The 115,343-nt window shown below is 50.5% G+C and carries 101 protein-coding genes and 1 tRNA gene (2 of these 102 only partly in view); 40 read left to right on the forward strand and 62 right to left on the reverse strand.

Translation table 11 applies throughout. The annotated features are described in order from the left end of the window. The 15 genes from DFER_RS18200 to ilvD all read right to left on the reverse strand — a co-directional run. Nucleotides 1–1,099, reverse strand: partial view of a 2-isopropylmalate synthase gene (locus DFER_RS18200; protein WP_015813119.1) — the 5' portion only. 56 nt of this gene lie to the left of the window's left edge; only the first 1,099 of its 1,155 coding nucleotides appear in the window; its start codon is at nucleotides 1,097–1,099; its stop codon lies off the left edge, out of view. A 263-nt stretch (nucleotides 1,100–1,362) separates the two neighbouring features. Beyond that, nucleotides 1,363–2,433: a 3-isopropylmalate dehydrogenase gene (gene leuB / locus DFER_RS18205; RefSeq protein ID WP_015813120.1), complete on the reverse strand. Its 1,071-nt coding sequence runs from the start codon at nucleotides 2,431–2,433 to the stop codon at nucleotides 1,363–1,365. 52 nt (nucleotides 2,434–2,485) lie between these two features. Next, the gene (locus DFER_RS18210; RefSeq protein ID WP_015813121.1) at nucleotides 2,486–4,048 is read right to left on the reverse strand and encodes a hydroxymethylglutaryl-CoA lyase-like TIM-barrel protein; all 1,563 of its coding nucleotides are present in this window, start codon (nucleotides 4,046–4,048) and stop codon (nucleotides 2,486–2,488) included. A 120-nt stretch (nucleotides 4,049–4,168) separates the two neighbouring features. Beyond that, the gene (gene leuD / locus DFER_RS18215) at nucleotides 4,169–4,765 is read right to left on the reverse strand and encodes a 3-isopropylmalate dehydratase small subunit (RefSeq protein WP_015813122.1); all 597 of its coding nucleotides are present in this window, start codon (nucleotides 4,763–4,765) and stop codon (nucleotides 4,169–4,171) included. Between the two features lie 58 nt (nucleotides 4,766–4,823). Further along, nucleotides 4,824–5,183, reverse strand: coding sequence for a four helix bundle protein (locus DFER_RS18220; protein WP_015813123.1), 360 nt, complete (start codon nucleotides 5,181–5,183; stop codon nucleotides 4,824–4,826). 53 nt (nucleotides 5,184–5,236) lie between these two features. After that, nucleotides 5,237–6,640 carry a 3-isopropylmalate dehydratase large subunit gene (leuC, locus tag DFER_RS18225; RefSeq protein WP_015813124.1) on the reverse strand — a complete coding sequence of 468 codons (1,404 nt, stop codon included), beginning with the start codon at nucleotides 6,638–6,640 and terminating at the stop codon, nucleotides 5,237–5,239. Between the two features lie 193 nt (nucleotides 6,641–6,833). Further along, the gene (locus DFER_RS18230; protein WP_015813125.1) at nucleotides 6,834–7,232 is read right to left on the reverse strand and encodes a nucleotidyltransferase family protein; all 399 of its coding nucleotides are present in this window, start codon (nucleotides 7,230–7,232) and stop codon (nucleotides 6,834–6,836) included. A 26-nt stretch (nucleotides 7,233–7,258) separates the two neighbouring features. Further along, complete coding sequence (locus tag DFER_RS18235; RefSeq protein WP_015813126.1) at nucleotides 7,259–8,107, reverse strand: AraC family transcriptional regulator; 849 nt, start codon at nucleotides 8,105–8,107, stop codon at nucleotides 7,259–7,261. 15 nt (nucleotides 8,108–8,122) lie between these two features. Then, nucleotides 8,123–9,379, reverse strand: a complete 1,257-nt coding sequence (gene ilvA, locus DFER_RS18240; protein WP_143828759.1) for a threonine ammonia-lyase IlvA — start codon at nucleotides 9,377–9,379, stop codon at nucleotides 8,123–8,125. A gap of 96 nt (nucleotides 9,380–9,475) precedes the next feature. Continuing rightward, the gene (ilvC, locus tag DFER_RS18245; protein ID WP_015813128.1) at nucleotides 9,476–10,522 is read right to left on the reverse strand and encodes a ketol-acid reductoisomerase; all 1,047 of its coding nucleotides are present in this window, start codon (nucleotides 10,520–10,522) and stop codon (nucleotides 9,476–9,478) included. A gap of 64 nt (nucleotides 10,523–10,586) precedes the next feature. Then, nucleotides 10,587–11,120: an acetolactate synthase small subunit gene (gene ilvN / locus DFER_RS18250; protein WP_015813129.1), complete on the reverse strand. Its 534-nt coding sequence runs from the start codon at nucleotides 11,118–11,120 to the stop codon at nucleotides 10,587–10,589. Between the two features lie 18 nt (nucleotides 11,121–11,138). Beyond that, nucleotides 11,139–12,899, reverse strand: coding sequence for a biosynthetic-type acetolactate synthase large subunit (gene ilvB, locus DFER_RS18255; protein WP_015813130.1), 1,761 nt, complete (start codon nucleotides 12,897–12,899; stop codon nucleotides 11,139–11,141). Between the two features lie 14 nt (nucleotides 12,900–12,913). After that, the gene (locus DFER_RS18260) at nucleotides 12,914–13,378 is read right to left on the reverse strand and encodes a nucleotidyltransferase (protein ID WP_015813131.1); all 465 of its coding nucleotides are present in this window, start codon (nucleotides 13,376–13,378) and stop codon (nucleotides 12,914–12,916) included. Then, on the reverse strand, nucleotides 13,378–13,590 hold the full coding sequence (locus DFER_RS18265; RefSeq protein WP_015813132.1) for a hypothetical protein: 213 nt from the start codon (nucleotides 13,588–13,590) through the stop codon (nucleotides 13,378–13,380). The genes DFER_RS18260 and DFER_RS18265 overlap by 1 nt, the downstream gene beginning before the upstream one ends. A gap of 12 nt (nucleotides 13,591–13,602) precedes the next feature. Beyond that, entirely contained in the window at nucleotides 13,603–15,288 is a 1,686-nt protein-coding gene (gene ilvD, locus DFER_RS18270; RefSeq protein WP_015813133.1) for a dihydroxy-acid dehydratase, read from the reverse strand. Between the two features lie 332 nt (nucleotides 15,289–15,620). On the opposite strand from ilvD, the gene murQ reads away from it, so the two are divergent. Continuing rightward, nucleotides 15,621–16,424: an N-acetylmuramic acid 6-phosphate etherase gene (gene murQ / locus DFER_RS18275; protein ID WP_015813134.1), complete on the forward strand. Its 804-nt coding sequence runs from the start codon at nucleotides 15,621–15,623 to the stop codon at nucleotides 16,422–16,424. Between the two features lie 2 nt (nucleotides 16,425–16,426). Here murQ and DFER_RS18280 read toward each other — a convergent pair whose 3' ends face one another. The 3 genes from DFER_RS18280 to DFER_RS18290 form a co-directional block, all read right to left on the reverse strand. Further along, nucleotides 16,427–17,437 carry a zinc-binding dehydrogenase gene (locus DFER_RS18280; RefSeq protein ID WP_041736511.1) on the reverse strand — a complete coding sequence of 337 codons (1,011 nt, stop codon included), beginning with the start codon at nucleotides 17,435–17,437 and terminating at the stop codon, nucleotides 16,427–16,429. 97 nt (nucleotides 17,438–17,534) lie between these two features. Then, nucleotides 17,535–18,323, reverse strand: coding sequence for an NIPSNAP family protein (locus DFER_RS18285; protein ID WP_015813136.1), 789 nt, complete (start codon nucleotides 18,321–18,323; stop codon nucleotides 17,535–17,537). A gap of 99 nt (nucleotides 18,324–18,422) precedes the next feature. Further along, nucleotides 18,423–19,454: a PorP/SprF family type IX secretion system membrane protein gene (locus DFER_RS18290; protein ID WP_015813137.1), complete on the reverse strand. Its 1,032-nt coding sequence runs from the start codon at nucleotides 19,452–19,454 to the stop codon at nucleotides 18,423–18,425. A gap of 335 nt (nucleotides 19,455–19,789) precedes the next feature. Between DFER_RS18290 and DFER_RS18295 the strand changes: the two genes are divergently transcribed. From DFER_RS18295 to DFER_RS18305, 3 genes are all read left to right on the forward strand, one after another. Then, nucleotides 19,790–22,549 carry a PKD domain-containing protein gene (locus DFER_RS18295; RefSeq protein ID WP_229206041.1) on the forward strand — a complete coding sequence of 920 codons (2,760 nt, stop codon included), beginning with the start codon at nucleotides 19,790–19,792 and terminating at the stop codon, nucleotides 22,547–22,549. 101 nt (nucleotides 22,550–22,650) lie between these two features. Continuing rightward, entirely contained in the window at nucleotides 22,651–23,676 is a 1,026-nt protein-coding gene (ruvB, locus tag DFER_RS18300) for a Holliday junction branch migration DNA helicase RuvB (RefSeq protein WP_015813139.1), read from the forward strand. Between the two features lie 88 nt (nucleotides 23,677–23,764). Then, the gene (locus tag DFER_RS18305; RefSeq protein WP_015813140.1) at nucleotides 23,765–24,190 is read left to right on the forward strand and encodes a (deoxy)nucleoside triphosphate pyrophosphohydrolase; all 426 of its coding nucleotides are present in this window, start codon (nucleotides 23,765–23,767) and stop codon (nucleotides 24,188–24,190) included. Here the strand turns inward: DFER_RS18305 and DFER_RS18310 are convergent. Continuing rightward, nucleotides 24,173–25,534 carry a dihydroorotase gene (locus tag DFER_RS18310; RefSeq protein WP_015813141.1) on the reverse strand — a complete coding sequence of 454 codons (1,362 nt, stop codon included), beginning with the start codon at nucleotides 25,532–25,534 and terminating at the stop codon, nucleotides 24,173–24,175. The two genes, DFER_RS18305 and DFER_RS18310, sit on opposite strands and share 18 nt — an antisense overlap. Nucleotides 25,535–25,604: 70 nt before the next feature. Between DFER_RS18310 and DFER_RS18315 the strand changes: the two genes are divergently transcribed. After that, complete coding sequence (locus DFER_RS18315; RefSeq protein ID WP_015813142.1) at nucleotides 25,605–26,297, forward strand: ComF family protein; 693 nt, start codon at nucleotides 25,605–25,607, stop codon at nucleotides 26,295–26,297. 58 nt (nucleotides 26,298–26,355) lie between these two features. Here DFER_RS18315 and gldJ read toward each other — a convergent pair whose 3' ends face one another. Together gldJ and mfd are read right to left on the reverse strand one after the other, a co-directional pair. Further along, the gene (gene gldJ / locus DFER_RS18320; RefSeq protein WP_015813143.1) at nucleotides 26,356–27,618 is read right to left on the reverse strand and encodes a gliding motility lipoprotein GldJ; all 1,263 of its coding nucleotides are present in this window, start codon (nucleotides 27,616–27,618) and stop codon (nucleotides 26,356–26,358) included. Nucleotides 27,619–27,739: 121 nt separating this feature from the next. Next, the gene (gene mfd, locus DFER_RS18325; RefSeq protein ID WP_015813144.1) at nucleotides 27,740–31,087 is read right to left on the reverse strand and encodes a transcription-repair coupling factor; all 3,348 of its coding nucleotides are present in this window, start codon (nucleotides 31,085–31,087) and stop codon (nucleotides 27,740–27,742) included. A 207-nt stretch (nucleotides 31,088–31,294) separates the two neighbouring features. Between mfd and pnuC the strand changes: the two genes are divergently transcribed. Next, nucleotides 31,295–31,924, forward strand: a complete 630-nt coding sequence (gene pnuC, locus DFER_RS18335) for a nicotinamide riboside transporter PnuC (RefSeq protein ID WP_015813145.1) — start codon at nucleotides 31,295–31,297, stop codon at nucleotides 31,922–31,924. Here pnuC and DFER_RS18340 read toward each other — a convergent pair. The 15 genes from DFER_RS18340 to DFER_RS18410 all read right to left on the reverse strand — a co-directional run bounded on the left by DFER_RS18340 (nucleotide 31,894) and on the right by DFER_RS18410 (nucleotide 52,059). After that, nucleotides 31,894–32,340 (reverse strand): barstar family protein, encoded by a 447-nt coding sequence (locus DFER_RS18340; protein WP_015813146.1) that lies wholly within the window; start codon nucleotides 32,338–32,340, stop codon nucleotides 31,894–31,896. The two genes, pnuC and DFER_RS18340, sit on opposite strands and share 31 nt — an antisense overlap. Before the next feature lie 70 nt (nucleotides 32,341–32,410). After that, a complete protein-coding gene (locus tag DFER_RS18345) occupies nucleotides 32,411–33,343 on the reverse strand; it encodes a sugar phosphate isomerase/epimerase family protein (protein WP_015813147.1) in 933 nt (310 codons plus the stop codon). 127 nt (nucleotides 33,344–33,470) lie between these two features. Continuing rightward, on the reverse strand, nucleotides 33,471–34,982 hold the full coding sequence (locus DFER_RS18350; RefSeq protein WP_015813148.1) for a c-type cytochrome domain-containing protein: 1,512 nt from the start codon (nucleotides 34,980–34,982) through the stop codon (nucleotides 33,471–33,473). 48 nt (nucleotides 34,983–35,030) lie between these two features. Continuing rightward, the gene (locus tag DFER_RS18355; RefSeq protein WP_015813149.1) at nucleotides 35,031–35,351 is read right to left on the reverse strand and encodes an L-rhamnose mutarotase; all 321 of its coding nucleotides are present in this window, start codon (nucleotides 35,349–35,351) and stop codon (nucleotides 35,031–35,033) included. Between the two features lie 32 nt (nucleotides 35,352–35,383). Next, on the reverse strand, nucleotides 35,384–36,865 hold the full coding sequence (locus DFER_RS18360) for a DUF1501 domain-containing protein (protein ID WP_015813150.1): 1,482 nt from the start codon (nucleotides 36,863–36,865) through the stop codon (nucleotides 35,384–35,386). A gap of 2 nt (nucleotides 36,866–36,867) precedes the next feature. Next, complete coding sequence (locus DFER_RS18365; RefSeq protein ID WP_015813151.1) at nucleotides 36,868–39,636, reverse strand: DUF1553 domain-containing protein; 2,769 nt, start codon at nucleotides 39,634–39,636, stop codon at nucleotides 36,868–36,870. 272 nt (nucleotides 39,637–39,908) lie between these two features. Next, a complete protein-coding gene (locus tag DFER_RS18370; RefSeq protein WP_015813152.1) occupies nucleotides 39,909–41,477 on the reverse strand; it encodes a RagB/SusD family nutrient uptake outer membrane protein in 1,569 nt (522 codons plus the stop codon). A 25-nt stretch (nucleotides 41,478–41,502) separates the two neighbouring features. Further along, nucleotides 41,503–44,883: a SusC/RagA family TonB-linked outer membrane protein gene (locus DFER_RS18375; protein WP_143828761.1), complete on the reverse strand. Its 3,381-nt coding sequence runs from the start codon at nucleotides 44,881–44,883 to the stop codon at nucleotides 41,503–41,505. A gap of 224 nt (nucleotides 44,884–45,107) precedes the next feature. Further along, entirely contained in the window at nucleotides 45,108–46,160 is a 1,053-nt protein-coding gene (locus tag DFER_RS18380) for a FecR family protein (RefSeq protein ID WP_015813154.1), read from the reverse strand. 420 nt (nucleotides 46,161–46,580) lie between these two features. Next, nucleotides 46,581–47,156, reverse strand: coding sequence for an RNA polymerase sigma factor (locus DFER_RS18385; RefSeq protein ID WP_015813155.1), 576 nt, complete (start codon nucleotides 47,154–47,156; stop codon nucleotides 46,581–46,583). A 112-nt stretch (nucleotides 47,157–47,268) separates the two neighbouring features. Next, nucleotides 47,269–50,175, reverse strand: coding sequence for a PVC-type heme-binding CxxCH protein (locus DFER_RS18390; RefSeq protein WP_015813156.1), 2,907 nt, complete (start codon nucleotides 50,173–50,175; stop codon nucleotides 47,269–47,271). Between the two features lie 33 nt (nucleotides 50,176–50,208). Further along, on the reverse strand, nucleotides 50,209–51,069 hold the full coding sequence (locus tag DFER_RS18395; protein ID WP_015813157.1) for a sugar phosphate isomerase/epimerase family protein: 861 nt from the start codon (nucleotides 51,067–51,069) through the stop codon (nucleotides 50,209–50,211). A gap of 80 nt (nucleotides 51,070–51,149) precedes the next feature. After that, the gene (locus DFER_RS18400) at nucleotides 51,150–51,509 is read right to left on the reverse strand and encodes a YraN family protein (RefSeq protein WP_015813158.1); all 360 of its coding nucleotides are present in this window, start codon (nucleotides 51,507–51,509) and stop codon (nucleotides 51,150–51,152) included. 21 nt (nucleotides 51,510–51,530) lie between these two features. Continuing rightward, nucleotides 51,531–51,863, reverse strand: a complete 333-nt coding sequence (locus tag DFER_RS18405) for a hypothetical protein (protein WP_015813159.1) — start codon at nucleotides 51,861–51,863, stop codon at nucleotides 51,531–51,533. Continuing rightward, on the reverse strand, nucleotides 51,829–52,059 hold the full coding sequence (locus DFER_RS18410; RefSeq protein WP_015813160.1) for a hypothetical protein: 231 nt from the start codon (nucleotides 52,057–52,059) through the stop codon (nucleotides 51,829–51,831). Before DFER_RS18410 ends, DFER_RS18405 begins: the two co-directional genes overlap by 35 nt. Nucleotides 52,060–52,239: 180 nt before the next feature. On the opposite strand from DFER_RS18410, the gene lipB reads away from it, so the two are divergent. From lipB to rnr, 4 genes are all read left to right on the forward strand, one after another. After that, complete coding sequence (gene lipB, locus DFER_RS18415; protein ID WP_015813161.1) at nucleotides 52,240–52,962, forward strand: lipoyl(octanoyl) transferase LipB; 723 nt, start codon at nucleotides 52,240–52,242, stop codon at nucleotides 52,960–52,962. Then, nucleotides 52,962–53,375 (forward strand): hypothetical protein, encoded by a 414-nt coding sequence (locus DFER_RS18420; RefSeq protein ID WP_015813162.1) that lies wholly within the window; start codon nucleotides 52,962–52,964, stop codon nucleotides 53,373–53,375. The genes lipB and DFER_RS18420 overlap by 1 nt, the downstream gene beginning before the upstream one ends. Nucleotides 53,376–53,462: 87 nt before the next feature. Then, nucleotides 53,463–54,197: a 3'-5' exonuclease gene (locus DFER_RS18425; RefSeq protein ID WP_015813163.1), complete on the forward strand. Its 735-nt coding sequence runs from the start codon at nucleotides 53,463–53,465 to the stop codon at nucleotides 54,195–54,197. A gap of 45 nt (nucleotides 54,198–54,242) precedes the next feature. Then, a complete protein-coding gene (gene rnr, locus DFER_RS18430; protein ID WP_015813164.1) occupies nucleotides 54,243–56,630 on the forward strand; it encodes a ribonuclease R in 2,388 nt (795 codons plus the stop codon). Here rnr and DFER_RS18435 read toward each other — a convergent pair. After that, entirely contained in the window at nucleotides 56,627–56,878 is a 252-nt protein-coding gene (locus DFER_RS18435) for a hypothetical protein (RefSeq protein ID WP_015813165.1), read from the reverse strand. The genes rnr and DFER_RS18435 overlap by 4 nt on opposite strands. A gap of 272 nt (nucleotides 56,879–57,150) precedes the next feature. Between DFER_RS18435 and DFER_RS18445 the strand changes: the two genes are divergently transcribed. From DFER_RS18445 to DFER_RS29285, 5 genes are all read left to right on the forward strand, one after another. Beyond that, the gene (locus tag DFER_RS18445) at nucleotides 57,151–58,047 is read left to right on the forward strand and encodes a 3-keto-disaccharide hydrolase (protein WP_041735275.1); all 897 of its coding nucleotides are present in this window, start codon (nucleotides 57,151–57,153) and stop codon (nucleotides 58,045–58,047) included. Nucleotides 58,048–58,158: 111 nt separating this feature from the next. After that, nucleotides 58,159–59,811 (forward strand): gliding motility-associated ABC transporter substrate-binding protein GldG, encoded by a 1,653-nt coding sequence (gene gldG / locus DFER_RS18450; protein ID WP_015813168.1) that lies wholly within the window; start codon nucleotides 58,159–58,161, stop codon nucleotides 59,809–59,811. A gap of 109 nt (nucleotides 59,812–59,920) precedes the next feature. Next, complete coding sequence (gene dnaN / locus DFER_RS18455; protein ID WP_015813169.1) at nucleotides 59,921–61,045, forward strand: DNA polymerase III subunit beta; 1,125 nt, start codon at nucleotides 59,921–59,923, stop codon at nucleotides 61,043–61,045. A 186-nt stretch (nucleotides 61,046–61,231) separates the two neighbouring features. Further along, nucleotides 61,232–61,606, forward strand: a complete 375-nt coding sequence (locus DFER_RS18460) for a BlaI/MecI/CopY family transcriptional regulator (RefSeq protein WP_015813170.1) — start codon at nucleotides 61,232–61,234, stop codon at nucleotides 61,604–61,606. Nucleotides 61,607–61,608: 2 nt separating this feature from the next. After that, on the forward strand, nucleotides 61,609–63,504 hold the full coding sequence (locus DFER_RS29285) for a M56 family metallopeptidase (RefSeq protein ID WP_015813171.1): 1,896 nt from the start codon (nucleotides 61,609–61,611) through the stop codon (nucleotides 63,502–63,504). A 54-nt stretch (nucleotides 63,505–63,558) separates the two neighbouring features. Here the strand turns inward: DFER_RS29285 and DFER_RS18470 are convergent, their stop codons facing one another. Both DFER_RS18470 and DFER_RS18475 read right to left on the reverse strand, forming a co-directional pair. Further along, complete coding sequence (locus tag DFER_RS18470; protein ID WP_015813172.1) at nucleotides 63,559–64,635, reverse strand: ferredoxin--NADP reductase; 1,077 nt, start codon at nucleotides 64,633–64,635, stop codon at nucleotides 63,559–63,561. A gap of 132 nt (nucleotides 64,636–64,767) precedes the next feature. Beyond that, a complete protein-coding gene (locus DFER_RS18475; protein ID WP_015813173.1) occupies nucleotides 64,768–65,982 on the reverse strand; it encodes a pyridoxal phosphate-dependent aminotransferase in 1,215 nt (404 codons plus the stop codon). 183 nt (nucleotides 65,983–66,165) lie between these two features. Here DFER_RS18475 and DFER_RS18480 point away from each other — a divergent pair, with 183 nt between their 5' ends. Then, nucleotides 66,166–67,692 (forward strand): RtcB family protein, encoded by a 1,527-nt coding sequence (locus DFER_RS18480; RefSeq protein ID WP_015813174.1) that lies wholly within the window; start codon nucleotides 66,166–66,168, stop codon nucleotides 67,690–67,692. Nucleotides 67,693–67,875: 183 nt separating this feature from the next. Here the strand turns inward: DFER_RS18480 and DFER_RS18485 are convergent, their stop codons facing one another. Next, the gene (locus DFER_RS18485; RefSeq protein ID WP_143828762.1) at nucleotides 67,876–68,295 is read right to left on the reverse strand and encodes a hypothetical protein; all 420 of its coding nucleotides are present in this window, start codon (nucleotides 68,293–68,295) and stop codon (nucleotides 67,876–67,878) included. 845 nt (nucleotides 68,296–69,140) lie between these two features. On the opposite strand from DFER_RS18485, the gene DFER_RS18490 reads away from it, so the two are divergent. Further along, nucleotides 69,141–69,611, forward strand: a complete 471-nt coding sequence (locus DFER_RS18490; RefSeq protein WP_015813176.1) for an SRPBCC family protein — start codon at nucleotides 69,141–69,143, stop codon at nucleotides 69,609–69,611. 211 nt (nucleotides 69,612–69,822) lie between these two features. On the opposite strand, the gene DFER_RS18500 is transcribed toward DFER_RS18490, so the two are convergent. From DFER_RS18500 to DFER_RS18510, 3 genes are all read right to left on the reverse strand, one after another. Continuing rightward, entirely contained in the window at nucleotides 69,823–70,032 is a 210-nt protein-coding gene (locus DFER_RS18500; protein ID WP_015813177.1) for a hypothetical protein, read from the reverse strand. 8 nt (nucleotides 70,033–70,040) lie between these two features. Then, nucleotides 70,041–71,285: a BamA/TamA family outer membrane protein gene (locus DFER_RS18505; protein ID WP_015813178.1), complete on the reverse strand. Its 1,245-nt coding sequence runs from the start codon at nucleotides 71,283–71,285 to the stop codon at nucleotides 70,041–70,043. Nucleotides 71,286–71,402: 117 nt separating this feature from the next. Next, entirely contained in the window at nucleotides 71,403–72,614 is a 1,212-nt protein-coding gene (locus DFER_RS18510; RefSeq protein ID WP_015813179.1) for an NADP-dependent isocitrate dehydrogenase, read from the reverse strand. A 116-nt stretch (nucleotides 72,615–72,730) separates the two neighbouring features. Between DFER_RS18510 and DFER_RS18515 the strand changes: the two genes are divergently transcribed. Together DFER_RS18515 and DFER_RS18520 are read left to right on the forward strand one after the other, a co-directional pair. Further along, on the forward strand, nucleotides 72,731–73,327 hold the full coding sequence (locus tag DFER_RS18515; protein WP_015813180.1) for a 5-formyltetrahydrofolate cyclo-ligase: 597 nt from the start codon (nucleotides 72,731–72,733) through the stop codon (nucleotides 73,325–73,327). A gap of 172 nt (nucleotides 73,328–73,499) precedes the next feature. Continuing rightward, nucleotides 73,500–74,510 (forward strand): aspartate-semialdehyde dehydrogenase, encoded by a 1,011-nt coding sequence (locus DFER_RS18520; RefSeq protein WP_015813181.1) that lies wholly within the window; start codon nucleotides 73,500–73,502, stop codon nucleotides 74,508–74,510. Nucleotides 74,511–74,578: 68 nt separating this feature from the next. Here DFER_RS18520 and DFER_RS18525 read toward each other — a convergent pair whose 3' ends face one another. After that, the gene (locus DFER_RS18525; protein WP_015813182.1) at nucleotides 74,579–75,796 is read right to left on the reverse strand and encodes an NADH-quinone oxidoreductase subunit D; all 1,218 of its coding nucleotides are present in this window, start codon (nucleotides 75,794–75,796) and stop codon (nucleotides 74,579–74,581) included. Nucleotides 75,797–75,798: 2 nt separating this feature from the next. Further along, nucleotides 75,799–77,304, reverse strand: a complete 1,506-nt coding sequence (locus tag DFER_RS18530) for a glycoside hydrolase family 10-like protein (protein ID WP_229206042.1) — start codon at nucleotides 77,302–77,304, stop codon at nucleotides 75,799–75,801. A gap of 391 nt (nucleotides 77,305–77,695) precedes the next feature. Here DFER_RS18530 and DFER_RS18535 point away from each other — a divergent pair, with 391 nt between their 5' ends. Then, complete coding sequence (locus DFER_RS18535) at nucleotides 77,696–79,510, forward strand: glycosyltransferase (protein WP_015813184.1); 1,815 nt, start codon at nucleotides 77,696–77,698, stop codon at nucleotides 79,508–79,510. A 92-nt stretch (nucleotides 79,511–79,602) separates the two neighbouring features. Here DFER_RS18535 and DFER_RS18540 read toward each other — a convergent pair whose 3' ends face one another. Beyond that, the gene (locus DFER_RS18540) at nucleotides 79,603–80,004 is read right to left on the reverse strand and encodes a PIN domain-containing protein (RefSeq protein ID WP_143828763.1); all 402 of its coding nucleotides are present in this window, start codon (nucleotides 80,002–80,004) and stop codon (nucleotides 79,603–79,605) included. Nucleotides 80,005–80,060: 56 nt separating this feature from the next. Beyond that, nucleotides 80,061–81,227, reverse strand: a complete 1,167-nt coding sequence (locus DFER_RS18545) for an ATP-binding protein (protein WP_015813185.1) — start codon at nucleotides 81,225–81,227, stop codon at nucleotides 80,061–80,063. A 169-nt stretch (nucleotides 81,228–81,396) separates the two neighbouring features. On the opposite strand from DFER_RS18545, the gene prmA reads away from it, so the two are divergent. The 4 genes from prmA to DFER_RS18565 all read left to right on the forward strand — a co-directional run bounded on the left by prmA (nucleotide 81,397) and on the right by DFER_RS18565 (nucleotide 89,224). After that, complete coding sequence (gene prmA / locus DFER_RS18550) at nucleotides 81,397–82,233, forward strand: 50S ribosomal protein L11 methyltransferase (protein WP_041736516.1); 837 nt, start codon at nucleotides 81,397–81,399, stop codon at nucleotides 82,231–82,233. A 37-nt stretch (nucleotides 82,234–82,270) separates the two neighbouring features. Beyond that, nucleotides 82,271–86,953: a hypothetical protein gene (locus DFER_RS18555; RefSeq protein ID WP_015813187.1), complete on the forward strand. Its 4,683-nt coding sequence runs from the start codon at nucleotides 82,271–82,273 to the stop codon at nucleotides 86,951–86,953. Between the two features lie 154 nt (nucleotides 86,954–87,107). After that, nucleotides 87,108–87,755 (forward strand): glycerol-3-phosphate 1-O-acyltransferase PlsY, encoded by a 648-nt coding sequence (plsY, locus tag DFER_RS18560; RefSeq protein ID WP_015813188.1) that lies wholly within the window; start codon nucleotides 87,108–87,110, stop codon nucleotides 87,753–87,755. A 107-nt stretch (nucleotides 87,756–87,862) separates the two neighbouring features. After that, on the forward strand, nucleotides 87,863–89,224 hold the full coding sequence (locus tag DFER_RS18565; RefSeq protein ID WP_015813189.1) for a dipeptidase: 1,362 nt from the start codon (nucleotides 87,863–87,865) through the stop codon (nucleotides 89,222–89,224). Nucleotides 89,225–89,258: 34 nt separating this feature from the next. On the opposite strand, the gene DFER_RS18570 is transcribed toward DFER_RS18565, so the two are convergent. After that, nucleotides 89,259–90,410 carry a tetratricopeptide repeat protein gene (locus tag DFER_RS18570; protein WP_143828764.1) on the reverse strand — a complete coding sequence of 384 codons (1,152 nt, stop codon included), beginning with the start codon at nucleotides 90,408–90,410 and terminating at the stop codon, nucleotides 89,259–89,261. Nucleotides 90,411–90,645: 235 nt separating this feature from the next. On the opposite strand from DFER_RS18570, the gene hpt reads away from it, so the two are divergent. From hpt to DFER_RS29290, 7 genes are all read left to right on the forward strand, one after another. Continuing rightward, complete coding sequence (gene hpt, locus DFER_RS18575; RefSeq protein WP_015813191.1) at nucleotides 90,646–91,173, forward strand: hypoxanthine phosphoribosyltransferase; 528 nt, start codon at nucleotides 90,646–90,648, stop codon at nucleotides 91,171–91,173. A gap of 36 nt (nucleotides 91,174–91,209) precedes the next feature. Beyond that, the gene (locus DFER_RS18580; RefSeq protein WP_015813192.1) at nucleotides 91,210–92,610 is read left to right on the forward strand and encodes an MBL fold metallo-hydrolase RNA specificity domain-containing protein; all 1,401 of its coding nucleotides are present in this window, start codon (nucleotides 91,210–91,212) and stop codon (nucleotides 92,608–92,610) included. An 85-nt stretch (nucleotides 92,611–92,695) separates the two neighbouring features. Then, nucleotides 92,696–92,779: transfer RNA gene (locus DFER_RS18585), tRNA-Leu, on the forward strand. 34 nt (nucleotides 92,780–92,813) lie between these two features. Next, nucleotides 92,814–93,218, forward strand: a complete 405-nt coding sequence (locus tag DFER_RS18590; protein ID WP_041735280.1) for a hypothetical protein — start codon at nucleotides 92,814–92,816, stop codon at nucleotides 93,216–93,218. A gap of 71 nt (nucleotides 93,219–93,289) precedes the next feature. After that, on the forward strand, nucleotides 93,290–93,667 hold the full coding sequence (locus tag DFER_RS18595) for a pentapeptide repeat-containing protein (RefSeq protein WP_229206043.1): 378 nt from the start codon (nucleotides 93,290–93,292) through the stop codon (nucleotides 93,665–93,667). A 311-nt stretch (nucleotides 93,668–93,978) separates the two neighbouring features. Then, nucleotides 93,979–96,963 carry a hypothetical protein gene (locus DFER_RS18600; protein ID WP_041735282.1) on the forward strand — a complete coding sequence of 995 codons (2,985 nt, stop codon included), beginning with the start codon at nucleotides 93,979–93,981 and terminating at the stop codon, nucleotides 96,961–96,963. Between the two features lie 35 nt (nucleotides 96,964–96,998). Beyond that, complete coding sequence (locus DFER_RS29290; protein ID WP_015813196.1) at nucleotides 96,999–98,114, forward strand: T9SS type A sorting domain-containing protein; 1,116 nt, start codon at nucleotides 96,999–97,001, stop codon at nucleotides 98,112–98,114. Nucleotides 98,115–98,270: 156 nt separating this feature from the next. Here the strand turns inward: DFER_RS29290 and DFER_RS18610 are convergent, their stop codons facing one another. After that, nucleotides 98,271–98,852: a hypothetical protein gene (locus DFER_RS18610; RefSeq protein ID WP_015813197.1), complete on the reverse strand. Its 582-nt coding sequence runs from the start codon at nucleotides 98,850–98,852 to the stop codon at nucleotides 98,271–98,273. A 142-nt stretch (nucleotides 98,853–98,994) separates the two neighbouring features. Between DFER_RS18610 and DFER_RS18615 the strand changes: the two genes are divergently transcribed. After that, the gene (locus DFER_RS18615; protein WP_015813198.1) at nucleotides 98,995–99,600 is read left to right on the forward strand and encodes a Crp/Fnr family transcriptional regulator; all 606 of its coding nucleotides are present in this window, start codon (nucleotides 98,995–98,997) and stop codon (nucleotides 99,598–99,600) included. Between the two features lie 2 nt (nucleotides 99,601–99,602). On the opposite strand, the gene DFER_RS18620 is transcribed toward DFER_RS18615, so the two are convergent. Both DFER_RS18620 and DFER_RS18625 read right to left on the reverse strand, forming a co-directional pair. Continuing rightward, nucleotides 99,603–100,289: an ATP-binding cassette domain-containing protein gene (locus tag DFER_RS18620; protein ID WP_229206044.1), complete on the reverse strand. Its 687-nt coding sequence runs from the start codon at nucleotides 100,287–100,289 to the stop codon at nucleotides 99,603–99,605. 8 nt (nucleotides 100,290–100,297) lie between these two features. Beyond that, nucleotides 100,298–100,624, reverse strand: a complete 327-nt coding sequence (locus DFER_RS18625) for a hypothetical protein (RefSeq protein WP_015813200.1) — start codon at nucleotides 100,622–100,624, stop codon at nucleotides 100,298–100,300. A gap of 212 nt (nucleotides 100,625–100,836) precedes the next feature. Between DFER_RS18625 and DFER_RS18630 the strand changes: the two genes are divergently transcribed. After that, on the forward strand, nucleotides 100,837–101,205 hold the full coding sequence (locus tag DFER_RS18630; RefSeq protein WP_015813201.1) for a BlaI/MecI/CopY family transcriptional regulator: 369 nt from the start codon (nucleotides 100,837–100,839) through the stop codon (nucleotides 101,203–101,205). On the opposite strand, the gene DFER_RS18635 is transcribed toward DFER_RS18630, so the two are convergent. Continuing rightward, nucleotides 101,190–101,744, reverse strand: a complete 555-nt coding sequence (locus DFER_RS18635; protein WP_015813202.1) for a CopD family protein — start codon at nucleotides 101,742–101,744, stop codon at nucleotides 101,190–101,192. The two genes, DFER_RS18630 and DFER_RS18635, sit on opposite strands and share 16 nt — an antisense overlap. A 144-nt stretch (nucleotides 101,745–101,888) precedes the next feature. On the opposite strand from DFER_RS18635, the gene msrA reads away from it, so the two are divergent. Then, complete coding sequence (msrA, locus tag DFER_RS18645) at nucleotides 101,889–102,575, forward strand: peptide-methionine (S)-S-oxide reductase MsrA (RefSeq protein WP_015813203.1); 687 nt, start codon at nucleotides 101,889–101,891, stop codon at nucleotides 102,573–102,575. A gap of 141 nt (nucleotides 102,576–102,716) precedes the next feature. Then, complete coding sequence (locus DFER_RS18650; protein ID WP_015813204.1) at nucleotides 102,717–103,247, forward strand: hypothetical protein; 531 nt, start codon at nucleotides 102,717–102,719, stop codon at nucleotides 103,245–103,247. A gap of 63 nt (nucleotides 103,248–103,310) precedes the next feature. On the opposite strand, the gene DFER_RS18655 is transcribed toward DFER_RS18650, so the two are convergent. The 6 genes from DFER_RS18655 to DFER_RS18680 form a co-directional block, all read right to left on the reverse strand. After that, nucleotides 103,311–104,108, reverse strand: coding sequence for a hypothetical protein (locus tag DFER_RS18655; protein ID WP_015813205.1), 798 nt, complete (start codon nucleotides 104,106–104,108; stop codon nucleotides 103,311–103,313). A gap of 56 nt (nucleotides 104,109–104,164) precedes the next feature. After that, nucleotides 104,165–104,866: a hypothetical protein gene (locus DFER_RS18660; protein ID WP_229206045.1), complete on the reverse strand. Its 702-nt coding sequence runs from the start codon at nucleotides 104,864–104,866 to the stop codon at nucleotides 104,165–104,167. Nucleotides 104,867–104,972: 106 nt separating this feature from the next. Continuing rightward, nucleotides 104,973–105,695, reverse strand: coding sequence for an RluA family pseudouridine synthase (locus DFER_RS18665; protein WP_041736523.1), 723 nt, complete (start codon nucleotides 105,693–105,695; stop codon nucleotides 104,973–104,975). Between the two features lie 129 nt (nucleotides 105,696–105,824). After that, nucleotides 105,825–106,535, reverse strand: a complete 711-nt coding sequence (locus tag DFER_RS18670) for an ABC transporter ATP-binding protein (protein WP_015813208.1) — start codon at nucleotides 106,533–106,535, stop codon at nucleotides 105,825–105,827. Nucleotides 106,536–106,572: 37 nt separating this feature from the next. Continuing rightward, on the reverse strand, nucleotides 106,573–107,028 hold the full coding sequence (locus DFER_RS18675) for a hypothetical protein (protein ID WP_015813209.1): 456 nt from the start codon (nucleotides 107,026–107,028) through the stop codon (nucleotides 106,573–106,575). A 40-nt stretch (nucleotides 107,029–107,068) separates the two neighbouring features. Next, on the reverse strand, nucleotides 107,069–109,729 hold the full coding sequence (locus DFER_RS18680; protein WP_015813210.1) for a UDP-N-acetylglucosamine--peptide N-acetylglucosaminyltransferase SPINDLY family protein: 2,661 nt from the start codon (nucleotides 109,727–109,729) through the stop codon (nucleotides 107,069–107,071). A gap of 246 nt (nucleotides 109,730–109,975) precedes the next feature. Here DFER_RS18680 and atpD point away from each other — a divergent pair, with 246 nt between their 5' ends. From atpD to DFER_RS18695, 4 genes are all read left to right on the forward strand, one after another. Beyond that, nucleotides 109,976–111,490, forward strand: coding sequence for a F0F1 ATP synthase subunit beta (atpD, locus tag DFER_RS18685; protein ID WP_015813211.1), 1,515 nt, complete (start codon nucleotides 109,976–109,978; stop codon nucleotides 111,488–111,490). 17 nt (nucleotides 111,491–111,507) lie between these two features. Continuing rightward, the gene (gene atpC / locus DFER_RS18690; RefSeq protein WP_015813212.1) at nucleotides 111,508–111,750 is read left to right on the forward strand and encodes an ATP synthase F1 subunit epsilon; all 243 of its coding nucleotides are present in this window, start codon (nucleotides 111,508–111,510) and stop codon (nucleotides 111,748–111,750) included. 159 nt (nucleotides 111,751–111,909) lie between these two features. Next, nucleotides 111,910–112,113: a hypothetical protein gene (locus tag DFER_RS30180; protein WP_187293492.1), complete on the forward strand. Its 204-nt coding sequence runs from the start codon at nucleotides 111,910–111,912 to the stop codon at nucleotides 112,111–112,113. Continuing rightward, a complete protein-coding gene (locus DFER_RS18695; protein WP_041736525.1) occupies nucleotides 112,088–112,459 on the forward strand; it encodes a type II toxin-antitoxin system VapC family toxin in 372 nt (123 codons plus the stop codon). Before DFER_RS30180 ends, DFER_RS18695 begins: the two co-directional genes overlap by 26 nt. Nucleotides 112,460–112,467: 8 nt before the next feature. Here DFER_RS18695 and DFER_RS18700 read toward each other — a convergent pair whose 3' ends face one another. From DFER_RS18700 to DFER_RS18715, 4 genes are all read right to left on the reverse strand, one after another. After that, nucleotides 112,468–112,884 (reverse strand): putative toxin-antitoxin system toxin component, PIN family, encoded by a 417-nt coding sequence (locus DFER_RS18700; RefSeq protein WP_015813214.1) that lies wholly within the window; start codon nucleotides 112,882–112,884, stop codon nucleotides 112,468–112,470. Next, nucleotides 112,884–113,114 (reverse strand): hypothetical protein, encoded by a 231-nt coding sequence (locus DFER_RS18705; RefSeq protein ID WP_015813215.1) that lies wholly within the window; start codon nucleotides 113,112–113,114, stop codon nucleotides 112,884–112,886. Before DFER_RS18705 ends, DFER_RS18700 begins: the two co-directional genes overlap by 1 nt. 42 nt (nucleotides 113,115–113,156) lie before the next feature. Next, nucleotides 113,157–113,879 carry a pirin family protein gene (locus DFER_RS18710; RefSeq protein WP_015813216.1) on the reverse strand — a complete coding sequence of 241 codons (723 nt, stop codon included), beginning with the start codon at nucleotides 113,877–113,879 and terminating at the stop codon, nucleotides 113,157–113,159. A 96-nt stretch (nucleotides 113,880–113,975) separates the two neighbouring features. Then, nucleotides 113,976–114,689, reverse strand: coding sequence for a dioxygenase family protein (locus DFER_RS18715; protein ID WP_015813217.1), 714 nt, complete (start codon nucleotides 114,687–114,689; stop codon nucleotides 113,976–113,978). Between the two features lie 211 nt (nucleotides 114,690–114,900). Between DFER_RS18715 and DFER_RS18720 the strand changes: the two genes are divergently transcribed. After that, nucleotides 114,901–115,343, forward strand: partial view of an APC family permease gene (locus DFER_RS18720; RefSeq protein ID WP_015813218.1) — the beginning only. 892 nt of this gene lie beyond the right edge of the window; 443 of the gene's 1,335 nt are visible here — the first part of the coding sequence; its start codon is at nucleotides 114,901–114,903; its stop codon lies off the right edge, out of view.

Raw genomic sequence — 115,343 nt, forward strand, 5'->3', positions numbered from 1 at the left:
TCTTAATATCGGCTACTTCCAGGAACCGTGTGTAGAGCTCGTCGAGCACCGGCTTTTCGAAGGAGAAGCCCAGCAATTCGAGGCGGTGCTTCAATGCGTGGCGGCCACTGCGGGCTGTGAGCACGATATCCGACTTATCCACACCCACATCGTGCGGGTTCATGATTTCGTAGTTCAGGTTGTTTTTCAGGAAGCCGTCCTGGTGAATGCCCGACGAATGCGCGAATGCATTGCGGCCCACGATCGCCTTATTAGCTTGCACCTGCATACGCATCATTTTCGACACCAATTGGCTTGTCGGGTAAATGTGCTGCGTGTTAATGCCCGTTTCCAGGCCCAGTTCCTGGTGCACTTTCAATGCCATTACCACTTCTTCGAGCGACGTGTTACCGGCGCGCTCGCCAATTCCGTTGATCGTCACCTCTACCTGGCGCGCGCCTGCATTGATACCCGCGATGGAGTTGGCAGTTGCCAAACCGAGGTCGTTGTGGCAGTGGATGGAAATAGTGGCTTTATGGATATTCGAAACGTGTTCGAAAATGTGTTTAATTTTATTGCCGTACTCGTCGGGCAGGCAGTAACCTGTTGTGTCAGGAATGTTTACCACCGTCGCGCCGGCACCGATTACTGCTTCAACCAGTTGTGAAAGGAAAACGAGATCCGCACGGCCTGCATCTTCGCAGTAAAATTCTACGTCCTCTACTTTCGATTTAGCATATTTCGTAGCCGCAATTGCTCTTTCGATAATTTTCTCGCGGGTCGTATTGAATTTATGCTGGATGTGAATGTCGGATGAACCGATACCCGTGTGGATTCGTGCCCGCTGTGCATACTTCAAGGCGTCCGCAGCTGCGTCGATATCGCCCTGTACTGCACGCGAAAGCGCGCAAATGATCGGCTCGCGCACCGCTTTGGAGATTTCTACCACAGAACGAAAGTCTCCGGGACTTGAAACCGGAAAACCGGCTTCGATAATATCTACCCCCAGCTTTTCGAGTTGTGTGGCTACCACGATTTTTTCTTCTGTGGTCAATTGGCTGCCAGGAACCTGCTCGCCGTCTCGTAAAGTAGTGTCGAAGATCTGAACTCGATTACTCATTGGTGGGTATTAATTTTTTAATGGGACACGAATTTAACAATATTTCAGGCAATATAAAACCCTTTCCTTGTCACGGGAAAGGGTCTGTAACTTATCAAAACATAACCTTTCCCGACCTCACGGTAGCTGTTGGAGATTGAGAATAAGGTTATCTTGCTGTCTCATATTCATGTTGCGAAATTTCGCTAACCGCGAGTTTCTTCTGCAAAGAAAGCACAAGTTTTGATTGCAACAAATATTGTTTGGCAAAACTTTAATATTTTTTAGATTCTTTTCAAAAGCTCTTCGCCAGCTTGTTGCGTGTTCAGAATCTTGTCTGCCGGTGTGGTAGCATCGGCAATGTCGCGTGTTCTGAAACCATCTTTCAGCAACTTGTCCACCGCCGAAATAATCGCTTCCGATTCTTCCTTCAGACCAAATGAAATATCGAGGAGCAATGCGGCCGAAAGCACTGACGCTAAGGGGTTTGCAACGCCTTTGCCGGTAATGTCGTGCGCTGAGCCGTGGATTGGTTCGTAAACGCCGGTGCTGTCACCAACCGAAGCCGAGGCGAGCATTCCCATTGATCCGGCGATTTGGCTCGCCTCGTCGGTAAGGATATCTCCGAACAGGTTCGCTGTCACCACCACGTCGAAACGCTTAGGATCTTTGATGAGCATCATCGCAGCCGCATCCACAAACTGGTGCTCAACGGTAATGTCCGGATATTCAGGAGCCAAAGCCTGAACCACTTCACGCCACAGACGGCTGGTTTCCAAAACATTAGCTTTATCTACAGAGCAGAGACGCTTGCCACGTGTCCGGGCAGCTTCGAATGCCTTGCGGGCAATGCGTTTCACTTCGTAACGGCTGTATTCCGCGATGTCGTAAGCAGTATTATTGTCGTTTTTACGACCTTTTTCTCCGAAATAAATGTCGCCTGTCAGCTCACGGAAGAAAAGGATATCCGAGCCTTTCAGGATTTCAGGACGGATGGAAGATGCACCCAGCAATTCGTCGAACAATTTGATCGGACGGAGGTTAGCATACAAACCCAGCTCTTTGCGCATTTTCAGCAAGCCTTGTTCAGGGCGAACTTTGGCAGTCGGGTCGTTGTCGTATTTCGGGTGACCAACGGCACCGAAAAGGATCGCGTCGGAGTTGCGCATTTTTTCCAGCGTTTCGTCCGGAAGCGGGTTACCGGTCGCTTCGATAGCGACGTGGCCCATCAACGCCTCGTCGTAAGTGAATTCATGACCGAATTTCTCGGCAATTTTTACCAACACTGCCTTTCCTACCTCAGTAACTTCTTGTCCGATTCCGTCGCCCGGAACGATAAGGATATGCTTTTTCATTAAGAGTTGTAATTGATAATCAATAATTTATAAAACAAATTAATGCACTGCCTTACGACAATGCATTAGCGATTGGTTCAATCTTGCTTTCAGGAACGCCGATCAGGTTGAGCATTTTCTGCGTCGCCTTGATCGCCGAAAACGTCTGGTCCGAATCCAGACCGCGCGTTTTGATCTCCTTACCGTTGATCTCCCAGGTAATAATCGTTTCGCACAAAGCGTCGGTCTTACCGCCCGGCGGAATGCGCACGGTATAGTCACTCAGCATCGGCAGCTCGATCCCTTTTTTCTTGTAAATCTTTTTCAATGCATTCATAAACGCATCGTACTGGCCGTCGCCCTGCGCATTTTCCTCAAAAACCTCTTCACCAAAAGAAATCTGCAATGTGGCGGAAGGTTTCAGGTTTTTGGAATGCGTGAGCACGTAATTGGTGATGACCACCTTTTCCTCAATCGCGTCGCTATCGAGAATATCCGAGATAATGTAAGGCAAATCCTCCGGTGTCACCACTTCCTTGCGGTCGCCGAGCTCGATAATGCGCTGCGTTACCTTTTTCAAATCGGCATCTGAGAGCGAAATACCCAGGTCGCGCAGGTTGTTCTCGATGTTCGCCTTTCCGGAAGTTTTTCCCAATGCATACAACCGCTGCCGACCGAAGCGCTCAGGCATTAGCTTGCTGAAATAGAGATTGTTCTTTTTATCACCATCTGCATGAATACCAGCAGTTTGCGTAAATACACTTTCCCCAACAATGGGCTTGTTGGCAGGAATGCGGATACCCGAAAAAGTCTCCACGAGCTTGCTAATAGAGTACAGCGACTTCTCATTCACCGCCGTCGTGCATTCGGGCATCAGGTCGTTGATCACCGCAATCGTACTCGCAAGTGGCGCATTACCGGTGCGCTCGCCCATGCCGTTCACGGTCAGGTGCAAGCCTTGCACGCCTGCGCGAAGCGCTTCCATAACATTCGCAACGCCCAGATCATAGTCGTTATGGCCGTGAAATTCGAAATGCTGGTCAGGATATCGATCAACAATTTCCTTGATAAATGTGTAGGATTCAAACGGCGTGAGAATGCCCAATGTATCAGGCAGCAAAATGCGCTTGACGGGCAAAGTGCTCAGAAAATCAAGCGATTGGAACACATATTCTTTCGAACTGCGCATGCCGTTGCTCCAATCTTCGAGGTACACATTGCATTGAATGCCATTCTTTTCCGCGAGCTCGACGACATTGCGAATGTCCTCGAAATGGGCTTCCGGCGATTTTTTGAGCTGGTGGGTCAAATGGTTCAGCGACCCTTTGGTGAGGAGGTTCATCACTCTCGCGCCGGCCTGCACCATCCAGTTAATGGACGCATCGCCGTCGACGAACGTGAGTACTTCTATTTTATCCAAAAAACCATTCGCACCGGCCCAGTCCGTGATTTTCTTCACCGCCTGAAACTCACCTTCCGACACGCGTGCCGAGGCTACTTCAATGCGATCGACCTTCACTTCCTGCAACAGGATCTGGGCGATGGTCAATTTTTCGGACGCGGAAAACGACACCCCGCTGGTTTGTTCACCATCGCGGAGTGTCGTATCCATAATTTCTATGTAGCGACTAGTCATAAGCGGCTGTCGGCTGTCGGCTGTCGGACTTCGGCTGTCGGCTGTCGGCTGTCGGCTATCAAAGAAGTCTGATAGTCGAAAGCCCATAGCCGAAAGCCGATGGCCGAAAGCCGACGGCCATTAAAATATTCTCTCTGCTTCGAATTCCTTGATCTCTCCCTTCATCGCTTGCAGATAATCGATATCGTCGAAGCCGTTTGTCAGGTTATGCTTTTTATAACCATTGATGTCGAAGGATTCACTTTCGCCGGTTGCGAGGATCGTGATTTTCTGATCTGGCAGGTTCACTTCGAGCTCTGCATTAGGATCAGCCTCGATGGCTTCGAAGATTTTGTTCAAAAACTCAGGGCTCACCTGCACCGGCAAGATACCAATATTCAATGAGTTACCTTTGAAAATATCTGCAAAGAAGCTGGAAACTACGCAGCGGAAACCGTAGTCGTAGATCGCCCACGCAGCGTGCTCGCGGCTCGAACCGCTGCCGAAGTTATGGCCTCCTACGAGGATTTTGCCGGAGTAAATAGGGTTGTTCAATACGAAATCCTGCTTCGGCGTATCGTCGCCGTTGAAGCGCCAGTCGCGGAAGAGGTTGTCGCCAAATCCTTCGCGCTTGGTCGCTTTCAGGAAGCGCGCCGGGATGATCTGGTCGGTATCGACATTTTCGATCGGCAAAGGTACTGCCGAGCTTTTCAGTATGGTGAATTTATCGTAAGCCATTGTTTATTGGCTGTCGGCTGTCGGCTTTCGGCTGTCGGCTTTTCGCCAGGCCTTTTCCTTAACTTTCAGCGTTTAGTTTTTTAATCAAATGATATAGTTGCTTTTTAATGGATGTGATTTCGAACTGAACTAAGTCGTAAGAATGGCCATCCAAAAATCCGAGATCTTTTGAAAGCAAGGTCAGATATTCCACTTCTTGACAAGAACCGAAAGAGATTCCAAGGAATCTAGCAAAATCTCTTTCACTGGCTTTTCCGCATCCCTCACAGATGTTCGTTGCAACAGAAACAGCCGCCCGGCGTATCTGTGAAACGATACCAAACTTCTCGTCTGCCGGAAAGCCTTTGGTCAATCTGTAAAGTTCAAGAACAAGCTTATGGCTCTGTTCCCAAACCCCATACTTCCTAAAATCCCTCATTATAGTGTGCAAGATTAAAAGTCCGACTGCCGATAGCCGACAGCCGAAGTACATCAAAGTAACGTCCGCGGGTCCGTAACAACGCCGGTAACGGCAGCCGCAGCTGCTACGAGCGGGCTAGCGAGCAACGTACGTGCGCCTGGTCCCTGGCGACCTTCGAAGTTACGGTTTGAGGTACTTACCGCATATTTGCCGGCAGGGATCTTGTCGTCGTTCATCGCGAGACAAGCGGAGCAGCCTGGCTGACGGAGTTCGAAACCAGCGTCGGTCAGGATGTCGAGGATACCTTCTTCTTTAATTTGCGCTTCTACAATGTGCGAACCCGGAACGATCCATGCCGTTACATTATCAGCCTTTTTGCGACCTTTTACGATGGATGCGAATGCGCGGAAGTCTTCGATACGGCCATTGGTGCAGCTACCGATGAACACGTAGTCGATAGGCTTGCCGATCATGTTCTCATTTTCATGGAAGCCCATGTAGTTCAGCGACTTGTCGTAAGTAGCCTTACCGCCTTCCACCTGATCCGACGTAGGGATCGCGCGGGTGATGCCCTGGCCCATTCCGGGGTTCGTACCGTAAGTGATCATCGGTTCGATGTCGGCTGCGTCGAAGTTGTATTCTTTGTCGAAAGTAGCGCCTTCGTCCGTTTTGAGCGTTTTCCAGTAAGCCAATGCTTTGTCCCACTTCTCGCCTTTCGGAGCTTGCTCGCGGCCGTTGATGTAGGCAAAAGTTGTTTCGTCAGGAGCGATCATACCGCCGCGCGCACCCATTTCGATGCTCATGTTGCAGACGGTCATACGGCCTTCCATTGACATATTTTCGAACACATCTCCCGCATATTCAACGAAATAGCCCGTTGCGCCGGCAGTAGTCAGTTTCGAAATGATATAAAGCGTTACGTCTTTCGGAGTAACCCCTTTGCCCAGTTGCCCATTCACGTTCACACGCATTTTCTTCGGCTTAGGCTGCATAATGCATTGCGACGAAAGCACCATTTCCACCTCAGAAGTACCGATACCGAACGCGATCGCACCGAAAGCACCGTGGGTGGAAGTGTGTGAGTCACCGCAAACGATGGTCATACCGGGCAGCGTAATACCGTTTTCTGGTCCAACCACGTGCACAATACCATTGCGGGCATGGCCCAATCCCCAGTGTGAAATGCCGTATTTGGCAGCATTTGCTTCGAGGGCTTTCAGCTGGTTCGCCGAAAGCGGGTCCTGAACCGGAAGGTGCTGGTTAATGGTCGGGGTATTGTGATCGGCCGTTGCGAAAGTGCGCTCAGGGTACATCACGCCAATGCCTCTGGTTTCGAGTCCAAGGAATGCAACGGGGCTCGTTACTTCGTGGATAAAATGGCGGTCGATGAAGAACACATCCGGACCGTCCTCGATTTTACGGACAACGTGGGCATCCCACACTTTGTCGAAAAGGGTACTCGCTTGATTACTCATTTTGATTAAAATTAGAATTTCGCCTCGTCGTTCAGGCTTCCAAGAAAGAGCTGATAATCAACGCCTTTCTCAAAAGGAGAACCGACATTACAAATTACCGCATAATTAAACGAATATGTATAACGGTAATGGGTCAAAAAATAGTGATTTTGGTTTGGGGGTATGGTTTGAGCGGAAATCTTTATTTGGAGTCCTAAATATAAATTTCATCTCTTTCGATTATTGGTAGCAACTCTGGCCTAACTCCACGCCGGCTCACGAGATCAACTTTACGTCCCAAAATTTCTTCCAGCTCAATCATCAGGTCGACGAATTCAAAGCCAACCGGTTCAGAGAATTCGACAATAATATCGACATCGCTATCAAATCGAGCCTCATTCCGCGCGTAGGAGCCGAAAAGTGCCATTGAATTGAGCGGATAGCGCGAAAATAGACTTTCCTTTGATTTTCTCAGTGCGTCTAGCACACGGGTCGGCTGCTCATCGATACCGCTTATTCGCTTTCTGAACTCATCCAATGTCATGAAACGGCCGGAAGCAATCTCTTTTCTGCCAGTTTCAATTCCTCTCAGTACATGTTCGGGTAAGTCCATACCATTGCATCATTTTGTTCAAATGCTCATCCCTGCCGCTTCGGCGTCGTCCCGTACTTCTCTTTGTAAGTCTTGATAAAATGCGAAACGCTCTCGTAACCGATCTCCGTACTGATCTCTGAAACATTTTTAGTACTATTCCTCAATAAGAAATCCGCATAATCCAATCGCTTGTTTTTCAGCCACAATGCCGGCGAAGTATTGAACTCATCCTGAAAATCTCTTTTGAATGCAGAAAGCGAACGCCCCGAAAGCCGCGCCAGCTCATTCAATGTCAACGGCTTCAAGTAGTAGCTGTTCATTAAAAACGAAAGGTCTACTTTCTCGCCTTTATACAAGCTATACAAAATCCCCCGCAGCTGGCTGGAATTATCCAGCTCCATCAAATGCAGCAATAGTTCCTGAAATTTCAAACGAAGAAAGTGGTTTTTCAACTCCGTCCGCGAGCGGAAATAGGGGAAAACCGACTGTATGAACTTTTCAAAATTATCATCCGACTTCAACAGCAGAATCGGATATTCGACGGTATCCGTATCGTTTTGCGCATCGAAAAGCTCCGGGTGCAGTCCTACAAATTCTTTCAGCAGCTTTTCATCAAAGAAGAACACCAGACTCTTGTACGCCTCATGAATGGATTCCGACATTAAGTAAAAACCCCGCTGAATGAACAGAATATCCCCTTTTTCCACATGCACCTCCTGCGTAGGACTGGTAAATTTCTTCTCACCTTCCAGTACCACAATCACCGCATGCTCTTCAAAAAACACATCATATTTAGAAGGATACACCTCATTCCGATACGCCACAAAGGTCATATCCTGAATTTTCAGGGACTCAAATTCCTGGGAGCTGATGTCGGATGGTACGCGGAGCATTGTCTATCAGACTATTTAAACCATAAACTGAAACAAATCCGGCTGATCATTCAGATACTCATAAACCACCCGGTTCGCATCCATTCGCTCGATCAAAGGCGCGAAGTCCTCGCGGCTTTTCAGCTCGATGCCGACCAATGCCGGTCCCTGCTCGCGGTTCGTCTTTTTCACGTATTCAAAACGCGCAATGTCGTCATTCGGACCGAGCACATTCAAAAACTCCCGGAATGCGCCGGAGCGTTGCGGGAAGCGGATGATGAAGTAATGCTTCAAACCTTCGTAGAGCAATGAACGTTCCTTGATTTCCTCCGTGCGGGTAATGTCGTTATTCCCGCCGCTGATGAGTACAACTACGTTTTTCCCCTTGATATCTTCCCGAATTAAATCCAATGCAGATACCGTTAAGGCGCCCGCCGGCTCGGCCACGATCGCTTCTTCATTGTAAAGCTGCAAAATGGAGGAGCAGACTTTGCCTTCCGGCACGAGAAGTATTTGATTCAGGCTTTTGCTGCAAATATCAAATGTAAGGTCCCCCGCCCGCCTTACCGCCGCGCCGTCGACGAATTTGTCGATGTTATCCAGCGTCACCACGTGCCCTTCCTGGATGGACTTGTGCATCGTAGGCGAACCTTCCGGCTCCACGCCGATGAGCTGGGTTTTGGGCGAAAGCTGTTTGAAAACAGTGGAGATGCCGGATGCTAATCCGCCTCCGCCAATGGCCATCAGCAGATAGTCGATTTTAAAATCTGCATCTTTGAAAATTTCCAGCCCTACGGTCCCCTGCCCTTCTATCACCTGCAAATCATCAAATGGATGCACAAAAACCGCATTCGTGCTGTCGCGGTAAGCCATCGAAGCATGGTAAGCATCGTCATAAGTGTCCCCTACCAAATGGATTTCAATCCATTCCTGGCCGAAAAGCCGCACTTGCTTTACTTTTTGCGCCGGCGTAGTGGTAGGCATGAAAATCGCGCCTTTCACCTGCATTTTGCGGCATGCGTACGCTACGCCCTGCGCGTGGTTGCCCGCACTCGCACACACGATCCAGCCCGCGAGGGCTTCGGGCGTGAGGCTGGCCATCTTGTTATAGGCTCCGCGGATTTTGTAGGAGCGGACGGTTTGGAGGTCCTCTCTTTTGAGATAAACATTGGCCCCGTACTGCTCCGAAAGGTGTGCATTATAAAATATCGGTGTGTGGTTGATCACCCCGCGCAGGCGCTCGGCGGCGAGGAAGATGTTATCGAGAGTCGGAAGTGGATGGGCAGTGCTCATAGGATTCAATGAAAAGAGCTTTACGAAAATCGTAAAGCCCTGTATTTTGGTGTGCATTCCGGGCTTTGACCTCCGGAATGCATCAGGTAATCGATATTAGTTACGCTCCGGACGCAGACCACGTACCGTAGAGCCAGCTTGCCACATTTCTGATTCACGCAGCTCAGCCAGTTCTTCTTCCAGCTTCACGCGGTAGTCAGGCTGCGAGTTGCGGGTGATGGAGATCGTAGCTTGCTCGCCTGATTTTACAGAGTTGTACAATTGCTCGAAAACAGGCTTGGTAGCGTCACGGAAAGGTTTCCACCAGTCCAAAGCACCGCGCTGAGCAGTCGTAGAGCAGTTAGCATACATCCAGTCCATACCGTTTTCAGCCACCAATGGCATCAGCGATTGGGTCAATTCTTCAACTGTTTCGTTGAATGCTTCTGACGGCGTGTGGCCGTTTGAACGCAACACTTCGTATTGTGCCGCGAAAATACCCTGGATAGCACCCATCAAAGTACCGCGCTCGCCGGTAAGGTCAGACGTTACTTCACGGTAGAAATCAGTTTCGAACAGGTAACCTGAACCTACACCGATACCCATTGCGATACATTTTTCACGCGCTTTGCCGGTAGCATCCTGGAATACCGCGAAAGAAGAGTTCAAGCCTTTTCCTTCTACGAACAGGCGGCGAAGTGATGTTCCCGATCCTTTTGGAGCAACCAGGTACACGTCCACGTCAGCAGGAGGAACGATGCCAGTCTGATCTTTATAAGTTACACCGAAACCGTGTGAGAAATACAGTGATTTTCCAGCAGTAAGGTGTTTTTTAACAGTTGGCCAAAGTTCGATCTGAGCAGCGTCAGAAAGCAAGTAGCAAATGATGGTTCCTTTTGCAAGCGCCTCTTCGATGTCGAAAAGGGTTTCGCCTGGTACCCATCCGTCAGCAACGGCTTTGTCCCAAGACTTACCACCTTTACGCTGACCAACGATTACATTGAAACCGTTGTCACGCATGTTCAAGCTTTGGCCTGGGCCTTGTACGCCGTAACCAATTACAGCGATAGTTTCAGTAGAAAGTACTTCACGTGCTTTTTCAAGTGGAAATTCTTCACGGGTTACTACTTCTTCTTCGACCCCGCCGAAATTTAATTTTGCCATTGATTATTGATTGGATTATTGATTTACTACGAATTAAAAAACAATACTACTAAAACTTTAAAGACTATTGGTAATACTCCCACTCGGCTTCCGGCAGATAATCTACCAGTGTCTGAGGCGATTTGCTCACCGCCACACGTCCCGAGCGAACGAATTCGAGGATTTCGTGCGGTTTGATATAGTCGAAAAATTCAAAGATCTCTTCCTCGGTACCCGTCTTCTGGATGATCACATACGTGAGGTGCCAGTACACGACCCACGCTTTGTAAGTCTTGTTAATGGTCTCGATATCGAGCGGTTTGGCGCCGATCGGCGTCGAAACCTTGAACAATGCGATCTCATTGTAAGCAATGTCCTCATTGAGATATCCGAAAACAGCGAGCACTTCGATGATCTTCCGGATCTGGCGGACCAGCTTCTCTACTGCCTCGCGCGACTCGCTTCGAATGACGATCGTGAAGCGGGAAATACCCTTACGCTCGGTTTCCGAAACAGTCAGGCTCTCGATATTGATCCTTCTCCGCGTGAAAATCGTCGTGATTTTGTTGAGAATACCAATGGAGTTCTCGGTGAAAACACAAATGGTGTATGATGTCATGATTCTTCCTCTTTTATATTATTCCAAACGGATATCGGCTACGCAAGCGCCCGTCGGCACCATCGGGAACACGTTTTCTTCTTTCTCAACAATTACTTCCAGCAGGTAAGGCTTGTCCGACGCCAGCATGGTGTCCAGCGACGCGTGCAGGTCCTCGCGTTTCGAGCAGGTGTGGCCATTGATGCCGAAACCTTTCGCAATGGTGATAAAATCAGGGTTTTGCAGCTCCACGAACGAGTAGCGTTTCTGGTGGAAAAGCTGTTGCCACTGGCGCACCATTCCGAGGAAGTTGTTATTCAAAATGATAATCTTCACCGGCAGGCCGCTCTGCGCGATCGTTCCCAGCTCCTGGATGGTCATCTGGAAGCAACCGTCGCCGATCATCGCCACCACCTCGCGGTCGGGTGCGCCTACTTTCGCTCCGAATGAGGCGGGCAGCGCGTAGCCCATTGTTCCCAAACCGCCCGATGTAATGAAAGAGCTTGGTTTTTTGAACTGGTAATAGCGCGCCGTCATCATCTGGTGCTGGCCCACGTCGGCCACGATCACCGCTTCGCCTTTGGTTTTGTCCGAAAGGGTGCGGATTACTTCGGCCATTTTGATCTTCTCCGTGGTCGGGGCCAGTTCCGGCTGGGTGATTTTCTCGTCCTCGATCGCGTCGTACTTCTTGAATTCCGCTTTCCAGGCTTCGTGATTATTCTCATTAACCAATGGAAGCAGCAACTCCAATGCTTTTTTGGCATCGCCCACCACCGGCGCGTCGGCTTTCACGATCTTATCGATTTCCGCCGGGTCGATTTCAATGTGGACAACTTTCGCCTGTTTCGCATAGCGGCTCAAATCGCCCGTTACGCGGTCGTCGAAACGCATTCCGACGGCGATAATGAGATCGCATTGGTTGGTGAGCACATTGGTACCGTAGTTACCGTGCATGCCCAGCCAGCCCACGTAGTTAGGATGGTCTACCGACACCGAGGAGAGCCCCAGCAATGTGGAAGCCGCCGGAATGTCGGTTTTTTCAATGAACTGGATTAATTCCTGCTCCGCGCCTGAGATCTGCACGCCATGACCGACGAACAGGAACGGGCGTTTCGCCTGGTTGATCAGCTTTGCCGCCGCCGCCAATTGCTCCTCTTTTGGTGCAACACGCGGGTGGTAGCTCAGCAAAGTTTCTGTTTTCTTATGTACGAAAGGCTTCGTCATCAGCTTCTGCTGCGCATCTTTCGTAATATCGATGAGCACCGGCCCCGGACGACCTGATTTCGCGATGTAGAATGCCTTTGCAATGATTTCAGGGATCTCATCCGCATTGGTAATCTGGTAATTCCATTTGGTGATCGGGATGGTGATGCCCATCACGTCGGTCTCCTGGAACGCGTCGGTACCCAGCAAATGCGACGCCACCTGACCGATAATGCAGACCATCGGCGTAGAGTCGATGATCGCGTCGGCGATGCCTGTCACGAGGTTGGTAGCACCCGGCCCGGAAGTAACCAGACACACGCCAACTTCACCCGAAATGCGGGCAAACCCTTCGGCTGCGTGGGCAGCGCCTTGCTCGTGGCGCACGAGAATGTGATCGATCTGGTCCTGATAGTCATAGATCGCATCGTACACCGGCATAATCGCCCCGCCCGGATACCCGAAGATGGTCTTCACCCCCTCGGCGATCAGCGACTGGATGACCGCATGCGAGCCATTGATCAGCTCCGGCTTGGCCACCGAAACCACCGGTTCCGCGGCCTGAATTGTTGCAGTTTGATTTTCATTAAATCCCATGACCTCTGTATTGTTTAGTCGGATGAATTTTCAAGATTTTCAATATCATTGATGTCCCTCGGCCTGCCTGCTGCCTTTTTGGCCTTAATCAGATCTTTGTAGTGTATTAATCTAATTTTTAAGCCTTCCACAACATAGTCAGCAGCATTTTGATACGCTTTATCAAATTCCAGCCCTTTCAATTTCGTGATCAGATCGATCGAAACCGGAACGCGGCCAAATGTGAAAACATCAAATGCCGGGTTTGAAAGGAAATTCTCTTCGGTCATATCAAATAGCGGCATCCCAAATTGCTCGAACGCGTTCGCGATTTTCTGATAGTTTCCCTTTGTCTTTCTTACCCAAATATCCATGTCGCCGGTTGTCCTCGAATAGCCATGCAGGATCACGGAATAGCCGCCGACAAGGATATATTCTACGTCACATTCGTTGAATGATTTCAAAAAATCCTGAAAATCATCATTGAAAATATTTCCCATTACATCGGGTGTTTTCGCATTGAAAAAACACTTCTGTCCATTCTGGGCGGGTTTTGCAAGTCAAACTGAAATGCAATGCTGTTCAGATAATGCGCTGCTTCCAACCTTTCTTTCAAAGTTTTCGGCTGGCTTTTCGCATAGTACTTTTCAGTCTCCGAATGCGTCCCGGCATGGAAGGCTGTTCTATCCAATTTGAATTTCCCTTCCGACATAATGATTCGTTTTTACGCTTCGTCCGTCACGCAGCCTTCGCTGGCCGACTTCACGGTTCTGATATATCTTCCCAGCATTCCTTTTGTAAAGCGTGGCGCGGGTTGTACCCAGGCGGCTTTGCGGGCTGCCATTTCTTCGTCGGAAATGTGCAGGGTCAGTACGCGGGTGTTGGCGTCGATGCTAATGCGGTCGCCGTCTTTTACCAATGCGATAGGGCCGCCGTCGAATGCTTCCGGGGTGATGTGACCTACCACGAAGCCGTGCGTGCCGCCCGAGAAACGACCGTCGGTGATCAACGCGATCTTGTCGCCCAATCCTGCACCCATTACGGCAGAGGTTGGTTTCAGCATTTCCGACATGCCCGGACCACCTTTCGGACCTGCATTGCGGATCACCACCACGTGGCCGGCTTTGATTTCGCCTTTGGCCAGCATATCGATGATCTCCGATTCGTGCTCGCACACTTTCGCTTCGCCGTCGAACGTCAGACCTTCCTTACCGGTGATTTTCGCAACCGCACCCTGGGGAGCCAGGTTACCGTAAAGCACCTGAATGTGGCCGGTCTTCTTGATCGGTGTTTCGATCGGGAACACCATTTTCTGTGTTTCAAAATTCAAGTCAGGAGCCTCGGCAAGGTTTTCAGCCACTGTTTTACCTGTTACCGTAATGCAATCTCCGTGGATCAAACCTACGGAATACAAATACTTGGTTACCGCAGGAACACCGCCGATTTCCAGGATATCCTCCATGAAGTATTTACCGCTAGGTTTCAAATCGGCGATAAACGGCGTGCGGTCGGAAATAGCCTGAATGTCGTCCAAAGTCAATGGAATACCCGCCGCGCGTGCGATCGCCAGGTAGTGCAATGCCGCGTTGGTAGAGCCGCCGAGCGCCATTACGACAGTCAATGCGTTTTCCAGTGATTTTTTGGTAATAATATCTTTCGGTGTAATGTTCAGTTCGAGCAATTTCTTCATTGCCGCGCCGATTTTTTTGCATTCTTCCTGCTTGCCTTCGTGCGTAGCCGGGTAAGAGCTGCTGAACGGCAGGCTCAATCCCATTGCTTCGATCGAGGAAGCCATCGTATTAGCAGTATACATACCGCCGCAGGCACCCTGGCCGGGGATCGAATTTTGAATTACACCTTTATAATCTTCATCAGAAATATTGTTGGCAAACTTCTTGCCCAGCGCTTCAAATGCCGACACGATGTCGAGCTTTTGTCCTTTATAATGCCCCGAGCGGATCGTTCCGCCATACACCATAATCGCCGGACGGTCCAGGCGCGCCATCGCCATAATGGCTCCCGGCATGTTTTTATCACAACCCACCACCGCAATCACACCATCGTACCATTGCGCAGCCACCACCGTTTCGATCGAATCAGCGATAATGTCGCGGCTTGGCAGCGAATAGCGCATTCCGTCGTTACCGTTGGTCATCCCGTCCGACACGCCGATCGTGTTGAAGATCAGACCCACCATATCATTCGCTGTCACACCCTGTTTCACATACACCGAAAGGCCGTTCAGGTGCATGTTGCACGGGTTACCTTCATATCCTGTGCTGGCAATCCCGATCTGGGGTTTCACAAAGTCTTCTTCTTTCAAACCAATTCCATAAAGCATGGCCTGTGCGGCGGGATTGGTTACTTCCTGGGTAAGGGTCTTCGAAAATCTGTTTAATTCTGTCGCCATTGGTGAATGATTGTATTTAAAATAAAAACACCCCACTCGGTTGGGTGAGTGAGGTGCCAGTTATGTGCTATCATCCCACTCACGCTTGTGGCGTGACGATAATTAGTACCGGGACGATGATGATCAATTTCATTTTAGCGTAACATTTAAGTCCAGCGAAATTTCGCTAATTCTGACTTGGTGTTACAAATTAGAAGCCAATCTTTTTATTTTCCAAACATTCAAAGCATTTTTTGTTATAATTCTACGATAAATACCAAATTTCCTGCCGGTGCAGGATCGTTATCGGAAAAGATTTATTTATTTTTGGTTTCCAAAAAGCGCGAACCATCATGATGACTACCGAATCGTCTTCGAACTATAATGACCTCGAAAAAATGAGTGTCCACGAGATACTGACCTCTATCAACCGTGAGGATCAAACCGTGCCTCAGGCCGTTGAAAAAGCCATTCCGCAGATCGAAGCATTGGTAGAGCAAATCGTTCCCAGGATGAAAAACGGCGGCCGCCTGTTTTATATCGGCGCAGGAACGAGCGGTAGATTGGGCGTCGTGGACGCTTCGGAATGCCCGCCGACATTCGGCGTGCCGTTTGATCTGGTGGTAGGCATCATAGCCGGCGGTGATACAGCCATTCGCAAAGCGGTTGAAAATGCGGAAGACGACTGGAGCCAGGCCTGGGTGGACCTCGCGGCCTACATGCCCAATGCAAATGATACATTAATAGGAATAGCAGCGTCCGGCCGCACGCCCTACGTGATCGGTGGTTTGAACGAAGCCCGCCATGCAGGTCTGCTCACCGGCTGCGTGGTGTGCAATGACGGTTCTGCCGTTGCCAAAGCGGCCGAATATCCCGTTGAAATAGTCGTAGGACCGGAATTTTTGACGGGAAGCACCCGGATGAAGTCCGGAACGGCTCAAAAACTGGCTTTGAATATGATTTCAACTTCGCTCATGATCCGCCTCGGGAAGGTGAAGGGGAATAAAATGGTGGATATGCAGCTCACCAATGAAAAACTGGTCAACAGGGCGTTGCACATGATCATTGATGAGCTGAATATCCCGGCCGAAGAGGCGCAATCACTGCTCGACGAGCACGGGAGCGTTCGCGCAGCCATTGAGGCAGCGCGCAAATAGCGTCAGATCGAAAGCACGATCTTGCCAAACTGCTGGCCCGAATCCATGTAGCGCAGCGCCTGCTCGGCTTCTTCCAGCGGAAACACCTTGTCTATAATCGGTACGATTTGCTTTTCGCCGATAAACTGCACCATTTCCGCAAACTCCTGCTCGGTGCCCATCGTGCTGCCGTATATGTTGAGCTGTTTGAAAAACACTTTCGCAGGTACAATGTCAGTAATGTTGCCCGTGCCTCCGCCATAGAAGCAAATGCGCGCACCCGGTGCCGCAATGTCGATCAGTTTGGCAAAACCGGGGCCTCCCGCGCTGTCGATAATCACATTGAAGTAACCCGTCTTCGGTCCGCGCGCTTTCACGAGCAAGTCTCGGAACCAGGTCGGGTTTTTATAATTAATGCCGCCTTTGGCACCCATTTCAATTGCCCGCTGGATTTTCTGATCAGAGCCGGAGGTTACCCACACTTCCGCACCGGAGGAGATCGCAAACTGGATCACAAACAATGCCACACCGCCCCCCGCACCCGTTACGAGCACACGGTCGCCCGCACGGAACCGGGCACGCGTTATGAGCGACCGCCAGGCCGTGAGCCCGCCCATCGGCAATGCAGCCGCTTCTTCGAACGACAAATGCGCAGGTTTTTCGGCCAGGTATTTTGCTTCGGTTTTGACGTATCCCGCAAATGTCCCATTATCTGGCAGGCCGAGGATTTTATGGTCTTCGCTGTAAAAATCAGGATTATCGCCCCAGTTTTGCGACGGGTTAATGATCACTTCCTTGCCGATCCAGCTTTTGGCTACACCATCACCCACCTCCGTCACAATTCCCGCACCGTCCGAACCGGGGATAATGGGCGTGGTAATGCGCGGGTAAAGTCCTTTTTGTATCCAAACGTCGCGGTGGTTGAGCGACGCGGCTTTAAGCTCAACAAGCGCCTCACCCGGGCCCGGATTGGGCTTCTGCGTGTCTTCAATCACCAGCGGCTCATGAAGGTTTTTTAAAATAGCGGCTTTCATAATGTCAGGTTTTAAACAAAAAATGATGAACCGGGCTGCCCTGAAACGGCGCTTGCCCTGATTCATCATTTCAAAATGATTGGAACCGTTTCGGATGCTATATATCCGAATATTCGGTGGGATACAAATAGAAGCTCGTGTTTTTTGAAACGTTGTTCTGATACTCCGGATTTACTTTCAGCTTGTTCCATTCCGCATCCTCGCTGAAAGATTTCCAGTGCGCGTCACGCGAAGCCTTGTTGTCGAAAGTAGTCATGTACATCAGGTTGGGCATGTGGCTGCCGGCGATCACCTCTCCGTAAAACACCGCATTGAAACCCAGGCGCTTGAACAACGGAACTTCTCCGCCCGCATTGAACATCTTCACCTTATTCTGGTAAATTTTTTCCGTGTGGCCTTCGTAGCTGCGCAACTCGTACACGCGCTCGCTTTTTGGGCCGGTCAGCGCTGGCTTCGTAAGCACGGGAGCATCAGTAAATGCTTGCAGGATAATCGACTCAAAACGGGCGTAGGGGGCATTTTTGTAGTTGGCATCAATGTAATCCTTCCCCGCCGAAGTGTAGGCCGCATCTTTGTCCAGCGTTTTGGGCAGTGTAAGCAGCTGGTCGAGCGATTTCAAAGGCGTAAGCACGTAAATCAGCTTTCCGGCCATTGTATCGGTCTTCACCGGCTTAAATACCCCCACATTTTTGATTCCCGCGCGGTGGGCGGCAGGAACGTAGGCGTCTTTCAGGAATGCTTCTACGCGCGCTTCCTGATCGGCATTTTTGAGGTGATAGATTTTGATTTCGTAAAATTCCCGCTTGGGAGGAGCTGCTACTGTGCTCAATGCAACCATCAGTAGCAAAAAGGTGAAAAGTAAATTCAGGTTTCGGTAATTAGACATACTCTGTAAAAGATTTTTGATAGTGATTAACCACCGGAAAAGACTTTTACCGTCTCAGTTTACCCTAAGCACTTTTCAACTCATTTTTTTCAAAGCGTGTCAAAATTTCGGGCAGGAAAGCTGGCGTTTCCGTGTCTTCGGGCGCTTCGGCTTGGATTCCAGCGGAGCGAATACATAGGAGAGCGAAATCTCATGGGCGCCGCCGCTGCCTGCACCCAAAGTAGAAATGGTGAGATCATAGCTGTAACCGATCGAAAATTTGTCCTGACGGAAACCGGCCAGGAATATCAGCGATTCGTGATTATTGATATTCTGTTCGTATTTTTTGAAAGGAATCCCGCGGTACCAAGCACCCACCACCAATGGCTCGATGGTCACGTACATACCGGCATCGAACTGGTCGTATTTGCCTTGTTTTTTGTACATAATGGCCGGCGAAATGGTCTTTTCCTTATCGATTTCGTCGCCCAGGAATGTGTATCCTGCAAATGGAATGCGCAAACCGGCCTGCAAGCTGGCTTTTACCGGCAGCCGTGCCTGGGTCAGGCCCGAGAATGCCTGATCGGGGCGGTTGAGGTGGTGTGCCGAAATTCCAGCCCAGTACCAATCCGAATACAGCATGGCGCCCGCGGCGAAGTCGGCATAAAATACATTGGGGCCGCCTTGTGCAAACGGATCATCGGAAGGCCCGCCGGTTAACCCGCCATTGTTATACTGATCTCCGAATGTAAGCCCGAAGTAATCGAGCGTCCGCGAGGCGATACCGCCCTGGATACCCAGGCGGAGCGAAGTCAATTCATTGAACTGGATCTGGTAGGAATATTGCAATGCTGCCTCGGTCGATTTCAGGTTTCCAAGGCCTTGGCTGTCCATTGTTACCAGCACCCCCACGCCGCTGTTAACATTTGGCAAGAAGACGTCGGCGCCAAACGAGGTGGTCACGAAGTTGGCCGACAGTGAAGGCCATTGGTTACGGTAATTGATGGTTGCACGCGGTGCAAGCGCCCCACCGGCCAATGCCGGGTTCAGGTATAACGGGTTGGCATAGAACTGCGAAAATTGCGGATCCTGGCTCCAACCTTTCAGGCAAAGCAGTGTCAGTATGAAGAGAGGAAGTAAACGCTTGATCATAGATATATAGGCTTGCCGCTTCCTGAAAAACGGCCCCGCTCCGGGCTCAAAAAAATTACCTGATTAATTTCACAAAATATCCTCAAATTGCGTATTAATATTCAAATTAGAGTGGTTTTTACGACATTACCGCACAAAATTTTAACATTTTATTTTCGTTAGTAATGTCGGGTAATCTGAATATTTTATGAGACGGCTAGGGGTGTTTGAACAAGTAACGAAACATGGGGCGATTTTATAATAGATACCACCGATTTTTTTATGTCCTCTGCCTGCTCATGCTCGCCGCGACATTTGCGGACGCAGCAACGCCCTTTGAGGTGAAAGGGCAATGCATGCAGAATCCAGATTGCGAAGCCGACTCAACTTCATTCCGGGACCCCGTTATTGACGCTGTCGCCTGGCGATGGAATTTTGGGGACGGAAGCGCGACGGACACCAGGCGAAATCCGCAACATTCCTACATGGCGCCCGGTACTTACACGGTCACCCTGGTAAGAACGCTCAAAAGCGGGGCAACTGAGACAGTTTCACAGCCCGTACAAATCGGCGAGCTCCCTCCCGAATTTCAGGAATGGAAAATCGATACCACCATTTGTAAAGGCGACACGCTGATCCTCGATCCTTATCCCAGCGGAGCGCCAAGCGGCGCCAAATATATCTGGTACCCCAAAGGCGATACTACTCAGACATTAAGGGTCGACAGTTCAGGCTGTTATTCGGTCGAGGTGATTATGCCCAATGGCTGTAAAATCCAGAATCGGATCAATGTCAAGATCTGTATGGAGCCACAGGCGCAGGAAGGTTCCAAGTGGTATTTCGGAGGAAATGCGGGCCTGGATTTTTCCAATACTCCCCCCACACCATTGACGGATGGGAAGCTGAATACACCCGAGGGGACCTCGTCCATTGCCAATTCCAAGGGCCAGTTGCTTTTCTATTCGGACGGCATCAAGGTCTGGAACAAGAACGGGGATGAAATGACGTGCACGTTCGGGCCGTGCGCGCCGATGAAAGGCAGCCCGAATTCCACGCAATCGGTGCTCATTGTGCCCCAGCCCACCTGCCGCGGCTGCGAGTATTTATATAATGTATTCACTACCACCGACATTAATGGAGAAAAGCTGTTGACGGTAAGCGTAGTCGATATGCGCCGGAACAATGGGTTAGGCCAGATTATTGAGCAAAACACAACGCTCCAACAACCTACCACCGAACGCATTGCCTCCGTCCGCAACGACCGAGACAGCACTTACTGGGTTGTTTCGCACGATTACGGCACCAATAAATTCCGCATTTTCCATGCTACTACGGGCGGGCTCGTCGAAGTAAGCGCACCCGAGCTGGGCATGGCGCACGATAGCACGAATAAAGCCGAGGGCTACATGAAATTCTCGTCGCCGGATAGCACCACAGGCGAGCGCCAACTGGCTGTGGTAATTCCCGGCCCGGCACGCAATTATGTGGAGCTGTTTAGTTTCAACGACTCCACGGGCACGTTGACCTACAAAAAAACGATGGACCTCGGCCCCGCGCCGCCCATTGCCTACGGGATCGAATTCTCCCCGAGTGGCGAAAAAATGTACATTTCGTTTCAGAGCGAGAACGGTACAAACTCCCTTTTGAAACAATACGACCTCTCATTGCCCGATAGTCTGGTCATAGAAACGGCCATTACCATCGACAGTTCCGCCACCCAGAAATACGGCGCATTGCAGTTCGGGCCGGATGGCCGTATTTACATGGCCATCGAGGGCAGCGAGTACCTGGCAACGATCGGCGAGCCGGAAGGAAACTCATTAACAGGCGTCGACTACGAGCGCGACGGAGCCAATCTGGGCGGTAAAAAGAGCCAGCTTGGGCTACCGAACATGGTGCAGGACTTCACGCAGGAATCCTCCGGGCCTGGATTTGAGGCCGACGGATTTTGTACGAATGAACCCACGCAGTTCCAGGCCAGCCCTATGTGTGATCCGATAGAAGATAGCTACTCGTGGGACTTCCTCGGTAATGGGTCGTTTACAGCTCCTTCCAAAACGACGACCGCGACGTACACTTACACCCAGCCCGGCAAGTACATGGTAGCCATGCGCGCTACCAACAAATGTGCCGACACGACGATCGTGCGGGAGATCACCATTTACGAAACGCCAGCCAACATCGACCTAGGACCCGATAAGGACACTTGCGGGGCCTATGTGCCGCTGGATATGAAAGTGAATGCGGAAGTGTATGCGTGGATCAACCGCGGACGCGTCGTAGGCCGTGGACGGACTTATAATGCCACTTCAACCGGCCGCTACATTGCCATCGCATTCAACGGCCCGCAGGGAGATTGCTACGCAGCAGACACCATCGAAATCACATTGCGCAAGCCGCCGGCCTTCTCCATCGGCCCGGATACGACATTGTGCCGCGACAGCTCCATTGTTCTGCGCGTACAAAGCGACCGCTGGATCGAATACAAATGGAGCACAGGGGAAGACACCCGTGAAGTGACCATTGGTCAGCCCGGGCAATATAGCGTAGTAGTGAAAGATCGCAACGATTGCTACAATTCGGACACCATTCAGGTAGGCGAGCTGCCTTCGCCAATCCTCGGCCTGGCACCCGAAAACTTCATTTGTATTCCGGATGGCCAATCTGTCATTCTCGATGCCAACGGGCAAGGGCCGTATCAATACCTGTGGCCGCACTCCGGCGATACCACGCGGACGGTTACCGTCAACCAGGAAGGGAAATATACCGTGCGAGCCACGAATCAGGAGGGCTGCGTGACGGAACAAACTACCGACGTGGTCGATAAATGCGAGCCGCGGTTCTTCATTCCAGATGCATTCACGCCCGACGGAGAAGGCCACAACGAGATCCTTGAAGTTTTCGGCGCTTACTATACCAACTTCTCTATGCGGATTTATAACCGTTGGGGCGAAGTTATTTTCGCTACTACCGACATAGAAGCGCGTTGGGACGGAACATACAAGGGTTTGAAAGTACAGCCGGGCAGCTATCCGTATGTTGTTTCCTACGAAGCCCTTTATTATCCCGAACGCAACCCTACCGTGAAGCGCGGGGCGGTGATGGTGATCCGGTAAGCTTTCCTTTTGCAGATTAAAACAATTATTTTTGGTTAACCAATATCAAACCAGCCACCGCTGAAACGGTCGGCTGGTTTTCCACGTCTATTCAACCGACTATGCGCCAGGATTATCTGTCCGGAGATAAAGAAAACCTTTCCAATACCGACAAAGACATTGAACGTGCCTTGCGGCCTTTGTCTTTTGAAGATTTTACCGGGCAGGACAAAATTCTTGAAAACCTGAGAATATTCGTGCAGGCCGCACGCCAGCGCGGCGATGCTCTGGACCACGTGCTGCTGCATGGCCCTCCGGGATTAGGCAAAACGACTTTGTCGAACATCATTGCCAACGAGCTCGGCTCAGGTATTAAAATCACCTCCGGCCCGGTACTCGACAAGCCCAGCGACCTGGCCGGGCTACTCACCAATTTGCAGGAGCACGACGTCCTTTTCATCGACGAAATCCACCGCTTGAACCCCATTGTCGAAGAATACCTCTACTCCGCGATGGAAGATTATAAAATCGACATTATGCTCGATAGCGGCCCGAATGCCCGCAGCATCCAGATCGGCCTGAACCCGTTCACGCTTATCGGCGCCACTACGCGGGCGGGTATGCTCACATCGCCCTTGCGCGCGAGGTTCGGGATCAATGCGCGGCTGGAATATTATGATGCGCAGTTGCTGTCGTCCATTCTGAAACGCTCTGCCTCCATCCTTGGAACGCCGCTGGAAGAAGACGCGGCATTCGAAATAGCCCGCCGGAGCCGCGGTACGCCGCGTATTGCCAATAATTTGCTGAGAAGGACCCGCGATTTTGCCCAGGTGAAAGGTAATGGGCGCATTACCGTAGCCATTGCCGAAATGGCATTACAAGCATTGGACGTGGACCAAAACGGCCTGGACGAAATGGACAACCGCATTCTCAGCACCATTATTCAGAAGTTCAAAGGCGGGCCGGTGGGCTTATCTACCATTGCTACGGCTTGCGGCGAGGAAGCCGACACCATCGAGGAAGTTTACGAGCCGTTCCTCATTCAGGAAGGTTATATCAAACGCACCTCACGTGGCCGTGAAGTGACGGAAAAGGCATTCAGGCACCTTGGAATCCTGCCTCGCCACCGCTCTGGCGAACTGTTCTGAGCATTAACTTTTTAAGAACTTTTAGTAGAAATATACAACGTAAACCTGAAAATTGTAATTTTGCGGTGAATTAGCGTAACCGCCTCCTATGATCGAAGTACTGGTTTCCGAAAAGTTGGTTGTGAGAGTGCCTTGTGCTGTGATTGAACATGATGGAAAAGTACTCGCCGGGCAGCGCAGCGCGGCATTGTCCTTCCCCCTCCAATGGGAATTCCCCGGCGGAAAGCTCGAAAAAGGCGAAACAGACGAACAGGCATTATCCCGTGAGATCATGGAAGAACTCAATGTGGCCGTCGAGATCGTCGACAAGCTTCCTGAAACTTCCAAAGACCAGGGCTGGCGTGAAATCGTGCTCGTACCGTTCGTGTGCAAGGTGGAAACCACCGATTTTATATTAACCGAGCACGAGCAAATCCTCTGGCTCAAAGCCGCAGACCTCCCTACCCTCGATTGGACCGAGGCCGACCTGAACGTGATCCAGAACTACTACGATTACCTAGCGGCTAAAGGTTAAGCGCTTTCCTTTCACCGTTTCATCAAATTCTCCATTCTCATAAACGAGGTGCCCCGATACGAACGTATGGGTAATGCGTGAGTGGAACTCCGTGCCTTCAAAAGGCGACCAGCCGCATTTGGAGTAAATATTGGCCTTTTCTACCTGCGTCGTTGCATTCAGGTCCACCAGGATCAGGTCTGCCCAATACCCTTCCCGAATATAACCACGTCCGCTGATATCGAAAAGATCGGCCACGGCGTGGCTCATTTTTTCGGCCACGCGGTCGATGGAGATCTTGCCTTCTCTGCTTAATTCCAACATTACGTTCAACGTATGCTGAACGAGCGGCAAGCCGGATGGTGCCTGCCAGTAATGCTGCGCCTTTTCCTCGATGGTGTGCGGCGCATGGTCGGTTGCAATGACGTCAATGCGATTGTCGAGCACCGCTTGCAAGATTTTTTCTTTGTGGTGTGGCGCTTTGATCGCCGGGTTGCATTTGATCTCATTACCTAATTTCCGGTAATCTTCCGCATCAAACCACAAATGGTGCACGCAGGCCTCGGCGGTAACCAGTTTGGGCTGACCGTTGGCGAGCACGATCTTACCATTGCTCCGGTTTCCTACTTCGAACAGATGAACTTCATCACCCGTCGAAATGTGCAGAATGTGCAGTCTCGTGCCGTGTTTATGCGCGAGCGAACTGGCGAATGTGGATGATTTGAGGCAAGCTTCCTCATTGCGGATCAATGCGTGAATGTCGTAGGGCACGTCATCGCCGTATTTTTCTTTGAAAAGGGCTAATCTGGCCTTCACCGTCGGCTCGTCCTCGCAATGCGTGGCGATAATGCAGGGTGCATTGGCAAACAGTTTTTCCAAAACCTCCGGCGCGTCCACGAGCATATTTCCCGTAGAAGACCCCATGAATATCTTGATCCCGCAAACCTTCGTAGGATCGGTACGCATGACCTCGTCGTAATTGTCGTTCGAAGCGCCCATGAAAAACGAGTAGTTGGCCAGCGACGTGTTGGCCCCGATCTGGTATTTGTCTTCGAGCAACAGCTGCGTGAGCGTGTTGGGCACGGTGTTGGGCATTTCCATAAAGGAAGTAACCCCTCCGGCAACGGCCGCTTTGGATTCTGTGTAAATATTCGCCTTGTGTGTGAGGCCCGGCTCGCGGAAATGCACCTGGTCGTCGATCACGCCCGGCATCAGATAAAGCCCTTTCGCGTCGATCACCCGGTCGGCTGGCGTGTGCTGCAAGTCGCTTCCGATTTTTTTAATGTGACCATTTTCAATTATTACGTCTAAATACTGAACCTGGTTTTCATTTACGACCTGGGCATTTACGATCAGCGTTGTCATGGGCGGCGATTGGTGTTTGTCGTGCAAAGGTATTCAGACAGGTTGAAATTCACCTTGAAAAATTGGAAAAATGAACCTGAAACACCTCCTCCGCGATTTCCTCGACTTGCTCTTCCCGCGCTGCTGTGAGGCCTGCGACCAGCCGCTGCAAGGTAACGAAGCCTGCATTTGCACATTGTGCCGCATATCACTGCCGCGCGTAGGCATTGGCGGGCTGCATAGCGAAACCTTGCAGTTCAAGTTCGTAAACCTGCCGGAAGTGATGTCGGCCTATTCATTTTTGATATTTACTAAAAAAAGCAAAGTACAAAAGCTGCTGCACGCGCTGAAATACAAAGGCGATCAGCAAGTAGGAACGCTGCTTGGACAAATGTTCGGCCAGGAACTTAATGCGGCAGGCCATTTACCCGACGCCGAGATCATACTCAGCATTCCGCTGCATACTAAAAAACGCAAACAGCGCGGCTATAATCAGAGTGACCTGCTTGCCGAAGGCTTTTCCAACGCCACCGGCATTCCGTGGTCTGGCACGATGCTCGAACGGGTCCGCTACACCGAAACGCAAACAGGCAAAACCAAACTCGAAAGAAGGGAAAATGTACAGGGTGTATTTTCAGTAAAACCGGGCTTTTCGCCCCAGAGCGTGATCCTGATCGACGATGTGCTCACCACCGGTGCTACATTGGAAGAATGCGCACGCACATTGTTAGCCGCCGGATGCAAGCAGTTCCATATCCTCACCATCGCATTGGCACAGCATTGAAAACAAAAAGCCGCCGTTCGGAAGAACAGCGGCTTTCGCGTTGGTATAACTTAATATCTTACTCTTTGTGAGTACCGGTTGCAATCATGGCGCAACGGAAACCTACCATCGCAGTAGCAGAGTCCTGATCCATGTAGCGGCGGGTTCCTGGCGACAACCAGTAAGCCACGTCCGACCATGAACCACCTTTGTAGACTCTCAGCTTATCGTCTACCATTGAGTTGCTGTTCTTGGTATCGTAATTTTTCGCCTCATCCTGATAACCGTCACGACGGAAAGAGTTCAAATCGTTCACATCGCTGTTGGAAAGCGGGCGGTACACGTCGTACACCCATTCGCTTACGTTACCGGCCATGTCATAAAGGCCATTGTCGTTGGCAGGATACGAGCGGATCTCCTGTGTGATGATCGCGCCGTCGTTGGATTTACCTGCGATACCGGCATAGTCACCAGGACCGCGTTTGAAGTTCGCCAACATTGTTCCCTGCTTACGGCCGCGTGGGTTACGCATCGTAGAACCGTCCCACGGATAAATTCTTGAATTGGCCTGGTTTTCATCCGAATACTGTGTTCCGATCATCGCCATTGCCGCGTATTCGAACTCCGCTTCTGTCGGAAGGCGGTATGGAGGCATCACGTAGCCGCTTTCAATGCGAAGCTGTGGTGCCGGTGCATCAGCAGCCGCAACTGCCTCGCCTTCTGCTGCTTTTTTCTTCTTGCCGAATGAGAATCCTTTTTTCTTGCCACCACCTGCGGCTGCCGCGCCTTTGGCATTGTTGGCCTGGCTCACCGCAGCGGTACGCCATGCGCAGTAGTCGTTAGCTTGTACCCAGGATACACCTACCACCGGATAGAGGCGGAAGCCCGGGTGGCGCAGATACATGGTTACGTAAGAGTCGTTGAACGACAGCTCGTTGAACCAAACGTTGGTATCAGGAAGTGCTTTTGTGTAAAATTCTTCGGAAGAATCCTTCTGGACCGCATTCAAATATTCGAGGTAGTGAACGTTCGCCACTTCCGTCTGGTCCATGTAGAACGACTGGATACTGACCGTCCGTTTCGGGTTGTCCCGGCGCGTCATCACATCCTCTTCCAACGAACCCATCGTGAAACGGCCACCTTCGATGAACACAAGGTCAGGACCGGCCGGCAAAGCTTTGTATTGCTTCACTTCAAACCCGTCTTTACCGTTGTAGGCCAAGCCGGTTTTCGAGCTGGTCTTGCCAGGTTTTAAGCTGGTCGGCTTCTTTTTACTACACGCAGTTGCCGCTAATAACACAATCAGAATCAACGCGATCGACCGGGTACCCATCTTTTGCATGCAAATCATTGCTTTAAAGTGACTTAAGTGTTTGGTATTTTATAGTATGCGAAACCGCAAATGTATGAAATCAATCGGTATTATTTTTAAAAATCAATTATCAGGTAACGCAGGGCCACTTTTACTGTGTCATTTCCATTAACACCTGGCGCGCCTGATCAATGCTTTTAATGTCCTCGCAAATCAATATCAGCTTGCCTTTCTGATCTTTAAGCGAAATTTGTTTCGGGTGTTTTTTAATGTAATCGATCACCTGTCCGAACTTCGCCGATTGAAAGAATTCGTCATTCTGCGAAGTAACGAAGTAGCCTTTCATCGTATTGCTTTTCAAAGTCAGTTTTTCAAACTGCAAAGCCTCTGCTTCCCAGCGCAAACGGACCGTTTTGAGCAAGTCCTGCACTTCATGCGGAATCGGGCCGAAACGGTCGAGTACTTCCTGTTCGAATTTACCGAGTTCCTCTTCCGTCCCAATATTGTCGAGGCGGGTATATAACGACAGCCTTTCCGAAATATTTTTAACATAATCATCCGGAATCAGCGTCGCGAAATCCGTCTCGATCTGCGTGTCCGGCACCAGGTTTTTCGGCAGGCTAAAAACGCCTTCGAACAGGTCTTTGAATTCATTGCTTTTCAGCTCATGAACGGCCTCATCGAGCATTTTGTGGTATAATTCATATCCCAAATCGTTCACAAAACCACTCTGCTCGGCGCCCAGCAGGTTACCCGCGCCGCGAATGTCGAGGTCGCGCATCGCTACCTTGAAACCGTCCCCGAGGTCGGAAAACTCTTCCAATGTCTGTAAACGTTTGCGCGAATCGCTCGCCAGCGTCGAAGCCGACGGCGTGAGCAGGTAGCAAAATGCCTTCCTATTCGAGCGCCCCACGCGGCCGCGCATCTGGTGCAGGTCCGAAAGACCGAACATATGCGCGGAATTAATGATAATCGTATTTGCATTGGCAATATCGATACCCGATTCGATGATATTCGTCGAAACGAGGATGTCGTATTCACCTTCGATGAAGTTCATCATCACTTTTTCCAGCTTATCGCCTTCCATTTGCCCGTGCGCCACGCCTATGCGCACGTCGGGCACGAGGCGCAGGATGATATTGGCGATGGATTCGATGTCGTTTACACGGTTATGGACAAAGAAAACCTGTCCGCCGCGCTGCACTTCGAAGCTGATCGCGTCGCGGATAAATTCCTCGCTGAATGTATGAACTTCCGTAGTAACCGGCTGCCGGTTCGGCGGTGGCGTAGCGATTACCGAAAGGTCGCGCGCGCCCATGAGTGAGAAATGCAGCGTGCGCGGGATTGGCGTGGCCGTCAATGTCAGTACGTCCACATTCACTCGCATTTCTTTCAGCCGGTCTTTGGCTTTTACCCCAAACTTCTGCTCTTCGTCGACAACCAGCAGACCCAGATCCTTGAATTTCACATCTTTATTCAAAATGCGGTGGGTACCGATGAGAATGTCGATCTTGCCCTCCTCGGCTTCTTTCAAAGTCTGCTTGATCTCCTTCGCCGACTTGAAACGGTTGATATAACCCACGCGGGCCGGAAAATCGGCAAGGCGCTCGCTGAATGTTTTATAATGCTGCATGGCCAGGATGGTCGTCGGCACGAGTACCGCCACCTGCTTACTGTCACACACGGCCTTAAATGCGGCACGGATCGCGATTTCGGTTTTACCAAAACCCACATCCCCGCACACGAGCCGGTCCATCGGGTGGCCTTTCTCCATATCGTCCTTCACATTGGCCGTAGCCGTCGCCTGGTCGGGCGTGTCTTCATATATAAACGACGATTCGAGCTCCACTTGCAGGTAATTGTCTTTTGAAAACGGAAAACCCGGTGCCTGGCGGCGTTTGGCGTACAATGCGATCAGCTCATGGGCAATGTCTTTCAGCTGCTTCTTAACCTTCGACTTTTTAGCTTCCCATTCCCCCGAACCAAGCTTGCTCATAGCGGGCGGCGTGCCTTCCTTGCCGGTGTATTTGGCGATTTTGTGGAGGTTATGCACGCTTACGTACAGCAAATCATTGTCGCGGTAAATCAGTCGTACCGCCTCCTGCTCCTTCCCGTTCACATCCTTGCGCTCCATGCCCCCAAAGCGGCCAATGCCGTAATCGACGTGCGTCACAAAATCTCCTACCTGCAACGATTTCAGCTCTTTCAAGGTCATCGCCTTGGATTTGCTGAATTTTTCTTTCAACCGGTATTTGTGAAAACGCGCGAAAATCTGGTGATCGGTGTAGCACGCCACTTTCAGGTTGTCGTCCACAAAACCTTCCCGCAGCGAAATGTGCATCGGCCGGAATTTCACGAACGGGTCCAGGTCTTCGAAGATGCGTTCCAGCCTGTCGAGCTGCTTGGGCTGCTCGGCGACGATGATATTGAGATAGCCTTTGTTCTGATTTTCAGATAAATCGTCCAAAAGTCGTTTAAAATCTTTATTAAATGAAGGCTGCGGTTTCGAAGAATAAGGCAGCTTGGATTCGGTTTTGAAATAGGATTTCTTCCCAAACTCCACGGTTTTGAACTTCTTCACCTGGTTCAGAAAGCCGCGCCGCGTCTCGAAAAGCTCCTGCGGGTTTGAAACGATCTGCACGCCGCCGCCGGTTACTTCTTCCAGCGCTTTTTCAGCTCTTTCAAAACATTTTTCAATCACCTCCAATGTCAGCTCGGCGTCTTTGAACCAGATCGCCGTGTCGTCGGTGAAGAAACTCAGGAATGAGTCGCGCGTTTCGTGCGAGAGCTTTTGCTGAATGTCGGGGACGATATTGATCTGCTTCACGCTCTCAATCGAAAGCTGCGTGTCGGGGTCGAAAGAGCGGATGCTTTCCACCTCATCGCCAAAGAGCTCGATACGGAACGGATGTTCGTTGGCGAATGAAAACACGTCCAAAATCCCCCCGCGCACGGAAAACTGTCCGGCTTCGAATACAAAATCGGTGATTTCGAAGCCATAGCTGTTCAAAAACTCCGTCAGGAACGCGGGATCAAGCTTCTCACCTACTTTTACAGAGAATGTGTTCGCCCGGAGCGAGCGCTTGTTGATTACTTTTTCAAACAATGCCTCCGGGTAGGTCACGATCTGGACCGGGGTGCTGCGACCTGCGCTGAGTTTGTTGAGAATCTCGCCGCGCATGAGCACATTGGCATTATCCACCTCCTCGTAATGATAAGGCCGCTTGTACGACGTGGGGTAAAAAAGCACCTCCGTCGCGCCCAGCAGGTTCTGCAAATCATTCTGAAAATAGGCGGCTTCCTCGCGGTCGCTGAGAATGTACAATGCCGGCGTTTTTTTCCTGTGCTGCACCGCTGCCGCAATCACTGCGTCGAGGCTTCCAACCAATCCCTTGATCTGCACATGCGCCGCTTCGGCATCCTTCGAGGCGATCTGCGCGCTTAGCACATCCAGGTAACTGTCGCCTCCGTATAGTGTTAATAAGTCTTTAACTTCCAATTATATCCAATCGCTATGCGGCTCCCGCCGCCGTGAATCCAAACACAAAAAGCCGCTTCGGGGAATTTCCCGACCGGCCGGAATGAATAACAACAGTCGTACCAGATTTGTTGCTATTCTGTTCGAAATACAAAAATAGCCCGAAATGGCGCAGTGCAATAATCCGGAATATCATTTTATTTTTACCTTTTCTGACCATTTCCCTTCATGACCGACTGGCTCAACCAACCCGTTTCCCTTGCTGGCCTGCCCACCACCGTTCTCGAAATCCTGGGCTTCATTACGGGCGCGATCTGCGTGTACCTCAACACGCGCCAGAATGTGCTCGGGTGGCTTTTCGGGATCGTCAATGCGGTGCTTTACGGCGTGGTTTTCTGGCAGGTAAGGCTCTACGCCGACATGGGCTTGCAGGGTTATTACTTCGTCACGAGCATTTACGGCTGGTGGATGTGGAAATTCGGCGGGCAAAATTATGACGGCGTACGGGTTGCGCCCACGCCCGTGAGGCTCTACCCGGTTTTCGGGGTGATCTTCGTCGTGGTAACGCTCAGCTGGGGCTTCCTGCTAGGCCGCTTTACCGACGCCAGCCTCACCTACGCCGATTCCGCCCTGACCGTCGCCAGCCTGATCGGCCAATGGATGATGGCCCGCAAATACCTCGAAAACTGGATCATATGGATCGTCGCCGACGCCGCGTATGTGGTTATGTATTTCTACAAAGACCTCCATTTGACCGCCATTCTGTACGGCGTCTTTCTCATACTCGCAGTAATTGGGTATGTACAGTGGCGACGGGATTTAGCGCCTCAATCCAGCGTATCGAATGGGATTTCCTGATCTTCGAGCAAGGTGCGGATGCGCGGGGAGTCCTGGAAAACGATATGCAGTTCCTTTTTCGCCACGCCTTCTTCCTCTTCGTCGAGCCATTTCCAGTCTTCTGCGGTCGCATCGAAAATGTCGATTACCGTCAGGACTTTGTCGTCGGATTTTTCCCTGGAAAGCCAGTCGCCAGAGTTTCCGATATAGATAATGACCTTTTGCTCATCGATCCATTCAAGGTCGTTGAGCATTTCATCAAGCGCGTCGAGGTTTTTGCCTGAATAATCGGGAAAATGCATTGCTGCGGCGATAGCCTCGTGAAAATCCTTGACGGACGTTGCCTTGGTGCCGTCGATATGGGCTATAAATGCGCCCAGGAACGTTTTGCGAACATCGGATTCTTCCCGGGCCAGCAGGAAGTGTGTGTTTTTCATAGAGTCGTTGATTTAAAACATTGCAAAGTAGGGAAAAATGGACGTGTAAGTCCAGCCTTTCCGCAGTGTTTTATTTCAGGTACCGCTTTCTTAACAAATGCATCATATGCACATTAATGCCCCACTGGTCCGACAGCGGCTGATGTGTGAACGGTACGGTTGGCTGATAATTCGGCGGGCCAAATTCAGTCAGCACAGTCAGCGTTTCACCGCTTTTGACCTTATATTCCACCACTTTATCCCACCAGGCCAAATGCGCCTTTACAGCCGCTTCCCATTCCGGCGCGCGCGGGTCGTTCACCTGCGGCCCTTCCTCGTGGCCCACGCGCGAGTGGATGTGCCCCACGCGTGCCAGCGCCAGCTGAACAGTTTCTTCCTGGTCCTGCAACAGGCTTTCATGCACATTGCACCAATGCGAAATGTCGAGCGTGAGGCGTAATGCGGGGTTTTTCTCGATGAAATTCCGGGCGATATGGGCGGCGAAAAGCATCCTTCCGCGATGGGTTTCGTGGTAAATCGGAATGCCGCTTTTCGTGCTGGCTTCGGTGGTATGGTCTATAAATGCCTTGTTTTGTTCGTAGGTAAAATGGTCGCGGCCGCTGTGGCAGTTGATGTAAAGCGGCTTCACGGGCCATTGCGTGGTAGCCGCGTTAATCTGCGATTTAAATACATTCAAATGCGTCTGGTAATCCTTTTCGCCTGATCCGCAGAGGAACCCTACTTCGAGGTTATGCTTTTTCAATGCGTCGAAAAGCTCCTTTTGTTTCTCTTTCGAGCCCTGCCACCACATTTCGATGCCGTCGTAGCCTTCCTTTTTAACCGCCTCGCAAAACTGATCAGTAGTGCCTTTGAAGCCCCAGTTCGTGCCGAGCACTTTCAAGGAAAGTTTATTCTCGAACTGGACACTGGCCTTGTTTGCATCGGCAATGGATTCAAAGGAAGTGAGTGCACCCGCAGTGGTGACCGCAGCTGTGGCGTTGTGGATAAAGTGCCGACGGTTCATTTTTTAATTTTGAATGATTGAATGAGTGAATGAAAGAATGGGTCACTGGTGCGATTGATGAATGAGTGAATGCGTTGCCGGCGCGATCAATAACTGGACCGCTGTTAATTGTAAAAGCCGGGTAAAGTTATTTTTTAGAAGTGGCGACTGGCTTTGTGGCGGTGCTGTCGCCGGCTTTCAGGAATTGCGCTACTTCTGCTTCGCTGAAACCATTGACGATTTGCAGGCCGGTATGCTGACGTGCCGTTTGGGCTACTGCGCTATCGGTAACGGCTGATTGCCAGACGTAAATCGAACGCAGGCCTTTCATTGCAGCAACGTTTTTCAGGCCCGCATCGCCCACTTTTGTATCGATGATATTCAGGTATTCCAAATGCGGCAGGCTCTTAATTTCCGCAATCCCCTGGTCGGTTACTGCGCTGTGTTCCAGGTGGAGTTTGGTGAGGTTTTTCAGTTTGGCTACTTCTTTCAATGCACCGTCGGTGATCTTTGTACTGCCGAGTTTCAGCCAGGTAATCTGCTCTGCGAGAGGCAGTAACAAGGCAATATCCTTATCGCTGAACTGCGGCGCATTCACAGCGCTCACTTCCAATAGGTTCTGATCCTGGGATAATGTCTTCACGATCAGGCCCGCTTTGCGCAATGCCTGAATGTCGCTTTCCTTTGCCGGGGTTACTTTCAATGAGGCAATGGCCGATTCCTTCTGTTTCGCGCCGCCTGCACTGCCGCCGCTCGCAGCGCCACCGCCAAGGGATGCCAGCGCGGGCTTCACCTGGTCGGGCACAGTGAGTTCGGCTACTTTCTTATCGACAGGCGCACCCTGGTCGATCCACCACGAGAGCAATGCGATTTGTTCGGTGCTCAACTGCGGCTTGCCTTTGGGCGGCATGTGGTTATCGTCGTTTTCATCGAGCAGGCAGCGTTTGATCATGTCGCTGTCCGCGCCTTTGCCCGGGATGAGCGCGGGGCCGTTTTCGCCGCCTTTCAGGAGCAATGCAACCTCATCCATACGCAAATCGCCCTTTTTCTTGCTTGCATTGTGGCATTGCGTACAACGCGCTTCCAGAATAGGCTGCACGATGTCCCTGTAAACCACCGCCTGCTGCACATCCGTAATCGGTTTGATTTCCTTCGTTTTTTCTTCGATCGGGTCCATTCCAGCCAGGCTGCGGAATGGTTCGGGAGTATATTGGGTGAGATAGCCGTCCCCGTGGGTGAGAGAGCCGCCATCGTGGCCCGCGGTCATAGTGAGCACAACGGCCACTGCAAATGCAGGCAGGTAAACCGCTTTCCCAAAACGTATTTTGCCCGCCAGCCGATCCGATTTCACCAGCCACGCTACCCAGGCGAACACCGCCACGCCAATGCCTTTCCACATGTGCGCATCGAGCAGGTCTTCGTCGTAGCCGCCGCCCAGCGACAGCAGGTATCCCGCAATGCAGGCAAACGTAGCGCTCACCGCCGACCAGAACAGTACAAACACGACCGTTGATTCGCTCACAGAGATTTTGCCGGTCCTCCGCCCGATCTCTATAATGGCCGCGATCAACAGAAAACCAATCGGTAAATGCACCAGCACCGGGTGAAACCGCCCGATGAAGAGCGCCCAGGGTGAGGCCTGAAGAAGAGGAATGAGCATACCGGAAATCAATATTTAGGGGTTAGGATGTATTTTAAATGCAGTAGATCACAACCGAAACACTTCCGGGCAGGGCACGGCTTTCGGCGAGTTGTCGGGATTGACATCCATGATGTCGGCCATATGATCCCACCATTTTTTCATAATGGGCAGCCCCGGTAGATTCGCCGTGGTGTCGTTACTGCCCAACTTTTGAAATGCAAAAAGCGCGAGCGTCTGTTCGTCCAGGAAAATATAGTATTCCACAATGCCCGCCTCTTTGAGGAGCCCGCTCAGCTCCGGCCATATTTCGTCGTGCCGCTTTTTATATTCTGCCTCGAATCCGGGTTTGAGCTGCATCCGGAATGCCTTAACTGTCTCCTGCGCCATGTTTTGGATTAATACTGCTTAAATGCTATGAATTATGCAATTACCTCTTTTACAACTTTACCCTCGGTGTCTGTAAGCCTGAAATTCCTTCCCTGGAACGGATAGGTGAATTTTTCATGGTCAAAACCCATCAAATGCAGGATTGTTGCCTGCAAATCGTAGACGTGGACGCGGTCTTTTACGCCATAATAGCCCAATTCGTCGGTTTCGCCGTGGCTGTATCCGCGCTTCACGCCGCCGCCTGCCATCCACATGGTGTAGGCTTCGAGGTGGTGGTCGCGGCCCATATAGGGCATTACCACGCCATTGCGGTTTTCCTGCATGGGAGTCCGTCCGAATTCCGCACCGAATACCACCAGCGTTTCTTCCAGTAAGCCACGCATTTTCAGGTCCTTGATCAGCGCCGCAATAGGCCGGTCGGAAATCTCGCATTTGCCGCGCAGGCCGCCTTCCACGTTGTCGGTTGCGTTGGTACCGTGGCCATCCCAGCCCCAATCGAAGAGCTGCACGAAACGAACGTCGTTTTCAATGAGCTTCCGGGCCAGGAGGCAATTCATACCAAAGCTGCCTTCGCCTGCTTTCACTCCATACATATCGAGAATAAATTGCGGCTCTTTCGAAACATCCATTACCTCCGGCACGGACATCTGCATTCGGAAAGCCATTTCATACTGGCTGATCCGCGTCAGGATCTCGGGGTCCTGCACGTCCTCGTAAGTCTGCCGGTTGATCTCATTGATCGCTTCGATCGTTTTCTTGCGGATATTCCTGTTCATGCCATTGGGATCGGTCACGTACAGCACCGGGTCGCCGCCGGTGCGGCATTGCACGCCCTGGTATACCGATGGCAGAAAGCCACTTCCGTACACGCTTTTGCCCGCGTCGGGCTGCCGGCCTCCCGATGCAAGCACGATGAAGCCCGGCAGGTTGCGGTTTTCGGAACCCAGCCCGTACACTGCCCAGGCGCCCAGGCTAGGGCGTCCCAGCCGCGCGCTGCCGGTGTGCAGGAGCAGCTGAGCCGGAGCGTGGTTGAACTGGTCGGTATGCATCGCTTTCAGGAAAGTAATTTCGTCCGCGACCGTTTGCAGATAGGGCACGTAATCGGATAGCCAAGCGCCCGACTGGCCGTATTGCCCGAATTGGCCCTGTGGCCCCAGCATTTTGGGCACACCCTGGATGAATGCGAACTTTTTGCCTTCCAGAAATTCCGCAGGACAGTCTTTCCCGTGGTATTTGACGAGCTCCGGCTTATAGTCGAAAAGTTCGAGCTGCGACGGCGCGCCGGCCATGTGGATATAAATGACGCGCTTGGCTTTGGGTGCAAATTGCGGGATACCGGGCGATGCCAGCGGATCGGCCGAGCCGGCTATGGCATCCGCCTTCGACGAGCCGCAAGAGCCGAGCAATGATCCCAGCCCCAATGCCCCCAGTCCAAAACCGGCCGATTGCAGGAAATGGCGGCGGGTTTGCCGGTGCAATTCCGCGTGTTGTAATTCTTTTAACAGCTTTTCCATAATTATTCCTTGGTCACCACATTATCGAGGTTCAGCAGCACATTCGCCGAAACGGTGAGCGCGGCCAGCTCGGGTGATTTTTCTTTTCCGTAAATCAATATGCTATCCATTTCCGAGGGCTTCTGCCGGTATTCCTGCAAGGCATCCTGGTACACTTTCAACAGGACATTGAGGCTTTTCGGCTCAATCGCTTTGAAGGTCAGCAAGCGATACCCCTCTTTGAGCTGCTGCTCGGGCGTTTTTCCGCGCGTTTTCATTTTCGAGGCCAGCTTTTCAGCCGCTTCCAGGTATACCGGGTCGTTCAGCGTCACCAGCGCCTGCAACGGCGTGTTGGTAATGATCCGTCGCGACTGGCAAAACTCCCGGCTAGGCGCATCGAAAGTAGTCATCGAAGGGTACGGCGCCGTTCTTTTCCAGTAAGTATAAACGCCCCTGCGGTATTTGTCCTCTCCCTCGCTCACCACCCAGCTTTCGCCGCTGTAAGGCGACTGCCAGACCTTGTCTGGCTGAGGCGGCATTACGCTCGGGCCGTACATTTTATCTGAAATGAGTCCGCTGCAAGCCAGGGCCTGGTCGCGCACCTGCTCGGCGCTCAGTCGTACGCGCGGGCCGCGGGAGAGCCACATGTTATACGGGTCTTTTTCCTTTCGTTGGTTGTCGGAGCGCGAGTCCTGCCGGTAGGTAGCCGACATTACGATTGTTTTCAGCAGTTTTTTAACACTCCATTTGTAATCGTCCATAAACGACACCGCCAGCCAGTCGAGCAGCTCGGGGTGTGACGGTTCGGCACCCTGCGATCCGAAGTCTTCCACCGTCTCCACAATGCCCCTTCCAAAAAGCTGCTCCCAGAAACGGTTTACAACCACCCGGCCTGTCAGCGCATTGTCGCGGCTTACGATCCATTTCGCGAGGCCCAGCCGGTCGCGCGAGGCGTCTTTGGGCAGGGGCGCGAGGAGTTTGGGCACATCCGGCTTCACTTCCGGGCCTTTTACCATCCAGTTACCCCGGACGAATACATTGGTTTTTCTTGCAAAATCGCCTTTCCCTTCCCACAGCACGGGCATGCTTTCGGTAGGTCGGGTTAAAACGGTTGCATAATCGGCTACAACTTGCTGGTAACCGGGTGCCGAACTGCCCGGCAATGCCGGCTGAAACGCAGCCCAGGTAATGCGCACCCATTCTTCCGGTGCCTTTGGACTATGCAGTGAAAGGAAAATGTCGTGCTTGCCGCTGGTTTTCGTAATCGGCGCGATGATCACCGTGTCGCGCGTCGGGACTTTGATGGTCGTCAGCACCGGGCCGTCGAGTTTGTCCAGATGCAAGGTCAATACCGCGTTTTCAGCTTTGGTACCGATGTTCATCAGCACATTATCGGCGCCGGTGAGGTTCACCTGCGGAATGCGCGCATTGCCTTTGTCCTTCACTCCATAATAGGAAATGACCAGCACCGTGGACTGATCGCCCTTCTCGAAGTTATGGGCGTTGATCTTCGGCTCCACCACCTTCATGAACTGCGTTTTCGCTTCCAAATCCTGCGGATTATATTGCTTCACCCACGATTTTACGCGCTCGAAGCGTGCCGAGTCTTCGCCTTTGTAAAACCGCAGCTTCGGCCATTCGTCCCATACATCCTCGTCGCGGGAGTTGTTGAAAAATGCTGCGTATTTATAGTAGTCTTCGTGCGGGATCGGGTCGTAAGGGTGGCTGTGGCATTGGATACAGGCAAATGTAGTCCCTTGCCAGACCTCCCACGTGGTGTTGACCCGGTCGATCAGCGCGGCGGTACGAAACTCTTCGTCGTCTGTTCCGCCTTCATTATTGGTCATGGTATTGCGGTGGAAGCCGGTGGCGATCACGTTTTCTTCTTTCGGGAAGGCATCTTTCTTTTCAGGCAGCAGGTCGCCGGCCAGCTGTTCGATGGTGAAGCGGTCGAAAGGCTTGTCCTCGTTGAAAGATTTGACCACATAATCGCGATAGCGCCACATCGTGCGGCCGCCGTCGCTTTCGTAGCCCTTGGTATCGGCATAGCGCGCGAGGTCCATCCACATCGACGTCCATTTTTCCCCGTAAGCAGGCGATTTCAGAAGCTTATCCACCCTTTTTTCGTAAGCGTCGGGCGATTTGTCATTCACAAAATCCATCACCTCCTTTTCGGTAGGCGGTAAGCCGGTGATATCCAGACTTACCCGCCGGAGTAATGTCGCACGGTCGGCTTCGGGAGAGGTTTTCAGGCCTTCCTGTTTCAGTTTTTTGGCAACAAAATGGTCGATTTCGTTTTTAGCCCAGGCTTTGTCGCCTTTATCCAGCAAGCCAAAAAGGTTTGAAAAGCTGTTCAGCGAGGGCACGTCAGGCTTTTCAATCTTTTTATAGGCCCAATGCGTTTCCCATTCGGCACCATCGTCGATCCACTGTTTGAGGATATCCACCTCGTCGTCGGTGAGGGGCGTGCCGTTTTTCGGCATTTTCTCGTCGGGATCGTCCGTCAGAATGCGCCGGATCATCTCACTGGCGTCGGCGTCGCCGCGTACTACTGGTATTTTGCCCGATTTGCCCGGTTCGAGCATTTCGTGTTCAAACAGAAAACTCACGTCGCCGGCCTTTTTCACACCGCCATGGCAGCCCATGCAATGTTTGTTGAGGATCGGCTTCACATCTGCATTGTAATCGACCTTCTTGCCCAGCGGCGAACCGCCCCCGGACAGCCCGACCCACGAAAAGTATGCTACCGGCACGGCCACTACCACTAAACCGATCAAAAATCTGGTATGCATTAGTTTTATTTTAGATAACTATTTCCCTAAGAATTACAAAAATACCAGGATATGGATAAATATGTAACATTTGTTCATACAAAGTATGCAAATGTTCGAACAAATAATGTTTCCTCCCGATCTTAGTGACTCAATTTAACCGCTATATTCTTCCGGAATGTTGGCAAATGAGCAGCCGGTAAATTTGATTTACCCGCTGCTCACAGGTGCTAAAAGACTGAATTTAACCAAAATTACCCGCTATTCTGTACTGCGGCAGGGCTTAGCAACCCCTACTGCCAAATGGCATTCTGTTTTACATTCGGGTTACCCAGGAGCTCCTTCTGCGGCAATGGCAGCACGTAATCCCGCTCCTTGGGCACGCGGTCGAGTTTATATTTCTCGGCGAAGTGCTTGATTTCCTTGCCCAGGTAATCCACCGGCCCGCCCAGCTTGCTTTTCCGGCGCAGCTCGGGGTACATTACCTGCTCGAAAACAAACTCCTGCATGCGCTCATGAACGATGGCGTCGCGCAATGCCGACTGGCTAAGGCCTTTCAGCGCCGCCAGCCCCGCCCGGGCGCGCACTTTGTTGATGGACGCGTATGCATCGCCCTGGCCGCTTTCATTGCAGGCTTCGGAATGGCCCAGCAGAATGTCGGCCAGCCGGATGTAAATCGTGTTTTTCTCGGTTGCCGCATTGCTTTTGTCGAGCTCCACAATTTTGGCCGACCATGCCTTGCCGAAGATCATCTGTGCCGGGTCGTTCGGGTTCGCATCCGATTTTACTACGCCGCCGAAGCGGGAGAGGTTATAATCCGCTTTTTCGCTCCAATGTACGATCGGATAAGCGCCGTTAATTTTTCCAAACCGGCCGGTAGGATAACTTTCAATGAACGTTCCCGCAATGCGTTTATCCTTAGGATCATAGTTAGCGCGGAATTCCTGCGTGGCACTGATCCAGCTCCAACCCGATCCGCCCAGTTCGCTCGGGAAATCCTCGGGGTTGAAATGCATCGAATGCACATTGAACTCGTTGGGATTGGCCGCTGCCGAAACCTGTGCTTCGAAGATCCGCTCGCCCTGGTTTTCGTGGCTTAAATCAAAATTATGGGCAAAATCGGTGAACAAGGTCAGGCCGCTGTTGTTGATAATGTCTTCTGCCGTGGCTTTTGCTTCGGCCCATTTTTCATCCCACAGCTGCGTTTTCATCAATATCGATTTCGCGGCCCATTTGGTCGCGCGGCCCACGTCGACGCCGGTGTAGCTGGCAGGCAGCAGATCGGCGGCGGCTTTGGTATCCGCATAAATCTGCTCGATCACGGCCGCTTTTCCACCGCTATTTGACGGAAGCTCGGAGATATTTTGCGTCGATTTGGTCGTCAACGGCACATTATCGAAGTAGCTCAGCAGGCTGTAATAGTAAAATGCCCGCAAAAACAGCGCTTCGCCTTTCACACGTTTGATCAACGCCTCGTTCGTCGGATCTTTCATCGTCTCGGCGGTTTCTATGATTGCATTCGCCCGGTTGATCGAGCGGTAACAGATTCCCCAGTAGGCCTCGATGTACTCATCGGCCGGGTTCACATTGCCCAGGTTATATTGCAGCGGCCCTTTCTCCCATCCTACCTGGTAACCTATCAGACATTCAAATACATAACGATCATAAAAGTAACCTGAGTATTGCGAGTTGAGATCGTCGTACACCGCATTCACACCCAGCGTGAGTTCCGTCGCCGATTTGTAGAAAGTAGCCGGATTGATAAAATCGGGTTTTTCCTTCAAATCTGAGCAGCCCGCCGCAGCCAGCAGGAATGCCGAAAGGCCCGTCAATCTGATCTTATATAAAAATGATTTTTTCATAACAAGCTGAATTTCAATTTGAATATTAAATACCAAGATTAACGCCCAATGTGAACATGCGCGACCGGGGGTAGGCATCGTAATCGTCGCCCCGGTTGAGGTTGTTCTGGCCCTGGTTGTTCACTTCGGGGTCGAAGCCCTTGTACTTGGTGATCAAAAAGAGGTTTTGGCCGCTCACATACACGCGCGCATTGCGGATGTAGGCGCTCTTGACCGGCAGCGTGTATCCGAGCGAGAGGTTTTGCAGGCGCACGAATGATCCGTCCTGGATGAAGAATGACGACCGGCGGAAAGAAATGAAGTCGCGGCGACCGTCGATTACCGGGCGGGGCGCATTCGGGTTTTCCGACGTCCACGAGTCGGTCAGGATGTTGGAGATCTGGTTGATCTTCTGCACGCCGTCGCCCATTTCGGATTGTTGCAGGTTGCGGATTTTGTTGCCGTGCACGCCGCGGAAGAATACAGCCAGGTCGAAGCCCTTGTATTTCAGGCTGGTATTGAAGCCCCAGGTCAGTTTAGGGTTCGGGTCGCCGATGATCTTGAAGTCGTCGGTGGTGTATTTACCGTCACCGTTCACATCTTCATATTTGGGATAACCTGCTCTGGCCGAGTAGCTTTTTCCTTCCTCATCCGATTGGAACAGGCCAATGTAGTTGTACCCGCTCCAAACGCCGATCGGATTTCCGGCTTCCACCCAGCTACCCAGCACGCCAAGGTGACCGCTGGTGCTGTTCGAGAAGAACGGTGTGCTTTTGCCGAGGTCGAGGATTTTGTTGCGCAGTACCGACACATTTCCGCTCACGTCCCAGGTCAGCGTATTGTTGCTGATCAGCTTGTAGTTTGCCGCGGATTCAAGCCCTTTGTTGCTTAGCGAGCCGGAATTGAGCATAATCGTGCTGAATCCGGTGCTTTGCGGGATCGAAACATCGAGCAGGAGATCGGTCGTTTTGTTCTTAAAAGCATCAATCGTCAAGCTCAGGCGGTTGTTGATCAATGCAAAATCGAGTCCGACATTCAGCATCGAGGTGCTTTCCCACTTCAAGTCCGAATTGGGGATACGGTTGGGCGCGTAACCGGACACCAGGGTTGGCGTGATACCGAAAACGTAATTGTAAGGCACCAAACCAGCTACCGAGCGGTAAACAGGGATTTGCGAGTTACCGGTAAGCCCATAGCTCGCGCGGATCTTGAAATCGTCGAACACTTTCCCGAGCCCGGAGTTTTTGAAAAACTCCTCATTCACCATGCGCCAGCCGATGGCCGCGGAAGGGAATGTCGCCCATTTGTTGTTCGGACCGAATTTGGATGAACCGTCGCGACGGAGCGTTACCGTAAACAAGTAGCGGTCTTTCAAATTATAATTGATCCGCCCCAGCATAGACATCAGCTCCCATTCCAGCCGGCCCGAGTTCGGTACGAGCGGGCGGCTTCCATTGTTCATATTCACCGCCTCGATATCGTCCGAAGACAGCCCGCGGGTAGCATTGGATTCTAGATAATTGACCTCTTTCTGATAGGTATAGCCCAGCGTCACATCGAGGTAATGCCCTTTGGCGATCTCTTTATTGTATGTTAAAATGTTCTCATTCAGGATGTTATTGGAATTACGGTTTGCTTTCTGCAATTCTCGTCCGTTCTGGCGGCCGAGGTAGGTGTAGTTGTTGTAAAACGTGGTCCGGCGGGCGTTCACGATGTCGAGGCCAAGGCTTGTGCGGAATTTAAGGCCTTCCAAAATGTTCACGGTCAGCGCGGAAGTACCGAAAAGGCGGTTGGTATAGTCCTTGTCGTAACCTTCCACGGCCTCGGCCAGGGGGTTGGTCAGGAAGCGCTGGTCGTAACTTGCATATTGGTATGCGCCGTTCTGGTCATAAACCGGCCCCGTCGGGTCCAGGCCCAATGCCGTGATCACGATCCCGCCCGGGCCGCCGCGGTCGGTAGGCACATTGCTGCTTCCCGAACGGTTGAACGACCAGCTGTTGGTCAGCGTCGCCTTCCCTTTCAGAAAATCGTTGTCGAGATTCATCCGGAAGCCGTAGCGGTTGAAGTTTGTATTTTTGATAATACCCTTGTTATCTAGATAATTACCCACAAATGCATAGCGCATTCCCTTGGTGCCGCCGGTGAACGAAAGCTGATGGTTCGACAGCGCGCCCGTCCGCGAAATGACATCCCACCAATTGGTACCGGCCCCGATTTGCGAGATCTGCGCATCGGTATAGCGCGGGCTGCCGCCCTGGCTGCGTTCGAGCATATTGATGTAGCGGGCGTAGTCGGAGCCATTCAGCACTTCCACTCCGCGAGCAATTGTCTGGAACGAGTAGGAGCCATCGTAATCGACCCGGCTCTGGCCTTCCTTACCGCGCTTGGTGGTGATCAGGATCACGCCATTAGCACCGCGCGAGCCGTAAATGGAGGTTGCGGAGGCATCTTTGAGTATTTCAATGGATTCGATTTCGTTGGGGTTAATGGTCGCCATCGCATTGGTAGGCTGCCGGTTACCGCTGGTTCCCAATGCGCCGTTATCGGGGTAAATCGGGAAGCCGTCGATCACGTAAAGCGGCTCGCTGCCGCTGTTGATGGAGTTGGCACCGCGCACGCGGATGGAAATGCCACCGCCCGGAGCGCCGGAAGTTTGCGTTACCTGCACACCGGGCGCCCTCGACTGGATCGCCTGGTCCACCGACGTCACAGGCATTTCCCGGATCGCGTCGCCCTTAATGCTCGCCACCGAGCCCGTCAGATCACTCTTCCGCACCGATCCATAACCCACCACCACCACTTCTTCAAGCGCCTGGTTATCCGGCTGCATGGTCACGGATAAGTTCGTTTGCCCGCCAACGGTCACCTCCTGCGGTTTATAACCTACAAAACTGAACACCAGCACGGCATTCTGTTCGATCACGTCGAGCGCGAATGCGCCTTCCTGGTCCGTAGTGGTGCCTTTTTGTGTGCCTTTGATGATCACGCTCACGCCGGGCAGGCCCGCATTGTTTTCGTCGATCACCTTTCCTTTCACCTGTGCGAGGGCTTGCGCGGCGGCCGCTTGTGCGGGTTCCGGCTGCTGCGGCTCCGCTACTGCGCCGGTTTCGGCCGTTAGCAAAATGCGCCCGGCCGTTAGTTCATAGGCAATGTGCAGCGGATCGAGCAGCGTGCTCAATACCGTCGACAGCTTCTGCCGGTTGATATGCACATCCACGGTACGCTCCGCGCGGATGCTTTTCTGGCTGTACGCAAACTTGACGTCGGCCTGCTCCTCGATGTCGCGCAGGACATTTCTCAGTTCCGCATTCTGCGCATGGATCGTCACCAATCTCTCCATGACTTCCTGCGCCCTTCCCTCGCTGGCAGCGTGGGTGAGCGTCGTGAAAACCACTGCAAAAAGGATTTGGGCAAATGTTATTTTCATGACCATGCACAGTGCTGCACACCATTTTAACTGTTGGGTTTTTTGCATATTTTTGAAGGTTCTATTTGTGAAAAACAGGACGTTCGCCCGCTTACCGTCTGTCCAGGATCTCGTAAGCAGGCTTTCATGAAGCCGGTAGTGGTGGTACACTATCGGTTTCTTTGTTTCTGAGGTCGGTGAGGTAGTTTATGGTGTCATAATTAAGGGTTTAGGTGTTATTTCCATCAATCGCATCCGCGACCGTTAATCAGGATGCGCGTACCTTTCACTTCGTAATCGGCGCCGTTGGATTTACAAACGAGGGCCAGTTTATCGTAGAGCTGCATATCGGTAAGGTCGCCTGTGAAGGTGCAATGCGCGAGGCGATCGTTGGCAAACACGATCTCGATGCCGTAAGTGTCCTGCAATGTCTTCACGATTTTTTCCAGTTTTTCGTCGTTGAAAACCATCCGGGCCTCTTGCGTGGGCTGCGTGGCCTTCACCGGCTCCGGCACCAGTCCGGTCATCAAATGCCGGCTTTCGGGGAAATAGGTCACCCGCTGGTTGGGCGTCAGCACCACACCATTATCCTCATTTTCAGCCGGTTCGCTCTCACTAAATGCTTCTCGGTTTTCAAACACGGAAACTTTCCCTGTTACCACTTCCACTTCCAAGGCCTTATCCTTCCCATTGGTTTTGATCCGGAAACTCGTGCCGAGCACGCGGGTGATGATTTTGCCGCTGTACACGAGGAAAGGCTGGTCGGGATTGCGGGTTATTTCAAAGAATGCATTACCTGAAAGCTGCACGGTTCGTTTGTCGGCAGAAAACGTCGCCGGGAAAACAATGCTCGCGCCCGGTTCGAGGATGACCGTGCTCCGGTCGCTCAGGATCAGTCGTTTGGGCACATTCGTCTTGTTTTCCTCGGTGATCAGGCTGCTGTTCGGAGCCTGCACAAACATTTTTTCCTGCGCCACACCCTGAGCCGGTTGCCGGTTGCCGAAAAATACCCAGAAGCTCACCACGATCAGCACCGCAGCCGCTGCCGACAGGTACACCGCCGCGCGCCGCCACAGCGTGCGTACGACCACCGGTTCAGCCTGCGTGTCCGCCGAAGTTTCCGCTGCGAGTATGCCCAGCATTCTGCCCTCCATCTCCCGCTTTTCCTGCTCGCTCAGCACCGCCAGCCCGTCTGCGTTGAGGTTTTCATACCACAAATGGATTTTCAGCATTTCCTCCTTCGTGCATTTCCCCTCGCGGTATTTCAGCAGCAGGGACTGCCATTCCTTGTTGTTCATTGATGTGTATCGGGTAAAATCAGGTCTTTGAATGATAAGCCGGAAAAAGCCCCTCATTCCCTAAATAGATTTAGAAAATATTTGATTTGTGCTATTTTATGAATGGGTTGGCGAGAATTTTCTTTGAAAAAGATAATGGGCCGGAGTGCAGGAAAAAGGGCACATGAAGCAGAAGACGGAAGGCATGCAGAGGGCGGAGGATGCAGCGAGCGGGAGGGATGCACAAGCCACAGCGTGGCTACCTGTTTATAGCAATCGATGCTGGTTTAGTCCCTGGCCCCTGAGGGGCCTCCTGTGACGGGATGAGGAGGCTCCTCAGGAGTCAAAACGTGGGTTGTACCTGGATTTCTATAAACAGGATGGCCCTCCGGGCCGCGTTTACCTCCATATCGTCCACTTCCTCCATTTCAGGGGCTTGTATCAGAACAGGGTGGCGGCGGATAGGAGGAGAATCATTACTTCTTTGAGATGCGTTCGGACGACGCGGATGGATTTGGTGAGGTGGTATTCTACCGCTTTTTCGGATAGGCCGAAACGGGTGGCGATGCGGGATATGGGCCAGTATTCGAGCTTGTGCAGGCGGAATATCTCGCGTGTTTTCTCCGGCAGGATATGCAGGCATTCGTCGATCACCCGCAGGAGGTCGTCCAGAGCAAGCTGGTTTTCGGTGTTCAGGTCCTGAATGCTTTCGAAGGCGCCCTGATGGTCGAGATGTTCGAATGCGCGGCCTTTCGTGCGGATGAAGTCGATCACCTCGTAGCGCACGGCTGCAAAAAGATAGTAATTGAGGTTTTCAATGCGCAGCGAGTCGCGCTCGCGCCAGAGCCGCAGAAAAATGTCCTGAACGATCTCCTCGGCCGCTTCCTTGTTGCGAAGCTTACGGTAGGCAATCAGGAACATGTCGTACCAGTAAGATTTGTAGATCGCCGTAAATGCTTCCGCGTCCCCATTTTGCAATGCGAGAAGCAGGTGGCCGGCTTTGTCGTTATCCACCATTACAGCTTGGGTTTCGTTAGGGATCTGGAAACAGGATTATGGCAAAGTTATATTATTTGTCTTTATTATCCAGAAAATACATTTTCACTTTACGAATCCGGCCTTGTACTTTTCACTTGAAATTCAAAAGATAGCCCGTCAAATCGGCCAGATCCTGCTCGTTCAGGCCCAGCGCGGTGGGCTCCGGCATGAGCGAAGAGGGCATTTTCTCCCGGGTTTTAATTTGATCGGCCTTGATCGTGTGCTGCTGGCCTGCTGCGTCTTTCAGCACCACAGTCGCGCCGTCGCTCATGAGAAATCCGAAGTAGGTTTCGCCCTTTTTGGTAACGATCGTGTAGCTTTCATAGCCGAAAACCATACTCGCCGACGGGTTGATAATGGCATCCAGCAAGGCCGCCTTGTCGAACTTTTTATGAATGGTCGTGAGGTCCGGCCCTATTTCCGCGCCTTTGCTGCCGTGCTTGTGGCAAGCCGCACAGATGGTCGAAAACAGCTTCTCGCCATTTGAGGGATCGGCGTGCATTCTGGAAATAAAATCGGTTTTTAAAACCTTCCCGTTTCGCGGGAAGAACTGGCTGGCGACCACGCGCACATTCTGGTCGTGGTTTTTGAAAATAATCTCGCTCACCGACCTCGCTATGGTGTCGGGCAGCTGGCCTTGCACGCGCATATCCACAAGTATATTGCCTCCGTTCGCATCCGAGGCCATTTTCCTGGCTGTTTCGATGCGCTGGGAAATGGGTTGGGTTTTGTCGGCTACGGTCTTTTTCAGGTTGAGCATGCGTTGGTAGGCGGGCGTTATCGCCTGGGCAGTCGTTTCTTCCCAGTTCATCAACCCGGCCCAATCATTGCTTTTCCGGAAATTGATCCAGTATGAAGCCTGCGAAGCCACATCCGGCAAGGTGGATTTCGACAATGCGACCATCGCCTCAGCGGCTTTCTTATTTTTGATAAAACCAATGGCTGTCAATGCTTTGCGACGCTCCGGCTCGGCCACTTTGGGTGAGGCGGCCCTTGCTTTTAACTCGTCCAGGGCTATTACCGGATGCAAACGCCAGGTAAGATTTGCCCGCCGCGAGTCCCAGTGAATTGGGTCTGCTTTCAATGCTTCACGGACATAGGTGTAAACATCCGCTTCTTTTCCGTCTGCCGCCGTCCCAATTGCTTCCAGCATCCAGGGATCTTTACCGTCGTAATTTTTGATAAGGTTTGATATACTCTCAAATGCCTGATCGTATGATAAATCCCGCAATGCGATCCCTACCTCCCGCCGCACGGATGCGTCCGCATCTTTGGACACTTGCTCTAAAAATGCAATTGTCTTATTCATCGATTTCAATGCACGGAATGCCGTAAGCCGGTGCATTGCGTTGGGTGACGACAATAATTTCACCACCTCCGCATTGCCTTGTTCGCCCAATTGCGCCATAAGCCAGATCGCCCGGGCCTGGTGATAGGGGTTTTCGGCGGCCAGTAGCTGCTTCACTTCCGGCAAAACCGCCTCGCCCTTCGCCTTTAATCCTTCAAAACCAAGCGATCGCACGTTGATAGCGGGGCTTTTCAAGGCATCCAACAGTCCGGCGGTTGTGGAAAAATCGAGCTTAGGCGTGATGAGTTTCTTTCCTTTGGGCGTAATGCGGTAAATGCGGCCGTAGCCTTTCTTATCTTTCATGGCATGCCCTCCTACCACGGGATCGTACCAGTCGGCAATGTAAATGGCGCCGTCCGGCCCTACCGCCACATCCGACGGCCGGAACCATTTGCGATAATCCTGGTCGGTTTCGTACCATTCGTAGCGTTCCGAGACGCGGGGAAAAGAGCTGATGAGGTCGCGGCGGTTGAGCGCGAAACCCGCGCCCTGCGGCTGGGGCTGATAAGCGAAAATCACATTCCGCCCCGCTTCGCAGCTCAGCAATGTGCCGCGGTAATTTTCCCCCAATTCATCGCCTTCATAAAACACGATCCCGGTGGGAGAGCCAGCGCCCGAGTTGTCCCCGGCGGGCATCACGCCCGGGTCTTCCTGATGCCAATGCGTAGTGAAAATGTCCTGCCCCGGGCGGCGGTCGGCCTGCCAGTAGCGGCTACCGTCTGAGGAAAAATAGCCCGCATTGCCATTTTCCTGCAAAAACGAGACGCGGCATGTGATCACCTGGTCGTCGTTATCGTTCTGCCACATATTGCCGTAGCTGTCGAGGCATACTTCGTAACTGTTCCGGAAATTATGCCCGAGCACTTTCAGGCCCGTTCCGTCGGGATTAATACGCAACGCAAGGCCGCCGACCCAGATCCGGCCGTCGTCCGACTTTTGATTGCCTTCATTCTGTTTGTTATAGGGCGTTCCGCCGGTGTAAAGGCTGCCGCTCCGCAGTGTCCAGCCGCCTTTATCGGTAACTTTGTGCGGCCCGGCATTGCCGGTGTTGAAATAATACTTTCCATCCGGCCCGACGATCAATGAATGCAGGGAATGGTCGTGGTCGAAGCCGCCGAAGCCGGTCAGGAATACCTCGCGCTTATCGGGCTTGTCGTCACCATCCGTATCGGTATAAATGAGCAGGTTAGGCGCGCAGGAAACGATGGTTTTGTTGCCAATGACCGCAATGCCGAGCGGTGCCGTCAGCAATGAATCTTCCACATACACTTTGGCGGATTCGGCCTTGCCGTCGCCATCCTTGTCTTCGAGGATCATTACCCGGTCGCCTTTCTGCTTGTGACTGAGGCGTTCGGCGGGCTTTGTGTTAAAATCGCGATAATTCACCGCCTCAGTGATCCAGACCCTGCCTTTGGCGTCGATATCCATGTTGGTCGGGTTATAAAACATCGGCGCCTCGGCCCATAATGTAGCTTCGAGGTCGTCGGGCAGGTACAGCCGAGAAGAATCATCCGCTACCGCGGAAACCGCCGATTGCCGGGGACTTTCGGGTGCCGGGGGCTGCCACATGGCCCTGAGAAGCGAAACCAGCAGGATGCTTCCCGCGAAAAGAACCGATTTGCTAAGCGGCAATGTACTGGTGATGTTCATCGTGAGCCGGAGTGTGGTTTTGAATGAGGCGGATTAGGCTGGAAATAGCTTTTCGAGAAATTTTCGGTTGTGCTGATAGCATTCCACAATGTCGGCCCCCTGCGGCGTTGCGCCTTCAATCTGCATCCAGCCGTCGTAGCCGATATCGGTCATAGCCGCTGCCACCTTCACCCAGTCGAGGGGGCCTTCGCCCAGGCGCTGGCCATTTTCTTTCATATGTATTTCACAAATCATGTCCTTGCCGAGCATCGGTATTTCCTTGAAAATGTCGTGGCCGGCATCGGTAGAATTCCTGAAATCGTAATACACTTTCACGGCCTTGGAGCCAACGGCATGAATAAGGTCCAAATGCTCCCGTCCGCTCAGCCAAGATTCGATGCCTAAGGTAATGCCCTGCTGCTCGGCATGCGGGGCTACTTTTTTCAACCGGCTGATCACCGCTTTTTTACCGGCATCGTCATTCCGGAGGTCACCTTCCGAAAAGAATGCGAGCAAAACCACGTTTACGCCCAATGCTTTGGCCGCATCCACACTGTTCCAGACCCACTCCTCCGTTTGCGGCTTCGATTTATAAGGCACGCGGTTGAGCTCCCCGATCGCCAGACTGGACACCTTCACGCCCGTCCGCGCCGACGCGTCGCGGATGGCCTGCAAAGTTTCGGGTACCGAAAGGCCTTTTTCGTCCTTCCCGGTATTGTAACTCACCTGAACGCCGTTCAGACCGATCTGTTTCGCCCGCTCAAAGGCCTCGGGGCTCAGTTGCTTGCCGAGCGACCAGTCGCACGCCCCGATCCGGTACCGGGCGGCGCCTTCGTTATCGAACATGGACGATGCCACCAGCAGCGCAGTGCTTTTGAGCATTTCCCGCCTGTTCATCACCAAACCGTGCTTCATGACAGTCAGATTTTGAAATACTTAAAGAATATCTTCAAAATATGCTGCGATTTGGTTTCTACTTATAAATGCAGGTTACGTTACCGGCTGAATGCATCTTCGATGTGCCGGATGTCGGTTGAGCCATCGGGCAGGACAAGGATGGAAATGATGTCGAACCGAACGTCATTTTCCCAATCCACATCGAAAATATACTGCTCCGCGGCACGCATGATCAGCCTGGCCTTGGTGACGTTCACAAATTCCTCCGGCATCCCGAATGCCATGCCCGTACGCGTTTTCACTTCAATAAAAATCAGCATATCATCCTTCGCCGCGATCAGATCGATCTCGGATTGCCAGTTGCGGTAATTTCTGGCGATGATTTTGAAGCCCTTTTCTGCAAGGAAGGATGCCGCGGTAGTTTCGCCCCAGCGGCCGAGGTCGTTTGCTTGTGACATAATGTGTGTTTTATAATAAATTTAGCGCTCGTCAAGCTCTGACAGAAGCTGTTTTACTTCCGCAATCCGGATTGATTCCTGATCACTTTTATCGTAAATCGATAGCAGGTTCACCGATCTCTTTGCAATGTGGACGTAGGTAACAACCCGCGTTCCGCCCGACTTCCCCTTTCCCTTGGATTTAACAGAAAGCCTCAGTTTGTAACAACCCAGGCCCAGGGGGATTCCCTGCGTCGGATTTATTTCAAGAGAGCATATCAATCCGAAGATCTCTTCTGAAAGAGAAGGATACTTCTTTAACAGTCGTTTGAAGTCCGTTTCAAACCTTCGTGTCGTTTTGACAAAGTATTTCATTCAGGAACTCTTTTGCGTCCCTGGTTTCCAATTTACCTTGTTCGATCAGTTCTATGTCGTCAACAATATCCATTGCGTCGTCCAAAATTTTAGTGTGGATCGGCAAAAGTGGTTTGAATTTAACGTACGGAAGCTTTTGAAGCATCTTCATGAAGAGTTCCGCTTTCTCGTCTTTGACATCCAGTAAAAGCTTCATAACCACAGAATTTAGTTGCACTAACAAATTTAACGAACATTTACCTAATAAATTAGCGTTCTGAAACCGGGGCGTGTGTGTGATCTGTTTCGTTTGGCCGGAAGGATCCGGTTTGATATTTAGACGTCGGTTCTACAAATTGGTAACGCCGTCGCGGAAATTTTTTTTGAATCGTTTGAAATGAATACCCTGATCAATAAAAAAGTGCAGTTCCGGGATCTTGGCCTGATCGATTATCAGGAGGCATGGGATTATCAGGAGAAGATTTTCGCTGAGACACTGGCGATTAAAACGCAAAACCGGTCGCTCGATGCGGAAAACCAGCAGCTAACCCCGAATTTCCTGCTTTTCTGCCAGCACCCGCATGTGTATACGTTGGGGAAAAGCGGCAAGCCGGACCATCTGCTGCTCGACGAAGACGACCTGGCGGCCAGGCAGGCCAAATATTACAAGATCAACCGCGGCGGGGACATTACCTACCACGGACCGGGGCAGATCGTCGGATACCCGATCCTCGACCTGGACAATTTTTTCACGGACATTCACGTGTATATGCGTACGCTTGAAGAGGCGATTATCCTGACGCTGGCCGAATATGGCTTGCAAGCGGGCCGCATTGCAGGACTAACGGGCGTTTGGCTTGATTTTGAGGAACAGAAAAATCCGAGGAAAATTTGCGCGCTGGGCGTGAAGGCAAGCCGCTGGGTGACCATGCACGGTTTCGCCCTGAATGTGAATACGGATTTATCCTATTTCGGAAACATCGTCCCATGCGGGATCGACGACAAGGCGGTTACCTCGCTCGCCGCGGAATTGGGCAGGGAAGTCGATTTAGAGGAAGTTTCAATTAAATTAAAAAACCATCTGGCGCATTTGTTCAGCATGGAATTGCAAGTAGCGTAATGAAGAAGGATATTATTTTTCACCCTGTGAAGGGCGTGCAAGTAGCCATCGTGCGGAATGTGAACGAGCTGAACGCCGAAGAATGGAATGTGATCGTGATCAACCGCAACGACGAGCCGGTAACCAGCGTTTTCGTGACATCAAAAGGTTATGGAAACAGCGAATCGGGCACGAATACCGATCAGCGGACATCTACATTAAGGCATTTTTTCCCGGAAATACCCGCCGGCGGGCACGTGGTCGTAGAGCCGATTATGCCGGATGTTTTTCATTTGAACAACGAGTTCTGGATCAGCTATTTTATCGGGAGCCAGATCTACGATAAAAAATTCATTTTCGTGCCCGACAGCATCATCGAAGCGAACATGATGACGATCGACCCGCCGGGGCTGGAAGGCGTTTTGCACGAATAGCATTCATGGTGCCGGGTTTGAGGGCAATGTATTATCATTCCAATATTTTGCATAATATTGAGAATCTGCAATCAAACCCGACACACTATGACAGAAGAATTCAAACGCCGCTCCAAAAATTTCCTTTTGCTTGATATCGAGACCGTTTGCTCGCACGCGAGTTATGACCAGCTTCCCGAGCGGATGCAGAAACTCTGGGACAAAAAGGCCCTGACGCTCCGAAAAAACGACGATACCATCACCGATTCCGAATGCTTTTACGACCGCGGCGCCATTTATGCGGAGTTCGGTAAGATCATTTGCATTGCATTCGGCGCTTACTATTGGAACGAAAAAGATGAGATTGCGTTTAAGGTGAGTAGCTTCGCCGGAAACGATGAAGCGCTGTTGCTGCTGCAATTCAAGGCATTGGTTGAAAAATACCCCGCCGAACAGCTGATCCTCTGTGCCCACAATGGCAAGGAATTCGATTTTCCGTTCATCTGCCGCCGGATGCTGATCCACCGGATCGAAATCCCCAAAGCATTACAGATTTCTGGCAAGAAACCCTGGGAGCTTCTCCACCAGGATACGATGGATCTGTGGAAATTCGGAGACTACAAAAGCTACACCTCGCTCGATTTGCTGGCTGCCGTTTTTGACATTCCCGGAAGCAAAAACGAAATGAGCGGCGACCAGGTGACAAAGGTTTACTACGAGGAAAATGATCTGACCAAAATTTCCCGATATTGCAGAGAGGACGTGGTAGTGCTGGCACAATTGTATTTGCGGCTGCATTGCTTTGACCAAATACCCGAACCAAATATCGTGCGGGTGGAATAAAGTGCCGTTCCGCGAGGTGCGGGACAATTTTTATATATTGAATACATGAGAGAAAAAAAGAGTAAAAAGAAACAACAACCTGAAAAAAGGGAGGCCTCGGCGCCTCATCACATTGTTTCTTACATAGATAATTTAAAGGCGGACATTGCCGCGTTCTTCGACCTGAACGCCGAGCATTCGTTCCGGCCATTCGACGTACACGATCATTTTGGAGTGCACGACAAAAAAGTGCGACTGCTCTTTAACGAAATACTGCACGAACTGGAACAGGACGGCAGGCTGGTTTACAATAAAAACGGCACCTATCACGCGGCACCGCTTAAAACAAAGCCGCAGGGCCTTACCGGACGCGTGGAGCGTGTAAATAAGGGCTTCGCATTTGTGGTGATCGAAGGCCGTGAGGATGATATTTATGTGGATCTGGAATTGCTGAACGGCGCCTGGGACGGCGATATCGTTCAGGTGCAGCCGCTGTCGAAAAATTTGCGCTCGAAAGGGCGCGGCGACTCGGGCCGGAACCGTACGGAAGGACGCGTTACCGATATTGTGGAGCGTTCGAACGCGGAAATCGTGGGGATTATTGAGATTAATCCGCGGTTTGCAGTCGTGCAGCCCGATAACAAGCGACTTTATGATCCCATATACCTTGAACCTGACCAAGTGGGCGCAGCCCGCCACGGCGACAAGGTGATCGTGAAAGTGACCGAATGGTCCACGCGCAGGAGCCAGGCCGAGGGGGAAATCGTTTCGGTGCTGGGCGCTGCGGGTAACAACGATGTCGAAATGCACGCGATCCTCGCCGAATTCGGGCTACCCTATCATTTCCCTGACGAAGTAGAGGCCGAGGCTCAGAAAATCCCGAACAAGATTGTCAAAAAGGACCTCGCCAAACGCCGCGATATCCGCGACGTGCTCACGTTCACGATCGACCCGGTGGATGCCAAGGACTTCGACGACGCATTGTCTGTCCGTTACCTGGACGAGGACGTGGTGGAAGTGGGCGTGCATATCGCCGACGTGTCGCATTATGTACTGCCGGGCACGGAGCTGGAAAAAGAGGCGCTGCGCCGCGCGACGTCGGTTTACCTCGTCGACAGGACCGTGCCGATGCTCCCTGAAAAGCTTTCGAACAACCTTTGTTCGTTACGCCCGAATGAGGACAGGCTTGCATTTTCGGCCATTTTTGAGATTACTTCAAAAGGTAAGTTGCTCAAAGAGTGGTTTGGCAGAACGGTGATCCATTCCGACCGCCGTTTCACCTACGAAGAAGCGCAAGCCGTGCTGGACTCCGGCGAGGGCGATTTTCCGAAAGAACTGGACACGCTGAACAAGCTTGCCAAAATTTTCAGAAAAGAGCGGTTCAAAAAAGGCGCGATCAACTTTGAGACGCCTGAGGTGCGTTTTCGTCTTGACCCGGAAGGCCGTCCGTTGGGTATTTACACCAAAGAGCGCCACGATTCGAACAAGCTGATCGAGGAATTTATGCTGCTCGCCAACAAACGTGTGGCGGAATATGTATACTCGCTTTCCAAAGGTGAGGACAAGAATACGATGGTTTACCGCATTCACGAAGCGCCCGACCCGGATCGTCTGCAAACTTTCGCGAATTTCGTGGCCAAACTGGGCTTGAAACTGGAAGTGGAAGAAGAAAGCAAGATTGCCAAATCCATGAATGCGATGCTCGCGAAAGTGGAAGGCAAGCCAGAGCAGAACCTCATCGAGTCCCTCGCGGTGCGCACGATGGCCAAGGCGCGGTACAGTACCGAAGATCTCGGCCATTTCGGGCTTGCATTCAGGCGGTATTCGCACTTCACGTCGCCCATCCGCCGGTACCCAGACGTGATGGCGCACAGGCTGTTGCAGCATTATCTGGATGGCGGCGCCAATGTGGACCAGGAAACTTATGAGCGGGCCTCGAAACATTCCTCGGAGCGCGAGCGCCTCGCCGCGGAAGCGGAAAGGGCGTCGATCAAATACAAGCAGGTCGAATACATGAGCATGATGGACCCCGAGAAGGAATTCGGCGGCATCATCACAGGCGTGACGGAGTTCGGGATATTCGTGGAAATCACGGAAACCGCTTCGGAAGGGCTCATCCGCATGACCGACCTCGGCGACGATTATTACGAACTCGATAAGGAAAACTATCGCGTGATCGGCCAGCACACCAAGAAAATATATGCTTTTGGTGACGCTGTGAAGGTAAAAGTGAAGGAAACCAACCTGGCCCGCCGGAGTATGGACCTGTATTTGGCCGGGACGAAACCGGGCCGCAGAAGCGAGTTTAGCCGTCCCGACTTTGGACGCGACCGCGATCGCCGCCCGCGCGAACGTAAGCCCAAGGAGCCGAGAGGTTCCGGGCGTGTGAAGCGTGGTGCTGGCGGAACTGGTGGGGGAAGTTCGGCTAAGGTGAAGCGGCGGAGAAGAAATTAATGCTGCTCCGCACATTGTGCTGCAATGACTCGCCTTTTCAGGTCGTCCGCACGCTCGGCGAGTCGTTGCATCCCATAGCGCCATGCCGCCGTTATGGTCTCTTGATCTGCATCGATTTTTCTGGTTTCCCAGAAATCATTACGTTCTTCGTCAGATTCCAAAGCCAGATATTCCTTCACATAAGGCAGGAATAGGGGATCTACTAAGGATTCTACATTGAACTTTTCAAAAGCTGTTTGATTTCCCATATGCGTTCCAGTATAGTATCAATGTGTTGTTCCCATTCCTCATTCGTCATGCTGAGATCCTGCCTGTATTCTTGATAGATTTTAAGCAGATTTTTTAAAAGCTGATCCTCTTCTTTCAGCTCTTTTCTTTCAGCATCAGACATAAATTTAACCAATAAATAATAATTAAAGGCATTGCACCGAAGGTAGAAAACAGCCTGGCGTACCTTCCATTCGTTGTGCAAATGCCTGTAATGGCTTATCAAATGGTATTATCCACAAAAATCTTCTCTATGAACCGCAAAACTTTCCTGCTTCTTTTAGCCTCGTTGATATCCATTACAACCCAAGCCCAAAAACCCGCCGACAAGGAAGAATGGGAATCCCTCTTCAACGGCAAAGACCTCACGGGCTGGGATATTAAAATTGCAGGGCATAAGGTGAATGATAACCACAAAAACACCTTCCTGGTGGAGGATAACATGATCCGCGTGAACTATAAGGAGTATGATAAGTTCACGACCGAGTATGGCCATATGTATTACAACAAGCCGTATTCACATTACAAAATCAGGCTGCAATACCGCTTTACGGGCAACCAGGTGCCCGGCGGTGCGTCGTGGAATGTGCGGAATAGCGGCATTATGCTGCATTCGCAATCGGCGGCGAGCCTGGGCATTGATCAGGACTTTCCGATTTCTTTGGAAATGCAGTACCTGGGCGGCCTCAATGCAGGCGAGCGTAACACAGGTAACCTCTGCACACCGGGAACGATCGTGGATATCAACGGCAAACTGGACGAAGCGCATTGTATTAATTCATCTTCCAAAACCTATAATGGTGATCAATGGGTGGATGCGGAGGCGATCGTGCTCGGCGACTCGATCATTTACCACATGATCGGAGGCGATACGGTGCTCGTTTACACCAATCCGCGCATTGGCGGCGGCTATGTCGGGAAGAATCACACTTTCGCAGACGGCAAAGTGGCTGATGAAGCGGAATGGCGAAAAAGAGATGGCACTAAGCTCGGCAGCGGCTACATTGCATTACAGGCCGAAAGCCACCCGATCGACTTCCGTAACATCCAACTGCTCAATCTGAAAGGCTGCATGGACCCAAAAGCCACAAATTATAAGTCGTACTACGTGGCGGCCGACAACTCCGCTTGTACATATAAAAAGAAATAACCTGCCTTATGAAGGCAATAAAACCGGATTGATTTTCGGTTTTTTATATTTTTGCAGGAATGGGCGGTTCGTCTGAATCGTCCATTTTTGTTAGTAATCAGCCTTGTGCGAATGAAAAAAAATCTTACCCGGTTTGTACTGCTCGTGGTTGTTCTGGCCGGGATCAACTGGCTGGCTTCGTCGGTGTTTTTCAGGTGGGACCTTACCGAAGACAAACGGTACAGCATTTCCGATGCCACCAAGCAGCTTCTGGGCAGCTTGGAGAAAGACGTGATCGTGAATGTGTACCTCAACGGCGACTTTCCTGCCGGCTTCGAGCGTCTCGAAAGCGCCACGCGGGAGACATTGGAGGAATTTAAAACCTACGCCAACGGCCACCTGATCGTCAACTACTCCGACCCTTCCGACGCTACAAGCGAAGAGCAACGCCAGAAACAATACATGAGCCTCATCGACCGCGGCTTGAACCCAACCAATGTCTTCGCGAACGAAGATGGCAAGCGCACGGAAAAAATTATTTTCCCCGGCGTGATTGTGCAGGCTGACACGCTTTCCGTGCCGGTTCAATTATTAAAAGGCAACAAAGCCAGCTCGCCGGAGGAGCAGCTCAACCAATCCTACGAAGGCGTCGAGTTCGAACTCGCCTCCGCTATTCGCGTGCTGGCGAACCCTGAGCGCAAAAAAGTAGGGTTTGTGGTAAGCCACACGAAAATTTCCCCCGCCCGTTTGAGCGATATAATTGCCACAATCCAGCAGAGCTACGATGTATTTCTGGACATGAACAACCCCGAATCCTACGAAGGGCTTGATGCATTGATCATCATGAAACCCGACAGCGCATTCTCGGATGAGGAAAAATACAAGCTCGATCAATACGTGGTTGGCGGCGGCAAAGCATTGTTTTTTGTGGACGGCGCAAAAGTCGACAGTGTAAGCCTGGATGGCAACTATGCCCAACCGCTTGATCTGAACCTGGGAGATTTGTTCTTCAAATGGGGTATCAGACTGAATACCAACCTGGTAAAGGATTTGAACTGCGCGCAAATTCTGCTGAATGTAGGCAACGTGGGCGATAATCCGGAGATCCGGCCCGTGCCGTGGCGCTTTTTCCCATTGCTCAACAACTTTGGAAAACACACCATTACCCGCAATCTGAATGCGGTTTACGCCCGCTTCTTAAGCTCAATTGACACGGTGGGTGGCGCAAATAGCATTGTAAAAACACCTTTGCTCATGACCTCGCCCTATACTCAGCTCGTGAATGCGCCCGCGCTCGTAGGTTACAACGAGGCGCGCAAGGACCCCGATCCGTCGGAATACCATTCGGGTAGCAAGCTCGCCGGCGTGCTGCTCGAAGGATCATTCATATCGCTCTTTCAAAATCGCATTCTGCCCGGTGATCCGCGGGCTGCAACGTTCAAAGCGAGTGGTAGCGCCGGAAAGGTGATTATCTGCTCGGACGGCGACCTGATTGTGAACGATTATGATTATAAAAGGAATGCGCCGCTACCGCTCGGCTACGACCGCGTGGCGAAGCAGACATTCGGAAACAAGGATTTTGTTCTCCACGCGCTCGATTACATGACCGACGCCAATGGCCTGATCAATGCGCGCAGCAAACAGATTGCCATACGCGCTTTGGACAAAATCCAGATTCAGGAAAGCCGGAAGTTTTGGCAGGCGCTTAATTTGCTGCTACCGGTGGCACTAATCGGCCTTTTTGGAGCACTCAGATATTACCTGCGCCTCCGAAAATTTGGGTAACAACGCGGATGGCGCTTCCGTAATTTTTTATACTTTTGTTCCCTACAATCAAGTTTTTCCGGAATCTTCCGCATATAAATCTATCAACCAAACACTTACGTCACGAATTATGAAGTTTGTCGTTTCGTCATCAGTTCTACTCAAACAGCTGTCAGCTATAAACGGTGTCGTTTCAACGAACCCAATTGTGCCAATCCTCGAAAATTTCCTGCTCACGCTCGACGGAAATTCTCTCACCGTGACCGCATCCGATCTTCAAACCGTCATGATTACGGAAATTGAAGTGGAATCATCCGAAAAAGGAGCTATTGCCATTCCAGCAAAGTTGCTGCTCGACACCCTCCGCGGCCTGCCCGAGCAACCCATTACCTTGCAGGTGAATGCCGAAACATTTGGTACCGAAATTATTTCCGATAACGGCCGCTATAAACTGTCGGGCGAAAACCCGATCGATTTCCCGAAAACGCCGGTTGTGAACCGCGGCCAGTCCGTGGATTTCTCGTCGGTTGCATTGGGTTCGGCTATTTCCAACACATTGTTTGCAACCAGCACCGACGATCTTCGCCCGGCTATGACGGGGGTTTTCGTGCAAATGGGGGCTGAAAGCGCTACTTTCGTGGCAACCGATGGTCACCGCCTCGTTCGCTACCGCCGTACCGACATTAAATCGGACATTGACACGTCGATGATCATCCAGCGAAAAGCATTGAACCTGCTGAAAAGCTGCCTGCCATCGGAAGATGTACCCGTAAAAGCGGAATTCACTTCTTCCAATGCATTTTTCAGCTTCGGAAACATCCGCATGATCTGCCGGCTGATCGACGAGCGCTTCCCGGATTACGAGAACGCAATCCCGACCAACAATCCGAACACGCTCACCATTAATCGTCTCGAAATACTCAGCTCCCTGCGCCGTATTTCGATCTACTCCAACCGGACTACCCACCAGGTGCGCATGAAAATGGCGCTGAATGACCTGGTCATTTCCGCGGAAGATCTCGATTATTCTAACGAAGCCAACGAGCGCCTGATGTGCGAATACAATGGAGACGATATGGAAATCGGTTTCAATGCGAAGTTTCTCATCGAAGTATTGGGTAATCTTTCGAGCAAAACCATCACTTTCGAACTTTCCGCTCCAAACCGCGCCGGATTGATTATTCCCGTAGATCAGGAGGAAAATGAAGACATTCTGATGCTGGTCATGCCAGTTATGCTGAATACCTACGTTTAGCACACAAATCATCACAAAATACCAAGTCCGGTCGCATGGCCGGACTTTTTTATTGCATAATTACCTCAAAAGCAATACATTAGATATCAATTCTAGTTTACTACGAAAAAAATCGTAGTAAAGGCTTGCATGTACGATTTTTTTCGTAGATCTTTGGTACGAAGATTATCGTAATTAACTAGCACCATGTATATCAAGCCCACTGACTCTGAACTCGAAATCCTGAACTACCTCTGGCAGGCAGGACCTAGTACTGTCCGTGCCGTGCATGACGCCCTTTCCGAAACTAAGGATGTTGGCTACACCACCACCTTGAAACTCATGCAGATTATGCATGACAAAGGGCTGCTCTACCGCACCGAGCAAGGCCGATCGCATATTTACGTGGCGCTCCTTGGCAAAGAGGAAACGCAGCAGAACTTGGTAGGTAAAATGGTTGAAACCCTGTTTCAGGGCTCTGCGGCACAGATGGTCATGCAGGCGCTGGGGAATCACACCACCTCCAAGGAAGAACTGGATGAAATTCGCGAGTTATTAAATAACCTGGAAAACAATCGTTAGCCATGAAATTCTTCTCAAATCTGTTACCCGGTCCCGCCGTTTCCGCATTTGGCTGGACGCTCATCCATTCGATCTGGCAGGGAACACTGCTGCTGCTGGTCGCCGTGGCCGCATTCTATTTTTTGAGAAAAAAATCCGCCAGCACGCGCTACCTCGCGGGTGTTGGCTTTCTTTTCGCCCAGGTTCTCGCTTCTGTCGCCACATTCATTTACTACTATCCTAAAACCACCGGCGCGGTTTCCAATACAAAAACTTTGGCGCGCTACACCGCATTGTCGGCATCCCGCACATGGGCGGAAGTGTCGCGCGACCTTCCCATTACATTGAAAGTACAAATGTGGCTCACCGCTCATTTGCACGAGCTCGTTATTTGCTGGCTTATCGGCTCGGGCATTCTCCTGCTGCGCTTTGCCGGTGGCTGGATTTTCACCGAAAGACTCCGCATGAACGCCCAATTGGTGATGGACAAGGAGTGGCGCGCGAGGTTCGGGGTGATGATTGCCAAAATGAATATTTCGCAATCCGTAGACTTCCGCGAGACGGCCAAAGTGCTCACACCTATGGTGATAGGCACGTTCAGGCCGGTGGTACTGATCCCGATCGGGTTACTTTCAGGATTTTCGACAGCCCAGGTTGAGGCGATTCTCGCACACGAGCTCGCGCACATCCGCAGGAACGATTACCTGATTAATATGCTGCAATCGTTCGTGGAGGTGATCTTTTTCTTCCATCCTGCGATCTGGTGGCTGTCCGAAAAAGTCCGTACAGAACGCGAGCATTGCTGCGACGACATCGCGCTGGTCGTTTGCGGAGACAAAATGTCCCTCGCCCATGCCCTGGTGAAAGTGGCCGAATGGCAGGCAACGCCCGGCCTGGCCATGGCATTTGCTTCCAAAAAACCACTGCTCCTGCACCGCGTACAGCGTGTTTTAGGGTTAAATCCTAAACCTGTCCGTACGTTTTCAAGCCTTCCTGCAATGATTTTCGCAATCGGACTGGTCATTGGCATTTCGGCTTATGCGGTGGCACAAAAGGTTGAAAAAGACAAGGAAAAGAAGGCCGCCAAACATATGACTGTCAAAAAACGGAAGCCGGCAAAAGTAGAAACCCGTGTGGAGCAGGAAGTGGAAGAAGTGGCCGAAGTTGCTATTGAAGAAGCCGTGCTGGAAAGTATAGAGCCGGAAATCGCTTATGCCGGCGTGCATATCGAAGCGCCTGAAACGGGATTCGAGTACTCAGGCAATGATACGCTCGACAAAAAGATGTGGGAAATCAACCAAAAAATCCGCGCAATGCATGAAGAGTTGAAGCCCTATCATGCGAGATTGCAGGAGTTGCATCTCGAGCGCGAGAAATATCGGTTTGAAACAGAGCGGTTTGAACGTGAAATCGAGAAGATCGAGTGGAAAAAGCGGCGTGCCGAAGAGATGAGGTCCGACTTAATGGAAAAAAGATCCGTTCTTTTTAATCAGGATGGAAAAGAATCGAAGCTCAGCGACGCGGAACTTGACAAGCAGTTAGCAGATTTTGAGCAGCAGATCAAAGCACAGGAACAGGTTATTTCCGACCTCAATAACCAGATTTCCAATACGACCAAGGAAGCATTCAAGGCCGACGTCCCCGAGCAAAAAATACAGAGGGAGATCGAGGAGGTGAATTTCAAGATCAGCGAACTTGGTAAGAATATAGGGTTGGAAACATTTAATTACCGGAAAATGCAGGGTATCGAAGAGCCTCCGCGCGCGCCACGCGTGGTCCGCGGATCGCGTTTACAGCGCGCAGGCACGCCACCCCCTCCCCCACCCGCTCCGGCGGCGGCACCGGCAAAAGTGGTCCCGGCAGTCCCGGCGAAACCCGCACCGGCACCCAAGCCTCCGCTTCCGCCCAAGAAAGATTAAGCAAAAAGGGCAGCGAACGACTCGCTGCCCTTTGCATTTAAATACACAAAATCGTCACTCAACCTCAATCACCACATCATCGCTCATCGGATGTGTAACGCAGGTGAGGATAAATCCTTCATTCACTTCCGCCTCCGAAAGTGCATCCTCCTCATCCATTTGCACTTTTCCGGATGTGCACCGGCCCATACAAGCCGTACACATACCCGCCTGGCACGAATACGGCAGGTCAATGTCCATATTTAATGCGGCTTCGAGCACTGTTTCGTGCGGCTTTACGGGTAGTTTATACTCCGTACCCTCGTAAAACAGCGTGATTTCGCGTGTTTTGGGCGAATCATCATCCTCTGCTTCGGGCTCCACGGTCACTTCGCCGGGCTTGGCGGAAGTTGCGGTAATGAAGCTCTCCTTCCGGATTTTGCTCTCTGGAACGGCGAGAATGGAAAGCGCGCGATGCGATTCTTCCATCATATCCTCGGGGCCGCAGAGGAAATATTCTGCTTCTTTGATGTTCAGCGTAGGGAGCTTTTCGATGATTTTAAGGACGTGGCTCTTGTTCAACCGGCCAGTTTCGCCTTCCCAGCCTTCACCGGGCTGGCTTAATGTGTGCACAACCGTGATCCGCCTGCCATACTTATTTTCCAGCGCCGCGATTTTGTCTTTAAAAATAATACTGTCTTCCCGTCGGCTTCCGTAAATCAGGAAAATTTCACTTTCCGGCTCCACCATCAAAACCGATTTCAGAATTGAAAACAATGGTGTAATGCCGCTTCCTGCACCGATAAACACCACCTGGCGCGTCTGGTCGTCGGCCTGTTTGGGGAAAAAATGGCCCATCGGCTCCAATGTTTCGAGCACGTCGCCTTCTTTCAGCGTATCGAGCAGAAGATTGGACGCATAGCCGCCCGGCACGCGCTTAATGGTAATAGCCAGCGAAACATCGGTATAAGGCGAGCTCGACATCGAATACGACCGCCGGATTTTTTTATCTTCGAAAGGCAGCAGCAATGTCAGGAACTGCCCCGGACGATACTGAACCACTTCGTTGATCGGGTGCCAGAAATGGATGGTCGCAGCCTCCTCCGTTTCTTTTTCTATCTCCTTTATTTTTAAAAAATAATATTTGCTCATTGTTGGCGGTCGGCCTTCGGCGTCAGCTTTTGGCTCGTTTACTTTAAATTTAATGGTGTGCGCTTCTTATTATCGACAACACAAAAGCCTCACAGGTAACACCCATGAGGCTTTTATGATTTCATTTTGATATTATTTCAAAGTCGCAACCGCTTCTTTGATACGCTTTACCGCTTCTTCCAAAGCTTCGTCGGCAGCGGCGGTTGAGATACGGATGCAGTTTGGCGCACCGAAACCTGAACCTGCTACGGTCGAAACGTAGGATTTGTTCAAAAGCCAGTTGGAAAAATCGTCGGAATCTTTGATAACAGTCTCGCCATCAGACTTTCCGAAGTAGTAGCTTACATCCGGGAATGCGTAAAATGCGCCTTGGGGTACATTCACTTTGAAGCCCTCGATGTCTTTCAGCAAACCTACCACGAGGTCACGACGGCGGTGGTATGCCTTCGCCATTTCGATAGAAGGCTCCTTCGGACCGTTGAATGCAGCCGTAGCCGCTTTTTGCGCGATAGAGTTGGTTCCCGAAGTAACCTGGCCTTGCAATTTCTCAACACCATCCGCGATCCATTTCGCGGCAGCGATGAACCCGATCCGCCAGCCTGTCATCGCATAACCTTTCGCCACACCGTTCACAGTGATCACGCGGTCTTTCAATGCAGGAATAGAACCGATGCTGAAATGGCCTTCCTCGGTAAAGTTGATATATTCGTAGATTTCGTCTGCCAGCACGTACACGCCTTCGTGTTTTTCGAGCACCGCAGCGATCTCTCTCAATTCTTTTTCTGAATAAACAGCGCCAGTCGGGTTGTTGGGCGAAGCGTACATTACCACTTTAGTACGTGGGGTAATGGCAGCTTCGAGCTGTGCCGCAGTTACTTTGAAATCATTTTCAAAAGCACCGTCGATGATCACCGATTTTCCTTCGGCCAGTTTCACCATTTCGGAGTAGCTCACCCAGTAAGGCGCGAAAATCACCACTTCGTCGCCGGGATTTACCAGAACCTGGATCACGTTCGCGAGTGAATGCTTGGCACCGGTTGAAACCACGATATTTTCGGGTTTCCAATCTATATTATTGTCGCGCTTTAACTTATCGGCAATGGCCTTTCGCAGATCAGGGTAACCTGCTACGGGTGAATAACCGTGAAAACCATCATCGATGGCTTTTTTAGCGGCCTCGCAAATGTGTGCGGGCGTCTTGAAGTCTGGCTCTCCAACGCTCAGACTGATCACTTTATGGCCTTGGGCGGCCAGTTCACGGGCCATTTTGGTCATCGCCAGCGTCGAAGATTCTTCGAGGGCGTTGATGCGGTCGGCCAACCGGGTTTGCTCTGCTACTGCGGACATTGCAACGTTTTAATTAAGTTAAAGAAGGTACTGCGAACTGTATCAACAAATTGCCCGCAAAGGTACGGGTTTTTTAACAGTTGCATTGTATTATGTCAAGAAAGATTTAATGGCCGCGTATCAATGAGCAGGCGGCAAACCCGAACTGCTTGAAATGGCGGCACATTCAGCGATATTTGTCTTATGGACACACCCATCACAATAGAAGAAATCACCTATCTGGCCAACGTGCCGGAACACCTGCACGCCGCATTCCTGCGGGTGGCAAATGGCCTGCATGAACGTGCGAAATACCCGAAAGAGAAGGTATTTCTGATGCTCGTCAAAATGCTGAACGACCCGAAAAAGTACGCCTATTCCAAAAATAAGCTCACTAATCTGGCCAAAACCGTCTATGACCTCAAAAAAGCCGGCACGGAAATTTCCCTGACCGACGACGGCAAGGAGCTTATCTATAATGAAGAGGCGGTACTCACTTTGGAAGAAAAAGAGCCTGCCCGAAAGAACACATTCAACCTCCGCGAGGACAAGCTGCATTACGCCGTTTTCGGCAAAGAGCAGATTGAGGAAGGTGCATTGGCGCAAATGGAAACCGCCGTTAGTTTACCCATATCGGTCGCTGGCGCATTAATGCCGGATGCCCACCAGGGCTACGGATTACCCATCGGCGGCGTGCTTGCCACGGAACCCGATAAGGTTATCCCCTACGCCGTGGGCGTCGACATTGCTTGCCGCATGTGTATGTCGGTCTTTGACATTCCTACCGATTACCTCAAACGCGAGCCGCATTTCCTGAAAAAGATCCTCACCGAAAACACCAAATTCGGCATGGGCGGCGAAACTGCGCGCAAGTACGACGAAAGTGTGATGGACCAACCCGAATGGCAAGCCACCAAAACGATCCGTTCGTTGAAAGACAAGGCCTACCGGCAGCTCGGCACTTCGGGAACCGGCAACCATTTTGTAGAATGGGGTATTGTAGAAGTATTTGAAAACGACCCGCTTTTGAATTTACCCAAAGGCGAATACCTGTCGCTTCTTTCGCATTCCGGCTCGCGCGGCTTCGGCGGAAGCGTGGCCAATTACTATTCCAAACTGGCTATGCAAAAGACGGTGCTTCCATGGCAAGCCGCGCATTTAGCATGGCTGGACTTAAACACCGAAGAAGGCCAGGAATACTGGATCGCGATGAACCTCGCCGGCGACTATGCCTCGGCCAACCACCACGAAATCCACAACAAAATGGCCAAATCACTGGGTGAGAAGCCATTAAAAATGATAGAAAACCACCACAACTTCGCCTGGAAAGAAACCCTCGCCGACGGCCGCGAAGTAATCGTTCATCGCAAAGGCGCCACGCCCGCCGGCTCCGACGAACTCGGTATTATTCCCGGCTCGATGAGTCAGCCGGGGTACGTCATCCGAGGCAAAGCTAATGCCGCTTCCATCAACTCCGCTTCCCACGGCGCCGGCCGCGTCATGTCGCGTACGAAGGCGCTTTCCACCACCACCCGGAGCCAGATGAATAAGATTTTGCAGGACAATGGCATTCAACTCATTGGCGGCGACCTCGACGAATCGCCGATGGTTTACAAGAATATTGAGGATGTGATTGCTGCGCAATCCGACCTGGTGCATGTGCTGGCGAAGTTCTCGCCTAAGATTGTGCGGATGGCGGATGCGAATCGGAAGGAGGGGCGGGAAGATTGAACTGACAAATTAATAACCGTTATGCGATTAAAATTAGGAGAGAAACTGATTGTGCATTTCCTGAAATTGAGTGAGTTAGTAGGAATTCAAACCATATTAACAATACACAATCGCGCGGCGAAGCGTCTAAGACGCTAACTTCCAAAACGTTCTGGCTATTGGACACTAAATCCTTCGTCTACTTCATATCCTACTTAATACATTGTTGCGTTTAACCCTCGCGAATGTCGACTCGTCTTCGAACTGCCCTAGATATGTGCCGTTATCGTCAAAATCAATGATCTCTCCGTTTTTAACAATTATGCTAATTAGATTGTCAGAGGCGGAATTAATTTTAATTTCGGCGTATCTTGCCGCCAGATTATCGCTATCGCAATGTATTTGAATCTCCATTTTCACGAGCTCACTTTTTTGATAGGCATCTTCTCGGTTTTCTATACCAAATTCCCTTAAGTGCGCTTGTAAGTGCGTCTCTCCGTTATTAGGGATGCAACCGTAATCTGCTACCTGAAAGGCAAAAAGGCATTCTTCCCAAAGCAGGTCTTTTATTAGGTCGAGCTGGTTAGTTTCAATTTTTAGGACATCCGTCAGCGTTTCGAACATTTTTTCAGAAATTTTGGGACGCTTTATATCGGAGGAGAAGAAAGTAAATAAGACTTCCCTTTCGAATAACTTTACGTATAGTCGACAGGTGCCGATTCCAATGTCATTCCAATTTATCAGGTTTATTAATTCGTTACTCGTCATCATAACATCAATTTAAATTACATTCACGCAAAACAGCAGGTTTCTCCCGTAATACTCAAATGTGTTTTTTTAACGGCATTGAATTGTTATCAAAGGGAAACGCGCCTGTGCTGTCGCTCGCTATGAAATCATGCAAACTGAGAGTTGTAACCCAGATTTTTCCACGCAACGACAACCAAATTTCATACCGCTTCGCCTTTACTTGGCCTTGACAGCTTTACAGCTTATTTTTTCTAGTTCGTTGTGTGGTTGCAATTAGGAGGGAAAATAAATATGCATCTTCCTGAAATTCAGTAGATTAATATATCTTTAAATCATATAACAATACACAATCGCGCGACGAATCGTCTAAGAACTAATTTCAAAAAATTTCTGGCTATTGCAGATCAGTTTTTCGAGACGATACGCATAGACTTAGCAAGTCATATTTGCTCGGAGCTTTGCTAGATTTAAAAGATTTGAACGTGGTTTGGGAATTCGTTTCTGATTAGAACCCATACTTTGAAAACGATTATACTGGAGCCGCTTCCCGAATCGTTGCACATTTACATTACGATTGTGACGAAGCAGTTGGCCTTGATATGATTTTCAAAAGCGGGTGGAGCAGGCCATCAATCATAAAAGAGGAATAAGGCCCGCGGACGGCTTGACATTGTCGTACTAATTGTGAATTGCCATAATCCAAACTTTAAATAATCAAGATGCCAACCATTCTACTTCAAACGCCAATAGAGGCTTCACCGGAAATATGTTACAAACTTTCCCTCAATGTTGACCTGCACAAGATCTCAGCAAGTAGAACCGGTGAACACATTGTTGCCGGCGTTGCCAGCGGTATCATGAAATTAGGCGATTCAGTTACATGGAGAGCCAAGCACTTTGGAATATGGCAGACGCTGACAACAAAAATAACATTTGCCGAACCCTATGTCCAGTTTGTGGATGAAATGACTCAAGGAGCTTTTAAGTCAATGAAACATGAGCATTTCTTTGAACCAACGGGCACCGGCACCGTCATGAAGGATGTCTTCCGGTTCCAATCTCCATTTGGCCTCGCCGGGAGATTTTTTAATCACCTCATTTTGGAAAATTATATGAGAGAATTTCTCATCGAGAGAAATCGGCAGATAAAAGAAATAGCAGAATCAAATTTGCGAAATCGCTTTCTATGATGAAATTGGTTAAAAAACCTAAAAATAGAAAATTAGGCACATCGTTGCCTGAGACATTTGCGGATAATCTCAGAGAGGTAATTTCCTGCCACCCATTCGCGGAGAATGAGGCTGATGGCGATTCAAGATTGAAGACCGCTCAACAGTACCTAAGAAGATCAAAGCCGACAAATTTCGATATAGATCCGCTGGACCCACATTGCCAATAACCTTAGTCAATTTCCAGTTGCGTCTTCACTTCTTCCAGACTATGCCAGGTTTTGGCTTCCGCTTTCACATTCAGAGCTGATAAAAAGTCCGAAAGGTCTTCAAAGCTGTCAAACTCGGAGAGCACCATCTGCAAGGCGTCGTATACTTCAATAGGCAAAACCGCGAATTTGGGTTTGCCGTCCTCTTCTATTATTTGTGCGTGCAGGTTCATTCCTCAATTTAAAACACCTCCCCCAAATTCACAAACAACCCCCGAGACCCGTCCATCCCAAACCCATAATCAATCGCGATATTAGCGCCGGACGTCTTATTTACCTTGATACGAATTCCCAATCCTCCTGCGGGAGCAATGCGCCGGAAGCTTTTGGAAGGCCAATCGGATACACTTTGCGCATTGGCAAAGAGTACGCCTCCGAAAAGACCGTTTTTAGTCAATGCGAAGCGATATTCCGTTTCAAAATAGAGCAGATTAGGACTGCGGAAACGGCCCTGAATGTAACCTCGACCAATACTGGTTGTCGGGTCCCAGCCCGTGGCGGGAAGGTCGAGGTAGGGTGGCTTGCCGATGGTGAGCCAGTTGTAGTTCCAGAATGCGAGGGTGTTCTGGCTTCCCTGAGGCAGGTTGAAATAGCGGCGTACGTCGATCACGACAGACTGCCAGGCATTGGTACTGCCTAGCCCTTTCATGTTTGGCCGCACCTGAACATTGCTGTAAAAGCCTTTCAAAGGATTGATGGAATTCGTCCGGCTGTCATAGGCGAGCGTAAAAAGCGGCCCGACTGACGACGACTTTGTCCCCAACCCATAATCTCTCACATCCTGGTTCAGTTTCTCTTCCTTGTCCGTTTGCATGATCTGCCACCTTTTGTCATAGGCAAACCCCAATCCCACGAAAAACGACTTGCCAATCCGCTTTAAAACCGTTTGATGCAATCGCAAATGCTTGTATTTCAAATTAGTAGCATCCCTGATTTTGGAATCCATACCCAGGCCGTAAGTATCCTGCGGATATTTGAAAAACCGCCAGTCGACGATGAAATTGTAGTTGTTATGGCGCGTCCAGATGTTGGCCTGGACGGGGATCGTCATTTGCTTGTATTCCGTATAAATGAAATTAGTGGTAATGCTGGAAATATTAGTTGTTTTCGGGCTGCTGGTGTAGAATGCGATGTTTGCATTGAGTGAACCTGTAAGGCCGGAAGATAACGTATAGCCGCCGGCAGGTACCAGCGAGAAAATCGGCTTGCCGGATTTGATCTTCGGAACACGCACAGAATCCGATTTGTCCTTCGATTTCCACTTCCTGAGCACGTCGATCAGGTCTTTTTGCATTACTTTTTGCGCAGAATCGGCCGTGGCGACGGTGTCCTGCACGGCCGCTTGCGGGAATGCTACATAACTACCGGCTTGCAAACCATTCACGGTCAGCATTGTTAGCACGGTCCCTATGTAGAAAAGTTTCATTAGCAGGTCGGGTTTGTTGAGTACATTCTTAGTAATATATATTAAAATAGTACCCGCCACAAAAAAAGCCACCGGCTTCTTGCGAAACCGATGGCTTTGTACCACTATTTGTGGTTATTATGCCAATGCAGCTTTCAAATTCTCGTCGATCGCTTCTAGGAACTCTTCTGTGTACAGGTAGTGATCACCATGTTTCACATCGTTTCCGTGCAGACCAACAGCCAAATCCTTGGTCATTTTTCCACTTTCCACAGTTTCGATACACACTTTTTCCAAAGCGTTAGCGAAATCGATCAACGGCTGGTTGTTGTCCAGCTTACCACGGAACGCCAGGCCGCGGGTCCATGCGAAGATGGAAGCGATTGGGTTAGTGGAAGTTGGCTTGCCTTTCTGGTGCTCGCGGTAGTGGCGGGTTACTGTTCCGTGTGCTGCCTCAGCTTCCATTACTTTGCCATCCGGCGTAACCAAAGTTGAAGTCATCAAACCCAGTGAACCGAAACCTTGCGCAACGGTATCCGACTGAACGTCACCGTCGTAGTTTTTACAAGCCCATACGAAGTTACCTTCCCATTTCAATGCGGAAGCCACCATGTCGTCGATCAGACGGTGCTCGTAATGTACTTTTCCTTTGTATTCGTTTTCGTACACTTCCTGGAAAATATCCTTGAAGCGGCCGTCGTATTTTTTAAGGATCGTGTTTTTGGTAGAAAGGTACAATGGCCATCCTTTGTCCAAAGCCACATTAAAGCATGAACGCGCGAAGCCGCGGATCGACTCGTCGATGTTGTACATACCCATCGCTACACCTGCACCTTTGAACTGGTACACTTCGTGCTCGATCACTTGTCCGTCTTCGCCTTCGAATTTGATCGTCAGTTTACCTTTTCCAGGTACCACGAAGTCGGTAGCGCGGTATTGGTCACCAAATGCGTGACGTCCTACGATAATTGGCGCTGTCCAGTTGGTAACTAGTCTCGGCACATTTTGCATTACGATCGGCTCACGGAACACAGTACCATCGAGGATGTTACGGATGGTTCCGTTTGGCGATTTCCACATTTGTTTCAGACCGAATTCTTCAACACGGGCTTCGTCAGGTGTGATGGTTGCACATTTGATACCCACGCCGTATTCTCTGATAGCGTTGGCAGCATCGATGGTCACCTGATCATTGGTCTCGTCGCGGTACTCGATACCCAAATCGTAGTATTTGATATCTACATCGATGTAAGGGAGGATCAGTTTTTCCTTGATAAACTTCCAGATGATGCGGGTCATTTCATCGCCATCCAGCTCTACGACGGGATTGTCAACTTTAATTTTGCTCATGTCTTAGATTCTATACAATAGTTAAAGATTTTGAAATCAGACCGTGAAAGTACGAACAATAGAATAAAAAGGCGAAATTTCCCGCGATTACATCCCCAAAAAGACGACACTACCCGATGAAAAAGGCGGCATTGCGCAAGGAGTTTTTACAAAAAAGAAAGGAGGCCGACGGGCAATGGCTGATCGAAAAAAATGCCCTCATTGCGCAGAATCTGGAAAAATACGTTCAGCAAAATCATTTCAAAACACTCCACACCTTCCTGCCGCAACTCGGCTCGCGCGAAATCGACACCTTTTTCATTATTGAGTCGTTCCGCATTGCATTTCCTGCCATGCGCATTGCAGCACCCTACATTGTTCCCGGCACGCGTGAAATGGAGCATTATTTGGTAACGCCTTCCACGCATTTGGTTTTAAATCAATGGAAAATTCCTGAACCTGACCCATTGACTGCTGAAAAAATACGACCCGAAGAAATCGACATTATACTGGTACCGCTTCTCGCGTTCGACCGCAAAGGTTACCGAGTCGGTTATGGCGGCGGCTATTACGACCGCTTTTTGCCTCAAACCCGCCCTGATTGCATCAAAATAGGCCTTTCCCTCTTTGAAGAAGTGGAGGCGATAGAAGATATCGATGGTTACGACATTCCGCTCGACGCGTGCATCACACCAGGAAGATTGTATGATTTCAAAAATCTGAAAGCCTATTAAACAACTCTGAAATGTCGGATTTATCTTCCTTCCTGAATTTTAATGCATTAATGGTTGATTTTCCGGTATCATTCTAAAAAACTGCGTAAATTTGCGGCACTTTTTGCGAGGCGGCGCAAGTCGTTTGCAGGGAGTAAATCATATTCTATCCATTTTTAATCTTAATGCAAGAATGAAAATCGCAGTAGTAGGCGCTACCGGTTTGGTGGGCGGCGAAATCCTCAAAGTGCTCGAAGAGCGTAATTTCCCGGTGACGGAGCTATTGGCCGTCGCATCTGAAAGGTCTGTTGGTAAGGAAGTTACATTCAAGGGTAAACAGATAAAGGTGATCGGCTTCGAGGATGCGATTGCTGCCAAACCGGAGATCGCGATCTTCTCGGCCGGCGGTAGCACTTCATTGGCGCTCGCACCGAAATTCGCGGAAGCAGGCATCACAGTGGTGGATAACTCATCGGCATGGCGTATGGACCCGACCAAAAAACTGGTTGTTCCGGAAATCAATGCAGTAGAGTTGACGAAAGAAGACAAGATCATCGCAAACCCGAACTGCTCGACCATTCAAATGGTGGTGGTTCTGAATCCTTTGCACAAAAAATATAAAATTAAGCGTGTGGTTGTTTCCACTTACCAATCGGTAACAGGAACAGGCAAAGCAGCCGTGGATCAATTGTTCTCCGAGCGCGCTGGCGACCACAGCAAAGACAAAGTGTACCCGCACCAGATCGACCTGAACGTGCTTCCGCACATCGATATGTTCCTCGACAATGGTTATACCAAAGAGGAAATGAAGATGACTAACGAAACGAAGAAGATCATGAGCGACGACAGCATTGCGGTAACCGCAACGACTGTGCGTATCCCAACGATCGGTGGTCACTCTGAGGCAGTTAACATCGAATTTGAAAACGAATTCGATCTGGAAGAAGTTCGTCAGATCCTGAGCGAAACCGAAGGCGTAATCGTACAGGACGACCCGAAAAATGCATTGTACCCAATGCCATTAACGGCGCACGGCAAAGACGAAACTTTCGTAGGCCGCATCCGCCGCGACGAGTCTCAGCCTAAAACGCTGAACTTGTGGATCGTAGCGGATAACCTGCGTAAAGGCGCTGCTACTAATGCCGTTCAAATCGCTGAATTCCTTGCGAAACACGATTTAGTTGGTGTAGCTGCGGAAGCGTAGTTAAGAGTTATATATGAATGAAAAGAGCCGCGATCATGCGGCTCTTTCCATTCATATATTAGTCTATATTATCTGTCAACCTCTCCCATTACAACATCGATCGAGCCGATTACAGCGACTAAATCGGCCAGCAATGCGCCTTTTGAGATTTCACCAATTACCGAAAGGTTATTGAATGAACAAGCCCGCGCCTTGCAGCGAACAGGAATATCAGCGCGGCCGTCGGTGCGGAAATAGAAGCCCAGCTCCCCTTTCGGGCTCTCGCCGCGGACGTAGAAATCCATCGCTTTCGGCCTTATTTTCTTCGGAACCAACGCTTGCGGGTCAAAATCGCGGGTTCTTCTGTGATCTCCCTGCAACTGCACCAGGCTTTGCTCGATGATTTTCACCGATTCCCAGCATTCGACCACGCGCACCCAGGTGCGGTCCCAGCAATCCCCCACTTTGCCCAGTTTTCCTTCGCCGATCGGTATTTCAAAATCCAGCTCGGGGTAAACGGAATAGCCGTCCACTTTTCTTAAATCATATCTCAAACCCGAACCGCGGAGCATTGGACCGGTACAGCCATAGTTAATGGCGACGTCCAAAGGCAGCACGCCTACATTCGCGGTTCTTTGAATAAATATCTTATTATCCACCACAAGCTGCTGCAATTCGATCAGCTTCGGTTTCAGATATTTAATAAACTCCGCACAACGTTCTTCGAAACCGACCGGCAGATCATAGAACAAGCCACCTATCCAGATATAATTGTACAGCATCCGCGCGCCGCACGTCCATTCGAGCAGGCGCAGGATTTGCTCACGGTCGCGCATCATCCACAGGAACGGCGTGTACGCGCCAATGTCCATCGCGTACGTACCGAGCGCGACAAAGTGTGAGGCCAGCCGGTTAAGCTCGGCCACCACCACGCGGATGTACTCCACGCGCTTCGGAATATCGTTTTCAATGCCCAGCATGCGCTCCACGCCCATCACATAAGCATGTTCCGAGTTCATGGCCGCCACGTAATCCATCCGATCCACGTAAGGGATAATCTGGTTGAATGGCAGCGATTCCGCGTGCTTTTCGAAACAGCGGTGCAGGTATCCCAAATGCGGCACGACGTCTATCACCACCTCACCGTCCGTCACCACTTCGAGGCGAAGTACGCCGTGCGTCGACGGGTGCTGCGGGCCCATATTGAGCACCATTTCCTCTGTACGAAGGCTTTCGGAGTTGTATTTGGTGGGTGCCGACGCGATGAAATGCTCGGGCTTGTATTCGTATTGAATGGCGTTGCTCATAACTAAAACCGGACTAGCTTCTGATCGTGTACTTCCACACGCAACGGACCGATCGGCCGGCCTTCATTGTGCAGACGATCCACCGCTGTAACATAATAAACATATCTTTTGCCCGATTCGGCTGTCATGTCCACGAATTTTTCACCCTCGTGGCACATTCCGAGGATGCGGCGCGGGTCGTGGGCGCTCGCCTTTTCCTCCGGCGGGAAGCGGTAAATGACGTAATACCAGGCCTTATCGCCGTCCGCCGCGGCATCCGGCTGCTCCCAGGTGAGCTCAATGCCACGAGATAACAAGGTGGCTTTCAGGCTCCTAGGCGATAGTGGCGGCACTTTGTCCTTCCAGGGCATGGTCGGGATTAATGCAGGATATTTGAATAAATCCCTCCTCAGCGAATCGACAAAACCCAGGCTGTTGGCCCGCAGCGACCTCGAACTGAAAAATATCGACCCATCCGCTTCCACATTGCGGAAGTAGCGGACCTGGTTGGGAATCTCCTTCGGATTCGACCAATGCGAATCCTTATCCTTATATCCGACACGGTACGCGCCCATACCTATATATAAATGTCGCTCGAAACAGTTTTCGGTCCACCAATCGACTAGGTTTTTGTACGGCACACGATTGAAACCGGACGAAAAGTAAACCTGAGGCGCAATGTAGTCGATCCAGCCTTCTTTTACCCAGCGGCGGCTGTCGGCAAACAAATCGTCGTACGAAGCGAGCGCGCCAAATGTTTTGGAGCCTTCCGCGTCGCGGTCCCTGTTGCGCCACACGCCAAACGGGCTGATGCCGAATTTGAGTCGAGGGTTCAGTTCTTGGAGCGCTTCATGGATTTGTTTTACCAATAAATCCACATTATGGCGGCGCCAGTCGGCTTTATTGGTGTAGCCATCGGAATATTTTCTGAATGTAGCGTCGTCCTGGATGGTCTGCCCGGGAGCGGCATACGGGTAAAAATAATCGTCGAAGTGAATGCCGTCCACGTCGTAATTTCTGGCCACGTTCACCGTCATATCAGTAATGAATTTGCGCACTTCGGGAATGCCGAAATCAAAGAGTTTATAGCCGTCGTAGCTCAAAATCCATTCGGGATGGAGTCGGCTGATATTCTCGGCGGAAACACTTTTGGAAGATTTATGGACGAGCCGGTTGAGGTTCAGCCAGGCGTGAAATTCGAGTCCGCGCTTATGCGCTTCGGCGATCATGAAATCGAGCGGGTCCCACATCGGGTCGGGCTTGCGGCCCTGCACGCCCGTAAGCCATTCGGACCACGGTTCGGGGCTTTTGGCATAAAATGCGTCACCCGCGGCGCGCACCTGCACGAACACCGCATTCATCCCTACCCGTTTGTGAAAATCGAGCAGATTGGAGAATTCTTCCTGCTGCTCCTCAGGTAAAAGATTTTTGCTGCTTGGCCAATCAATATTGTCGACAGTGGCAATCCAGACCGCTCTGAACTCTCTTTTCGGGGGCAGGTCACTCTCCGTTTCAGCGCTCTGTGCCATGCAACTTTCCAGCAAAAACATGATAATAACGAAGGAAAGCGCAACAATTTTAATTTTTTTCACTATCTGACCAATGCAAAATGTTAATCCAACCAAAGTAACGTAATTTGGAACAAAGTTAGCCGACAACCGTCTTAATTTCGAGCAATAACGGTTTGATTTGGATCGGCATATGAAATTCAGCGCCTGGCCCTTTTTCTTGAGTTAATTATATTTTGGCGCTGGAATGATGTTTTAAACCGGCTTTCGTGCAGTATTAACAAACATTCATGTGTTGTAATTGTGAATTATTTTTCTGCATATTTATTGTGTAATAGCAAGGATTTTTGTGACAGAACCGGAAGCAGGATCCCTTTAAAAATACCCTAGTAACGCTTAAACTGTACCCTGATTGGAACCATTTGTCAAAACCACTAAGAAAAACGTCCTGTTCGAAGTTGCATGGGAGGTTTGTAATCAAGTTGGAGGGATATATACTGTCATAAGGACCAAAGTGCCTGCCATGGTGGAAAAGTGGGAGGAAAACTACTTTTTGCTGGGCCCTTATTTCGAAAAGAAAGCGTCTTCCGAATTTGAGCAGATTCACGACCTGGACGATTCTCCGGCCGGTCGGATCGTCAAGCGAATGCGCGAAATGGGCTTTGCGGTGTACTACGGCTACTGGCTCGTGACCGGCAAACCGCGCGTCGTGCTGTTCGATATCGACAGCATTATGAGCCAGCTCGATGTGATCAAATTCAACCTTTGGGAAAGAAACCGCATTCCGACAATCAACGTCGAACATCTTGTCAATCAGACGCTTTGTTTCGGAGAACTTGTACGTATATTCCTGAAAGAATATGCGGATGAGAATGCGAAACGGGAAGAGATTTTTGCGCAGTTCCACGAATGGATGGCCAGCAGCGGCTTGCCCGAGCTGAAACGTGAAAATGTGAAAGTTGCCACGACGTTTACCACGCACGCTACCATGCTGGGCCGCTACCTGGCGCAGAATGTCTCAGGTTTTTATAACAAACTGCCGTTCTTCGACTGGGAACAGGAGGCCAAAAACTATGGCATCGTGGCCCAATGCTCGATCGAGCGCCAGGCCGCGCTGAGCGCACATGTACTCACCACGGTGAGCGACGTGACTGCCCGCGAATGCGAGGTGTTCCTCGGCCGCATGCCCGACCTCGTCACGCCCAATGGCCTCAACGTGGTGCGTTTCCAGGCGGTCCACGAGTTCCAGAACCTGCATTTGAAGCACAAAGAGCGCATTCACGAGTTCGTAATGGGGCATTTCTTTCCCAGCTACTCTTTCGACCTCGACAAAACGCTGTACTTTTTCACCTCTGGCCGCTATGAGTATTCCAATAAAGGTTACGACCTCACGCTGGAAGCCCTGGCGCGCCTGAACTGGAAAATGGTACAGGCCAATATGGACATGACGGTAGTGATGTTCATCGTCACCAAGCAGCCATACACGTCGGTGAACCCTGATGTGCTGCAATCCCGCGCGGTGCTAAATGAGTTGCAGGAAACGTGTACGGCCATTGAAAAGGAAGTGGGCGAAAAGCTCTTCCTCGCGACGGCATCCGGCACCGACCATAAAATGCCCGATCTAAACGAATTTGTCGACGAATATTGGCGCCTGCGCCTCCGCCGGACGATCCAAAGCTGGAAAACCGACAAGTTGCCGGCATTCGTGACCCACGATTTGAAGCAGGAGGACGGCATTACCGATTTCTGCAAGCGCGCCAACCTCGTCAACAACGAGCGCGACCGCGTGAAGATCGTTTATCACCCGGATTTCATCGCATCTACGAACCCATTGTTCGGTCTGGATTACGGTCAATTTGTACGCGGCTGCCATCTGGGCGTTTTCCCGAGCTACTACGAACCCTGGGGTTACACGCCGTTGGAATGCGTCGTCCGCGGCGTGCCAACGGTCACCAGCGACCTCTCCGGCTTCGGCGATTACATCATGCAAATCATGCGTGACTACGAAAACCGGGGCATTTACGTGATCAACCGCAAATCCCAGAATTTCTCGCAAGCCGCTGACCAGCTCGCCGACATCCTCTTCAAATTCGTCCGCATGCAACGCCGCGACCGCATCATGCAGCGCAACCGCGTCGAGAATATCTCGGATGTTTTCGACTGGATGAATTTGCGGTCTTACTACGATACGGCGCACGATTTGGCTGCGAAGCGGAGGAAACCTTGATAAAAACTTGGGGGCCTTTATAAAAGCGAAAAGCCTGGTAAATGTGAATTCACCAAGCTTTTCGCTTAAAATTTACGCTTCCAGGATGGAAACTATATCATTATAAATCTTGAAGTTCCGATCTGCGGAAACGATAGACATTCTTTCCGAAAATGCAGTTGCCAGAATAAGTCTATCGAACGGATCGCGGTGTGCTTCATCCAAAGGAATGGCTTGTAGGCATCAATATGTGCTGCTGAAATTGGTATTAACCCAAAACCATCTGCAAGAATCACTTTCTCTAATTCATTAATCGAAATCGGCAGTTCAGGGAGCTTGCCGATCTTTTGCTTGATAGCGATTTCCAGAAGGCTTACATGGGAAATAAATATTGCGTCCGTTGAGAGCAGGTTTAGTGTACTTGTCGATAATCTTGAAGGCGAAGTGAGTGCCCAGATGAGCACCTGAGTACAATTTAAACAACTAAAAGTATCCGCTGACCTCTTGATTTTCATCAGACAGCCATTTATAGGACTATGTATCTGAACCGTTTATCATAACACGAATCATTTCATTTCACCAGCCTCTCCAAATGCCCTGCTAGCGTCCCGATGCTACATACCACCACGTTTTCCCGCATGTTGTAATCCTCGGCAGAGGGCGTCACTACTAGCAATGGCGGATTGCCGAGGTCTTCCTGGGCTAATGTATTCCCTCTGCTCAGTACCGGGCTATTGGTATATTTGATTTCAATTGCAACCTTTACATTGTTCCCTTTCACTAGCACCAAGTCCAGCTCTGCGCCGTCCTGCGTGCGGTAGAAATAGGGCTGAATATTGTAAGGCAGGCCAGCGATCACTTGCTGGATAACATAACCCTCCCATGAGTTGCCAAGCAGAATATTCCCGGCCAGTTCTTCGGAATCCGTAATTCCGGCCAGTGAATGGAGCATTCCGCTATCACGAATGTAGAGTTTCGGAGTTTTGACCAACCTCTTGCTGATGTTCACAAACCATGGTTGGAGCCTTCGGATCAGGAACGCGTTTTCCAGGTAACCCAGGTAGTTTTGAACCGTTGGAACACTGATTTTAAGCGAATTGGCCAGTTGCGATACATTCAGCAGGCTTCCATGCACACTTACGAGCATGTTCATAAGCAGCCGCATGTCGCGTGGATTGGCAGGAATGCCCAGCAATGGCAGATCCCTTTCGAGATAAGTACTGATAAAATCCCCCATTTTCCGGAAAGCAGAATTGTCGGACGTTGCTTGCAGAACATCCGGGAAGCCGCCACGTAGCCAATGTTGACGGTACACAATCTGATTTTTCACTTCTTCGAGCGTTAACGGGTGCAGTTCCAGGTAAGATATACGCCCTGCCAACGTCTCCGAGCTATTTTTGAGCAGATCCGGCGAGGCCGAACCAAGCAATACAAATCGACCGGGAATTCGTTTTTTATCAATTAAGGATCTTAGAAGAGGGAAAAGCGAGGGCATGCGCTGGATTTCGTCGATGATGATGGTAGAATCCTTTCTTTCTCCAAGATACAATTCAGCATCGCGGAGTCTGTTGAGGTCCGTGTCCGATTCAAGGTCGAGGTAAATGCTTGGGTTCGGAAACTGGGCGGTCAATTGCTTGACGAGCGTTGTTTTCCCTACCTGCCTTGGCCCCAGTAATGCTACTGCCGGCGTATCGCTTACCAGCTCTGTGAGCTCCTTTTCAATCGTTCGCGAAAACATAATTAGAGATTAAGCCCGTTATTTTAAAGTACGATTTAAAAATACCGGTATTAATTTTGAAATCCTAATGGGTAAATGGGTGCTTAAAACAATCCTTGCAACCCATCCGCTTGCATTCCTGAAAATTTTCAACACCTTCACCACACGATTTTTACCAATAACTATTACAATGAATTACATCGAACTGGATTTGAAAGTGGACCCCGAGTTTTCGGAGATATTGATGGCGGAGCTGGGCGAGGCGGGGTTTGAGTCGTTTGTAGAGACGGACGAGGGATTGCTCGCCTACATTCAGGAGGGCGATTTTGATGAACAGGCTATCCATGATTTAACGGCCAAATACCTGGATTTAACGACAATAGCCGCAACATGGAAATCGTTAGAGAGAAGAAACTGGAACGAGGAGTGGGAAAAAAGCTACGAGCCGATCGAGGTGGGTGACCAGGTGCGCGTGCGGGCAACGTTTCATGAGCCCGATCCCTCTTTTAAATACGATTTGCTGATCCAGCCCAAAATGTCGTTCGGCACAGGGCATCACGAAACGACCTGGCTGGTCATGAACGAGCAACTCAGCCTGCCGCACGAACGTCTTTCGATCATGGATGTAGGCTGCGGGACGGGAATTCTGGCGATTTTGGCACATAAACTGGGCGCTTCGCATCTGCTGGGCTTCGATATCGACGAATGGGCCGTGGAAAATACCCGGGAAAACTTTGCGATGAATGCGCTTCCCGACGATTCCGAGGTGTTTCAGGGCACAATCCAGGACGTTCCGCAGGAGAAGGTGTTTGGCGGAGTGCTGGCCAATATCAACCGGAACATCCTGCTGGCGGAAATCCCGGCGTACGTGCAGCACCTCGCACCCGGCGGCTGGCTCGTTACCAGCGGTTTTTACGAAACCGATCAGGCCGATATTGAAAAATGCGCCGCCGAAAACGGCTTGAAAAAGCTCAGATCGAATACCCGCAACCAATGGGCAACCGTTGTTTTTGAAAAGATCAAATAGAAAAATAGCTATTGCTGAAAGCTAACAGCTACAAACCATGAAGATACTTCGCCTTGCATTACTGCTCTACCTGCTGACTTTTATCGGGAAAAATGCAACCGCCCAGGGCATTAAACTCGCCGACGACCCCGCGCAGTTTATCACCCAGCTCCGCAAAATGATGGACGGTAGCCGAAATCCGCAGTTTATCCGCCCGGCCGTCCAGCTCGACAGTATCTGGATGTCGGGGTTCAATGCGCAGCAGCAGGCGAAATTCATCGGGATTGTTAAAACGCAGGTTGCAAAAGGGCAAAAAGGAGGCGCATTGATGGCCTTGCTGATCCGCAACACACAGGCTCTCGCCAAAAAGTCGCCCGAAAAACTCGACGGCTTCCTGGATGCGGTCCAAAACGCCGGCGAAAAGTACGACGCCAAGACGTTCCAGAAGATGCTGCAAGTGAATTTGCCCATCACGGAAAGCAACAAGCTCTACGGAAGCAATTACAACACCCTTTATCTGCTCAGCGGCGATTTCAAATACCGCTTCGACGACAAGGCCGACTCCACCGTGACAAAGGAAACGGAGGCCGCCAACGACGGCTGGAACACGCCGGTGGATTCGAATTACGTGATCGCGCCTGCGAAGTCGGCGCCGCTGCCGGTGATTGCCGGACCGTTGCTGGACCTCGAAAATGCCACATTTGCGATGGTAGCAGGCGGTGATTCCGTCGTTTTCGGTCCTGCGAGCGGCAGTGTTTCGCTCCGGGATGGGGTATTTGTAGGCAAAACCGGCAAGTTTACCTGGCAAACGGCCGGGGATTCCACTATTTACGCGGATCTGGACGCCTATACTTTCAATATCAATCAGCCCAGGCTTCTGGCGGAAAACACCACGCTACATTCCGATAATTACCTGGCCGCGCCGATCAAAGGAACATTGGAATACCGCGGTATCAAACGCATTAAGGGCCAGCCGGCACAATATCCGCGCTTCGTTTCGAATGATATTGATGCCAAATTGAAAGATACGCGCAAGAACATCGACTACCAGGGCGGCTATTCGCTCATCGGCCTCGACCGGTACAGCTCGGCGCTCAATGATAAATATTCGACGATCAAGGTCCGGTATCAGGAAAAACCCGCATTTACCGTACGCAGCAAGCGTTTTGCGTTGAAAGACTCTGTTTTTACAGCCAATTTCGCATTGTATTCAATGCCTTTGGGGGCCGATTCGCTGGTGCATCCGGGAGTTACATTTAAATACAATGACGACGAAGGCCTTGTGATGCTGGGCAGGATGGACAAAACCGACTATGGCCCGCTGCCTTACAAGGATTCTTACCACAAAATGAACATCTGGTCGCAAGCCATGCGCTGGCGCTTCCCGACCGATAAAGTGGAATTTTTGCGCATTAACGGGAAAACCGAAGTGCCCGTGCGCCTCGAATCGGTGGATTATTTCAAAAAGGAGCGTTTCAGGGAGATTGCCAAGGAATATGGCTTTCAGCCGCTGATTATGGCTGCCAGTTATGCCCAAACCACCAAGAAAACCTCGTTCCTGCCGGAGGAGCTTGCCAAAAAGTTTAATCAAAAGCCTGTTATCATCCGCAATGCGCTGCAACGGCTCGCGCTCGACGACTATTTCGTGTACAATAAAGAAACGGATGAATATGCATTGAGCAAAAAAGGCGTGATGTACGTGCTGGCGAACATGGATAAGGCCGACTATGACAATTTCCAGGTCAGCGGGCAGTTTGCAGCCAACGACGAAGTAGCCAATGCGACCATTTACCTGCCCGACACGATGCTGACCGTGCTGGGCGTTTCCCGGTTTATCGTCAGCGATTCCCTGAAAATTTACGCCGTGCCTTCCGACAAGAAGCTCATCATCGGCAAAAACCGCAATTTCACGCTCAACGGGCAAATGGTGGCGTCGAACTACCAGTTCCGCGGGCAGAATATCAAGTTTGATTACAACCAGTTTTTCGTAAACGTCGCACCATCTGACTCCATTACTTTCACGCCCCGCGACAAATTTGCCAAAGGCCAGAAAGGTGAAGTAGGCGGGCACGTGAAATACGAAAAGGGAGGTACGTTTTACCTCAGCGACCCTAAAAACAAGTCGGGTATCCAGAAAGGCATTAAAAAATCCCCCCGGCTCGTCGTCCCGGACGGCATGATCGTCTATTTCGACCAGCCCGAACGCGGGACGGTGCTTTACCCGCGGGAAGTGTTTTTCAAGATTCCCAAAATCGATATGGACGGCCTCGACCAGCGTGATGTGATTTTCGAGGGTACATTTAATTCCAACGGCATCATCCCGCCAATTCAGACGATTTTGAAAAGCATGCCCGATAACTCGCTCGGTTTCGACTACAAGCCACCGGTTACCGACATGAAACTGTACGAAGGCAAAGCATTGGCGAAATTTACCGACACGCTCACAATGGACAACAGCGGTTTGCATTCCAAAGCCATCTTAAAATACCTCTCAGCCACAATGCCCGCTAAAAATGTGCTGCTAACCGCTGACTCATTAATGGCAACCGGAGAAACAGCGAGCATTAAGGAAGCGACCATCGGCAAAGGCTACTTCCCGGCGGTGGCTTTGAAAGACTATGCATTGAAATGGTATCCCAATTCCGACAGCATGCTGATCAACACCACCGGTAAATCATTCGCATTCCACCAGGGCACTACAAACCTCGAAGGGGGCCTGCTCCTGCGCTCGACGGGATTGTACGGAAACGGCAAGCTGAAACGTGCTGATTCTGAGCTCACTTCACCGGAAATCAAATTCAATAAGGATGGATTTTTGGCTAATAAGTCGGAATTCGCCATTAATAGCGGCGATGCGAAGTCTACCAAGAAGCTGCTGACCGGCAACAATGTCAATATCGATTTCAACTTCAAAACCGGCATTGCCAATTTCGTGACCGACGAATCGGGCTTTGGGAGTGATTCTTCGGGTATGCAAATCCCGACAGCCTCCTACCAGACGCTCATCGGAAGCGCCAAATGGGACATGACGAAGAAGACGATCCTCATGAAAGGCCTGGGCGAAACATCGTCCTACACCTCCACCGACCCCGACCAGGAAGGGCTGACGTTTAACGGCTCGGAAGCGATTTACGACATTGAAAAAGTGACGCTGAACATCAAGGGCGTGCCTTACATTCAGACCGCCGACGTGAAAATCATCCCCAACGGCGGCATGGTTGCCGTAGACAGCAAGGGCAAAATCGTTCCCCTGAAAAAAGCGCGCATTGAAATAGACACGCTGAACGTATCACACCACCTGCGCGACGCCGATATCCGCATCGATTCCCGCAACCATTTCGAAGGCTCGGCTACTTACCAGTACATTACAGCGCGGAAAGACACTTTTAACATCAAAATGCAGAATTTCGAACTCGTGGAAGTAGGCGCGGGCGAGGAAGGCAAGCGAAAGGCAAAGGATGGCAATCCATCGGCTGGCGTGAAATATTACACGACAGCACGGGCAGACATTAAGGAGGCCGAAAACCTGTTCCTTTCGCCGCGCATTCAGTACAAGGGCGCCATCAATCTCGTAGCCTATGAGCCGTCGCTGAAACTGGATGGTTTTGTGAAACCGGTGATCAAATACCGGAAAGATTTTCAGAGCTCGTGGATCGTTTACCAGGATTCTCCCGGCGAATCGGTTTCCATTAAAATCAATAAAGACCTCAAAAACGAGCACGAAATCCCGCTTTCCGTGGGCTTGCATTACAATGAGGCCAAAGGAATGTACATGAGCTTCTTGTCGCCGAAGGATTCGGACGGTGACGAGGACATTTACCAGGCACAGGGCAACCTGAGCTACGACGAGGACGCCAAAGCTTTCCGCGTGAACCCGCCACCGGGCGCCGACGGCCTGATCGACGAAGGAAATGCATTGACATTCGACGATAAAACCGGCCTCGCCACCTTCGCAGGGCCATTCAAACTGATGCAGGCCAACTGGCTGCAAACCGTGGGCAGCGCCGAAGTGCAGGTGGATAGCTCGAAATTCCGGTTCAATACCATGCTGCTTTTCAATGCGCCGGCGCTGACGCCCATCGCGCCGACATTGACTGCGAAAATCGTTGAAACGAACCTGGCAGAATCGAATAGCAGCGCCGCCGATGACGACGCCGACCAGCTGAACCGCAAACTTTCCGCATTGATCGGCCCAAAAGGCGTTGATGCCTATATGAAACTGACGGCCAGTGGCTACAAACCGATTTTCGAAGCGTCGCCGCTGCTGGATATGCCGATGGTGCTTTCGAACGTGAACCTGCATTGGTCGCCTGTGCATAATGCATACTACTCACAGGGGCCGATCGGGGTGTCGCATTTCGGGCGCAACAATATCAATGCGCAAATGACCGGCGTGCTCGAACTGCGCCGCGGTGTGGAAGGCGACGAGTTCAGCCTGTACCTCGAAGCTTCGCCGGATGTCTGGTACTATTTCGATCTCAAAGCGGGCGAGCTGGGCGTCGTTTCATCGATGCTGGATTTCAATGACGAGATCGTCGCGAAGTCTAAAAACGTGAAATCCAAGGACATGACTCTGGTAAGCATTGGAACTGAAGAGAAGGATATGTTTGTTAACCGCTTCGATGACTTCTATCAGCCTGCCTTGAAGAAAGCGAAGCTCGTGAAAACTGCGAAGAAGAAGGCGGCACCCTCCCAAGCCGAAGAAAAGAAGAAAAAAGCGGAACCTACCGAAGGATTCTAATGCCGTTAGTAGCATTTACAATAGTTTCTGCTATTTTTTGAAAAATCATATACATAACCACAGTTTTACAGGCATTATGCTTGCAAAATCGTTCAAGTGTCGTATTTTTGAGAAAAACTTTTTGTAATTTAAATTTATCTTTGAATAGTACAAAATGAGTGTTGCCTTATTAATAGTTGCGATTGTTGCTGCTTATTTGCTGGGTTCAATCCCAAGTTCAGTCTGGTACGGCATTGGGTATTTTGGGATAGATGTCAGGAAACACGGCAGCGGTAACGCGGGTGCCACCAACACATTCAGGGTATTAGGCAAACGCGCAGGGACTGTTGTAATGCTCATCGACGTGCTGAAAGGCTGGACGGCCACCTGCCTCGCTTCCATGCTTTTTTACATGAACGAAATCGGAGAAACCGAGCTTCTCATGTATAAAATCATCTTCGGGATCATCGCCATCATCGGCCACATTTTCCCCATTTTTGTGAATTTCAAAGGCGGAAAAGGCATTGCCACGCTGCTCGGAATGGTACTCGCCATTCACCCCGAGCTCGCTTCCGTTTGCATTACTATATTTATTCTGACACTAATCGCATCACAGTACGTGTCGCTGAGCTCAATCCTGGCGACGCTGGCATTTCCGGTACTTTCTTGGACGGGCGCTTTCGGGCATCCCGAGCCGTTGCTGGTCGTGTTTGGTTTTACAATGTTCGTTCTCGTCGTGTTTACACACCAGAAAAACATTGTGCGCCTGCTCAACGGCAACGAGAACCGCGTGAACATCTTCGCCAAGAAAGCACGGAGCTGACCGTATTCATCTAACCCTTTTAATCGCAACCCCCAAGGCACAACCTTGGGGGTTATTTTTTTGTTAACTTGACCGCCGATTCAGTGAAGACTAAAAACAACCATTCAATGCAAGAATATATCGAAAAGCACCGCGACCGGTTTCTGAACGAACTGCTCGACTTGCTTCGCATTCCGTCCGTAAGCGCCGATTCGAAGTTTAAACCCGATATGCTGAAAGCCGCCGAATACGTGCGCGACCGCATTGCCGAAGCCGGTGCCGACCGTGCTGAAATTTTTGAAACCGAAGGTCACCCGGTGGTTTACGGCGAAAAAATCATTGATCCCGCATTGCCTACCGTGCTCATTTACGGCCACTACGACGTGCAGCCCGCCGATCCTTACGAACTCTGGAATTCTCCCCCATTTGAGCCAGTGATCAAAAACGACCGCATTTACGCGCGCGGCGCCTGCGACGACAAGGGGCAATTTTACATGCACATCAAAGCCCTCGAAATCATGCTCGCCACGGGTTCGCTCGCGTGCAATGTGAAGGTGATGATTGAAGGTGAAGAAGAAATTGGCTCGTCGAACTTAGGGACATTTGTCCGCGAACACAAGGACATGCTGCAATGCAACACCATCCTTATCTCCGACACGAGCATCATCGCGAACGACGTCCCTTCGATTGAAACCGGCCTGCGCGGCCTGACCTACGTGGAAGTGGAAGTGACCGGCGCGAACCGGGACCTGCATTCGGGCGTTTACGGCGGGGGCGTCGCAAACCCGATCAATGTCCTTTGCGAAATGATCGCTTCGCTGAAAGACGAGAACGGCCACATTACCATCCCGGGTTTCTACGACAAAGTACAGGAACTCAGCGAATCCGAGCGCGCCGCATTGAATGCCGCGCCGTTTGATCTGGAAGAATATAAAAAGGACCTGGCGATAGACGATGTGGCGGGAGAAAAGGGTTATACAACCATAGAAAGGACGTCTGTGCGCCCTACGTTGGATGTGAACGGCATCTGGGGCGGCTATATTGGCGAAGGTGCGAAGACGGTGCTGCCATCGAAGGCGAATGCCAAAATCTCCATGCGCCTCGTCCCGAACCAGAACGACGACGAGATCTGCGAGATTTTCACCAAACATTTCGAATCCATCGCACCGGCTTCCGTAAAAGTGAAAGTGGTGCCGCATCACGGTGGCTTGCCTTATGTAACGCCAACGGATTCAGTAGAATACCGCGCCGCGGAACTCGCAATGGAAGAATCTTTTGGCAAGAAACCAATCCCTACCCGCGGTGGTGGCAGCATTCCTATTGTGGCGCTTTTCGAACAGGAGCTGGGCTGCAAGAGCATTCTGATGGGCTTCGGACTGGATATCGACGCACTGCATTCGCCCAATGAGAGTTACGGGTTGTTCAATTATTATAAAGGAATTGAAACGATCCCGTTGTTTTTCAAGCATTATGCCGAGTTAAAGAAGTAAAACAAAAGAGGTGACTTGGCGGTCACCTCTTTTGCTATCTCTTTCTCCGCTGCTCGCGTTTCATCTTTTTCAAATTCGCGATCGCCGCTTTCGCTTCCTTGTCCTGGCTGGACTTTTTATCAGCCCGATCATCGGCGAGCTTATAGTAGCGCAGCGCCTCGTCGTAATCCTTTTTACGCTCGGCGATTTTGCCCAAGCCGAGCAGCGAGGAAACATAATATCCCGCATTCATCGAGTTGGTTTGCGTGGAATAATCGATCGCTTTTTTGTAGTATTCTCCCGCTGCCTCGTAATTGCGGTGGTAGTTCATATTATAATAGGCCAGCACATAAGCCGCATTACGGCCGCTAACTCCCTCGTAACCAGGCATTCCCTGGTCAATTTTTGATATAATGTTTCGCGCAGCCTGCTCGGCCTCGGCTATTTTACCGGTTACGAAGGCCGTTCGGCAGAAATAGCGTTCGAAATACGGGTTGTTCGGGTAGGTTTGCCACATGTATTTGGCCATTTCGTACGCCTTGCTGTACTCGTTTTCCATGCTGTAAATCTGCAAGAGGAAATATCTGGCCTCGACACGCGTGTAGAATGCATTGTTCCCAACCTTTTCCAGCTGCTGCTCGCCGAGCTTCTTGTTGCCTTTCGGGAAAAGCGCCAGGATCGGTTTCAGGATCGGATATTCTTTGGGCACCCATTCCGCATAATAGTTATACAGACCGTCGCCAAACAGCAATTCGGGCGACAGGTCACCATTGCCTTTGCATTGTTCGAAATATTTCAATGATTTTTTACCTGCAAATGCCGCCTTCGCCCAGCTTTCACGCTCAGCAAAAAGTCTGCCTTTGAAAGCGTAAGCGGCAGCAAGGAAAAATGCAGGCTCTATCTTACTGTCCTGATTATCATACAATTCCTCCGCAAGCGTGATGGTCGAATCCATGTGTGCGAGGAATGCTTTGTCGTAGGTCTCGTTCTCGGTATTCGGTACAATCTTCCACCATTCGGCCAGGCCCATCAGAAAATGAGGCATAGGATGCTTCGGATACCGGTATTTGAGCCACCGGAATTCTGCATCTGCCTCGTAAAACTGGTAATTGTACAATTTATTGATTGCCTCGGACGACTCAATCTGTACGCCCGGATTTTGCAGCACCATCGCATACTTCTTGTCTATCTCTGCGGAAGAATACAATTGGGCGATGGCAAAATGGCTTGTAATTACAGTTAAGCAGCAGAATATGATTATGTTAACAACTGATCTTTTCATAGCAGGGGTAAATCTGTCCTATTAACGCCGGATTTATATTTTGCGTTTGTCAGCAGCCCGGTTTTTAAAAAAAGAGTTAATATTGATCCTCAGAGTATTTAGCACGTTCCGGCGGCCGGCCGTTGCCGCTTTTCCGGAGCCTGATTCGCACTTCAAAATTATGATTAACATTCTGGATAAAACATTCGTCCCTTTTATTTCGCGTGAAACGATCGAAAAACGCATTGCTGAGTTAGCCGCCGGTATCAATGCCGATTATGCGGAGTCTTGCCCGGTCTTCATCATCGTGCTGAACGGCGCGTTTCTCTTCGCAAGTGAGCTGGTCAAAAACGTTTCGCTGGCCTGCGAGATTAACTTCATCCGGCTTTCGTCCTATTCTCAAACCACCTCCACGGGCTCGGTGCGGGAGATCATCGGAATGGACGCCAACATTGCGGGACGCGATGTGGTTATCATCGAAGACATCGTCGACACAGGCCTGACAATGTCGCAGCTGATCGCAAAAGTGAAGTCAATGTCGCCCAAATCCGTTGAAATCGCTACTTTGTTGCACAAGCCGGAGGCATTGAAAACGCCGGTCGACATGCGTTATGTCGGTTTCGAAATCGAAAACAAGTTTGTAGTCGGCTACGGCCTCGATTACGACGGCATCGGCCGCAACCTCGACGCGATTTACGTCCTGGCCTGACTCCTCGTTTGACAACGTTCTAACTCCTTAACCCTTATGCTGATCCAATTCTTTGGCGCCGCACGCACCGTTACCGGAAGCAAGCACCTCATTACCACTGAAAAAGGAACAAAAGTATTGCTCGACTGCGGGCTTTTCCAGGGCATTCAAACCGACGAATTCAACCAGGAATTCGGCTTCAAACCTGCTGATGTCGACTATGTGATCCTTTCACACGCGCACATCGACCACTCGGGGCTGCTCCCGCGCCTGGTGCGCAAGGGCTTCAAAGGACCAATTTACTGCACCGCCGCCACTGCCGACCTTTGCCGCGTAATGCTGCTCGACAGCGCCCATATCCAGGAAAAAGACCTTGAACGCATCAATAAGCGCCGCCAAAAACAGGGCCGCCCGCTGCTGGAAGAGCTTTATAATGCCGAAGACGCCGCGCAGGCGTTGAGCCTTCTCAAAACCGTTCGTTACGGGCAAACTTTCTTTTTGGGCGAAGAAAACGAAATTTCCGTATTCCTGACCGACGCCGCGCATTTGCTGGGCAGCGCCGCCGTGCATTTGAGCATTCCTGATGGCGGCACATTTAAACAAGTGACTTTTACTGGCGACATCGGCCGACCTGAGGACCGCATTCTACGCAAACCGGAACCATTTCCGCAGGCCGATTACATCATTTGCGAATCGACTTACGGCGACCGGCTGCACGAAAAAGAGATTGATATGCATGCGCATTTGCTGCGCATTGTGCAGGAAACCTGTGTGCGCCGCCGCGGTAAACTGATCATCCCGGCCTTCGCAATCGACCGCACGCAGGAGCTCATTTACGCGCTCGACCAGCTCTCGAGCTCGGGCCAGCTTCCTCAAATCCCGGTGTACATCGACAGCCCGCTGGCGATCCGCGCGACGGCGATCATGAAGGAACACGACGAATGCTTCAATCCCGAAATCCTCGAATACATCGAGAAAGACGGCGACGCGTTCGCATTTCCGTACCTGAATTACATTTCGGACGTGCAGGAATCCATTGCGCTCAACGATCGCAAGGAGCCCTGCATCATCATTTCCGCCTCGGGAATGGCCGAAGCGGGGCGCATTAAGCATCATATTAAAAACAACATCGGCGACCCGGACTCGACGATCCTGCTCGTCGGCTATGCCTCTGCCAACACGCTTGCGGGCGCATTGAAGCGCGGCGACAGGCAGGTAAACATTTTCGGGGAGCGCCTGGATGTGAAGTGCCGCGTCGAAACGATGGATTCCTTCTCCGGCCACGGCGATTACAGCGAAATGCTGGATTTTCTTTCGTGCCAAACGCCGGAGCGGGTGAAGGAAGTGTTCCTCGTCCACGGCGAATACGAAACGCAGGTCGCATTCAAATTGAAGCTGGAAAAGGCCGGATTCCGCAAAATCCACATTCCGGCGCTGTATGAGGGTGTAAAAATTTAAAATTTTCGAACTTTTTCGCGTTTCGATCGTCGAAACGCTTGTAAAGTCCAAAACAAGATTGCTATCTTTGCCCACCGAATTTCAAGCCGAAGTGGTGAAACTGGTAGACACGCACGTTTCAGGGGCGTGAGGGAGCAATCCTGTGCGGGTTCGAGTCCCGCCTTCGGCACAAAACGCTGTTTCTGTTATCAGGAACGGCGTTTTTGCTTTTAGTCATAAATGTTCTTCCTATCGCCAATTTCTTCGATTTCGACCATCAATCTGCAATCATTTACCTCGTAAATTATCCGATAGTTACCGGCCCTGATGCGAAACGTCCGTTGACTCCCCTTTCAACTATTGTTCCCTTGGCTCCAATCCTGCTTTGGCTGAAACCGCGTTTTGACAGCTTACAATATAAGTCCGGAAAAGATCACGGGAGCTGGCGAATGCAGGTAATCGTCTGGATTTCAATGGCTGCGATGCTTATTGTTTCCCAATATTTACTGACTACGTCCACCGGAAAGTTGCTCGAAGTCAAAAACGTGATGCTTCTCTGGAAGTTTTGTCCTGATTACACATCAAATCCGTCGCTTCTGACCCTTTCCATCCGCACACGGCAAGGTTAAATTTACATTTTCCCTGCGGGACAGGCATGCCCGATAAGAAATTGATTATTAAGCCTAAACAACCAGCAATTATGGAAACGATCAAAGAAATCTCCCTGAATAGCGAATGCGTCGTCATCACCGCTCATTGTGTAATGCTTTCCAACTCTACATTCAATGATGTAAATATGAGCAACATATCGATCGTGGATGCCAATTTGAGCGATTTGCATATTGAAGGCGCACAACTCGGCGGTGCGGTGTTCGAAAACATAGGCATGTGCCCACCCGACCATCCCATGTATGATCCGAATGCGGAACAGCGCCCGCTACTTTTTAAGCATTGTGATTTGCACAAGAGTAAGTTAGTGAATTGCGACCTAAGCGGCGTAGAGATTTCCGACTGCAATATCGAAGGATTAAAAGTTAATGGCATACTGATCTCCGATTTGCTGGCAACCAGAAGTTAAACGCAGAACTCTTCTCCTTTTCAACTTACTCCTAGCCGGAATTCACAAAGCTTCTCATCTCCGGCAGCCATTCTTTCTAACCCTTTCAGCTAGTGGACGATCTTTTTTACCGATCGTTTACTCAGCCTATGTGTTTGCACATCAGATTTTGGGAAGCGCCTGCCGCCGCTCCATATTCGGACATACAGCCTCCGCTGCTAAATCAAGTTTTTTTCGTATCACACTGTTTGCCTCCTCCTTTATGGGTGTATTAAGATTGTTTGATACCCTCGTTCGATAAGGCCAGCAATTTTAACAAAACGTCAATTTCTATGAACACACATTCTATCAAAAAACTCCTATTCTGCTTTGCGATTTTGCTCGCGGCGAGCCTTTTGGCACACGCTCAACCTAAATTTCCTCCAACGGCTTATACTGTGTGCAACAACTGCGTTCCTCCGGGATACACTAAGCTTGATAACAACTTCCACCCAGCTATATCCAGTCCCAACTATTATGGAACTATTGATAGTTGGCGACCTTACAATGGACAGGATGTACCACCTCCGCCTTCGAAATTTTCGCAACAACTGGGCAACTACCATCATAACTTTGTGACGTTACAAAGTTTTAATAATGCACAAGGGAATGATCAAGAAGAAATCGAGACTGTTGTCAGTGGATTTAAACCTGGCAAGTCTTATACCTTTACCTATTCTGTATTATCGTCAGCACTAGCCTCCACAAATTTCGGCAAGTCAGCGAAGTTACGAATTTCAACCAGCGGACAATTCCCGTTTCTAGTTATTGAACAGGAGACCATTTTCGATATTGTGCGAAACTTTTGGATTTCCAAAACATTGACTTTTGTTGCGCCAGAGGAAACTTTGGTATTTAGACTTTCAGCAGGTGAAATGGATCCCGGAGCGATTGGTTTTGTCAATTTCGATATTGATGATTATCCATTTATCTGTAATGCAGGTTCCGCAGACGCTCCAGTTGCGCAAACAAATGTTGGTATCAGCTGTCCAAACAACACTTTTGACCTGACGACCATCGCCTCGAATGCCCCGGCAGGAATCAACAACGTGTGGTATACAAGCGCACTTCACACAGAAGCAAACAAGGTCACAGACCCCACCGCCGTACCAGTAGGAACTTACTACCTGTTTCGGTATGATCCTGTTTACGAATGCTTCAATGTGCAACAATCCAATTCTAAGGTAGAGGTGAAAAATTTGGGTGAAATATCCCTCAAAAGTGAAACAGCGGCCAATTTATGTCCTGAGACAACAGTAAATCTGGCAGATCAGGTAAACGGGCCGTTGCCATCAGGACATATAGTGCGGTGGTTTACCACAAAGGATCGATCTACTCAGGCGCTATTGAGTACCGTCGTTTCAACGAGTGACAAGTATTATGCCTTCTTATACAATTTCAGTACAGCCTGTTATTACAAGGAAATTGCGGAAGACTCTGTCACAGTTACAATTAATACCCCGTGCTGCCAGGCTGGTATAGATCAGGTTAAATTGATTTCCAACAGTTTTAGCAATATAGATTGTGGACAGACGGTCAATCTTAATAGCCTGCTTAGCCCTAACAATACAATTCCCGACGGAGCAATGGTTGTGTGGTTCACTACCAACGACCGTGCGCCCGGTACAGTGGTATTTACGCCAAATGCTGTTGCCGCTGGTAAATATTATGCATTCATTTATGATGATGTCGCAAAGTGCTATAACACGGATGTTTCTACTGCTGAAGTTACTGTGACAGGAATGAATGGGAACCAGGTGCCCCTTGATCAGACTGTTTTGATCAATCAATGTCCTTCAAAGACGGTTAATCTCCATACCAGTTACAGCGTAACGCCGCCTCCCGGATTTGACATCGTATTTTACAGCACTAAAAATCACGCGCCTGGGACTATTATGCTTTCCAATGCAAATACCACCGGCAAGTACTACGCATTTTATTTCAACGAAATAACCGGCTGTTTCAACACTGACGACTCCAAAGCTGAGGTGCAGGTAGTCATTGTGGATTGTACACCTTGCGCTGTTACCGGTTCCGAACAAGTCGACCTAAAAACTGATAGCAAAAGCAATCTTTGCCCCGCTACCACGGTAGATTTGTACTCCACCGTGCAAACCGGCGCTGTTCCCGCTGGCTCTGAGGTGGTTTGGTTTGACAACCCTTACCATTGGGGAACTGCCCTGACCGTGGCCGAAGCTTCTGCGATCAGTTCTTCGAAACGGTATTATGCTTTTTTACATGATGTCATCAACGTGGGTTGCTACAACACGGGAGTTTCCGAATCTTATGTCGACGTTACCATTAATGCACCATGTGCCCCGGTTTGCAATGCGGGAACAAATCAGGTTGCTTTGAAACCGAATCCGGCAACAAACCTCTGCCCGGAGACAACGGTGAATCTTACCTCTCGTCTCGAGGGCCTGTTACCCAATTTTCCTCCCGGCTTGAAATATGTTTGGTATAATAACAAGAACCATAGCGGTCTGCCGCTCACCAATGTGACTAGCATTGCAACGGATGGGGACTATTATGTATTTGTTTATGATGAGGTTAACAATTGCTTCAATACGGACGAATCCACCTCATTCGTGAAGGTGATTCTGCAAGAATGTAAAGTATATACCAACATCAAGGTAAAACTTCAGGGGGCAATGGGGCCTGGTACCGATATGCACAATAACCTCAGAACAGCGGGTTTGCTGCCAACGACTGACCCTTACAACCTGGGGTGTGACGCGCCTTCTGCGCTGGTTACCGACATCACCGACTGGGTAAAAGTGGAAATCCGAAGCGCCGTCGACCCGTCTAACATTCTGGAAGCAAAAAGCTTTATGCTAAAGACCGACGGTACGCTTGAAAGATATGATGGAGCAAGTCTGGTTCCTCCCTACTTCAAACCCGCATTTGAGCCGGTCCACATTGTGGTTAGGCATAGAAACCACGTCGCTATCATGAGCAAAGTGATCGACGATTTTAAAACTGGCCCGGTGGATTATGATTTCACGACGAGCTTGCAGCAATGCTACAACGACGGCTCAGCGCCATTCCAGATGACAGAGGTAAATGGTATCTGGTGCATGAGTGCCGGCGACTTGACAGGCGACGAGACACTTGATGACGCCGATAACGCCTCGATGACCACCTTGTTCCATCAGGGAGTAATGAACCAGTACATACCGGCGGATCTCAACATGGATGGTGTAGTGGACGACGTGGATCTCTCATTGTTCAACCGCAGCTACTACAATGGGCTATTCTCCATTATCACAAAGTACTAAATAGCAACGCACATTGAACCTAATCAACTGATAATATGAGATTTTTAGCTAAATATAGATACATCGTCGCGTTCATGGCCATTGCCCTTGCGCCGACAGCGGCATCCGCACAAACCATTACCATTGACTTTCAAAACAAAGTGGTAAGTCCGGATGGTCTAACCTGGACGTTTGATATCGCCGCGAAAGGAATTGCGGTGGGAACGATTTACGAAGGACCCGACAATGACAACTGGCAGGCGATGAACATCAGGTTGGATTTGGATTTGCCGGCAGGAGTTACCATTGTAGGTGGCTCAGGATCTGGCGAGCTTGCAAATACCACCGGCCAGGTAGGCGTTCAGACGGCTGTTCCCGGTATAGGGTCAGTTGGCAAATCCGCACTTGGATTGACAATCGCAAGATCGGCTCCTCCGGGCTTGCCTGGCCAGCAGGACATTAATGTCAACGACTACACCAAGCTTGCCACATTTACCGTCACTTTCTCGGGACAGGTGTTTAATAGCACCAAAGCGTATCCGCGACTGGCTCTGAACAAAGATGGAAGTTCCTGGACCAACGTCTCTGATTCTAAACGTCGTCCCATCTCTTTCGGCGGAGCTCCTGGCTCCACAATGGGCACCATTACGCTCCCGGTCAAACTGGTGAACTTCGATGCAAAAAAGGAAAATAGAACCGCTCATCTGACCTGGGCAACATCCGAAGAGATCGATGCAGCCTATTTTGAAGTTCAAAAGAGCTCCGATGGGAAAAGCTGGAACGCCATTTCAAAAGTGAACGCCCAAGGTGATTCCAAACAGGTAACAAAATACGAGTCAACAGATGCATCACCGTACGGCGGTACCAACCTTTACCGACTTCACATGGTAGACCTGGACGGTAGCGACGCATACAGCACAATACGGAGTCTGGTGTTCGAAAGCACTTCCGTTGCACTTTACCCCAATCCCGCCCAGAAGGCGTTGTACGTAAAAACCGATGCAAATGAGAAGGTGAAGGCGGTTGACATTACCGACTTGCAAGGACGAGTGATTTATAAAGGCAATGCAACTGCTATCGATACAGATCAATACGCGGCTGGAAAATATGTAGTGAGCGTTACGCTGGAAAACGGCACTGTCAGCAGGCATGAAGTGATTATAGCACCATAAACTTCAAGATCTCACACCATAAACGTACGGCGACATTCACAGACAGCAACACTATTGCTTTGATTCAGTTTGTGGATAGTGTGTGAACCAGCAAATTCCGGACTGCCCGCTTGGGTGTCCGGAATTTCATTTTTTCCCCAAAGTAGATTTCATCTCTTAAAATCTGACACTCAGTCCGCCGTTCAAAACACCTTTGTAGCCGTAACCCATTTCCAAAAATATGCCGGCCTTGTCCCCTATCCGCAAACCCACCGGACTGGCCTGGAATGTGTAGCCGGAGTCAGTGTTCACTTCTGTTTCATAAAAGGTGCTGCGTTTAACAAAAAATCCGATACCAGCGGCCCCGTAAAACTGGAAACCCCGCTGCTTGATCCAAAACAATGTGGCTTCGCCGGCGGTGGTCAGGGAGCGGCGTTTCCAGCGGTCGTCGTCGACAAAGTCGGGAATCCACTGGTCGGCAGAGGGATTGTAAACAGAGCTGCCGCCCACCGCAAGCCTTTCAGAAACGTGGTACTTGTAACTTACCGACCACGCCGCACCTGTAACCCGCACATCTTTCGGCTCGTTGATCAGCGCGCTTATCCAAAGAATGACCGCATCGGAAAGCGCATTTTCGGAAGTGAGTATTCCCGCGCCGATGTTCAATTCCTGTTTGCTCCTGTCCTGGGCCTTCGACGGCGCAAATACGCAGCACATCACGCCGCATAAAATGATGGTTTTAATGAGCAGAAAGTTCATAGCGAGTAGTTTTTATTGTACTCAAATTAACTTCCCTGCTATTATTTTATATCTTGTCAGAAGACATCAGTTCAACTTGTCGTACGACAAGATTTTGCATTGTCGCCGGACAAGTCCCACCCTTCATGTTTCAATTTCTCCCATGCAACTCTCCGAAGACATAAAGCCGCTGCATCACCTGCTCGAAGCCTCCAAGTTCATGGTTTCGGACGAGATCCGGGAGAAGTTTCAGCAAAACCTGAAAAGGTTTATGATCCCGAAAGGCCGCGTGCTCGTCGATCTGGGACAGGTTAGCCCGTCGCTGTATTTCATTGAAAAAGGGGTGATGCGCACGTACTACCTGCGCGGCTCGGAGGATATTACCTCGTTGCTTGTCTCGGAAGGTGACATTGTTTGCATTGCGGAAAGCTTTTTGCTGCAAAAACTTTCAAATGAAGTTTTGGAAACACTGGAAGACACGACGGTTTATGCGCTCTCCTACGATTCGTACCGCAAGCTCGTCGAAGAAGATGCCTACATGGGCAAACTGGCCGTGAAGTTACTGGAACAGCATCTGATCAATTTTACCGACAAGGTGAAAGTTTTCAAATATCTGTCTGTCGAAGAGCGCATTGCACATTATATCAGCCAGCCGTCGTCGCTTTTCCGCCGCATCCCCGATCATTATATTGCCACTTACCTTGGCACCACGCCGGCGACTTTCAGCCGTTGCCTGAAAACGGTCCCGTTCGAAAAGAGTCGTCCCTAATATTATTCCCCTCGCTTTTTCATTTGAAAAGTGGGTTTGGTGGCCGTGTAGCCATATTCCGCGAGTTGTGAACCTGCGTCTGTCAGCAAAATACTCCTTCCCACCGGAGCGATCAGGTAAGTTTCGTGTGCCAGCCTGAGCACGTCTTCATAGGCGTGATCGGAAATAAGGATGCCTTTACGGGCGCTTTGTTGCCGGATGGCTGTGCTCATTAACTCGATATTGAGCGGCGAAAGGGCGGCAAATGGCTCGTCCAACAAGGTGAAAGCCACGGGCATCATCAGCACCAGCAACGTTCCCACGAGTCGTCGGTTACCCACCGATAGGTCGGCCATACGCGTGTGCTCGAATGCTTGAAGGCTTTCGAAATGTTCACACAAATTTGTAAACTCAACCCCATACAACTTGCATACATGGCCCACCCGCAATGCCGACGGCAGAAATGGCTGCTGCGGCAGATAGCTGATCAATCCTTGTTCCTTATAAGGATGCGAAAAATAGTGCCCATCTACCCGAACCGATTGGCTGTGCCCACGAAGTGTCCCGAACATCATCTGCATCAGGCTTGATTTGCCCGTTCCATTTCGCCCCAGTAACGCGGTGATGTGCCCCGTTTGCAGCTTGATGTAAATGCTTTGCAGGATTTTTTGGCCATCATATTCCAGCCACATGCTGTCTGCTTCAAGCATACGTTCGCTCATTTGATCCATACGTGCAAAGTTTGAACCACACCCATAGCTAAAAAGAACAGCACAAAGTCGATCAGGAAAGCGAAGGCAAACAGCCTGCGTTGGGAAAGGTTTGCATTGGCATAAAAGAAAAACAAATGCGCGTACCTGCTGCGAACAATGTAAGTGGTAATGCCTTGCAAAAACAGCTTAAAAAGCACCATTGCAGGCAAAACTCCGCCGAGGTCGCGCCCGACCGGCATGCCGAGCGCCAGCCAGGCGATCGCCGGAATAACCCAAAGATAAAATCCGAAAGAGCGGTAAAAAATGGCTAATAGATGCAGTTTGGCTTTCATTTGAAACGACTTCCCTGTGCTTTCCTGCTAATTTAGCCCGGCATGGACCGATTGATTCCGCTTTAAGAATTTTTAACAGCCTAATCACCAACCACTTCGCGATAGGTAGTGCCGGCGGTACCTGAATGCCCGCATTCGGCATTGTCGGAGCATTTCAAAGTTTTTAACTAAAATTTAGTTCAATAACGAAACCGCCGTTCTACCTTTGGCGCATGGAACTGATCAGTCATTCGGGGGAGAACATCATGCGCATTCTGTGGGAGCTGGGAGAAGGTGTGGTGCATGACATTATCGCAAAAATCCCCGATCCTAAACCGCCTTACACCACCGTTTCGTCCATCATCAGGCTGCTGGAAAAGAAGGGATTTGTGGGTCACAGGGCTTATGGCAAGACCTATGTGTATTTTCCGGCCATTTCGCGCGACGAGTATGCGCGCAGGTCGTTTGCAGAGTTAATGCAGCACTATTTCCAGGGATCGCCACGAAACATGATCTCTTTCATTCTGGAAGAAAATACGTTCGAATCCGACGAACTGGACGATTTGAAGGGCTTGATAAATGCCCGTTATTCCAAATGCTGACCTGCTTTTTTCTCCCGCATCCGCTTGACGATCCGCACGGCGGTCATGATCACGATGGCAAATGCAATGAGGCCGAGCACGCCCCACAGCCAATCGACTGTGTTTTTTAAAACCACCAAAAAGACGATCGAGAAGAGGAAAATCGTCGCTATTTCGTTAAAAAGCCGCAATTGGAAAGATGAGAACCGGAATTTTCCCGCGCGTAATTCCAGCAGGATTTTCCGTGTTACCGAATGATAAGCCAGCAGGCCGAGCACAAAAACGAGTTTGAGTTTCATCCAATCCTGATCGAGCCAGGCAGGCGTGATGTAGAGCATGGCCGTGCCGCATAGCAATGCAAGCCAGCAGGCCGGCGTCATGATCGCATTAAAGAGCAATTTCTCCATCTTGGTAAATTGCGCAATCAGAATTTCACGCTCGGGACTGGGCTTTTCGTTGGCCTCAGTGTGGTACACAAACAGCCTCGGCATGTAAAAAAGCCCTGCAAACCAGCTAACTACGAATATGATATGAAGTGCCTTGAAATGGAGATAGGTCATAAACTACCGGAGATTTGCTGCCGCCGGGTTTTCGCTGTCCCGATCTTTCGGCGCCCAAATTTCGTAAATATTATAGGATTACGGCGAGAAAACTTTATTGGTCCCGTAATCGTTACCCAAAAGGCGATAATCCCTAATGTTATCATGAGAACCACCATCCCGATTTTCACGTTTATATTTTTGTGCTGCATGGCCCTGGTGTCGTGCGCACAGTCTGACAAAAAACACAAGAGCAAAATGGACAAAGAAACAGCCTCAACTGCATTGGACGAAAGCAACGTCGATACTGCGAATACGGAAATCGCGACATTTGGCACAGGGTGTTTCTGGTGTACCGAAGCCGTGATGGAGTCACTCGACGGCGTCAAAAAGGTGGTTTCGGGCTACTCGGGCGGGCATGACCCCAATCCCAGCTACAAAGCGGTGTGCACAGGCACCACAGGCCACGCCGAATGTGTGGAAGTGACCTACGATCCCAAGGTGATCAGCTATGCCGAGCTGCTCGAAGCATTTTTCCGCAGCCACGACCCTACTACGCTGAACCGCCAGGGCAACGACGTGGGAACGCAATACCGTTCAGTCATTTTTTACCACACCGACGACCAGAAACAACTCGCCGAAACGGCCAAAGCTGAACTGGACAAATCGGGCGCTTATGCGAATCCGATTGTCACCGAAATCACTAAATCTCAGAAGTTTTACCCTGCGGAAGATTACCACCAGAATTATTTTGCCAACAATCCCGAGCAGGGCTACTGCGCCTTTGTGATTGCACCAAAACTGGATAAATTTAAAAAGGTATTTAAAGATAAGCTCCGCAAGCAGATCTGATTTAGGATTAAATAAAGAACCCGGAACCACACGCAAAGCATGATTCTCCGGTTAATAACTATAAATGGCACAAGTTTTGAAGCGTTGAAATAAAGGCTTTAATTTGTGCCATTATTATTTCACAATAACTAATCTATTACGATGAAAAAGACTCTATTCATGCTTGTTGTTGCCGCTCTTTTCAGCGCAGCTTCGGAGAAGGCGTTCGCCCAGTTTGAAAAAGGAGATAAACTATTGAATGCAGGTATTAACCTTGGCGGCACTTACGGCGGCGGCGGCGTTGGTGTAGGTGCGTCATTCGAAGGCGGCGTGCACGACTTCATCAGCGTCGGTGGCCAGGCTGACTTTACTACCTGGAACTACGGCTGGGTTGGGTACAAATGGAGATATAACTTCTTCACAATCGCTGCCCGCGGTTCTTACCACTACGGCAAGCACTTCCTGAAACTGGATAACCTCGATCTTTATGCAGGTCCATCTTTGGGATACCGTATTTCTTCATTCAGCGATCCAGATGGCTGGTCAGGCGTTTATAACGATGGCTACGGAAGCGGTGTATTCTTCGGTGTATTCGCAGGCGCACGCTACTATTTCAAGCCTAACATGGGCGTTTTCGCAGAAGTTGGTTACAATGCATCCCCTGTAAAAGCAGGTATCGCATTCAAATTCTAAGAAATTCCGACACAATAAAAGCGGACTCAGCATTGTCTGAGCCCGCTTTTTTGTTGACCAAAATTAAAAGTTCAATGCGAGCGTGAGCCCGGCGGTCCTTTGAAATGGATTTACGGAAGGTCTGAAACTGATTTTCAAAGACTCGCCGCGGCGGATCAGCTCACGGCGGATACGGCTGGCTTTCGATCCGTTTTTACCCGCTTTGATAAACCCGACCGTTCCGAATGTGGCGGCGCCGGCAAAGCCTCCGAGCATCATATAAGCCCCTCTCCTCGCCCGCAGCTCATCCTGGTAGCTCTTGTAATAACCATTCGCATCGATAGCACTCGCGACAATGCCCGTGCCAATTCCCGCCACAACAACGCCCACAGTAGTACCCACAATGCCCATAATCATCCCGGTTTTCGATCGTGATTTGTAGAAACTGTACATGCTCCGCAAATGATCCGGCGATGAAGTTCTGACATCTTCGGCAAATTGTACCGACGGTTTTACGGGCCCGGTAGCAACCTTCCGGGGCGCTTGGCTCTGTTTTGCACTTCGAGCCGGAGCCTGTTTTTCGGGCGAATAATAGCTTTGCACTTCGAGTGCGGCTTCAAACGTTTCCTCCTCACCGTTCCCATAACGAATGGAGGCCACATCGGACTTTTTAATGGAAAAAAGCGCCCCATCCGGGTCGCTCGGCTTTTTATATTTGATCACCTGATCATCCACTTCCTGGATGTAAACTTCCAGTTTCGACTCGTCGCGCATCAGGATCACATCCGCCTTACGCGCGGTTTGCGCATAGGCCTGCCCGACAAACAATAAAATGAACATGGCTAGGAGCTGATTTTTCAGCTTTGGTAAAATTACTTTCATGAGGGAGTAATGGTTGTAACTGATTTAACCCCATGAAAGTAATCAATTTACCGGAATCAGAACGACAGCCTCAGGCCCAACTGTGCCGACTTATTGAACGGATCGACGCGTGGCGTAATGCTGAAAGTCGTGAGCGGCTGGTTCCGGCGTTCGAGCTCAGTTTTGATTTTTTCGACTTTTTTGCGGTGTATTTTATAGTTTTTGAAGCCAATTAACCCAAAAACCACTCCCACCGCCGGCCCGGCAATCGCCAGTGACGTACCGATGGTCCGGTTGTCGGGGCTGTCGCCGGAGCTGGCTACAATAATGCCCGACACCAGTGTCGCCACGGCTACCGATGTGAACACGATCGCTCCTTGCTTGCCGTCCATCATACGGTTGTGATGGTATTCGTATTTGTCCCGCAACTGATCGGAATTCGCCATGACCACGCTCTTTTCGAAGGGATCGGTCGGCAGATTATTCATATCTGCATATTGCCCAACGCTATCGGGCGGAATGCGACCCGGCGGGATGGAGTCTTTTACATTGATGTTCTTGCCATTTTTAAGCAACACCCGGGCTACCTGATCGAGATAAATGTAGGTAGCGGCACTATCGGCCGTGCCCAGGTCGCGGTAGTTGATCTTTTCGTAACTCATTTGCGTAATGAGCGCCTGGATGTGCGAACTGTCGCGCTTGATGATCACATCGTTTTTCCGGCCCGATTGCGCCGACGCAGTTCCGGCCAGCAACGAAAAGCAGATTATAAATGGCAAAAAGTGGGTAATTCGTAACGTGTGTGCCCGCATAGTTTCAGGTGTTTTGAATGAAAAAAGATGGATAAACGTACACAACTTTTAACATTCAACAAAAACCATGCTATCACACGCCGAATTTATTGAGCTGTTTTACAAGCACTTCGAAATCCTTAGGGTAAGGCGCCTCTACGCGTATATCCTCGCCGTTCATTAAGGCAAACGATAGCGACCGCGCATGCAGCGCAACCCGCTGAATTAGAGGCTGCTCTTCCGTATCCTTTTTCAAATTAAACTTGCGTTTCAGATTGGAAAGGAAGATCGGCTCGCCGCCGTACTGCGGGTCATTCACGATGGGTGCTTTGAGGCACGACAAATGAATGCGGATCTGGTGCATGCGCCCGGTAATGGGGATACATTCCACTAATGTGTAGCCGCGGTACACCTGCAAAGTATTGAAAATCGTCTCCGCCTCTTTGCCATCCGCCCTGTCGATCTTCACCGCCGTTCCGTTTTTCAGCGGTAAAATGGGCAGGTACACCGAAATCCCTTCGAGGTCATGGATGCCGTTCACCACGGCATGATACCGTTTGGTAACTTCCCGATGCTCGAATTGCATCGCCAGATGCCGGTAAGCTGCGGGATTTTTCGCGAATGCCAATGCACCCGATGTTTCTTTGTCGAGGCGGTGGGCGGCTTGTAATTCGGGATTGTATTCTTTGGCAAGCCGGAGGACGCTTCCGCCCCGGTCAGCCGTACGCTCATCGAGGGTTGCCAGATGCGGCGGTTTATTTACCACCAAAAAATCCTCGTCTTCGAATATGATAATGTCTTTGAAATTGATCTTCATCTTGTTGCTATAAAAATAATCCGGATGATGCGCCCCAGCGGCCATTCATCCGGATTCTCTCGGCCAACGGCCTTTATCCGATACAAAGATAATTATACTATTTGTTTCTTTAAACTTCTTTGCGGTTCCTCAAACGAGCGCACTCACCTTCGTAGGGTTCGGATTGATCGTGTCCGACTCCACGAGGCCGTCGCGCAGGCGGACGATGCGGTGCGCGTAATGCGCGATGTCCTCTTCGTGCGTTACCATCACGATCGTGTTGCCTTTGCTGTACAGTTGGTCGAAAAGGTCCATGATTTCGTAGGACGTTTTGGTGTCGAGGTTACCGGTTGGTTCATCGGCGAGCAGGATGCTGGGATCGTTCACAAGCGCCCGTGCGATCGCCACACGCTGGCGCTGGCCGCCCGACAGTTCATTGGGCTTGTGCCCGGCCCGGTTTTCAAGGCCCACATTTTTGAGGGATTGCATGGCTTTTTCGGTCCTGTCCGCCTTGCTCAATCCTGCGTAAATGAGCGGCAATGCCACATTATCCAGCGACGACATCCTCGGCAAGAGGTTAAATGTCTGAAAAACGAAGCCTATTTCCTTATTCCGGATCTCGGCCAGCTCGTTTTCGGTCATATCGCTCACGTCCTTGTTGTTCAGGATGTATTTCCCGGTCGTTGGCGTGTCCAGACAGCCGATAATGTTCATCAGCGTGGATTTGCCGGAACCCGACGGCCCCATAAATGCCACATATTCGCCCTTGTTCACCGAAATCGTGACGGATTTGAGCGCCTGGATGATTTCGCTGCCCATGACGTAACGTTTGGCGATCTCGCTGGTTTCTATGATTTTCATGCCGACAGTTTTTCAGTTGGAATATAGCAGTTATGCGTCAGGATGCGGACGAAATTTTATGGAATAACGCTTGTACGAAGAATGAAGCCAGTATTACCGGCGGCGGAATGTCCTCATTAATCACGTTCCCCTTCCGCTTCCAGAACCCCACGGGCTCAAAACGCGCTTCGGACTCGCCGTTACTCACGACCCATTTCCCCCGCAGCCACGATTCAAACCGCCAGTCGTACGAAATGCCGTCGAAAGTAATGGATGCCTTGCTCCGGAAAACATTGCAATCGATGTCGCCGAGCACGCGCTGCCCCTCGATATCGCGTATTTCTGTATGCGAACTGAAAAGACCTTTCGATTTGAATGTGAGCATGTGGCCGTCGAGCTCGCCGCGGCCATCGTATTTCCAGAGGGTTGTTTTGAGGATACCGGCTATGACTTTGCCCCGGAAAATCCGGCATTCCGTTTCGGTGAAATTGGATTTCCAGGACAAAGCTGTCATTGGTGAAGTGTATTTTTGAGATGGCTAAAATATTAAATCATCAAAAATCAGCCCTTTGTTTTTCGATAAGTGCCCGCATCGGCTGATAGCGCGCCACAAATCGCTGATAACCGGCAGGCAATGCATACTGCCTTACCTTTTGCTCACCCTCGGCAGCCTGTCCCAGCAAGCCTTGGTCAAGGCTCAGCAGCGCGTATTGTTCCCACAATTCGGGCGCGTATTCATTGTACCGCAGCGCATCGAGGACGAGCTGGTAGGCCAATTTCACCTGTTTTTTACCTCTGTAGAACTCCGATGCTGCGGCAACAATGCGCGCGTCGCACGGATTAGTACGCACCGCCTTCTGAATATCTTGTGCCGACGGAGATTTTGAAACCACTGCAAACAGCGAGTCGGAGGCCGATTGGGGCTTCACGCCCGAGAATAATGATTGTTTTAGCTGCTCCACCGCGACATTTTGCTCTTTGTCCTGAATTTTATCCAGCAATACCGCCGCCACTTCCTTTTTATCCGACAATGCATTGGCCACCGCCATCCCGATGGTGCCCTCCACGCCCTCCACGACCGACAGCGTTTCGATGGCCTTATCATATAGTCCGAGTTGCAGCAGCCAGTGCCCCAGTATTTTATGGTATAAATCGCTTCTTTCCCCTTCTTCGGCCGTCCATGCGGTGAGTGTTTCCAATGCTTTGAGCTTATTTCCGCTGTAAAATTCCGGGTAAAGTGCCGCTAGGGACAAGTCCTGCGACAGCACGGGGTTCTTCGCGGCCAGTTTCGGCAGCAGTGCGGCCGGCAGCGAATCGAATGCGGCCTGGTTGGTGGCGTAATTGAGTAAATAGGCCAGACCGGAAACGCTCAGAAGCGAATCTCCGGGAATTGCATTTTTACCAAAATCCTCTTTATGAAACTGTTGCCGCATGTTCTGAACAGCCAGCCAGTTGGCCTGCCATGAAAGATAATCCCGCTTTTCGGAACTGCCGGCGAGGGAATCGAGCAAGCCGGAATTGGTGTTTTTGGCAAGAATGGCAAGGAGGTTGGTGGCCGGAATTTCCGGGCAGGCCGCATTTGCCTCAGCGCGATCGAGGTAATAATACGCCGAATCGGCCACATTGGTTTTGGAATACAGCATACCGAGGTTATTCAGCAGCTCCCCGTTTGCGGGAAACCGGCGGAGGCCCTCCTGCAAACTGTGCACAGCATCAAAAAACAGGTTTTCCTGCGCCAGAATGCCGCTCAGGCCCGCATACGCCTGCGGCGAGGGGTTTTTCAAAAGTGCCTGCCTGAAATAATATGCAGCCGCGGTGCGATCGCCCTGCTTCAATGCAATGGAAGCCAGCGCATAGTTTGATTTGTGGTTTTGGAACTCCTGCTGCAATGCGAGCTTATAATATTGCTCGGCAAGTGTAAATTCCTCTGTCCGGGTATGCAAATCGCCCAGCCCATTGAAATAACCGGCAATGGCCTGGTTAAGCGGCAATAGCCGTTGCGTTGAAAACAGCACCACCACTCCCGCAAAGCCGAAGAGGCGCGTTTGCGTAAGCCCGAAGCGCATTGGTTTGTACAAAACCTTGTAAACCGCGAGTTTTTGCTGGAAAACCTCCCAGAAATTGACCAGTATATAAAAGAAAAAAAGCACACCCATCGCCAGCTGCCCCTGCACGGTGACGTCTTCCAGCGTTTCGAGCACAGGGTCGTTGGCGGTACCCGCTGCAAAACCACCGAACGACAGCGCCACCACAAACAGCCCCATATACATCCAAAAACCAGCGCTGCGGAATGGAACCGTGCCTTGCGTTGAATCCGCACGTCTCCTGAAACCCCAGATACCGAGTATCCCCGATGCCAATGCCAGGTAAAATGGGTTGATCAACGTGACGTTCCAATCGATCCGGCGGGTGTTTTGGAGGTATATTAATAGTAAAAGCAGCAAATAGAGCACACTGATCACGATAAACTGCACCAGTCCCGAACGGCCCTTTCCGGCTTGCCCGCTCGTGCTGAGCCACACGAGCCCGGCCATAATTTCCGTTGCCGACACCAGTAGGAACAGTACGGTGACGATCAGCCAGAGCGGAAAGGAATACGCCGCGGCCGTCAACGCCGGAACCGGCGCAGCAGAGAAAAACGCGACCATCGCCACCAACAGCGCAGAAACGCCCGTAATGCCGGCAATGCGTGCGGCAATCCCCAAATCAGGCCGGAATGCGTGGAAATAATATGTAACGCCGCTGTATAAAATGGTGGCTGTCAGAAACAAGGCCCGGCTTTCGGTGCCAAACACACCCAACGTTTCCAGCCTCGCAAATGCGAGCAGGAGAATAAAAAGAATAGTCCCGGCAAGATACCAGAACCGCGACAATGTGCTCACAGCCGCCAGCAGCAACGAAAGGCCTGCCAACGCCCCGATCCAGAATAAATACACCGTCACCGCGTTGATCTCCATCACCGACGACATGAAACTCTCGGTTACCAGGTACGCCGGCGTCGAGATGCCGTATTGCCATTGGCCCAATTGCAGCACATCCACCACGGCCGTCGTTTCCGACAGTTCGCTCACCACATTCCACCGCACCACATTCCCCAGCGGATCAATGCATTGCGAGGCAAGAAAAACCAATCCCAAAATCAGCACCAGAAAAGTAACGACAGCCATCCACCGCTCGGACGCCGACCATACCTTCCAGAAAAGTAAATCGTTCATATTGTTATGCGTAGCAAAATCAGCGTCTTATCGACATGCGAAGATTGGCAATTTCGGCCGAAAAAGTTCCCGCTTACCTCCTCCTCCACCCACTTTCCGGAAATATTAAACACAGTTTTCAGGAAAAACGGGTGATTTTCTAAAAAATATCCAAATTTTCGGGCCGTGTGCTATTGGTACTGACCAAATTATCTCCTACTTTTGCGGTCTGAAAAAAACCTCATCCGAGATAATCAAAATTATATAATGGCAAACGCAGCAAACGTAGGAAAAATTACGCAGGTAATTGGCCCGGTTGTAGACGTATCATTTGAGGACAGCGGTGCTATCCCCGCGATCCTTGATGCGTTGGAAGTCATCAAACCAAACGGTCAGAAAGTTGTTCTTGAGTGCCAGCAGCACCTTGGTGAAGACCGTATCCGTACTATCGCGATGGATAGTACAGAAGGTATGCAACGCGGCATGCAGGTAACTCCGCTTGGAGCACCTATCAAAATGCCTATCGGCGAAGGTATCAAAGGACGTCTGTTCAACGTAATCGGTGAAGCGATCGACGGTCTTACTCCGCTGGATTCTTCAACCGGTATCTCTATCCACCGCGCAGCTCCGAAATTCGAAGAGCTGGCAACCGCTACCGAGGTACTTTTCACAGGTATCAAGGTAATCGACCTTCTTGCTCCTTATGTAAAAGGTGGTAAGATCGGTTTGTTCGGTGGTGCGGGTGTAGGTAAAACCGTATTGATCCAGGAGCTGATCAACAACATCGCGAAAGCATATTCCGGTCTTTCGGTATTCGCCGGTGTGGGTGAGCGTACACGTGAAGGTAATGACCTGATGCGTGAGATGATCGAAGCGGGTATCATCAAATACGGCGAGGATTTCAAGCACAGCATGGAAGAAGGCGGCTGGGATATCTCCAAAGTTGATTACAATACTCTAAAAGATTCGCAGGCGACATTCGTGTTCGGCCAGATGAACGAACCTCCTGGCGCACGTGCCCGTGTAGCTTTGTCAGGTTTGACAATGGCTGAGTATTTCCGTGACGGAGATGGCGAAGGACAAGGCCGCGATATCCTTTTCTTTATCGATAACATTTTCCGTTTTACACAAGCTGGTTCAGAGGTATCCGCTCTTTTGGGACGTATGCCATCTGCGGTAGGTTACCAACCTACGCTTGCTACTGAAATGGGTCAGATGCAGGAGCGCATTACCTCTACAAAACGTGGTTCAATCACTTCCGTACAGGCGGTTTACGTACCTGCGGATGACTTGACTGACCCGGCTCCGGCAACAACATTTGCCCACTTGGATGCTACGACCGTATTGAGCCGTAAAGTATCTGAGAAAGGTATCTACCCTGCCGTGGACCCGCTTGACTCCGCTTCACGTATTTTGAATGCAGAAACACTCGGTGCTGCTCACTACGATTGCGCACAGCGTGTGAAAAACATTCTTCAGCGTTACAAGGAATTGCAGGATATCATCGCGATCCTTGGTATGGAAGAGCTTTCCGAAGAGGATAAACTGGTCGTATCACGTGCACGTCGCGTTGAGCGCTTCCTTTCGCAGCCATTCTTCGTTGCTGAGCAATTCACAGGTTTGAAAGGTACATTGGTTGATATCAACGATACCATCAAAGGCTTCAACCTGATCATGGATGGTGCTTACGATCACCTTCCTGAAATGGCTTTCAACCTGGTTGGAACCATCGAAGACGCTCAGGCTAAGGGAGAAAAAATGCTGGCGGAAGCAGGCAGATAAGCAAAAACTTTTGACTCATGCATTTAGAAATCATTACCCCAGATAAAAAGGTATTTGCCGGCGAGGCGAATGCCGTAACATTACCGGGTACCGAAGGACAGTTTCAGGTTCTGAACCGTCACGCACCGCTGGTCAGCACGCTGGGCAAAGGTGATGTGGTAGTCGATACCGGCGCTGGCAAACAAAACTTCGTCATCGACGGAGGCGTTGTAGAAGTGCTGAACAACAAGGTATTGGTTCTCGCCGAGGCAGTTCTTTAAGGAGAATATAAACGATTGCAGGAAGCGAATGCTGTGAGAACGGCATTCGCTTCTTTTGTTTTCGCCGCCTGATAATCTATCGTTGTGGTTTGCACATTTGGCTAAGTTTGTTCGCTTTATAATCCTTATATTTAAACATAAACAAAGTGCGCGCTGATTATGAAATTCGTTTTAAAAGAAGGGCAAATGCTTGAAGATGTTTTCCCTGCCGCGGCCCGACCGAAAATTTTTCCGGCTACGGGATCAACCTCAAAAAGCAAAAAACTCGACGCTCGAAAATTTGTAGGAGTTATTCAACTAACCGACAATGCTCTGGATGTCCAGAGAAGTATGCGTAATGAGTGGGACGAAGATTCTGATTGATACAAATATTGCTATTAGCTTATTTAAAGGCGATGACCGATTAGGGGCACTTTTACAAGACAGAGAGGCTTACGTGTCATTCGTTAGCGAATTGGAGTTGCTGGGCTATCACGCAATCTCCATAGAAGAAGAATCATGGGTGGAAATGTTTCTGGATGAATGTAACATTATTGACATTAATGCAGGAATTAAAGAGCTCACGACCTACGTCCGGCGGCAATACAACTTCAAACTCCCCGACGCAATCATCGCTGCTACATCCATTTTCCTGGGTGTTCCGCTATTGTCAACCGACGGTAATTTCGATAGAGTTAAAGAGCTGATCTTCATATTTTATCAGTCCTAATAAGGGGTTTACTGATGACCTTTGATTATATCCAAAAATTCATGCAGCCGGACAATCGGAATGCCTTCGAAATGCCCAAGGTTTAATAACCCACGTTTATCTCCCGTCACAATGTAGTCAGCCTGACCGTCTTTGGCCAATTCAAGAATAAAGTTGTCGTTAGGATCAGGACTTACTTCGACAATTGACGTAACTAAGATTGGTCGTAAGCGCCGCTTCAAAGTGCTGATAAATTGATCTGCTTCTTCTATCGTGATGTATTTTCGGAATTTATCGCGATAAGCTACTTCGGAGATTTCTTCTAGAAGTGTGGCATCAGCCAGGACTTCTATATTTTCATGAAGGAGGACACACTCAACTTTACCCCTATGTGTCTTTCCAATAAGGGCACTGATATAGTCTGTTGTGTCGATGACTATTCTCACTACCTTTTGCTTCTTTCCGCCCGGACCGCCTTTACCTCTGCTAAAATTTCCTCTTCCGTGATGTCAGGGTCCGTTTGCGGCAAACGGCTTGAAAGCTCGGCCCATTCACTTCGGAAATCAGCAAAAGAACCCTTGGGCTCCGCTTTTCTGAATTTCAAAAACTTCAAGTTCTTCAATAGTTCTAATACGAAAGGAGCCTTTTTTTCCGGGATATCAATAATTATTTCCATGCTTAATACATTTCGTAACAGTACGAATATAACAAGGAAATGTCAACTTTGATTGCTAACCAAACCAGCGCATGTGATAGCCAGCAAAATCGCCCCATCCGACAGCGCCTCGAACTCTACCGTCTCCGCATTGCCCAGCGCCAGCCCATCCCGCCGTTCCAGCAACCGGTTTTGCACCTCAAATGCACCTTCAATTACGAAGATAAATACGCGGTGACCGGCATTCCAGCTGGTGAAAATGCCTTCGGCCCGGCCGTCGTATTGGCCGATGAACAGGTGGGCGGAGCTTCCGTTATAGCCGCGGACCGGGAGAAGGACATTTTTTTCACTTAAATCAAAAGGAACGATAATACCGGAGGGCGACATCGGGGTGCTTAGAAACTGACCGTCATTGATCCTGATTTGCAAATAGTTGATTACCTCGTCAGGATATGGATTGGTAATCGTGTAATGCTTCTCCGGCGACGCAAGCAGGAACAATGCCTCGCCGGAACTGATGAATTTCGGCCCCCTGCCCTTTTCTTCCAACTCGATGGCGCCTACCAACGGCAGCAAAATCACCTGACAAAATTGCCTGACAACCAACGTGTGACTGCATTCGGGCAAAAGTGTCTCGTCATTCAAGACCTCCAATGTGCCGAATGGCTCGCGATCAGTCGCGCGGTATTCTTCGAAATTAAAAGTGCGGAAACTTCGGAGGCCATCGATCTGAAACTCGCCGCGCAGGCCTTCCAAATATATCCGGGCGTCAGTCTGGGTCAGCATTGTATCGAATTTTAGGGGTTGTATCGTTTTGGTTGGCGATCTATGACCTCACGCTTCCAAACGGCGGCGTATCTTATCGCCTGTATCGACCGCGAACTAGGCATTCACCACGATCGCATGCGTGAGTTCGTAACCAGCCGAAACATTGCCGGTCACCGTCGACATTTCGGTGCTCACGCCGTCGCCAAAAACGTTGTCGCGCGCATTGGTTGTGTCCGCCTGCCCGTGGCTTGCATATGCGCCCTGTGCGTACACCACTTTGCTGATTTCCTCCGGAAAAGCGATTTGGGTCACCAATAACGATTTTCCGCTTGCATTATATATGTGTACGTGAATGTGCGTCGCACGGCCGGAGTACCAGCCCGGGTAAATGCTCGTGAAAGTCACCAGGCCGCTGGCATCGGTCGTCTGGCGGCCGCGGAGGAAATGGAGGTTGGTATAATTGGTCGATTGCATGCCAGTGCCGCCATATTCCGAATAGTTGCCGGCCGCATCGCAATGCCAGATGTCCACCAAAGCACCTTCGAGGCCTTCGCAGCTGTTATTTTTATTCTGAATCGTGATTTTCACATTCAGCTTGGCGCCCGGCCGGTCGGACGTGATATCGTTAGAGACGAGGCTCGCCGGCGATTTGGTCGGAAATGGCCCTGCTGTTTCGGACGCCGTCAATGTGCAGCTTCCCGGTGTAGAGCCGGCTTCTGTCGAGGTGTCTGCGGGGTCGACGGTGTCTTTCGAGCAGCTGATCACCGGAATGATTGCCGCCAGTCCCAATGCCGAAAATCCCCTTTTTAAAAATTCCTTGCGTTCCATATTTGCAACAGTTCTGTGAGTTCAAATACATTATCGTATTCTCTTCACGCTTTGTTGCGGAGCAGGCGCAATCTGTCGGCGGATAGCGCATTTTTACCGGCGGATAGGCAATCCCGACCCATTTGGCACGCATGCTTGCATTTGCTTCGAATGATAGGAGTTACATTCCGAAAAAGTTTTCTATTTTAGGAAAGCACATTTTCACTCCCCTATGCAGCAACCCGCTACCCGCAACGAACTCTTCAAGATCCTGGGCGTCGGGTTTGGCGTGGCGGTGACCGTCGGAGGCACCATCGGCACGGGCATTCTGCGGAAACCCGGCCCGATTGCCGAGCAACTAGGCGATCCCGGGCTGATCATGACATTATGGGCTGCCGTAAGCCTCTACGCGCTGCTCGGCACATTGTGCACAATTGAACTCGGCACGTCGGTGCCGCGTGCGGGCGCGTGGTACGTGTATGCGCAGCGCGCATTCGGCAATTATGCGGGCTTTGTGGTGGGGATCAACAGCTGGCTCGGCACTTGTTCGGCGCTGGGCTTCGGCGTTTACACCATGAGCGAGTACATCGCATTGCTCATTCCCTCGCTCGTGGGCTACGAACCCTACGTCGCGGCGGCAATCCTGCTGCTGCTCACCGTCATTCACTGGATCGG

Source organism: Dyadobacter fermentans DSM 18053 (genome assembly GCF_000023125.1).
In the GTDB taxonomy this organism is placed as follows: Bacteria; Bacteroidota; Bacteroidia; order Cytophagales; family Spirosomataceae; genus Dyadobacter; species Dyadobacter fermentans.

Bases quoted from the DNA above. Each gene is read 5' to 3' on its own strand.
- DFER_RS18510 (WP_015813179.1), bottom strand. From the start codon at position 72,614: ATGAGCAAAATTAAAGTTGACAATCCCGTCGTAGAGCTGGATGGCGAT.
- dnaN (WP_015813169.1), top strand. From the start codon at position 59,921: ATGAAGTTTGTCGTTTCGTCATCAGTTCTACTCAAACAGCTGTCAGCT.
- DFER_RS18235 (WP_015813126.1), bottom strand. From the start codon at position 8,107: ATGCTCCGCGTACCATCCGACATCAGCTCCCAGGAATTTGAGTCCCTG.
- ilvD (WP_015813133.1), bottom strand. From the start codon at position 15,288: ATGGCGACAGAATTAAACAGATTTTCGAAGACCCTTACCCAGGAAGTA.
- DFER_RS29285 (WP_015813171.1), top strand. From the start codon at position 61,609: ATGAAATTCTTCTCAAATCTGTTACCCGGTCCCGCCGTTTCCGCATTT.
- DFER_RS18380 (WP_015813154.1), bottom strand. From the start codon at position 46,160: ATGAACAACAAGGAATGGCAGTCCCTGCTGCTGAAATACCGCGAGGGG.
- leuC (WP_015813124.1), bottom strand. From the start codon at position 6,640: ATGAGTAATCAAGCGAGTACCCTTTTCGACAAAGTGTGGGATGCCCAC.
- DFER_RS18305 (WP_015813140.1), top strand. From the start codon at position 23,765: ATGATCGAAGTACTGGTTTCCGAAAAGTTGGTTGTGAGAGTGCCTTGT.
- rnr (WP_015813164.1), top strand. From the start codon at position 54,243: ATGAGAGAAAAAAAGAGTAAAAAGAAACAACAACCTGAAAAAAGGGAG.
- DFER_RS18625 (WP_015813200.1), bottom strand. From the start codon at position 100,624: ATGAAAGCCAAACTGCATCTATTAGCCATTTTTTACCGCTCTTTCGGA.
- DFER_RS18260 (WP_015813131.1), bottom strand. From the start codon at position 13,378: ATGGGAAATATTTTCAATGATGATTTTCAGGATTTTTTGAAATCATTC.
- DFER_RS18310 (WP_015813141.1), bottom strand. From the start codon at position 25,534: ATGACAACGCTGATCGTAAATGCCCAGGTCGTAAATGAAAACCAGGTT.
- DFER_RS18530 (WP_229206042.1), bottom strand. From the start codon at position 77,304: ATGGCACAGAGCGCTGAAACGGAGAGTGACCTGCCCCCGAAAAGAGAG.
- DFER_RS18665 (WP_041736523.1), bottom strand. From the start codon at position 105,695: ATGAAGATCAATTTCAAAGACATTATCATATTCGAAGACGAGGATTTT.
- DFER_RS18650 (WP_015813204.1), top strand. From the start codon at position 102,717: ATGAAAAAGACTCTATTCATGCTTGTTGTTGCCGCTCTTTTCAGCGCA.
- DFER_RS18695 (WP_041736525.1), top strand. From the start codon at position 112,088: ATGAGTGGGACGAAGATTCTGATTGATACAAATATTGCTATTAGCTTA.
- DFER_RS18285 (WP_015813136.1), bottom strand. From the start codon at position 18,323: ATGTCTAATTACCGAAACCTGAATTTACTTTTCACCTTTTTGCTACTG.
- DFER_RS18655 (WP_015813205.1), bottom strand. From the start codon at position 104,108: ATGAAAGTAATTTTACCAAAGCTGAAAAATCAGCTCCTAGCCATGTTC.
- DFER_RS18375 (WP_143828761.1), bottom strand. From the start codon at position 44,883: ATGAAAATAACATTTGCCCAAATCCTTTTTGCAGTGGTTTTCACGACG.
- DFER_RS18490 (WP_015813176.1), top strand. From the start codon at position 69,141: ATGCCAACCATTCTACTTCAAACGCCAATAGAGGCTTCACCGGAAATA.
- DFER_RS18565 (WP_015813189.1), top strand. From the start codon at position 87,863: ATGCAAGAATATATCGAAAAGCACCGCGACCGGTTTCTGAACGAACTG.
- DFER_RS18410 (WP_015813160.1), bottom strand. From the start codon at position 52,059: ATGAAGCTTTTACTGGATGTCAAAGACGAGAAAGCGGAACTCTTCATG.
- DFER_RS18220 (WP_015813123.1), bottom strand. From the start codon at position 5,183: ATGAGGGATTTTAGGAAGTATGGGGTTTGGGAACAGAGCCATAAGCTT.
- DFER_RS18445 (WP_041735275.1), top strand. From the start codon at position 57,151: ATGAACCGCAAAACTTTCCTGCTTCTTTTAGCCTCGTTGATATCCATT.
- DFER_RS18355 (WP_015813149.1), bottom strand. From the start codon at position 35,351: ATGGCGCAGGAGACAGTTAAGGCATTCCGGATGCAGCTCAAACCCGGA.
- DFER_RS18670 (WP_015813208.1), bottom strand. From the start codon at position 106,535: ATGAAAATCATAGAAACCAGCGAGATCGCCAAACGTTACGTCATGGGC.
- DFER_RS18540 (WP_143828763.1), bottom strand. From the start codon at position 80,004: ATGAAAATCAAGAGGTCAGCGGATACTTTTAGTTGTTTAAATTGTACT.
- pnuC (WP_015813145.1), top strand. From the start codon at position 31,295: ATGACCGACTGGCTCAACCAACCCGTTTCCCTTGCTGGCCTGCCCACC.
- ruvB (WP_015813139.1), top strand. From the start codon at position 22,651: ATGCGCCAGGATTATCTGTCCGGAGATAAAGAAAACCTTTCCAATACC.
- prmA (WP_041736516.1), top strand. From the start codon at position 81,397: ATGAATTACATCGAACTGGATTTGAAAGTGGACCCCGAGTTTTCGGAG.
- DFER_RS18315 (WP_015813142.1), top strand. From the start codon at position 25,605: ATGAACCTGAAACACCTCCTCCGCGATTTCCTCGACTTGCTCTTCCCG.
- DFER_RS18280 (WP_041736511.1), bottom strand. From the start codon at position 17,437: ATGAAAGCCGCTATTTTAAAAAACCTTCATGAGCCGCTGGTGATTGAA.
- DFER_RS18390 (WP_015813156.1), bottom strand. From the start codon at position 50,175: ATGAACATCACCAGTACATTGCCGCTTAGCAAATCGGTTCTTTTCGCG.
- DFER_RS18705 (WP_015813215.1), bottom strand. From the start codon at position 113,114: ATGGAAATAATTATTGATATCCCGGAAAAAAAGGCTCCTTTCGTATTA.
- DFER_RS18635 (WP_015813202.1), bottom strand. From the start codon at position 101,744: ATGACCTATCTCCATTTCAAGGCACTTCATATCATATTCGTAGTTAGC.
- DFER_RS18525 (WP_015813182.1), bottom strand. From the start codon at position 75,796: ATGAGCAACGCCATTCAATACGAATACAAGCCCGAGCATTTCATCGCG.
- DFER_RS18475 (WP_015813173.1), bottom strand. From the start codon at position 65,982: ATGTCCGCAGTAGCAGAGCAAACCCGGTTGGCCGACCGCATCAACGCC.
- DFER_RS18370 (WP_015813152.1), bottom strand. From the start codon at position 41,477: ATGAAAAAATCATTTTTATATAAGATCAGATTGACGGGCCTTTCGGCA.
- DFER_RS18505 (WP_015813178.1), bottom strand. From the start codon at position 71,285: ATGAAACTTTTCTACATAGGGACCGTGCTAACAATGCTGACCGTGAAT.
- DFER_RS18345 (WP_015813147.1), bottom strand. From the start codon at position 33,343: ATGAACCGTCGGCACTTTATCCACAACGCCACAGCTGCGGTCACCACT.
- DFER_RS18515 (WP_015813180.1), top strand. From the start codon at position 72,731: ATGAAAAAGGCGGCATTGCGCAAGGAGTTTTTACAAAAAAGAAAGGAG.
- DFER_RS18675 (WP_015813209.1), bottom strand. From the start codon at position 107,028: ATGACAGCTTTGTCCTGGAAATCCAATTTCACCGAAACGGAATGCCGG.
- hpt (WP_015813191.1), top strand. From the start codon at position 90,646: ATGATTAACATTCTGGATAAAACATTCGTCCCTTTTATTTCGCGTGAA.
- DFER_RS18295 (WP_229206041.1), top strand. From the start codon at position 19,790: ATGCAGAATCCAGATTGCGAAGCCGACTCAACTTCATTCCGGGACCCC.
- DFER_RS18385 (WP_015813155.1), bottom strand. From the start codon at position 47,156: ATGGTGGATAACGACAAAGCCGGCCACCTGCTTCTCGCATTGCAAAAT.
- DFER_RS18425 (WP_015813163.1), top strand. From the start codon at position 53,463: ATGACAGAAGAATTCAAACGCCGCTCCAAAAATTTCCTTTTGCTTGAT.
- gldG (WP_015813168.1), top strand. From the start codon at position 58,159: ATGAAAAAAAATCTTACCCGGTTTGTACTGCTCGTGGTTGTTCTGGCC.
- DFER_RS29290 (WP_015813196.1), top strand. From the start codon at position 96,999: ATGAGATTTTTAGCTAAATATAGATACATCGTCGCGTTCATGGCCATT.
- DFER_RS18340 (WP_015813146.1), bottom strand. From the start codon at position 32,340: ATGAAAAACACACACTTCCTGCTGGCCCGGGAAGAATCCGATGTTCGC.
- ilvC (WP_015813128.1), bottom strand. From the start codon at position 10,522: ATGGCAAAATTAAATTTCGGCGGGGTCGAAGAAGAAGTAGTAACCCGT.
- DFER_RS18610 (WP_015813197.1), bottom strand. From the start codon at position 98,852: ATGAACTTTCTGCTCATTAAAACCATCATTTTATGCGGCGTGATGTGC.
- DFER_RS30180 (WP_187293492.1), top strand. From the start codon at position 111,910: ATGAAATTCGTTTTAAAAGAAGGGCAAATGCTTGAAGATGTTTTCCCT.
- ilvB (WP_015813130.1), bottom strand. From the start codon at position 12,899: ATGGGATTTAATGAAAATCAAACTGCAACAATTCAGGCCGCGGAACCG.
- DFER_RS18435 (WP_015813165.1), bottom strand. From the start codon at position 56,878: ATGGGAAATCAAACAGCTTTTGAAAAGTTCAATGTAGAATCCTTAGTA.
- DFER_RS18290 (WP_015813137.1), bottom strand. From the start codon at position 19,454: ATGATCAAGCGTTTACTTCCTCTCTTCATACTGACACTGCTTTGCCTG.
- DFER_RS18470 (WP_015813172.1), bottom strand. From the start codon at position 64,635: ATGAGCAAATATTATTTTTTAAAAATAAAGGAGATAGAAAAAGAAACG.
- leuD (WP_015813122.1), bottom strand. From the start codon at position 4,765: ATGGCTTACGATAAATTCACCATACTGAAAAGCTCGGCAGTACCTTTG.
- DFER_RS18630 (WP_015813201.1), top strand. From the start codon at position 100,837: ATGGAACTGATCAGTCATTCGGGGGAGAACATCATGCGCATTCTGTGG.
- DFER_RS18210 (WP_015813121.1), bottom strand. From the start codon at position 4,048: ATGACTAGTCGCTACATAGAAATTATGGATACGACACTCCGCGATGGT.
- DFER_RS18395 (WP_015813157.1), bottom strand. From the start codon at position 51,069: ATGAAGCACGGTTTGGTGATGAACAGGCGGGAAATGCTCAAAAGCACT.
- ilvA (WP_143828759.1), bottom strand. From the start codon at position 9,379: ATGAGCACTGCCCATCCACTTCCGACTCTCGATAACATCTTCCTCGCC.
- lipB (WP_015813161.1), top strand. From the start codon at position 52,240: ATGAATACCCTGATCAATAAAAAAGTGCAGTTCCGGGATCTTGGCCTG.
- DFER_RS18350 (WP_015813148.1), bottom strand. From the start codon at position 34,982: ATGCTCATTCCTCTTCTTCAGGCCTCACCCTGGGCGCTCTTCATCGGG.
- DFER_RS18520 (WP_015813181.1), top strand. From the start codon at position 73,500: ATGAAAATCGCAGTAGTAGGCGCTACCGGTTTGGTGGGCGGCGAAATC.
- gldJ (WP_015813143.1), bottom strand. From the start codon at position 27,618: ATGCAAAAGATGGGTACCCGGTCGATCGCGTTGATTCTGATTGTGTTA.
- DFER_RS18405 (WP_015813159.1), bottom strand. From the start codon at position 51,863: ATGAAATACTTTGTCAAAACGACACGAAGGTTTGAAACGGACTTCAAA.
- DFER_RS18265 (WP_015813132.1), bottom strand. From the start codon at position 13,590: ATGTCGGAAGGGAAATTCAAATTGGATAGAACAGCCTTCCATGCCGGG.
- leuB (WP_015813120.1), bottom strand. From the start codon at position 2,433: ATGAAAAAGCATATCCTTATCGTTCCGGGCGACGGAATCGGACAAGAA.
- msrA (WP_015813203.1), top strand. From the start codon at position 101,889: ATGAGAACCACCATCCCGATTTTCACGTTTATATTTTTGTGCTGCATG.
- DFER_RS18360 (WP_015813150.1), bottom strand. From the start codon at position 36,865: ATGGAAAAGCTGTTAAAAGAATTACAACACGCGGAATTGCACCGGCAA.
- DFER_RS18420 (WP_015813162.1), top strand. From the start codon at position 52,962: ATGAAGAAGGATATTATTTTTCACCCTGTGAAGGGCGTGCAAGTAGCC.
- plsY (WP_015813188.1), top strand. From the start codon at position 87,108: ATGAGTGTTGCCTTATTAATAGTTGCGATTGTTGCTGCTTATTTGCTG.
- DFER_RS18545 (WP_015813185.1), bottom strand. From the start codon at position 81,227: ATGTTTTCGCGAACGATTGAAAAGGAGCTCACAGAGCTGGTAAGCGAT.
- DFER_RS18680 (WP_015813210.1), bottom strand. From the start codon at position 109,729: ATGAACGATTTACTTTTCTGGAAGGTATGGTCGGCGTCCGAGCGGTGG.
- murQ (WP_015813134.1), top strand. From the start codon at position 15,621: ATGATGACTACCGAATCGTCTTCGAACTATAATGACCTCGAAAAAATG.
- DFER_RS18365 (WP_015813151.1), bottom strand. From the start codon at position 39,636: ATGCATACCAGATTTTTGATCGGTTTAGTGGTAGTGGCCGTGCCGGTA.
- DFER_RS18230 (WP_015813125.1), bottom strand. From the start codon at position 7,232: ATGGACTTACCCGAACATGTACTGAGAGGAATTGAAACTGGCAGAAAA.
- DFER_RS18460 (WP_015813170.1), top strand. From the start codon at position 61,232: ATGTATATCAAGCCCACTGACTCTGAACTCGAAATCCTGAACTACCTC.
- DFER_RS18555 (WP_015813187.1), top strand. From the start codon at position 82,271: ATGAAGATACTTCGCCTTGCATTACTGCTCTACCTGCTGACTTTTATC.
- DFER_RS18400 (WP_015813158.1), bottom strand. From the start codon at position 51,509: ATGTCACAAGCAAACGACCTCGGCCGCTGGGGCGAAACTACCGCGGCA.
- DFER_RS18600 (WP_041735282.1), top strand. From the start codon at position 93,979: ATGAACACACATTCTATCAAAAAACTCCTATTCTGCTTTGCGATTTTG.
- DFER_RS18595 (WP_229206043.1), top strand. From the start codon at position 93,290: ATGGAAACGATCAAAGAAATCTCCCTGAATAGCGAATGCGTCGTCATC.
- DFER_RS18710 (WP_015813216.1), bottom strand. From the start codon at position 113,879: ATGCTGACCCAGACTGACGCCCGGATATATTTGGAAGGCCTGCGCGGC.
- atpC (WP_015813212.1), top strand. From the start codon at position 111,508: ATGCATTTAGAAATCATTACCCCAGATAAAAAGGTATTTGCCGGCGAG.
- ilvN (WP_015813129.1), bottom strand. From the start codon at position 11,120: ATGACATCATACACCATTTGTGTTTTCACCGAGAACTCCATTGGTATT.
- DFER_RS18580 (WP_015813192.1), top strand. From the start codon at position 91,210: ATGCTGATCCAATTCTTTGGCGCCGCACGCACCGTTACCGGAAGCAAG.
- DFER_RS18615 (WP_015813198.1), top strand. From the start codon at position 98,995: ATGCAACTCTCCGAAGACATAAAGCCGCTGCATCACCTGCTCGAAGCC.
- DFER_RS18480 (WP_015813174.1), top strand. From the start codon at position 66,166: ATGGACACACCCATCACAATAGAAGAAATCACCTATCTGGCCAACGTG.
- DFER_RS18485 (WP_143828762.1), bottom strand. From the start codon at position 68,295: ATGTTCGAAACGCTGACGGATGTCCTAAAAATTGAAACTAACCAGCTC.
- DFER_RS18500 (WP_015813177.1), bottom strand. From the start codon at position 70,032: ATGAACCTGCACGCACAAATAATAGAAGAGGACGGCAAACCCAAATTC.
- atpD (WP_015813211.1), top strand. From the start codon at position 109,976: ATGGCAAACGCAGCAAACGTAGGAAAAATTACGCAGGTAATTGGCCCG.
- DFER_RS18620 (WP_229206044.1), bottom strand. From the start codon at position 100,289: ATGCTTGAAGCAGACAGCATGTGGCTGGAATATGATGGCCAAAAAATC.
- DFER_RS18715 (WP_015813217.1), bottom strand. From the start codon at position 114,689: ATGGAACGCAAGGAATTTTTAAAAAGGGGATTTTCGGCATTGGGACTG.